Origin of the sequence: Kangsaoukella pontilimi, from assembly GCF_009830125.1 — a bacterium.
In the GTDB taxonomy this organism is placed as follows: Bacteria; Pseudomonadota; Alphaproteobacteria; order Rhodobacterales; family Rhodobacteraceae; genus Kangsaoukella; species Kangsaoukella pontilimi.
Genome location: NZ_WUPT01000002.1, coordinates 951224 through 1059421, shown reverse-complemented (window position 1 = coordinate 1059421; position 108198 = coordinate 951224). Strand labels below are relative to the sequence as shown.

The 108198-nt window shown below is 64.2% G+C and carries 121 protein-coding genes, 1 tRNA gene and 4 riboswitches (1 of these 126 running past the window's edge); of the genes, 64 read left to right on the top strand and 58 right to left on the bottom strand.

Annotation, left to right across the window (positions count from 1 at the left end):
• Positions 1 to 85 precede the first annotated feature (85 nt).
• On the top strand, positions 86 to 682 hold the full coding sequence (locus GQ651_RS14835; RefSeq protein ID WP_160764984.1) for a TetR/AcrR family transcriptional regulator: 597 nt from the start codon (positions 86 to 88) through the stop codon (positions 680 to 682).
• On the opposite strand, the gene GQ651_RS14830 is transcribed toward GQ651_RS14835, so the two are convergent.
• Positions 679 to 1065 (bottom strand): GNAT family N-acetyltransferase, encoded by a 387-nt coding sequence (locus tag GQ651_RS14830; protein WP_160764983.1) that lies wholly within the window; start codon positions 1063 to 1065, stop codon positions 679 to 681. The genes GQ651_RS14835 and GQ651_RS14830 overlap by 4 nt on opposite strands.
• A 71-nt stretch (positions 1066 to 1136) precedes the next feature.
• Positions 1137 to 1448, bottom strand: a complete 312-nt coding sequence (locus GQ651_RS14825) for an ETC complex I subunit (RefSeq protein ID WP_160764982.1) — start codon at positions 1446 to 1448, stop codon at positions 1137 to 1139.
• Between the two features lie 316 nt (positions 1449 to 1764).
• On the opposite strand from GQ651_RS14825, the gene uvrB reads away from it, so the two are divergent.
• The 3 genes from uvrB (at position 1765) to GQ651_RS14810 (ending at position 5705) form a co-directional block, all read left to right on the top strand.
• A complete protein-coding gene (gene uvrB / locus GQ651_RS14820; protein WP_160764981.1) occupies positions 1765 to 3963 on the top strand; it encodes an excinuclease ABC subunit UvrB in 2199 nt (732 codons plus the stop codon).
• Between the two features lie 9 nt (positions 3964 to 3972).
• A complete protein-coding gene (locus GQ651_RS14815; protein ID WP_160764980.1) occupies positions 3973 to 4605 on the top strand; it encodes a hypothetical protein in 633 nt (210 codons plus the stop codon).
• A 527-nt stretch (positions 4606 to 5132) separates the two neighbouring features.
• Positions 5133 to 5705 (top strand): VPLPA-CTERM sorting domain-containing protein, encoded by a 573-nt coding sequence (locus GQ651_RS14810; RefSeq protein ID WP_160764979.1) that lies wholly within the window; start codon positions 5133 to 5135, stop codon positions 5703 to 5705.
• A gap of 177 nt (positions 5706 to 5882) precedes the next feature.
• Here the strand turns inward: GQ651_RS14810 and GQ651_RS14805 are convergent, their stop codons facing one another.
• The 4 genes from GQ651_RS14805 to GQ651_RS14790 all read right to left on the bottom strand — a co-directional run bounded on the left by GQ651_RS14805 (position 5883) and on the right by GQ651_RS14790 (position 7773).
• A complete protein-coding gene (locus GQ651_RS14805) occupies positions 5883 to 6155 on the bottom strand; it encodes a GlsB/YeaQ/YmgE family stress response membrane protein (protein WP_160764978.1) in 273 nt (90 codons plus the stop codon).
• 86 nt (positions 6156 to 6241) lie between these two features.
• Positions 6242 to 6724 carry an NYN domain-containing protein gene (locus GQ651_RS14800; protein WP_160764977.1) on the bottom strand — a complete coding sequence of 161 codons (483 nt, stop codon included), beginning with the start codon at positions 6722 to 6724 and terminating at the stop codon, positions 6242 to 6244.
• 342 nt (positions 6725 to 7066) lie between these two features.
• Positions 7067 to 7354, bottom strand: coding sequence for a hypothetical protein (locus tag GQ651_RS14795; protein ID WP_160764976.1), 288 nt, complete (start codon positions 7352 to 7354; stop codon positions 7067 to 7069).
• Between the two features lie 77 nt (positions 7355 to 7431).
• Positions 7432 to 7773: an antibiotic biosynthesis monooxygenase family protein gene (locus GQ651_RS14790; RefSeq protein ID WP_160764975.1), complete on the bottom strand. Its 342-nt coding sequence runs from the start codon at positions 7771 to 7773 to the stop codon at positions 7432 to 7434.
• Between the two features lie 41 nt (positions 7774 to 7814).
• On the opposite strand from GQ651_RS14790, the gene GQ651_RS14785 reads away from it, so the two are divergent.
• Together GQ651_RS14785 and GQ651_RS14780 are read left to right on the top strand one after the other, a co-directional pair.
• Positions 7815 to 8267: a hypothetical protein gene (locus GQ651_RS14785; protein ID WP_160764974.1), complete on the top strand. Its 453-nt coding sequence runs from the start codon at positions 7815 to 7817 to the stop codon at positions 8265 to 8267.
• Positions 8268 to 8334: 67 nt separating this feature from the next.
• Positions 8335 to 8727 carry a VOC family protein gene (locus GQ651_RS14780; RefSeq protein ID WP_160764973.1) on the top strand — a complete coding sequence of 131 codons (393 nt, stop codon included), beginning with the start codon at positions 8335 to 8337 and terminating at the stop codon, positions 8725 to 8727.
• A gap of 63 nt (positions 8728 to 8790) precedes the next feature.
• Here GQ651_RS14780 and GQ651_RS14775 read toward each other — a convergent pair whose 3' ends face one another.
• Positions 8791 to 9183 (bottom strand): c-type cytochrome, encoded by a 393-nt coding sequence (locus tag GQ651_RS14775; protein WP_160764972.1) that lies wholly within the window; start codon positions 9181 to 9183, stop codon positions 8791 to 8793.
• A 115-nt stretch (positions 9184 to 9298) separates the two neighbouring features.
• On the opposite strand from GQ651_RS14775, the gene GQ651_RS14770 reads away from it, so the two are divergent.
• The 3 genes from GQ651_RS14770 to GQ651_RS14760 all read left to right on the top strand — a co-directional run bounded on the left by GQ651_RS14770 (position 9299) and on the right by GQ651_RS14760 (position 10595).
• Positions 9299 to 9727, top strand: a complete 429-nt coding sequence (locus tag GQ651_RS14770) for an excinuclease ABC subunit B (protein ID WP_160764971.1) — start codon at positions 9299 to 9301, stop codon at positions 9725 to 9727.
• On the top strand, positions 9727 to 10188 hold the full coding sequence (locus tag GQ651_RS14765) for a HugZ family pyridoxamine 5'-phosphate oxidase (RefSeq protein ID WP_160764970.1): 462 nt from the start codon (positions 9727 to 9729) through the stop codon (positions 10186 to 10188). Before GQ651_RS14770 ends, GQ651_RS14765 begins: the two co-directional genes overlap by 1 nt.
• Before the next feature lie 158 nt (positions 10189 to 10346).
• On the top strand, positions 10347 to 10595 hold the full coding sequence (locus GQ651_RS14760) for a hypothetical protein (protein WP_160764969.1): 249 nt from the start codon (positions 10347 to 10349) through the stop codon (positions 10593 to 10595).
• A 56-nt stretch (positions 10596 to 10651) separates the two neighbouring features.
• On the opposite strand, the gene GQ651_RS14755 is transcribed toward GQ651_RS14760, so the two are convergent.
• The 3 genes from GQ651_RS14755 to GQ651_RS14745 all read right to left on the bottom strand — a co-directional run bounded on the left by GQ651_RS14755 (position 10652) and on the right by GQ651_RS14745 (position 15295).
• Positions 10652 to 12940: a glycosyl hydrolase family 28-related protein gene (locus tag GQ651_RS14755; RefSeq protein WP_160764968.1), complete on the bottom strand. Its 2289-nt coding sequence runs from the start codon at positions 12938 to 12940 to the stop codon at positions 10652 to 10654.
• 166 nt (positions 12941 to 13106) lie between these two features.
• A complete protein-coding gene (locus GQ651_RS14750) occupies positions 13107 to 13523 on the bottom strand; it encodes a DUF4864 domain-containing protein (protein ID WP_160764967.1) in 417 nt (138 codons plus the stop codon).
• Positions 13524 to 13717: 194 nt separating this feature from the next.
• Positions 13718 to 15295, bottom strand: a complete 1578-nt coding sequence (locus GQ651_RS14745; RefSeq protein WP_160764966.1) for a lysine--tRNA ligase — start codon at positions 15293 to 15295, stop codon at positions 13718 to 13720.
• 164 nt (positions 15296 to 15459) lie between these two features.
• Between GQ651_RS14745 and GQ651_RS14740 the strand changes: the two genes are divergently transcribed.
• Both GQ651_RS14740 and GQ651_RS14735 read left to right on the top strand, forming a co-directional pair.
• Positions 15460 to 15831 carry a tellurite resistance TerB family protein gene (locus GQ651_RS14740; protein ID WP_227258286.1) on the top strand — a complete coding sequence of 124 codons (372 nt, stop codon included), beginning with the start codon at positions 15460 to 15462 and terminating at the stop codon, positions 15829 to 15831.
• Between the two features lie 158 nt (positions 15832 to 15989).
• A complete protein-coding gene (locus tag GQ651_RS14735) occupies positions 15990 to 16175 on the top strand; it encodes a PLDc N-terminal domain-containing protein (RefSeq protein WP_160764964.1) in 186 nt (61 codons plus the stop codon).
• 82 nt (positions 16176 to 16257) lie between these two features.
• Here GQ651_RS14735 and dacB read toward each other — a convergent pair whose 3' ends face one another.
• From dacB to GQ651_RS14710, 5 genes are all read right to left on the bottom strand, one after another.
• Complete coding sequence (gene dacB, locus GQ651_RS14730; protein WP_160764963.1) at positions 16258 to 17757, bottom strand: D-alanyl-D-alanine carboxypeptidase/D-alanyl-D-alanine endopeptidase; 1500 nt, start codon at positions 17755 to 17757, stop codon at positions 16258 to 16260.
• Between the two features lie 68 nt (positions 17758 to 17825).
• Entirely contained in the window at positions 17826 to 18431 is a 606-nt protein-coding gene (locus GQ651_RS14725) for a nicotinate-nucleotide adenylyltransferase (RefSeq protein ID WP_160764962.1), read from the bottom strand.
• A gap of 71 nt (positions 18432 to 18502) precedes the next feature.
• Positions 18503 to 19132: a ParA family partition ATPase gene (gene parA, locus GQ651_RS14720; protein WP_160764961.1), complete on the bottom strand. Its 630-nt coding sequence runs from the start codon at positions 19130 to 19132 to the stop codon at positions 18503 to 18505.
• Positions 19133 to 19221: 89 nt separating this feature from the next.
• Entirely contained in the window at positions 19222 to 19842 is a 621-nt protein-coding gene (locus tag GQ651_RS14715; protein WP_160764960.1) for an SOS response-associated peptidase, read from the bottom strand.
• Between the two features lies 1 nt (position 19843).
• Positions 19844 to 20242: a RidA family protein gene (locus GQ651_RS14710; RefSeq protein WP_160764959.1), complete on the bottom strand. Its 399-nt coding sequence runs from the start codon at positions 20240 to 20242 to the stop codon at positions 19844 to 19846.
• A 222-nt stretch (positions 20243 to 20464) separates the two neighbouring features.
• Here GQ651_RS14710 and GQ651_RS14705 point away from each other — a divergent pair, with 222 nt between their 5' ends.
• From GQ651_RS14705 to GQ651_RS14660, 10 genes are all read left to right on the top strand, one after another.
• The gene (locus GQ651_RS14705; protein WP_160764958.1) at positions 20465 to 21466 is read left to right on the top strand and encodes an ABC transporter substrate-binding protein; all 1002 of its coding nucleotides are present in this window, start codon (positions 20465 to 20467) and stop codon (positions 21464 to 21466) included.
• Positions 21467 to 21538: 72 nt separating this feature from the next.
• Positions 21539 to 22315, top strand: a complete 777-nt coding sequence (locus tag GQ651_RS14700) for an ABC transporter ATP-binding protein (RefSeq protein ID WP_227258200.1) — start codon at positions 21539 to 21541, stop codon at positions 22313 to 22315.
• A 34-nt stretch (positions 22316 to 22349) separates the two neighbouring features.
• On the top strand, positions 22350 to 23204 hold the full coding sequence (locus tag GQ651_RS14695; protein ID WP_160764957.1) for an ABC transporter permease: 855 nt from the start codon (positions 22350 to 22352) through the stop codon (positions 23202 to 23204).
• On the top strand, positions 23204 to 24472 hold the full coding sequence (locus GQ651_RS14690; protein ID WP_160764956.1) for a cytosine deaminase: 1269 nt from the start codon (positions 23204 to 23206) through the stop codon (positions 24470 to 24472). Before GQ651_RS14695 ends, GQ651_RS14690 begins: the two co-directional genes overlap by 1 nt.
• A gap of 1 nt (position 24473) precedes the next feature.
• Positions 24474 to 25874, top strand: coding sequence for an FAD-binding oxidoreductase (locus tag GQ651_RS14685; RefSeq protein WP_160764955.1), 1401 nt, complete (start codon positions 24474 to 24476; stop codon positions 25872 to 25874).
• Between the two features lie 114 nt (positions 25875 to 25988).
• A complete protein-coding gene (locus GQ651_RS14680; protein WP_160764954.1) occupies positions 25989 to 26570 on the top strand; it encodes an NAD(P)H-dependent oxidoreductase in 582 nt (193 codons plus the stop codon).
• On the top strand, positions 26570 to 27193 hold the full coding sequence (locus GQ651_RS14675) for an NAD(P)H-dependent oxidoreductase (RefSeq protein WP_160764953.1): 624 nt from the start codon (positions 26570 to 26572) through the stop codon (positions 27191 to 27193). Before GQ651_RS14680 ends, GQ651_RS14675 begins: the two co-directional genes overlap by 1 nt.
• On the top strand, positions 27190 to 28113 hold the full coding sequence (locus GQ651_RS14670) for an isopenicillin N synthase family dioxygenase (RefSeq protein ID WP_160764952.1): 924 nt from the start codon (positions 27190 to 27192) through the stop codon (positions 28111 to 28113). The genes GQ651_RS14675 and GQ651_RS14670 overlap by 4 nt, the downstream gene beginning before the upstream one ends.
• Entirely contained in the window at positions 28110 to 28904 is a 795-nt protein-coding gene (locus GQ651_RS14665) for a creatininase family protein (RefSeq protein ID WP_160764951.1), read from the top strand. The genes GQ651_RS14670 and GQ651_RS14665 overlap by 4 nt, the downstream gene beginning before the upstream one ends.
• Positions 28905 to 29003: 99 nt before the next feature.
• Positions 29004 to 29183 carry a hypothetical protein gene (locus GQ651_RS14660; protein ID WP_160764950.1) on the top strand — a complete coding sequence of 60 codons (180 nt, stop codon included), beginning with the start codon at positions 29004 to 29006 and terminating at the stop codon, positions 29181 to 29183.
• A gap of 7 nt (positions 29184 to 29190) precedes the next feature.
• On the opposite strand, the gene GQ651_RS14655 is transcribed toward GQ651_RS14660, so the two are convergent.
• From GQ651_RS14655 to gcvT, 5 genes are all read right to left on the bottom strand, one after another.
• The gene (locus GQ651_RS14655; protein ID WP_160764949.1) at positions 29191 to 29637 is read right to left on the bottom strand and encodes a CoxG family protein; all 447 of its coding nucleotides are present in this window, start codon (positions 29635 to 29637) and stop codon (positions 29191 to 29193) included.
• An 82-nt stretch (positions 29638 to 29719) separates the two neighbouring features.
• A tRNA-Ala gene (locus tag GQ651_RS14650) sits at positions 29720 to 29795 on the bottom strand.
• A gap of 113 nt (positions 29796 to 29908) precedes the next feature.
• Positions 29909 to 32761: an aminomethyl-transferring glycine dehydrogenase gene (gene gcvP, locus GQ651_RS14645; RefSeq protein ID WP_160764948.1), complete on the bottom strand. Its 2853-nt coding sequence runs from the start codon at positions 32759 to 32761 to the stop codon at positions 29909 to 29911.
• Between the two features lie 60 nt (positions 32762 to 32821).
• Complete coding sequence (gene gcvH / locus GQ651_RS14640) at positions 32822 to 33181, bottom strand: glycine cleavage system protein GcvH (protein WP_160764947.1); 360 nt, start codon at positions 33179 to 33181, stop codon at positions 32822 to 32824.
• Positions 33182 to 33192: 11 nt separating this feature from the next.
• A complete protein-coding gene (gene gcvT / locus GQ651_RS14635) occupies positions 33193 to 34314 on the bottom strand; it encodes a glycine cleavage system aminomethyltransferase GcvT (RefSeq protein WP_160764946.1) in 1122 nt (373 codons plus the stop codon).
• Positions 34315 to 34392: 78 nt separating this feature from the next.
• Positions 34393 to 34456: riboswitch (glycine riboswitch) on the bottom strand.
• Between the two features lie 3 nt (positions 34457 to 34459).
• A riboswitch (glycine riboswitch) is annotated at positions 34460 to 34549 on the bottom strand.
• A gap of 81 nt (positions 34550 to 34630) precedes the next feature.
• On the opposite strand from gcvT, the gene GQ651_RS14630 reads away from it, so the two are divergent.
• On the top strand, positions 34631 to 35191 hold the full coding sequence (locus tag GQ651_RS14630) for a gamma-glutamylcyclotransferase family protein (protein ID WP_160764945.1): 561 nt from the start codon (positions 34631 to 34633) through the stop codon (positions 35189 to 35191).
• On the opposite strand, the gene GQ651_RS14625 is transcribed toward GQ651_RS14630, so the two are convergent.
• Entirely contained in the window at positions 35188 to 36582 is a 1395-nt protein-coding gene (locus GQ651_RS14625) for an MATE family efflux transporter (RefSeq protein ID WP_160764944.1), read from the bottom strand. The genes GQ651_RS14630 and GQ651_RS14625 overlap by 4 nt on opposite strands.
• A 215-nt stretch (positions 36583 to 36797) precedes the next feature.
• On the bottom strand, positions 36798 to 38123 hold the full coding sequence (gltX, locus tag GQ651_RS14620; protein WP_160764943.1) for a glutamate--tRNA ligase: 1326 nt from the start codon (positions 38121 to 38123) through the stop codon (positions 36798 to 36800).
• A gap of 60 nt (positions 38124 to 38183) precedes the next feature.
• On the opposite strand from gltX, the gene GQ651_RS14615 reads away from it, so the two are divergent.
• The 3 genes from GQ651_RS14615 (at position 38184) to GQ651_RS14605 (ending at position 40689) form a co-directional block, all read left to right on the top strand.
• Entirely contained in the window at positions 38184 to 38588 is a 405-nt protein-coding gene (locus GQ651_RS14615) for a metallopeptidase family protein (protein ID WP_227258199.1), read from the top strand.
• A gap of 71 nt (positions 38589 to 38659) precedes the next feature.
• Complete coding sequence (locus GQ651_RS14610; protein WP_160764941.1) at positions 38660 to 39598, top strand: MBL fold metallo-hydrolase; 939 nt, start codon at positions 38660 to 38662, stop codon at positions 39596 to 39598.
• Positions 39599 to 39738: 140 nt separating this feature from the next.
• Positions 39739 to 40689, top strand: a complete 951-nt coding sequence (locus GQ651_RS14605) for a 1-phosphofructokinase family hexose kinase (protein ID WP_160764940.1) — start codon at positions 39739 to 39741, stop codon at positions 40687 to 40689.
• Between the two features lie 135 nt (positions 40690 to 40824).
• On the opposite strand, the gene GQ651_RS14600 is transcribed toward GQ651_RS14605, so the two are convergent.
• A complete protein-coding gene (locus GQ651_RS14600) occupies positions 40825 to 42483 on the bottom strand; it encodes an NAD+ synthase (RefSeq protein ID WP_160764939.1) in 1659 nt (552 codons plus the stop codon).
• A gap of 156 nt (positions 42484 to 42639) precedes the next feature.
• On the opposite strand from GQ651_RS14600, the gene GQ651_RS14595 reads away from it, so the two are divergent.
• Positions 42640 to 44064, top strand: coding sequence for an MORN repeat-containing protein (locus tag GQ651_RS14595; protein WP_160764938.1), 1425 nt, complete (start codon positions 42640 to 42642; stop codon positions 44062 to 44064).
• A 144-nt stretch (positions 44065 to 44208) separates the two neighbouring features.
• Here the strand turns inward: GQ651_RS14595 and GQ651_RS14590 are convergent, their stop codons facing one another.
• Both GQ651_RS14590 and GQ651_RS14585 read right to left on the bottom strand, forming a co-directional pair.
• Positions 44209 to 45738 (bottom strand): cryptochrome/photolyase family protein, encoded by a 1530-nt coding sequence (locus GQ651_RS14590; RefSeq protein WP_160764937.1) that lies wholly within the window; start codon positions 45736 to 45738, stop codon positions 44209 to 44211.
• A complete protein-coding gene (locus GQ651_RS14585; protein ID WP_160764936.1) occupies positions 45732 to 46403 on the bottom strand; it encodes an SDR family NAD(P)-dependent oxidoreductase in 672 nt (223 codons plus the stop codon). The genes GQ651_RS14590 and GQ651_RS14585 overlap by 7 nt, the downstream gene beginning before the upstream one ends.
• A gap of 174 nt (positions 46404 to 46577) precedes the next feature.
• On the opposite strand from GQ651_RS14585, the gene GQ651_RS18800 reads away from it, so the two are divergent.
• From GQ651_RS18800 to GQ651_RS14565, 4 genes are all read left to right on the top strand, one after another.
• Positions 46578 to 48005 (top strand): Tad domain-containing protein, encoded by a 1428-nt coding sequence (locus GQ651_RS18800; protein ID WP_227258198.1) that lies wholly within the window; start codon positions 46578 to 46580, stop codon positions 48003 to 48005.
• Positions 48006 to 48287: 282 nt separating this feature from the next.
• Positions 48288 to 49859, top strand: a complete 1572-nt coding sequence (locus tag GQ651_RS14575) for a 2-isopropylmalate synthase (RefSeq protein WP_160764935.1) — start codon at positions 48288 to 48290, stop codon at positions 49857 to 49859.
• Positions 49860 to 50249: 390 nt separating this feature from the next.
• On the top strand, positions 50250 to 50987 hold the full coding sequence (locus GQ651_RS14570; RefSeq protein ID WP_160764934.1) for an OmpA family protein: 738 nt from the start codon (positions 50250 to 50252) through the stop codon (positions 50985 to 50987).
• Positions 50988 to 51163: 176 nt separating this feature from the next.
• Entirely contained in the window at positions 51164 to 51889 is a 726-nt protein-coding gene (locus GQ651_RS14565) for a peptidase (RefSeq protein WP_160764933.1), read from the top strand.
• Here the strand turns inward: GQ651_RS14565 and GQ651_RS14560 are convergent.
• Positions 51886 to 52818 (bottom strand): alpha/beta fold hydrolase, encoded by a 933-nt coding sequence (locus GQ651_RS14560; RefSeq protein WP_160764932.1) that lies wholly within the window; start codon positions 52816 to 52818, stop codon positions 51886 to 51888. The genes GQ651_RS14565 and GQ651_RS14560 overlap by 4 nt on opposite strands.
• Positions 52819 to 52822: 4 nt before the next feature.
• Positions 52823 to 53113 carry an SCP2 sterol-binding domain-containing protein gene (locus tag GQ651_RS14555; RefSeq protein WP_160764931.1) on the bottom strand — a complete coding sequence of 97 codons (291 nt, stop codon included), beginning with the start codon at positions 53111 to 53113 and terminating at the stop codon, positions 52823 to 52825.
• Positions 53114 to 53244: 131 nt separating this feature from the next.
• On the opposite strand from GQ651_RS14555, the gene GQ651_RS14550 reads away from it, so the two are divergent.
• Positions 53245 to 53745: a tetratricopeptide repeat protein gene (locus tag GQ651_RS14550; protein WP_227258197.1), complete on the top strand. Its 501-nt coding sequence runs from the start codon at positions 53245 to 53247 to the stop codon at positions 53743 to 53745.
• Here GQ651_RS14550 and argE read toward each other — a convergent pair.
• The gene (gene argE / locus GQ651_RS14545; protein WP_160764929.1) at positions 53742 to 54902 is read right to left on the bottom strand and encodes an acetylornithine deacetylase; all 1161 of its coding nucleotides are present in this window, start codon (positions 54900 to 54902) and stop codon (positions 53742 to 53744) included. The two genes, GQ651_RS14550 and argE, sit on opposite strands and share 4 nt — an antisense overlap.
• A gap of 69 nt (positions 54903 to 54971) precedes the next feature.
• Positions 54972 to 55820: an HTH-type transcriptional regulator BhcR gene (gene bhcR / locus GQ651_RS14540; RefSeq protein WP_160764928.1), complete on the bottom strand. Its 849-nt coding sequence runs from the start codon at positions 55818 to 55820 to the stop codon at positions 54972 to 54974.
• Between the two features lie 126 nt (positions 55821 to 55946).
• A riboswitch (cobalamin riboswitch) is annotated at positions 55947 to 56151 on the top strand.
• A 33-nt stretch (positions 56152 to 56184) separates the two neighbouring features.
• Between bhcR and GQ651_RS14535 the strand changes: the two genes are divergently transcribed.
• Positions 56185 to 56349, top strand: a complete 165-nt coding sequence (locus GQ651_RS14535) for a CbtB domain-containing protein (protein ID WP_160764927.1) — start codon at positions 56185 to 56187, stop codon at positions 56347 to 56349.
• A gap of 3 nt (positions 56350 to 56352) precedes the next feature.
• The gene (locus GQ651_RS14530) at positions 56353 to 57087 is read left to right on the top strand and encodes a CbtA family protein (RefSeq protein WP_160764926.1); all 735 of its coding nucleotides are present in this window, start codon (positions 56353 to 56355) and stop codon (positions 57085 to 57087) included.
• A gap of 7 nt (positions 57088 to 57094) precedes the next feature.
• On the opposite strand, the gene GQ651_RS14525 is transcribed toward GQ651_RS14530, so the two are convergent.
• The 7 genes from GQ651_RS14525 to cbiE are packed head-to-tail and all read right to left on the bottom strand — an operon-like array spanning position 57095 to position 62582.
• The gene (locus GQ651_RS14525) at positions 57095 to 57430 is read right to left on the bottom strand and encodes a DUF1636 family protein (RefSeq protein WP_160764925.1); all 336 of its coding nucleotides are present in this window, start codon (positions 57428 to 57430) and stop codon (positions 57095 to 57097) included.
• Positions 57427 to 58164 carry a precorrin-6A synthase (deacetylating) gene (cobF, locus tag GQ651_RS14520; protein ID WP_160764924.1) on the bottom strand — a complete coding sequence of 246 codons (738 nt, stop codon included), beginning with the start codon at positions 58162 to 58164 and terminating at the stop codon, positions 57427 to 57429. Before cobF ends, GQ651_RS14525 begins: the two co-directional genes overlap by 4 nt.
• Positions 58157 to 58888 carry a uroporphyrinogen-III C-methyltransferase gene (gene cobA, locus GQ651_RS14515; protein ID WP_160764923.1) on the bottom strand — a complete coding sequence of 244 codons (732 nt, stop codon included), beginning with the start codon at positions 58886 to 58888 and terminating at the stop codon, positions 58157 to 58159. Before cobA ends, cobF begins: the two co-directional genes overlap by 8 nt.
• Positions 58885 to 60219 carry a cobyrinate a,c-diamide synthase gene (locus tag GQ651_RS14510; protein WP_160764922.1) on the bottom strand — a complete coding sequence of 445 codons (1335 nt, stop codon included), beginning with the start codon at positions 60217 to 60219 and terminating at the stop codon, positions 58885 to 58887. The genes cobA and GQ651_RS14510 overlap by 4 nt, the downstream gene beginning before the upstream one ends.
• Entirely contained in the window at positions 60212 to 61006 is a 795-nt protein-coding gene (gene cobM, locus GQ651_RS14505; protein WP_160764921.1) for a precorrin-4 C(11)-methyltransferase, read from the bottom strand. The genes GQ651_RS14510 and cobM overlap by 8 nt, the downstream gene beginning before the upstream one ends.
• On the bottom strand, positions 61003 to 61383 hold the full coding sequence (locus GQ651_RS14500) for a cobalamin biosynthesis protein (protein WP_160765186.1): 381 nt from the start codon (positions 61381 to 61383) through the stop codon (positions 61003 to 61005). Before GQ651_RS14500 ends, cobM begins: the two co-directional genes overlap by 4 nt.
• Positions 61380 to 62582: a precorrin-6y C5,15-methyltransferase (decarboxylating) subunit CbiE gene (cbiE, locus tag GQ651_RS14495; protein WP_160764920.1), complete on the bottom strand. Its 1203-nt coding sequence runs from the start codon at positions 62580 to 62582 to the stop codon at positions 61380 to 61382. The genes GQ651_RS14500 and cbiE overlap by 4 nt, the downstream gene beginning before the upstream one ends.
• Here cbiE and GQ651_RS14490 point away from each other — a divergent pair.
• Positions 62581 to 63336, top strand: a complete 756-nt coding sequence (locus GQ651_RS14490) for a cobalt-precorrin-6A reductase (protein ID WP_160764919.1) — start codon at positions 62581 to 62583, stop codon at positions 63334 to 63336. The genes cbiE and GQ651_RS14490 overlap by 2 nt on opposite strands.
• Here GQ651_RS14490 and cobJ read toward each other — a convergent pair.
• The 7 genes from cobJ to GQ651_RS14455 are packed head-to-tail and all read right to left on the bottom strand — an operon-like array spanning position 63309 to position 71359.
• Positions 63309 to 64061: a precorrin-3B C(17)-methyltransferase gene (cobJ, locus tag GQ651_RS14485; protein WP_160764918.1), complete on the bottom strand. Its 753-nt coding sequence runs from the start codon at positions 64059 to 64061 to the stop codon at positions 63309 to 63311. The genes GQ651_RS14490 and cobJ overlap by 28 nt on opposite strands.
• The gene (locus GQ651_RS14480) at positions 64058 to 64786 is read right to left on the bottom strand and encodes a precorrin-2 C(20)-methyltransferase (RefSeq protein WP_160764917.1); all 729 of its coding nucleotides are present in this window, start codon (positions 64784 to 64786) and stop codon (positions 64058 to 64060) included. The genes cobJ and GQ651_RS14480 overlap by 4 nt, the downstream gene beginning before the upstream one ends.
• The gene (locus GQ651_RS14475; protein WP_160764916.1) at positions 64783 to 65412 is read right to left on the bottom strand and encodes a precorrin-8X methylmutase; all 630 of its coding nucleotides are present in this window, start codon (positions 65410 to 65412) and stop codon (positions 64783 to 64785) included. Before GQ651_RS14475 ends, GQ651_RS14480 begins: the two co-directional genes overlap by 4 nt.
• Positions 65413 to 65415: 3 nt before the next feature.
• On the bottom strand, positions 65416 to 66597 hold the full coding sequence (cobG, locus tag GQ651_RS14470; protein ID WP_160764915.1) for a precorrin-3B synthase: 1182 nt from the start codon (positions 66595 to 66597) through the stop codon (positions 65416 to 65418).
• On the bottom strand, positions 66594 to 69878 hold the full coding sequence (gene cobN, locus GQ651_RS14465; protein ID WP_160764914.1) for a cobaltochelatase subunit CobN: 3285 nt from the start codon (positions 69876 to 69878) through the stop codon (positions 66594 to 66596). The genes cobG and cobN overlap by 4 nt, the downstream gene beginning before the upstream one ends.
• Positions 69879 to 69895: 17 nt before the next feature.
• Complete coding sequence (cobW, locus tag GQ651_RS14460; RefSeq protein WP_160764913.1) at positions 69896 to 70951, bottom strand: cobalamin biosynthesis protein CobW; 1056 nt, start codon at positions 70949 to 70951, stop codon at positions 69896 to 69898.
• Between the two features lie 9 nt (positions 70952 to 70960).
• Complete coding sequence (locus GQ651_RS14455; RefSeq protein ID WP_227258195.1) at positions 70961 to 71359, bottom strand: DUF1636 family protein; 399 nt, start codon at positions 71357 to 71359, stop codon at positions 70961 to 70963.
• 54 nt (positions 71360 to 71413) lie between these two features.
• Positions 71414 to 71633: riboswitch (cobalamin riboswitch) on the bottom strand.
• 39 nt (positions 71634 to 71672) lie between these two features.
• On the opposite strand from GQ651_RS14455, the gene cobO reads away from it, so the two are divergent.
• On the top strand, positions 71673 to 72281 hold the full coding sequence (gene cobO / locus GQ651_RS14450) for a cob(I)yrinic acid a,c-diamide adenosyltransferase (RefSeq protein ID WP_160764912.1): 609 nt from the start codon (positions 71673 to 71675) through the stop codon (positions 72279 to 72281).
• Positions 72282 to 72291: 10 nt separating this feature from the next.
• Entirely contained in the window at positions 72292 to 73737 is a 1446-nt protein-coding gene (locus tag GQ651_RS14445) for a cobyric acid synthase (protein ID WP_160764911.1), read from the top strand.
• Here the strand turns inward: GQ651_RS14445 and cobD are convergent.
• From cobD to GQ651_RS14425, 4 genes are read right to left on the bottom strand one after another with little or no spacing between them, the layout of a single operon-like run.
• Positions 73717 to 74688, bottom strand: a complete 972-nt coding sequence (gene cobD, locus GQ651_RS14440; RefSeq protein ID WP_160764910.1) for a threonine-phosphate decarboxylase CobD — start codon at positions 74686 to 74688, stop codon at positions 73717 to 73719. The genes GQ651_RS14445 and cobD overlap by 21 nt on opposite strands.
• 3 nt (positions 74689 to 74691) lie before the next feature.
• Positions 74692 to 75627 carry an adenosylcobinamide-phosphate synthase CbiB gene (cbiB, locus tag GQ651_RS14435; protein WP_160764909.1) on the bottom strand — a complete coding sequence of 312 codons (936 nt, stop codon included), beginning with the start codon at positions 75625 to 75627 and terminating at the stop codon, positions 74692 to 74694.
• Entirely contained in the window at positions 75624 to 76418 is a 795-nt protein-coding gene (locus tag GQ651_RS14430) for a propanediol utilization protein (protein WP_227258194.1), read from the bottom strand. Before GQ651_RS14430 ends, cbiB begins: the two co-directional genes overlap by 4 nt.
• Entirely contained in the window at positions 76415 to 77011 is a 597-nt protein-coding gene (locus GQ651_RS14425; RefSeq protein ID WP_160764908.1) for a histidine phosphatase family protein, read from the bottom strand. The genes GQ651_RS14430 and GQ651_RS14425 overlap by 4 nt, the downstream gene beginning before the upstream one ends.
• A 48-nt stretch (positions 77012 to 77059) precedes the next feature.
• Between GQ651_RS14425 and cobU the strand changes: the two genes are divergently transcribed.
• From cobU to cobS, 3 genes are read left to right on the top strand one after another with little or no spacing between them, the layout of a single operon-like run.
• Entirely contained in the window at positions 77060 to 77575 is a 516-nt protein-coding gene (gene cobU / locus GQ651_RS14420) for a bifunctional adenosylcobinamide kinase/adenosylcobinamide-phosphate guanylyltransferase (RefSeq protein ID WP_160764907.1), read from the top strand.
• On the top strand, positions 77568 to 78584 hold the full coding sequence (gene cobT, locus GQ651_RS14415) for a nicotinate-nucleotide--dimethylbenzimidazole phosphoribosyltransferase (RefSeq protein ID WP_160764906.1): 1017 nt from the start codon (positions 77568 to 77570) through the stop codon (positions 78582 to 78584). The genes cobU and cobT overlap by 8 nt, the downstream gene beginning before the upstream one ends.
• Positions 78581 to 79324: an adenosylcobinamide-GDP ribazoletransferase gene (gene cobS / locus GQ651_RS14410; protein WP_160764905.1), complete on the top strand. Its 744-nt coding sequence runs from the start codon at positions 78581 to 78583 to the stop codon at positions 79322 to 79324. Before cobT ends, cobS begins: the two co-directional genes overlap by 4 nt.
• Before the next feature lie 971 nt (positions 79325 to 80295).
• On the opposite strand, the gene GQ651_RS19050 is transcribed toward cobS, so the two are convergent.
• The 3 genes from GQ651_RS19050 to GQ651_RS14395 all read right to left on the bottom strand — a co-directional run bounded on the left by GQ651_RS19050 (position 80296) and on the right by GQ651_RS14395 (position 82297).
• Positions 80296 to 81054 (bottom strand): metalloregulator ArsR/SmtB family transcription factor, encoded by a 759-nt coding sequence (locus GQ651_RS19050; RefSeq protein ID WP_160764904.1) that lies wholly within the window; start codon positions 81052 to 81054, stop codon positions 80296 to 80298.
• Entirely contained in the window at positions 81051 to 81473 is a 423-nt protein-coding gene (locus tag GQ651_RS14400; RefSeq protein WP_160764903.1) for a cupin domain-containing protein, read from the bottom strand. The genes GQ651_RS19050 and GQ651_RS14400 overlap by 4 nt, the downstream gene beginning before the upstream one ends.
• Positions 81474 to 81733: 260 nt before the next feature.
• On the bottom strand, positions 81734 to 82297 hold the full coding sequence (locus GQ651_RS14395; protein WP_160764902.1) for a TetR/AcrR family transcriptional regulator: 564 nt from the start codon (positions 82295 to 82297) through the stop codon (positions 81734 to 81736).
• An 83-nt stretch (positions 82298 to 82380) separates the two neighbouring features.
• Between GQ651_RS14395 and GQ651_RS14390 the strand changes: the two genes are divergently transcribed.
• From GQ651_RS14390 to GQ651_RS14375, 4 genes are read left to right on the top strand one after another with little or no spacing between them, the layout of a single operon-like run.
• Complete coding sequence (locus GQ651_RS14390) at positions 82381 to 83496, top strand: NmrA family NAD(P)-binding protein (RefSeq protein WP_319637442.1); 1116 nt, start codon at positions 82381 to 82383, stop codon at positions 83494 to 83496.
• A gap of 48 nt (positions 83497 to 83544) precedes the next feature.
• Positions 83545 to 84117, top strand: coding sequence for a carbonic anhydrase (locus GQ651_RS14385; protein ID WP_160764900.1), 573 nt, complete (start codon positions 83545 to 83547; stop codon positions 84115 to 84117).
• A gap of 3 nt (positions 84118 to 84120) precedes the next feature.
• Positions 84121 to 85041 (top strand): alpha/beta fold hydrolase, encoded by a 921-nt coding sequence (locus GQ651_RS14380; RefSeq protein WP_160764899.1) that lies wholly within the window; start codon positions 84121 to 84123, stop codon positions 85039 to 85041.
• Entirely contained in the window at positions 85034 to 85789 is a 756-nt protein-coding gene (locus GQ651_RS14375; protein ID WP_160764898.1) for a hypothetical protein, read from the top strand. Before GQ651_RS14380 ends, GQ651_RS14375 begins: the two co-directional genes overlap by 8 nt.
• Positions 85790 to 85898: 109 nt before the next feature.
• Here the strand turns inward: GQ651_RS14375 and GQ651_RS14370 are convergent, their stop codons facing one another.
• Positions 85899 to 86771: a LysR family transcriptional regulator gene (locus GQ651_RS14370; protein ID WP_227258193.1), complete on the bottom strand. Its 873-nt coding sequence runs from the start codon at positions 86769 to 86771 to the stop codon at positions 85899 to 85901.
• Positions 86772 to 86864: 93 nt separating this feature from the next.
• Here GQ651_RS14370 and GQ651_RS14365 point away from each other — a divergent pair, with 93 nt between their 5' ends.
• From GQ651_RS14365 to GQ651_RS14350, 4 genes are all read left to right on the top strand, one after another.
• Entirely contained in the window at positions 86865 to 87248 is a 384-nt protein-coding gene (locus GQ651_RS14365; RefSeq protein ID WP_160764896.1) for a DUF1330 domain-containing protein, read from the top strand.
• Between the two features lie 86 nt (positions 87249 to 87334).
• Entirely contained in the window at positions 87335 to 87802 is a 468-nt protein-coding gene (locus GQ651_RS14360) for an SRPBCC family protein (protein WP_160764895.1), read from the top strand.
• Positions 87803 to 87914: 112 nt separating this feature from the next.
• Positions 87915 to 88526, top strand: coding sequence for a LysE family translocator (locus GQ651_RS14355; protein ID WP_160764894.1), 612 nt, complete (start codon positions 87915 to 87917; stop codon positions 88524 to 88526).
• Between the two features lie 148 nt (positions 88527 to 88674).
• A complete protein-coding gene (locus tag GQ651_RS14350) occupies positions 88675 to 89610 on the top strand; it encodes a haloalkane dehalogenase (RefSeq protein ID WP_160764893.1) in 936 nt (311 codons plus the stop codon).
• Positions 89611 to 89849: 239 nt separating this feature from the next.
• Here GQ651_RS14350 and GQ651_RS14345 read toward each other — a convergent pair whose 3' ends face one another.
• From GQ651_RS14345 to GQ651_RS14335, 3 genes are all read right to left on the bottom strand, one after another.
• Complete coding sequence (locus GQ651_RS14345; RefSeq protein WP_160764892.1) at positions 89850 to 90143, bottom strand: hypothetical protein; 294 nt, start codon at positions 90141 to 90143, stop codon at positions 89850 to 89852.
• A gap of 444 nt (positions 90144 to 90587) precedes the next feature.
• Positions 90588 to 90917 carry a chaperone modulator CbpM gene (locus tag GQ651_RS14340; protein WP_160764891.1) on the bottom strand — a complete coding sequence of 110 codons (330 nt, stop codon included), beginning with the start codon at positions 90915 to 90917 and terminating at the stop codon, positions 90588 to 90590.
• Entirely contained in the window at positions 90914 to 91858 is a 945-nt protein-coding gene (locus GQ651_RS14335; RefSeq protein WP_160764890.1) for a DnaJ C-terminal domain-containing protein, read from the bottom strand. Before GQ651_RS14335 ends, GQ651_RS14340 begins: the two co-directional genes overlap by 4 nt.
• 400 nt (positions 91859 to 92258) lie before the next feature.
• Between GQ651_RS14335 and GQ651_RS14330 the strand changes: the two genes are divergently transcribed.
• The 3 genes from GQ651_RS14330 to GQ651_RS14320 are packed head-to-tail and all read left to right on the top strand — an operon-like array spanning position 92259 to position 95103.
• Positions 92259 to 93224 (top strand): efflux RND transporter periplasmic adaptor subunit, encoded by a 966-nt coding sequence (locus GQ651_RS14330; RefSeq protein ID WP_227258191.1) that lies wholly within the window; start codon positions 92259 to 92261, stop codon positions 93222 to 93224.
• Entirely contained in the window at positions 93224 to 94429 is a 1206-nt protein-coding gene (locus GQ651_RS14325) for an ABC transporter permease (RefSeq protein WP_160764888.1), read from the top strand. The genes GQ651_RS14330 and GQ651_RS14325 overlap by 1 nt, the downstream gene beginning before the upstream one ends.
• Complete coding sequence (locus tag GQ651_RS14320) at positions 94426 to 95103, top strand: ABC transporter ATP-binding protein (RefSeq protein WP_160764887.1); 678 nt, start codon at positions 94426 to 94428, stop codon at positions 95101 to 95103. Before GQ651_RS14325 ends, GQ651_RS14320 begins: the two co-directional genes overlap by 4 nt.
• Positions 95104 to 95120: 17 nt before the next feature.
• Here the strand turns inward: GQ651_RS14320 and GQ651_RS14315 are convergent, their stop codons facing one another.
• The 4 genes from GQ651_RS14315 to GQ651_RS14300 form a co-directional block, all read right to left on the bottom strand.
• On the bottom strand, positions 95121 to 95876 hold the full coding sequence (locus tag GQ651_RS14315) for an SDR family NAD(P)-dependent oxidoreductase (RefSeq protein WP_160764886.1): 756 nt from the start codon (positions 95874 to 95876) through the stop codon (positions 95121 to 95123).
• A gap of 85 nt (positions 95877 to 95961) precedes the next feature.
• Positions 95962 to 96348, bottom strand: coding sequence for a hypothetical protein (locus tag GQ651_RS14310; protein WP_160764885.1), 387 nt, complete (start codon positions 96346 to 96348; stop codon positions 95962 to 95964).
• Positions 96348 to 96659: a DUF883 family protein gene (locus GQ651_RS14305; RefSeq protein ID WP_160764884.1), complete on the bottom strand. Its 312-nt coding sequence runs from the start codon at positions 96657 to 96659 to the stop codon at positions 96348 to 96350. Before GQ651_RS14305 ends, GQ651_RS14310 begins: the two co-directional genes overlap by 1 nt.
• An 81-nt stretch (positions 96660 to 96740) precedes the next feature.
• Complete coding sequence (locus GQ651_RS14300) at positions 96741 to 97172, bottom strand: cupin domain-containing protein (RefSeq protein WP_160764883.1); 432 nt, start codon at positions 97170 to 97172, stop codon at positions 96741 to 96743.
• Between the two features lie 584 nt (positions 97173 to 97756).
• Here GQ651_RS14300 and atpD point away from each other — a divergent pair.
• The 14 genes from atpD to argF all read left to right on the top strand — a co-directional run.
• Positions 97757 to 99235, top strand: coding sequence for a F0F1 ATP synthase subunit beta (gene atpD, locus GQ651_RS14295; RefSeq protein WP_160764882.1), 1479 nt, complete (start codon positions 97757 to 97759; stop codon positions 99233 to 99235).
• A complete protein-coding gene (locus GQ651_RS14290) occupies positions 99232 to 99642 on the top strand; it encodes a F0F1 ATP synthase subunit epsilon (protein ID WP_160764881.1) in 411 nt (136 codons plus the stop codon). The genes atpD and GQ651_RS14290 overlap by 4 nt, the downstream gene beginning before the upstream one ends.
• The gene (locus GQ651_RS14285) at positions 99639 to 99932 is read left to right on the top strand and encodes an AtpZ/AtpI family protein (RefSeq protein WP_160764880.1); all 294 of its coding nucleotides are present in this window, start codon (positions 99639 to 99641) and stop codon (positions 99930 to 99932) included. The genes GQ651_RS14290 and GQ651_RS14285 overlap by 4 nt, the downstream gene beginning before the upstream one ends.
• Entirely contained in the window at positions 99929 to 100219 is a 291-nt protein-coding gene (locus tag GQ651_RS14280) for an N-ATPase subunit AtpR (RefSeq protein WP_160764879.1), read from the top strand. The genes GQ651_RS14285 and GQ651_RS14280 overlap by 4 nt, the downstream gene beginning before the upstream one ends.
• On the top strand, positions 100216 to 100929 hold the full coding sequence (locus GQ651_RS14275) for a F0F1 ATP synthase subunit A (RefSeq protein WP_160764878.1): 714 nt from the start codon (positions 100216 to 100218) through the stop codon (positions 100927 to 100929). The genes GQ651_RS14280 and GQ651_RS14275 overlap by 4 nt, the downstream gene beginning before the upstream one ends.
• A complete protein-coding gene (locus tag GQ651_RS14270; RefSeq protein WP_406565470.1) occupies positions 100926 to 101174 on the top strand; it encodes a F0F1 ATP synthase subunit C in 249 nt (82 codons plus the stop codon). Before GQ651_RS14275 ends, GQ651_RS14270 begins: the two co-directional genes overlap by 4 nt.
• Positions 101175 to 101178: 4 nt before the next feature.
• Entirely contained in the window at positions 101179 to 101916 is a 738-nt protein-coding gene (locus GQ651_RS14265; RefSeq protein WP_160764876.1) for a F0F1 ATP synthase subunit delta, read from the top strand.
• Positions 101906 to 103429, top strand: a complete 1524-nt coding sequence (locus tag GQ651_RS14260) for a F0F1 ATP synthase subunit alpha (protein WP_160764875.1) — start codon at positions 101906 to 101908, stop codon at positions 103427 to 103429. Before GQ651_RS14265 ends, GQ651_RS14260 begins: the two co-directional genes overlap by 11 nt.
• Complete coding sequence (locus tag GQ651_RS14255) at positions 103426 to 104280, top strand: F0F1 ATP synthase subunit gamma (protein WP_160764874.1); 855 nt, start codon at positions 103426 to 103428, stop codon at positions 104278 to 104280. Before GQ651_RS14260 ends, GQ651_RS14255 begins: the two co-directional genes overlap by 4 nt.
• Before the next feature lie 64 nt (positions 104281 to 104344).
• Positions 104345 to 104866, top strand: a complete 522-nt coding sequence (locus tag GQ651_RS14250) for a hypothetical protein (RefSeq protein WP_160764873.1) — start codon at positions 104345 to 104347, stop codon at positions 104864 to 104866.
• Positions 104867 to 104929: 63 nt separating this feature from the next.
• The gene (locus GQ651_RS14245; RefSeq protein WP_160764872.1) at positions 104930 to 105277 is read left to right on the top strand and encodes a hypothetical protein; all 348 of its coding nucleotides are present in this window, start codon (positions 104930 to 104932) and stop codon (positions 105275 to 105277) included.
• A 194-nt stretch (positions 105278 to 105471) separates the two neighbouring features.
• Positions 105472 to 106923: a YfcC family protein gene (locus tag GQ651_RS14240; protein WP_160764871.1), complete on the top strand. Its 1452-nt coding sequence runs from the start codon at positions 105472 to 105474 to the stop codon at positions 106921 to 106923.
• Positions 106920 to 108143, top strand: coding sequence for an arginine deiminase (locus GQ651_RS14235; protein WP_160764870.1), 1224 nt, complete (start codon positions 106920 to 106922; stop codon positions 108141 to 108143). The genes GQ651_RS14240 and GQ651_RS14235 overlap by 4 nt, the downstream gene beginning before the upstream one ends.
• Positions 108144 to 108153: 10 nt before the next feature.
• A protein-coding gene (gene argF / locus GQ651_RS14230; protein WP_160764869.1) for an ornithine carbamoyltransferase crosses the window boundary here: on the top strand, positions 108154 to 108198 show its beginning. The gene runs 957 nt beyond the window's last position; 45 of the gene's 1002 nt are visible here — the first part of the coding sequence; its start codon is at positions 108154 to 108156; the stop codon falls past the right edge of the window.

The following is a 108198-nucleotide window of genomic DNA, read 5'->3' as shown; positions in this document are numbered from 1 at the left end:
GCAAAGCGCGCCGCCCTTGGCAAGCGCCTTGCGCTGGCCTGCCGGGTCGCGCTATGCGTGAACGACGTTCAGGTTTGGGGATCGGATGGCACGGAAGACGAAGGAACGGCGCGAGGAACTGCGCGAGCGGCTGATCGACATCGCCGAGGCTCGGGTGGCGGAGAATGGCATCGGCGCGCTCAGGGCGCGCGATCTGGCCACGGAGGCGGGCTGCGCGCTTGGCGCGATCTACAATGTCTTCGACGACATGACGGGGCTGGTCCTTGCGGTGAACGGGCGCACCTTTCGGCGCCTCGGTGCCGATGTCTCGGCCGAGGTGGCCAAGGTCGTCGAAGACGCGCCCATCGAGCGGCTGGTGACAATGGCGCGGGCCTATCTGGCCTTCGCCGCGGAAAACCCCCGCCTCTGGCGCGGGTTGTTCGAGGTTGAGATGTCGGTCGAGCAGGACGTCCCGGCCTGGTACATGGACGAGCTTGGCCGGCTCTTTTCGATCATCGCGGCCCCTTTGGCCGAGATGTATCCCGAAAAACCCGCGACCGAGATCGACCTGATGACGCGGGCGCTGTTCTCTTCAGTGCACGGGATCGTGCTGCTTGGACTCGAAAAACGCATCTCGGGCGTTCCTCTGGAGCGGATCGAAGAGCAGATCGACTTTCTTCTGAGAAGCGCGACCCGGCCCTAAAGCGCGCGGGTCATGAAGACGCTGTTCGGATCCTCGGCATACCCTTCGAACGGCGGGCACGGCGCGAAGCCATGACGGGCGTAAAATGCGCGCGCCGGGCGGAAAGCATCCTGACTGCCGGTCTCGAGGAAAAGCCGGGGCATTCCGCTCGTCCTTGCCACGTCGAGAAGATGGCCGAGGACAAGATCGGCAAGGCCACGGCCCCGTCGATCCTCCCGGACATGCATGGATTTCACCTCGCCCCCGCCGCTTGCGAGGCGCTTGAGCGCACCCATCGCGACGGCCTCGTCACCGTCCATCACCGCGAAGAAGCGCGCGCCCGAGGCGACAAGGTCGCCGGCCTCCATCGCGTGAACCGAGCAGGCGGGGCTGGACGCCCGCATCAATGTCAGATGGGCAAGGATGAGCGGCCCGACGCGCGGGTCGGTCGGGCTGATCTCGATAATGGCGTGGGTCAGTGGGTCCAGGCTCCGCGCCGGTCGGTGGCGAAATTCTCGCCGTAGCCACGCGTACGGACATTGGGCTTGCGCGTTTTCGGCTCGACCACCGAGGCGTCGATCCCATGTTCCTTGGCGTAATCGAGCGCCGCTTCCTTCGACGCGAAGCGCAGCCGCACCTGGGCCTGGGTGTCGCTGGACGAGGTCCAGCCCATCAGCGGGTCGACTTCACGCGCGCTGTCGGGGACGAATTCCAGCACCCAGTCGCGGGTCTTCGCCTGTCCCGAGGACATGGCGGATTTGGCAGGGCGAAAAATGCGAGCGGTCATCGGTCCGGTCCCGTTTTGCTTTTCTTTTCTATCGGGGATCAGCGCGAAGGGCGCAAGCCCCGTGACGAAAAGACACCGGCCGGACCATGGGGAGCGAGGGGTGGTGGGTTACATGGTCCGACCGGCGCTTCGGTCTGCTGCTGAGACTCATACATTTTCACCCAATGGATGCATTTGCAATAAAAATTATCGCTTAGGTTGTATTTTGGGGATATCGGACCCTCGGAACAGCTTTCCGCGGCATTTGCCTTGAATAAGCACAAAAAGCGAACAAATCTGTCTGAACCCTGCCCCGACACAAAGCCTGCTGCACCCCATGCACAACAACTCGCCCGAGCAGATGCCCGCGCTTCTGCACTCGCCCGCCCCCGACGTCCGCACCCGCGAAAAGCTGGAAGGCGGGCGGCGGCTTGTCATGCAGACCGAGTTTCAGCCCGCGGGCGATCAGCCGACAGCGATCCGCGAGCTGGCCCAAGGGGTGATGGATGGCGAGCAGAACCAGGTCCTGCTGGGCGCGACCGGCACGGGCAAGACCTACACCATGGCCAAGGTGATCGAGGAAACCCAGCGTCCGGCCATCATACTTGCGCCGAACAAGACGCTCGCGGCCCAGCTTTACGGGGAGTTCAAGGGCTTCTTCCCCGACAACGCCGTCGAGTACTTTGTCAGTTATTACGACTACTACCAGCCCGAGGCCTATGTCCCGCGCTCGGACACCTACATAGAGAAAGAGGCGCAGATCAACGAACAGATCGACCGGATGCGCCACTCGGCCACCCGCGCGCTTCTGGAGCGGGACGACGTGATCATCGTGGCGTCCGTCTCGTGCATCTACGGCATCGGCTCGGTCGAGACCTATGGCGCCATGACGCAGGACCTGCACACGGGCCGCGACTATGACCCGCGCAAGGTCATCGCTGACCTCATCGCCCAGCAATACCGCCGCAACGACCAGGCGTTTCAGCGCGGCACCTTCCGCGTGCGCGGCGACACGATCGAGCTCTGGCCCGCCCACCTCGACACACGCGCGTGGCGGCTCAACTTCTTCGGCGAGGAACTCGAGACCATCACCGAGTTCGACCCGCTCACCGGCGAGAAGACCGACACGTTCGAGCGGGTGCGCATCTATGCCAACTCGCATTACGTGACGCCCCGCCCGACGCTTCAGCAGGCAGTCAGGAAGATCAAGGAAGAGCTGAAGATGCGCCTTGGCCAGCTGGTGGACGAGGGCAAGCTGTTGGAGGCGCAGCGGCTGGAGCAGCGCACCAATTTCGATATCGAGATGATGGAGGCGACCGGCTCCTGCAACGGGATCGAGAACTATTCCCGATACCTCACCGGCCGCGCACCGGGCGAGCCACCGCCGACCCTCTTTGAATTCATCCCCGACAACGCCATCGTCTTCGCGGACGAGAGCCATGTCTCGGTCCCCCAGATCGGCGGCATGTACCGGGGTGACTATCGCCGCAAGTTCACGCTGGCCGAGCACGGGTTCCGCCTGCCCTCCTGCATGGACAACCGGCCGCTCAAGTTCGAGGAATGGGACGCCATGCGCCCGCAATCGGTCTTCGTCTCGGCCACGCCCCAGTCATGGGAGCTGGAACAGACCGGCGGCGTCTTCACCGAACAGGTCATCCGCCCCACCGGCCTTCTGGACCCGCAGGTCGAAATCCGGCCCGTTGAGATGCAGGTGGACGATCTTCTGGACGAAATCCGCAAGGTCAGCGCAAAGGGCTTCCGCACCCTCGTCACGACCCTGACCAAGCGCATGGCCGAGGACCTGACCGAATACCTCCACGAGCAGGGCATCAAGGTCCGCTATATGCATTCCGACATCGACACGATCGAGCGGATCGAGATCCTGCGCGACCTCCGCCTCGGAGCCTTTGACGTCCTGGTGGGCATCAACCTGTTGCGCGAGGGGCTGGATATCCCCGAATGCGGCCTCGTCGCGATCCTGGACGCGGACAAGGAGGGCTTTCTCCGCTCGGAAACCTCGCTGATCCAGACCATCGGCCGCGCCGCGCGGAACGCCGAGGGCCGCGTCATCATGTATGCCGACCGCATCACCGGCTCGATGGAGCGCGCGCTGGCCGAGACCGACCGCCGCCGCCAGAAGCAGATCGCCTATAACGAGGAACACGGCATCACGCCGGCGACCGTCAAGAAGAACGTCGAGGACGTGCTGGCGGGCCTCTACAAGGGCGACACAGACATGAGCCGCGTGACCGCGAAGGTCGACAAGAACGAGGTCGGCGCCAACCTTCAGGCCCATTTGGACGGGCTCAGGGACGCCATGCGGAAGGCCGCCGAGAACCTTGAGTTCGAAGAAGCGGCGAGGCTCCGCGACGAGGTCAAGCGGCTGGAGACCGTGGACCTCGTGGTCTCGGACGACCCCCTGGCGCGGCAGTCAGCGGTGGAAGCGGCGGTGGACAGCGCCCAGAAGGCGAGCGGGCGGTCGACGGCGGGACGGGCCGGGCAGAGGGGCGGGAATGTGAGGAGACGGGGGAGGTAGTGATAAAGCATGAATACGGCATCAGATAGTTTCGTTTATTTCGATCCGCGCCGTGACTTCGAAGCCTCATTGACAATTCTATGCGACAGCTTGGAAAACCTAAAAAGCAATCCATTCTTCCTAAAGAGCGCAGTGATTCACGCGGTCCTAGCCTTGCAAGGAGCCTGTGTTTGCTCGCTAGTCCGGTCTGATGGCACGGGTGCCTTCGAGAAAAGAACCGAACGGCAGATCCGCGAGTATTTTGATCTCCAGTCGCAAAAGGCAATGTGCGATGCGAAGGGGGTACAGTGGATACTAGAAGATAAAGATTTTCCGGAAGAGCGACTTGCCTCGTTATCAGAACTATTAATGCGCCTTCCAGCCGATCTTAGGGTTTCGATCAAAGGACCAACCGATAATCTGAACGAAACAGCCCGGGCGGTGGCTTTTCTAAAAGAACTCCGTGATGACTTTGTGCACTTCAAGACCAGCACTCATCTTATCCATCCCAAAAGTACTCTTAACGCCATTCGTTGTACTGTTTTGCTTGCGCAGCGCATCGTTGCCGCCCAATCAAATACATCAGCCCGCACAATAAGCTTCGCTGAAGTGGAAGGACTATTTAAACGCGCGCTCGCTCTTTTGGACGAGCACCCGATCTAGTCGGTTGCCGAGCATTTCAGTGGCAAGGCGCGCTTCGCTGGATGCAAAAAAGTCGCCCAGCAAAACCGCACAGCGCCCGACCGTTCAATGAGCTTTCGACGCGCCACTGACGCGACGGTCCCATCTCACCCCCAGAGCGGGCGCTTCTCGCCCCCTCGGGCTGGGAGCGGGTATAGGTACACTGCGTGTCGATCTTGGCTAACTCCGGGACCCCGCCTATTCGGACCTCGAACGGGCCACCGCGCCTGTCCGGCCACCCCGCCCCTTCACATCCGCACTATCGCCCACTCGCCCTAATGCGCTCCAAACGCCTCACCGGTCCCGCCCCACGGCACCCCCCACCCCCCTCCAAAAATTGCGCCAATCCGTGGAAAAAATAGAAATAGTTTCCAGAATCGGCACATTCTGTTAACCTTTTCTCACTGAAAGACCGGCACTTTTTTCGCCGGCGTTAAAATTTTGTGGAAGGGGGATCTCGTATTATGCGCAAGTTTTCTTTTGTTTCTGCGGCGTTAGCAGGGCTATGCATGGCCACGCCGGCCGTGTCCCATACCGTCACCATCGGCTGGACCGACAACGGGAACGGCACCGTTACCCTTTGGAACGAGCACTGGCACGGAGACCAGACGTTTCCCTGCGATGAGGGTATTCTGTGCTCGGACAATGGGGGTCTGACCATCTCGGGCGACGGCACCTCGGGCAGCTACGGGTACGATCCGCTGCTGATCCAGTGGAACGGCACGCTGAACGACGCCGACCGCGACGACATGCTCGCCGACGGCACGCTGACCGGATATATGGACGATCCGTCCAACGCCGGCGGCGGCACCTACGACAACTGGCTCTACACCCAGCCGCTCGTGATCGGCAACGGCACCTGGTACATGTTCACCGGCACCACCTGCTGTATCGACACGATGAGCGAGCCGATCGAGTTTACCCTGACGGGGATCACGAGCGTCGGTGAGGGTACGGGTCCGAGCCTCGATCCGCCGTCGAACGGTGGAGCGAACGTCGTTCCGGTTCCCGCCGGCATGCCGCTCCTGATCGGCGGTCTGGCCGCACTCGGGCTTCTGCGGCGGCGCAAGGCGAAAGCCTGACCTGCACGGCCGCCATCCCTGGCGGCCCGCAGTCATCACTTTTGGCTGAACTCTCAGGCTGATCCGGCTTTACCTTGCCGGGCCAGCCAGCGAACGCTTGTAAGCATCACATTACGCGCGAGATGAGGAAACCATGTGGCGGCCCCAAGACCGCGTGCACATGGTCGCCCCGTCTTGTCATTTCCGCATGATCGCCCGTCCGATCGCCAGCACGATAACGGCGCCTATCAGCGCCACAAAGGCGATAAGCAGCAAACCACCCGCCGCGAGCGCGGTCACACCCAGCGCCGCAAGGATGAACGGCAGAGCCACGGCGCCCGCGATGCCAAGCAGGATGTAAAGCGGCATGCGCTGCCCGGCGATCAGCCCGGCGATGACCCCCGAGGCCGCGCCGATGACAGCAAGGACGATCAGCGTCACCGCGCCCAATGCATCCAGAAAACCTTCCATGATCCGATCTCTCCTGTATCGCGATGTAAACCCTTTGACGCTGCCCCGGTTCCGTCGCCGCGCCTGAAATACCCAGAACTGTCTTCCTATGCCTCCGGCCCCAGCTCAAGCCCGATGTCATGCGCCGAAATATAGCCCCGAACGAGGAACCCCTGCATCCTGATCTGCGGAAACGTCTCTTCCCAATCGCGGTAACGGTCATTCGTCACGACCCGCGCCTTTAACTTGACTGCATGCTCAAGCAATAGCGGGTCCGCTGGCGTGCCCTTTGGCGCAACGAAGACAGAGGCGGTCGGCATCTCCAGCTTTTTCGCCAGAATGGCCGGTCCCATGTATCGATCACCTATAAGGTAACCCGCATTCGCGTCGAACCAAAGAAGGGGTTCAAAACCCTCGCCGCGAAGGATGTCGACAACCTGCTTCACGCTGTGAAGGTCCGGCGTTTCATTGTGCCAGTAGAGGACATTCGAGCCGTCGACGACGATCCAGTTTTTCTTCGACCGCCGGAAGGCGCGAAAGAGCGCCCAGACGGTCAGTGCGGATAAACCAAAGGCGATAAACCAAATCATGCGCCATTCTAACGCCCTGCCCTAACCGCTCAAGCGGCATCCACAGCACGTCCGGCACACTTGGAAAGATCGCCTTGCCCCAAAGAAACCGCGCCGGGAACCACGTCAGAACACTGCCCCGACCTCGGACATCAACGGCTCGAAACGCGCGCAAAGCCCGCCGATCTCGCGATCCCAGGTGCCTTTTCTACCGGCATTTCCTGGAACCGGAGCCGCACCGCCCGGATGCGGCTCACTCAGGGCCTGAGGCGAATTTTCACTTGCGGATACACCCGCGCACCTTCGTCCACAGGCCAAGGCTGTGCGCGACAGGCTGACGACCGGCCGCCATTCCAAGCGACGTCAGTTATCCCAGTGCCGCACCCGGTCGTAGCCTTCCGGCGTGGGCATCTCGGCCAGAAACTCGGCCATCTCGCCCCAGATCGCGCGGGCCTGTTCCATGTTCCCGTCCGACGTCTCGCGGCTCTCGCCCACGGCGATGGTATAGCCCTTGCCGTTCTCGTCGGCGGCAACCGTGAAGGCCTGCATTCCGGGCAGCCCCATGATCTTTGGCTTCAGCTCATCGGCTTTGGCCATCGCGGCGTCAGTCGTTCCGGGCTTCAGCTGAAACGGTGTGATACGTGCAAACATGAACGTCCCCTCCCTTGCGCGGCACAGGCTGCCGCAACGTCACCCTAGCACAAAACTGGGCCTCGCGGGGGACCAGCTCAGAAAACCGCTCCGACCTCGTACATCACCGGCTCGAAGCGCGAGCACAATTCCGCGATCTCGCGGTTCCGCGCGCGCATCTCGTCCGAGCGCAGCATCGCCTGAAAATCCTCGCGCCGTTCCCATTGCGAGTAATTGGCGATCCGGGTCTGGGCGTCGTTCACATGCAGCGCCGCCGAGATAAAGCCGGGCTGGTGCGAGATGAAACGGGAATAGGCCTCTTTCAGCGCGTCCAGCAGATCTTCGGACGTGCCGGGTGAGCATTCGAAGGTGGTGATGACCGTCTGGCAGGCACGGTCTGGGTCGATCTGAAGTATGGCGCGGGTCCTCCTCACGGACATTCTATCACGTCGGGCGGAAAATCCCGCTACCGTCACATCCCATGAGAATTATCGAGGAAACTCCGGACCGGCTGGTTCTCGAGGATAGGCCATGGGTGCTCTGGCTGACACTTGTGCCCGTTGGCGCGACGACGCTTCTGGCGGTGCTGACTGGCGAAGTGCAGGGACGTTTTCTACCGATCCTCGTCGGCCTTATCGGATTGGGAGCTTTCTGGGTGCTGCACCGCTACGCACCGCTGCAGCGCTTCGACTTCGATCGCACGCTAGGCCGCTTCACCCATTCCGTCAGGCGCCTTACCGGCGCACAGGACTGGGTCATCGACCTCGACCGTCTGGAACAGGCCGCCGAGCAAGCCCTTTGGCACGGAGATCAGAGGCTCACCCGGATCGCGCTCGTGACAGAGGACGGGCCGCATCCGCTTGAGGCCGCCTATTCGGGCAGGAACAACGGTGAACTGATTGCCACGATCACCGCTTGGCTGAACGGGCGCTGACAATGCTGTCTTTTTCGCCAGCGGGCTGCCATCATGAGTGCGTAAGCCGCTCAAAGGGATCGCACACATGCCCCTCACCGCTTTCGACCACGTGAATATCCGCACGAACAACGTCGCCAGGCTGACAGCCTTCTACCGTGACGTGATGGGCCTCGCCGAGGGGTACCGCCCCGCGTTTTCGGTGCCCGGGGCCTGGATTTATCTGGGCGACACCTGCGTGATCCACCTGATCGAGGCTGACCCCGCCCCCACACCCTATGCCGAGGGCGAAAGCCTGAGGATGGAACACATTTCCTTCCGCGCGACCGGCATGGCCGACTTCATCGCCACGCTCGAAGACCACGGCGTCGACCACAAGCTCGTTCCATTCGAAGAAATCGGCAGCGCGCTGGTCTTCTTCCGTGATCCGGACGGCAACCGCTTTCACGTGGATTTCCCGATGTCCGAAATGCCCGCCTGAAACGCGGAAACCGGCCCGACGCATCGGCAACGTCGGACCGGTCCACCTTACCCTTTGGTCTGCCTACTGCTGCAGACTTTCGAGGTAATACGCGATGGACAATACGCGTCCACGCGCTTCGAGCGCCGCCGCTATGGTGCCGTGTTCGGCGGCTTCCGCCGTGAACACCCGCCCATAGACCGGCATCGGGCCACCATGAGCCCGCACGCCCGTCCGGCCGTCGATCACATGGATGACGTCCAGCATCGGGAAGATGCCGTCATTGTTCGCAGCGATCTGCGTCAGATCAGGCACCTTGACCGTCATGAGCTGGGTCAGGTCGCCACCGCCGGTGGCATCGACCCCGTGACAGGTTGCACAGTACTGTTGATAGTCGGCCATTCCGATTTCATCGGCATAGGCCGCACCCCCTACTATCAGCGCCGACGCCGCGAGTAGTGCTTTGGTCATGGACATCAAACAGCCTCCCTCCTCTTGATGTCCCAAAATCATATAAAAATAAGAATGTGTCTTCTTTGACGCGGATCATTGCCGGCTTCTCGGCGGGCCGAAAAAGCGATAGCCAGAGAATATGCGTTATCTTGCCGCCTTTCTGATCGCCGCCACACCTGCGCAGGCGTGGGAGTTCTCACCGACCCCGGTCTGCACCATCAGCGAGACCGACGGCGACATGACGGTCGAGGTCACCTACGATCCGCGTCAGGATCAGGCCTACGCGATCGCGATGAGCGGCACGCAGTGGCCCGCCGGGCCCGTCTTCGCAATTCAGTTCGGACCGCCGGGGGGCGGGTTGCTGATCACCACGGACCGGCACCGCCTGTCACCGGACGGCACGACACTCAGCGTTTCGGATCGCGGCTTCGGCAATGTGCTGAACGGTCTGGCATCGTTCGACACCGCTTACTTCGCGCTCGGCGAGACGGTGCGCGCCGTGCCGCTCGATAGCGCCGAAAAAGCGGTCGAGGCCTTCCGCGCCTGTATCGCGGCGCCCCTGTCCTGATGACGAAAAAAGACCCGATCCGTCCGACCGATGACGAGGCCCGCGCGCTGGCGCGGCGCCTGCTGACCGAAGCGCGCCACGGCGCGCTTGCAACCCTGCGGGATGGCCAGCCCCATGTCACGAGGGTGGCGCTTGCGATCGATGGAGCGGACCTTCTTACGCTTGTCTCCGACCTCGCGCCCCACACCGCGGCGATACGAAACCACCCTCAGGTCTCCATCCTGCTCGGTGAGCCGGGCCGCGGCGACCCGCTCGCCCACCCCCGCATGACTGTGATGGCGACAGCGGAATTCGCCGACAAACAGTCCCTGAAGGACACGTATCTGAAGGGTCATCCGAAGGCCGCTCTTTACGTCGATTTTGCGGATTTTCACATCGTCCGCCTGAAGGTTACCGCGGCGGAACTCAACGGCGGCTTCGGCAAAGCCTACCGATTGACGAAAGAAGAATTAAATATCTGATAATATTATATTGTACCGACAAAGGCGCCCCAAAGATTTCTCTTGCGCGACTCGACGAAAAGCCCGATATCAGCGCATCCGGGCGCGAGGCTCCGCCCGGCGGCTATAACGGGCCATTCCGACCCGAAAAGCGCTTTCCTCCCATTGGAAAACAGGCCATGCGCCTTCTCATCGCCGCCCTTGTTCTCGCCGCGTCGCCCGCCGTCGCGTCCGATAGCCAGATCAGCACAATCAAGACGTTCGACGCCCAAACCGGCATCTTCACCCTGACCGACAACACGGTCTGGCACATGGATTCCCGTACCAAATTCCCTGCCGATCTCGCTTCCGGCGACAGGGTCGCGATCTCATTCTTGCAGAACGGCGACGACGGTATCGTCGCCATCTGGTCCCTCGCGCGACTCTGACGCCGGCTGTCGGACGCCGTTAGGGAGGCGGCGTCCGACACAATCCCGGAGCCGGGTCAGACCGGCTTGTCCACCCGCACCGTCACCTGCACCCGTCCCTTGACCGCCTCGGGCCAGGTCAGCGTCACCTGATCCTTCGCCGCACCGATTTCGGGCGTCGCATAGGGTGCCGCAAAGCTGGCCGTCCCCGTCCCATTCGTTACCGCACCCTCGGCGACAATGCCGACGACCTCGCGCGCACGCCCACCGAAGGGCAGCCATGGGCCGGCGTCCAGTGTCCAGACCGTGGCCTCGGACACCTGATCGAGCTGCAGCGTCGCCGGGTTCTGCGTGACCTGACCGATCCCGTTGAACGTATTCCCGTCGAAAACCACTTTCCGGACAGACCCATAGGCCAGACCCGCAATCGAGGCGTCCACCTTCTCGACGCGGTCAGTGGTGCCGTTCAGCGACTTGAAAGCGTTACCCGTCACCGACACCCCCTGAAGGTAATGCCCGGCGCCGTAAGGCTTTACCACGATCCACGCGAAATGACTCGCAGCATCGTTCACGGTGAAGATGTTGCCCGTGACGGTCAGCCCGCCAAAGGTGAACTCGGAGCCGAAATCGGGCTGAGCATCATGTTCGTTCGTCCACTCGATGAAGCAGTTGTCGATGTAATTGCCCGTGATCACCGACTTAACGTTCGGATAGGTGAACACCAGACCCGCCGTCCTTGGCCCGTCCACGACGTTGTCCCCCTGAAACCAGTGATTGCCCACGATCAGGTGCCCGTTCCCGAAGAGAACCATGGTCGTGCCAAAGCGCTGGAACCGGTTGTCGCGAAGTTTCACGTCATTCGCATTCACGTTCAGCGCGAGGCTGACCCGCTCCGTCGCCGCCACGGCCTGCTCGTCCGACGTAAAATGACACCGGTCGATCTGCAAATCCTGACAGCCGAGTCCATGGCTGGTCACGCCCCGATCCTTCGGCTTGGTGATGAAACAGTCCTTGAGATGGAACGTCTCGCCAGCAGGCGCCAGCAGAATACCCGAAGCCACGCCCTCGCAATGAAGCTCAATATCCGTCAGCGTGAATTTCGAGAGCTTCGCAAAGCCCGAAAAATCCAGAACATAGCGAAAGCGCCGGAACGTATAGGTCTGGCTCGCCGGCGCACCGTGCAACGGTTGCGAAAGCGTGATGGTCCCGGCACCCGCATTGACCGCGGTGACATAAACCTCTCGGCCCACACCCGTCCCTTCGACAAGCGCACCCACCGGCACATTGGCCGCATTGGCCACGTTCGACAAGACAAGCGGCTGCGCCGTGTCGTAGCTGGCAGTGCTCGTCACAACCTCGCTGTCCCACGCCGGCCCCGGCACCACGTTCAGCTGACCGTTACGCACGACACGACGGATTTCCCACGTATCCACGCCCATGGCGTCCGCCACATCGATAGGTGCTGCCACTTCGATACGCCGGCCACCGAGGTCAAAGCTCTCGTGATCTGCAAAGGCCACCAGCGCCTGAAGCCCGCGCCGGAAGGCCTCAACCTCGTCTCCGAAGGCCGCAGCATAGCTCGGCAGATCGAAGTTCCGGCGCAGGATCAGCCGCTTGTCGACGGGCAGCGTCACTTGGCCGACAAAGCGCGCGGGATATTCGAACGTGACCGTGTCGCTCAGCGCATAGACGCCCTCGGGCACCAATATGCCTCGCCCGGCCGCCGCAAGATTTGCCGCCACGAAGGCGCCCGTGTCATCGGTCAGCCCGTCTCCCACGGCGCCATAGTCGCGCACATCGACCCAATCCATCATCACCCGATGAAAGACCGAAGTCACATCCTCGATCCGGATATCGTCGATCCGCACCACACCGCCCGTCGGCCCAGACAGGTCCAGCCCGAAATGCCCATAGACCACCGGCGGCGCCCATTGCATGTCGACGCCGGTCCGCGCACCGGCCCCCACGATGGCCGAGACTTCGACCACTTCGCCATAGGTGTCGAGCGTCACCGACGCCCCTTGCATCACAAGGCCCGTGACAGCCACATTCCCGGCATCGCCCGCCCAGCCCGCGATCCGGACAGACGGAAAAGCGCCAGAGACCGCCTTCACCCGCGCGGTCACGCGCAGGTAGCAGCCCGGCAGGATCGGCGTCTCTCCGGTGTAGCGCACCCGCTGTACGCTCTCGGTCTTCAAAAGCTCCAGACAGCCCGCGAAGTCCACATCGCCGGAAACCGCCGCCGCCGTCGCGACAGCGTCATAGGTCACGCTCCCCGGCGTGCCGTCTTCGCTCGACCAAGCGGACAGCCCGTCCGAAAATGCCGGCGGCATCAGTACCAGCCCGTCGGTAATCGCCTTGTTCATCGGTTTCCCCTTTCCCGGCACGAGCCAACCGAGGCGCTAACCGGGCGCTTCCGCATCCGGCCCTCGGGCCAATCGGTTCTCGTGGATGGATGCCGGACCCACGGCCGGCGATAGGGGACTGGATCTAACCTCGGCGGCTTAATCCCGCCTTAACCATGCGCGCGGCTCAAACGCCCGCGTCGGGAGCGGGCACGATCTGAACACCATTTATCCGCCAGCGGCCATCCGCATCGATCATCTGGTAGTCGAGCATATGGACCCTCCCCTCGCGATCACGGATCATGACACGCTGCCAAAGCCGCCCATTGATCTCGCGGAGCGCCAGAAAGGTCACGTCACCGGGCCGCCAGACCATCGGATATCCCTGACGCACCATGGCCCCGAACCGGTCTGGCGAACCGAAAAGCGACTGGATGTTGGGTGAGGCGAACGTGAACGCCCGGTCGAAATCGTCGGCCAGAAAAGCGTCGATCTGGTCGCTGATCGTGCCTTCGATCGCCGGCTCGGACGGCAGAGCCTCCTGCGCATACGCCTGAAGGCTCAGCCCGATCGACAGAAAAAATCCCAGAAACATCGCCTTCATCGCCCGCCTCCCGAAAGGTCGCTTTCAGGAAGTATACGGCAGAACGGCCGTCTCCGGTTCACTCTTCACGATGCAGCCCGGTCCGAAAACCGAACCACATGCTTCCTTCGCCTGTTGAAAAATATCCCCGCCGGAGGCAGCGCGCGGGCCGGATGGCCCGCGCAAATGTCGCGTCACGCCGCAGGCGTGGCCGTTCAGGAAAGCTCGCCGGCCAGGGCGCGGTCGATCAATGCGATGGTCTCATCAATACCGTAGAGCGCGATGAAGCCCCCGAAACGCGGCCCCTGGCTCGCCCCCAGGCAGACCTCGTAAAGCGCCTTGAACCAGTCGCGAAGCGGCTCGAAGCCGTGCTCCTTGCCGACCGCAAAAACAAGGCTCTGCAACTCTTCTGCGTCCGCGTCGCCATCCCATGCGGCAAGCCGCGTGCGCAGGTCCTCCATCGCCGCGCGCTCCTTGGCATTCGGTGCGCGATACTCCCGCTCCGGCCGGACGAAATCCTGGAAATAGCGCACCGCATAGCCCGCCGCCTGATCCAGATCGGGATGGCTTTCCGCCGTGGCTTCGGGCGCATAGCGGCGAATAAAGCCCCAGAGCGTCTCCTTGTCCTCCGCCCCCGACACGCTTGCGAGGTTCAGAAGCATCGCGAACGGCACGATCAGCGTGCTTTCCGGCACGTCGCCATTGTGGATGTGCCAGACCGGGTTCGCCGCCTGCTGAGCAGCATCCTGATCGGGATAGGCGCGCAACTGCTGGTGATATTCGTCCACCGCTTTCGGGATCACGTCGAAGAACAGCCGCTTTGCCGTCCGGGGCTTCTGATACATGAAATAGCTCAGCGACTCGGTCGAGGCATAGGTCAGCCACTCGTCGATCGAGATCCCGTTGCCCGATGACTTCGAAATCTTCTGCCCCTGATCGTCGAGGAACAGCTCGTAGACATAATGCTCCGGCGCCTTTTGGCCGAGAATCTCGCAGATCCGGTCATAGATCGGCGTATTGGTCGAGTGATCCTTGCCGTACATTTCGAAATCGACACCGAGCGCCGCCCACCGCGCGCCGAAATCGGGCTTCCACTGCAGCTTGACCTGCCCGCCCGTCACCGGCAGCGTCCATTCCCGCCCGCTTTCGTCATCGAACGTGACGGTGCCTTCGGCGGCGTCCACATGCTTGATCGGCACGTACAGCACCCGGCCCGTCTCGGGATGAATCGGCAGGAAGATGGAATAGGTCTCGCGCCGCTCGTCGCGCAGCGAGCGCAGCATCACCGCCATGATATCGTCATAACGCTCGGCAGCCCGCAAGAGCACTTCGTCGAACTGACCCGAGGCATAGAACTCGGTAGCGGAATAGAACTCGTAGTCGAACCCGAACGTGTCGAGGAACCGGCGCAGCATGGCATTGTTGTGATGCCCGAAGCTCTCATGCGTCCCGAACGGGTCCGGCACGCTGGTCAGCGGCTTTTGCAGATGCTCGCGCAAGGCCTCCTGATTGGGTACGTTGCCCGGCACTTTACGCATCCCGTCCATGTCGTCCGAGAAACAGATCAGCCGCGTCGGTATGTCCGACATCACCTCGAAGGCGCGCCGGATCATGGTTGTCCTCAGCACCTCGCCAAAGGTGCCGATATGCGGCAGCCCCGACGGCCCGTACCCCGTCTCGAACAGGACATACCCCTTCTCGGGCGGCGCCTTGTCATAGCGTTTCAGCAGACGCCGGGCCTCTTCGAAAGGCCAGGCTTTCGATGTCATCGCGGCATCTCGGAAATCGGTCATCGGGGCAGTCCTTGAAACATGGCCGGGGCCATCCCGCGCCAAGGCCCGCTACCTATTGCGGGCAGGCGGAGACGTCAATAAATTCGGGCGAAGCAGCCCGAAAGGACCCAGACGTGCCCCTCGCCCCCACCGATTTCACGCCACAGGATACCCTTGTGGCAATCATGGTCGCGGTCTCCGCCTCGGACGAGGCCATCCGCACGTCCGAATTGCTGACGATCGAGCGTATCGTAAACCACTTGCCGGTCTTTTCCGACTATGACCCGGACCGGATGAAGGACGTCTCAAATACCGTCTTCGATCTCTTTGCCGAAGAAGACGGGCTCGATCAGCTCTGGGAGGCGACGCGCCAGACCCTGCCCGAACGTCTGTATGAAACCGCCTATGCCATGGCCTGCGACGTGGTCGCAGCCGACGGCACCGCGCGCGAAAATGAACTCCGCCTGCTCGAAGAGATGCGTTATGAGCTCGATCTCGATCGGCTCGCCGCCGCTGCGATCGAACGCGCGGCCAATGCCCGCCATCGCGTGATCTGACCCGGCCATCGGGACCGGCGCAGCGTTCTTTTGCGCCCGACCAGTTTCTCCTTTTTTCTCGGCCATTTGGCTGCGAGATCGCGGAAAAAGCAGAAAATCCTGCGGAACCCTGTACCCCCTGACGGTGTTAAGCCGGCAGATGTATAGGAGTACAAGTTATGGAATATGGTATCGTCGGACTTATCGTCCTGATCGCGAATATCTACGCTCTCTTCCAGACGTGGACCAGCGGCGCTTCGGCCACGGCAAAGATCGTGTGGACGCTTCTGATCCTGATCCTGCCGGTCGTTGGCTTCATCGCCTGGTTGATCGCTGGCCCGCGTGGCGGCAGCGTACGCGCCTGACACTGGCGACCCGAAAAGTGTGAACGAGTATAGCGATACGAGTTATCGGAACGGCCCCTCCCTGTGAGGGGCCGTTTCCGTTTCAGACCGCCGACGCCCACCGCGCCAGAAGCGCCTTCTGCAGTCGCCGCGACCGGCCTGACCACGTTCGCGCGCCAGGCGGACGCTCGCGCGCCTCTGGCGGGATCGCATCCCGCCGCGCCACATCAGCCGTGAGAATAGCGAAGGCAAGCTCGCGTCCCGACAACGTCGTCACGAACCCGGCCAGCGCGCTCACGAAATTCAGCGTTCCGGTCTTGGCCACGACAGACGCGCCTTTCATCGCCGCACCGTCCGAGCGTCCCGGCTCGGGGATCGAGACGTCGCTCATGAAGGCCCGCACGCGGCGGTCACCCGCCAGAATGCGCGCCAGATCGCCCGCCCCAATTTCGGACCCGTATCCCAGACCTGAATGATCGCGAAACCGTAGCCGCCGCGTCCCGAAGCGCGTCTCGGCCCATCCCGCCATCCGTGCGCCAGAGGCCACAAGCGACGCCGCCGGGACACCATTCGCAAGGCTCGCAGTCAGCCCGACTGCTTCAGCGGTCAGGTTGGTGGAATACTTCATCATATCCTTCAGGACGCCGCCCAGCACATCGCTTTCATCGCGTGCCAGAAGGACCGCACCCTCGGGCGCTTCGGCCATCAGCTCCGGTCGCCCGAGAACGATGCCGTTTGAGCGCATCAGCGTCCGGAAAACGTCAGCACAATAGAGCGCCGGATACCGCACCGGCAGCCACCGCGCACCGTCCTGACCGAGTGCGCCTTGGGCCACGGTCCATCGATCACCATCCCCCCCGGCAGAGGCACGGTACTCGAAGACCGGCGCAGCACGATCCACAAGCGCCATCCGCGCGACCTCGGTCGCAGGGCGGTACCGCAACGCCCGCGCCTGCATGGTGATGTCATAGCCATCGCCGTCGCGCTTCCACTCGAAATGGACCCGGTTGAAATTCAGATTCAGCCCGCCGAAGGACGGGTTATAGGCCACGTGATCCGGCTGGTCGCTGTCGATCATTGGCCCACGGGGAAGCGCTCCGGCCCAGACAAGGAAGCGGCCCCGAACCTCTGTCACACCCGCATCCCGAACCCGGATGGCAAGATCGGCCAGACGGTCCGTGTCGAGCGTCGGGTCGCCGCCGCCAGCCAGGATCAGGTCGCCTGTGATCCGGCCGCCATCCCGTTGACCGGTATGGAGAACTTGCGTCAAGAACCGGTGGTCCGTTCCCAATCGGTCAAGCCCATAGAGCGTGGTGACAGACTTCAAGGTGCTGGCTGGCGGCATCATCCGGCCCGGTTGACGGCCTTCGACCAACTGGCCCGTTGCCGTGTCGACAAGGGCAAAGGTCACGACGCCGTCAAGCCCCGCCTTGGCGATCAGATCTTCCGCGGTGTCGACCGCAGCACGTCTGACAAGGTCGGCACTCGCGCGGCCGCGTGGCGGAGGTGGGAGGATCGAAGCCGGCACACCGGCAATCGCCGCCTGTCCCGCCAGTGTGGAGGCGCCGACAAGCAGGGCGCGCCGTGTCATTCCCTTGATCATGCGCCCCTTATCCGACCCGCGCGCGTCGCTGGCAAGTCCTCCTGACACTGCCGACAGTCAAGGCTTTGTTACGTGTCGTTCCAGCGCCCGGCGGCCCGGATCGAGGTCGACGAGGCGCCGCTCATCGGCACGTTCACGAAGCACCATGCAGGCGGCTCCATACCGGGCAGCCGACGCGCCTCTCGCGCACGGAGACGCGCAAAGCGGAACCGTCGTGCAGCCGGCGACAGCCGCGCCGATAACCGTTCGCCGGGCCGCGCCAGAACGCCCACGGGCACGCGATCCATGATTTCGCGCCAACGGTCCCACCGATGAAAGCTCGCCAGATTGTCCGCTCCCATGAGCCAGACGAAGACCACGCCCGGATAGGCGCGCTGAAGCCCGGCCAGCGTCTCGGCGGTGTACCGCGTCCCGAGATCGGCCTCGAGCGACGTGACCTTCACGCGTGGATGGCGCATCACGTCCCGCGCAACGGCAAGCCTCTTGGGAAGAGGCGCCGGGCCCCGCACCTTCAGAGGGTTGCCGGGGCTGACCAGCCACCAGACCTCGTCCAGACCGAACCGCTTCAAGGCCTCACGCGTGATATGGGCATGACCCTCGTGGGCGGGGTCGAACGACCCGCCGAGAAGCCCGATCCTGCGCCCTGCCCGGGCGACGGGCCAGCCCTGACGCATTGACGGTCTCCCTTGTTTTCAGGGGGTTGTGTGACGGATCGTCGCCCGCCTTGTCAATGCCGTGGGAATCTTCAGCGGCGGAGCAACTTCGTGACCTCGTCAGTCAGCGCGGCCATCTCGTCGGTCCAGGCTCCCTTGCCGCGCTCCAGCACACCGCGCCCGCCGCCGAGCGTGTCGGCATAAGCCACGCGGTGGCCCAGAACCGTCTCGGCCCGCGTGACGCCCATGCCGGTCAGCGCCTCGTCCACGGACGCCGCAACCTTGGTTCCCGCCTTGGCCCGGTTCATCACGACCATGACGCGGGCCTTTTCACGGCCAGCCAGGTCCAGCACACCTTCAGTGGCCCAGACATCCACAAGGCTAGCCGACACCGGCACGATCACGAGGTCGCTTTCCCGGATCGCAGGTTTGAGATCGCTGTCGATCTTCGGCGGCGTGTCGATGATCACTAAGTCATGGCTTTTGGACAGCTTGTCCACCTCATAGGACACGCCCCAGGCGCTTGCCGTCGAGAACTCCATGCCGGGCTCTCCGGCCTCGCGCCGCGCCATGAACCAACGCCCCATCGAGCCCTGGGGGTCGGTGTCCAGAAGCGCGACGCTCTTGCCCCGCTTCGCCAATGCAACGGCCAGATTGACCGCGATCGTCGTCTTGCCCGCGCCGCCCTTCTGCTGGGCCACGGTGATTACCTTGCCAGTCATGGCAACAGCCTCCACAATTTTCTGCACCGCAGCATACTCACCCGCCGGATGCAAGGGGCCCCTTTGCCGCAAGGGGCGAACGGGTACCGTCAAGGCGCCTGCCAGTCCACATCTTTCGCCTCCTCGATATGCAAGCGCCCCTCGGGCCAGGGACGGCAGAGCGCCCGTGCGGCATCCTCGCTCCCGGTCAGCCATGTCCCGACATCGGCAGGCTCTAGTATGACCGCCATCCTGTGATGGATCGGCGCAACATCGGCATTGGGCTCCGTCGTGACCGTGGCGACCTGATCCAGAACCCGTCCGCCCGGCGCCTGCCACCGGTCGGTGATGGCAGCAAAGGCGAGAAACGGCGCACTATCGCTGGGGCGAATGCGCCACGCCGTTTTGCGCCGCGCGGCACCCGTCCATTCGTACCAGCCGTTCACCGGCACCACGGCGCGCCCGACACCTTCGAAGGCCGATTTGTCGAAAACCGTCTCCGAGCGCGCGTTGACGATCGTATCCAGAACAGGCCGCCCCCGCGCGTTGACCCGGCCGACGGGAATGATCCCCCACCGCATCCGGACCAGCCGTCGCTCAGCGGTACAAACCACGACTTCCTGTCCGGGTGCGATGTTTCGGCGTGGCGGTTCGCTGAGATCCCCGGCGTCAGCGCCCATCCAAGCTGCGACCTCGGTCAATGGCGCGGTCAGAAAGACCCGTCCGGGCATCTCACCGGTCCGCGGGCACGGCGGCCACCACTTCGACCTCGACACAGAATTCCGGGCGGGTGAACCCGGACACGATTACCAGCGTCGATGCCGGAAGCCGCGTCACGTCGGCCAGCCACGCATCCCGCGCCGCCATATATCCCGCCATATGCGACCGGTCCGTGACGAAGGCATTGATCCGCACCACATCGGCGCGCCCCGCGCCCGCAGCGCCAAGGATCGAGTCGATATTGCCGAAACAGATGGCCGCCTGCGCCTCGGACCCGGCCGGGATCGAGCCATCCTCCGCCAGACCCAGCTGGCCGGACGTGAAGATCAGGCGATACCCCTCCGGCAGCTCCACTCCATGCGCATATCGCGCAAATGGGGGGGCGATATCTTCGGGCGTAATCTCGCGCATTTCCGGCCTCCATCTGGGTCGGTTTTCAGAGAACCGCCCCGCGACTTCTTCGGCAAGCAATTTCCGCAAAGTAAGTTTTCGATGAAAAATTGTGCGAATCGCGCAGAAGCGGATATTCCTTGTGCGAAGCTGAGGGGGCAGAGGGCAAAGTCGGTGGCGGCGATAGACCGCCCCGGAACCGACTTCCATATCAGCACAAGAGACAAGAACCTGGAGGTGAGGATGTCTATTCAAAAAACTTTTGCTGCCGGAACGGCTCTGGCCCTGATGGGCTCGCAGGCCATCGCGGGCGGCCACCTGACCGAAGTCACCTTCGGTACGAACTGGGTGGCTCAGGCTGAACATGGCGGTTTCTACCAGTCGGTTGCAGACGGCACCTACGAGGAATGCGGCCTCTCGGTCACGATCCTTCCCGGCGGTCCGCAGGTGAACAATCGCGCCCTAATGCTGGCGGGCCGTATGGAGTTCCACATGGGCGGCGACCTGCTGCAGGCCTTCTCCGCAGCCGAAGAAGGCATCCCGGTTGTCAACATCGCGGCCATCTTCCAGAAGCACCCGCAGGTGATCGTGGCGCATCCGGAAACCGCATCGAGCTGGGAAGATCTGAAGAACCTGACCCTTCTCATCGGCGACAACGGCTATCAGTCCTACTACCAGTGGATGATGGCGGCGCATGGCTTCACGGCCGAACAGCGTCAGCCCTATACGTTCAACCCCGCTCCGTTCCTTGCCGACAAGAACGTTGGCATGCAGGGCTATCTCTCGTCCGAACCCTATCTGGTCGAAAAGGAAGGCGGCTTCTCGCCGAACGTCTTCCTGATCGCGGATGCCGGCTATTCGTCCTATGCCACCACGATCGAAACCATGCAGCAGACGATCGACGAAAGCCCCGAGGTTGTGGAATGCTTCGTCGATGGCTCGATCAAGGGCTGGTACAACTATCTCTATGGTGACAACGCCGCAGCGAATGAGCTGATCCGTGAAGCCAACCCCGAGATGACGCAGGACAAGATCGACTACGCCATCTCCAAGATGAAGGAATGGGGCATCGTCGATTCCGGTGACACCGAAACCATGGGCATCGGCGTCATCACAGACGAGAAGGTTCAGGACTTCTACAACCAGATGGTCGAAGCCGGCGTCGTCTCGGACGGCATCGACTTCTCCGGCACCTACACGACTCAATTCGTGGGCAAGGGTGTCGGCCTCGACCTCAAGGGCTGATCGCCACTTGAACTCTTGGGCCGGTTCCTGCATCGCGGGGGCCGGCCCTGCACAAATCCCGGAAAGACCGCGATGACGCTGCCCATCGGTCAACGACCGCCGCTTCTGCGCATGAGCCACGTTGAAAAGACCTTCAACGGCGACGTGGTTGCGCTCAAGGACATGAATCTCGATGTGAACGAGGGCGATTTCATCTCGCTTCTCGGACCGTCCGGCTGCGGCAAGTCCACGGCCTTGAGGCTCATCTCGGGCCTGATCCACCCGACCCGTGGCCGGATCGCATGGGAGGGCGGACAGGGCACCGATGACCTGGGCGTTGTCTTCCAGGAACCGACGCTGATGCCCTGGGCGACGGTGGCACAGAATGTGTGGCTGCCCTTCCGGCTGAAGGGCATCGCCTATGCGCAGGTCCGCGACGAAGTGCTCGAAGCGCTGAAACTCGTCGGCCTCGAGAAATTCCAGAATGCCTATCCGCGCGAGCTTTCGGGCGGCATGAAGATGCGCGTCTCCATCGCGCGCGCCATGGTCACGAAACCGCGCCTCATCCTGATGGACGAGCCGTTCGCCGCGCTGGACGAAATCACCCGCTTCAAGCTGAACAACGATCTTCTTGAACTGAAGGCGCGCGTGGGCTGCACCGTAATCTTCGTGACCCATTCGGTCTTCGAGAGTGTCTTCCTCTCTGACCGCATCATCGTCATGGCCGCCCGTCCGGGCCGGGTGATCGAGGAACTGCAGGTCGACACACCCTACCCCCGGCACGAGGATTTCCGCACCTCGGCTGAATACGCCGCCCACACCCGCGCCGCGTCGGACGCGCTGCACCGCGCATTGGCGGTGCCGGCATGATCGTGTCGACCGGCAGAGCAGGAAGGAGCCGCAGATGAGCCTGACAGACACCGGCCCTGCCGTGACCGTGATCGACGAAGAAGAGGCCGCCCGCGCCCGACGCGACCGGATCAACCGGATCGCGAAGTGGACGCTGCCGAGCCTCGTGATGGTCCTGACCATTCTGGCTTGGCACCTCTACGTCACACTGAACGACATTCCGCATTACGTCCTGCCCGGCCCGGTGCTGGTGGCGCAATCGATCATCGAGGACTGGGGCCTCCTCTGGCCCGCACTCCTCATCACCTCGCGCCTTACACTTCTGGCGCTCTTCTTCGCCATCCTCGGCGGCGTCCTTCTGGCTGTGGCCTTCACCCAGTCCAAATGGGCCGAAATGAGCTTTTTCCCCTACGCCGTCATCCTTCAGGTCACGCCTGTCATCGCAGTCGCACCGCTGTTGCAGATCTATGTGGAAAGCGCCTTCGTTGCCGCGCTTCTCTGCGCTTGGATAGTGGCTTTCTTCCCGATCCTGTCGAACACGACCATCGGCCTGAAATCCGCCGATCACAATCTTCAGGACCTCTTCACGATCTACGGCGCCACCCGCTGGCAGCGCCTGCGCTACCTCGCGGCACCGTCGGCCCTGCCCTTCTTCCTGGGCGGGCTGAAGATTGCGGGCGGGCTGGCACTGATCGGCGCCGTCGTGGCCGAGTTCGTGATCGGACGCGCGGGCACCGGCCTCGGCCTCGCCTCGACTCTTCTCGAAGCGTCCTACCGCTTCAACTTCGGCCGCCTCTACGGCGCGCTGATCCTGATCTCGCTCATGGGCGTGGTGATCTTCGCCGCCACATCGACGATCTCGCATCTCGCTCTCAGGAAGTGGCACGAAAGCGCCCTGAAACGCGACTGATGGCAGGATTTCGCAACATACCCGAAGGGCCGATCCGCCTGATGAACGTCACCGTGCCCGGCTGTCTGATCGGCGCATCTGATGCACTGGTCCTGAGCGACATCTCGATCGCGAATGGCGAGATCGTCGAGACGGGCGGCACGGAAATCGACATGGCCCGCGCCATGGTCTTCCCCTGCTTCACTGACATGCACACGCATCTCGACAAGGGGCATATCTGGCCCCGCGCATCGAACCCCGATGGCACCTTCATGGGAGCGATCACCACCGTGGGCGAAGACCGATCCGCCAACTGGACCGCCTCCGATGTCGCGGCCCGTATGGAGTTCGCCCTGCGCTCGGCCTATGCCCACGGCACCAGCAACATCCGCACCCATATCGACAGCCTGCCCCCACAGGATCGCATCTCCTGGCCGGTCCTCGCCGAAATGCGCGAGAAATGGGCGGGCCGGATCGAGCTTCAGGGGTCCAGCCTCGTCGGCTGCGACAGCTTCGACAGCATCGCGCAGGATTACGCGGCCACCGCCGATATCGTCGCCGAACATGGCGGCGTCCTCGGTATGGTCACCTATCCCGTGCCGGACGTGGAAACCCGCATCCGCGAGTTCTTCGACCTCGCCGGCGCGCGCGGACTGGAGGCGGATTTCCATGTGGACGAAACCATGGACCCGGACGCCGAGACCCTGCGCACAATCGCAGAAGTCGTTCTCGATACCGGCTGGAATCGCCCCGTCACGGTCGGCCATTGCTGCTCTCTTTCGGCACAGGACGAGGCACGCGCCCTCTCGACGCTGGACCTCGTCGCCAAGGCCGGCCTGAACGTCGTCAGCCTGCCCCTCTGCAACCTCTACCTGCAGGACCGTCACGCCGGACGCACCCCCCGGATGCGCGGCGTGACACTGGTGCACGAGATGAAGGCGCGCGGCATCAACGTCTCCTTCGCCTCCGACAACACCCGTGACCCGTTCTACGCCTATGGCGATCTCGACATGATCGAGGTCATGCGTCAGTCCACCCGCATCGCCCATCTCGACCACTCCGACAGCGACTGGACCCACGCTTTCACGACGAACCCGGCAAGAGCCTGCGACTTCAACGCGCCCACTCTCGCGCCCGGGGCGCCTGCGGACCTCGTCATCTGCAGCGCCCGCGACTGGACCGAGCTTTTCGCCCGCCCCCAGTCCGACCGGATCGTGATCCGTCAGGGACGCGCCATCGACACGACCCTGCCCGCCTATTCCGAACTCGACGCCCTCATGGAGGTCTGACATGCCCGCCGATATCGCTGGTGCCAAAGCCGCGCTGTCCCATCTCGACATTGAAGAGAAAGAAGTCGCCATCAAGGCTGCCAGCCGCGATTTCTTCTGGTACTCGCCCGTGCTCAAGGACCGCCTCGACCATGTGGTGGCCGATTTCGTGGTACGGCCCCGAAACGAGGCCGAAGTCATCGAAATCCTCAAGGTGTGCTACGCCCATGACGTCCCCGTGACGACACGCGGCGCGGGCACCGGCAACTACGGTCAGGCCATGCCCCTCGAAGGCGGCTGCGTCATGCATCTCCGCCATATGGACAAGGTCAAGGAAATCCATCCCGGCCGTGTGATCTGCGAGCCGGGCGTCCTGCTGAAAGACCTCGACGCCGCCACCAAGGAACACTCGGGCCAGGAACTCCGCATGTTCTCATCCACATGGGCCACAGCCACGATCGGCGGCTTCATCGCGGGCGGCTCCGGCGGTGTTGGCTCCTGCACCTGGGGCTCGCTCCGCGATCTGGGCAATATCATCCGCCTGCGCGTGGTGACGATGGAAGAAGAGCCGCGCATCGTCGAATTCACCGGCGAGGAACTGGCCCGCGTCAGCCATGCCTACGGCACCAACGGCATCATCACCGAGGTCGAGATGCCGCTCGCCCCCGCCTATGACTGGGTCGAGATGTTCGTGGCGACCGACGATTTCATGGACGCCGCCCGCTTCGCCGAAGCTCTGGCCAATCAGGACGGCATCCTCATCAAGCTCGCCACCGTCTTCGAGGCGCCGATCGCCAAGGATTACTTCCAGCGCGTCGCCCCCTATGTCGAAGCGGACACCAACCTGATCGGCCTCATGGTCGCGCCTCAGTCGATGGACGGCTTTCTCACCTTCCTCGGCCGCCGCCCCGAGGCGCGCCTCATCTACCGAAACGACGATTTCGACTGGGCGCGCACGCCCGGCCCGGTCTTCGAATACGGCTGGAACCACACCACGCTCCGCGCCCTGAAGGTCGATCCTTCGATCACATATCTTCAGGTGCGCTACGGCTATCCGAACCACCTCGACCTGATCGAGAAGATGAGAAACGAGCTCTCTCCCGAAGTGCTCCAGCACCTCGAAGTCCTCCGCGAAGGCGGCAAGGTCATCTTCGCAGGCCTCTCCCTCGTCAAGTTCACCACAGAAGAGCGCCTCGACGAGATCATCCGCCTCCACGAAGAGGCAGGCGCGATGATCTTCAACCCGCACCGCTACACGCTGGAAGAAGGCGGCAGGCAGACCGTCGACGACCGCCAGCTTCGCTTCAAGAAGGAGGCCGACCCCAAAGGCCTTCTCAACCCCGGCAAGATGATCGCCTGGGACGATCCCGACTGGGATTACAGCCGCATGTACGCCTATCCGAAACTTCAGGCTGCCGAGTGATTACGATTTGACTCAAATTGTCCTTCTTCTGTTGAAAAATACTCCAGGGGGAGACGCGCGGCACGCGCGGCGGGGGACAGCGTCCCCCGCCAACCCGACCGCCAGAGCCGACCGATGACCCACGCGCTCGTCCTCTACGCCCACCCTTGCGAGGAAAGCTATGCCTCCGCGCTCCACCGGGCCACGGTAGACACGCTCAAAGGCCGCGGCTGGACGGTTGACGATTGCGACCTCTATGCCGAAGGCTTCGATCCGATCCTGACCGCCGAGGAACGGCGCGGTTATCACGAGGTCGGCCCCAATCGCGGCCCCGTCGAGGACTACGTCAAACGGATCGAGGCGGCGGATGCACTCGTCCTCTGTTTCCCCGTCTGGAATTTCGGCTACCCGGCGATCCTCAAGGGCTTTTTCGACCGCGTCTTCCTGCCCGGCGTCTCCTTCCGGCTGGAAGACGGCCAGGTGCGGCCCAATCTTACCCACATAAAAAAACTTGCTGCCGTCACGACCTATGGCGGCACCCGCGTTCGCGCCTTCATGGCAGGCGACCCGCCGCGCAAGATGGTCGAGCGCCACCTCTGGCATGTCACCCGCCCGACAACGGTCAAGTACCTCGCGCTTTACGACATGAACCGGGTCACGCAGGCGGGTCTGACCGCGAACCTCGACCGCGTAAGGAAAGAACTGGAGACGCTCTGATGCGTGCCCTCGTCGTCTATTGCCATCCGCGCGAAAACAGCTTCACCGCCGCCGTCCGCGACACGGTAGTGGCAAAACTCACCCAAGCCGGCGCCGAGACCCGACTGATCGACCTTTATGCACGCGGCTTCGACCCGGTTCTTTCGGCCAGCGAGCACGAGGGCTACGAGACCTGCCCCGACAACTGCACGCCCGTTCAAGCGGATGTCGACGACCTCAGGTGGTGCGATACGCTGATTTTCGTCTATCCCACGTGGTGGTATGGGCTACCCGCGATACTCAAGGGCTGGCTCGACCGTGTGCTCTTGCCCGACGTGGCCTTCCTGATGCCCGACGCCCAGAACGCCACCATCCGCCCTGGCCTCGGCCATATCGAACGGCTGGGCGTCTTCACCACCTGCGGCGCAAGCTGGTGGCTGACCACCCTGGTCGGAGCGCCCGGCAAGCGGACCCTCATGCGGGGCGTCGGCTTTCTCTGCAGGAAGCCGCTCAAGACCGCCTTCGCCGCCCATTACCTTATGGACAGTTCCACCCCCGAAAGCCGACAGCGGCACCTTGAAAATGTTGCCCGGAAAATGGAACGCTTCACCGGAACGCCCCGCAGACAGGAGGCCACAACATGATCCCCGTTCTCGACTGGGCACGCTTCGCCACCGGCACCGATCGCGCCGGTTTCGTCCGCGATCTGGGCCATGCCTGTCGCGATACGGGCTTCTTTCTCGTCACCGGCCACGGCATCCCCCAAAGCCTGATCGACGACACTTTCGCTGCCGCCGACGCCTTCTTCGCGCAACCTGACGCCGTGAAGGCCCAGGCGGATATCCGGAATTCGAAGAACAACCGGGGCTGGTCCGCCGAGGGGACCGAGAATCTCGACGACAGCAAACCCGACCAGACCGACCGGAAAGAGGCGTTCAACATCGGCCTCGAACTCAGCGCAGATGACCCGCGCGTGTCCGAGCCCTTTCGCGGTCCGAACCTCTGGCCCGACCTGCCCGGCTTCCGCGGGACCGCGCTCGCCTATTTCGATGCAGTGCACCGGCTTGGGATCGACCTGCACCGCCCCATCGCGCTCGATCTCGGTCTGGACGAGCACTATTTCGCTCCCTTCCTCGACAGCCCCCTCGCCACGCTCCGGATGCTCCGCTACCCGGGCGGCACCGCCGAGCCGGGCAAGATCGGCGCCGGCGCGCATACCGATTACGGCTCGATCACGCTACTGATGGGCGATGGCGAGCCGGGTCTTCAGGTGCAGCCCCGCGGCAAGGACTGGATCGACGTACCCCATGTCCCCGGCGCATTCATCGTGAATATCGCGGACTGCCTGATGCGCTGGACGAATGACGTCTATGTCTCGACGCCCCACCGTGTGCAGATCCCCAAGAACCCGCGCCGCTCCATGGCCTTTTTCCTCGACCCCAACCCCGATGCCGTGATCGAGGCCCTGCCCGGCACGGGTGCGGCCAAGTACCCGCCCGTGACAGGTGCCGAGTACCTCAAGATGCGCCTCGATGCGACCTACGCCGAAAAGGTGACGATGTGAGACGACTGAACTGGGCCGACTACCGCACCACCGAATTCGAAGGACTCGACCCTGAACGGGTCATCGCGATCCTGCCGACGGCGGCCATCGAACAGCACGGTCCGCACCTGCCGGTCGGCGTCGACACGATGATCGCGGAAGGGATGCTGGACGAAGTTCGCGCCATTTGCCCCGACGATCTGGATATCCGCATCCTGCCCGTGCAGGCGGTCGGCAAATCGAACGAGCACCTGCACGCACGCGGCACGCTCACTCTGACGGCCGAGACAGCGCTTCGCGCATGGCGAGAAATCGGCCTGTCTGTCGCCCGCGCGGGCGTCCGCAAGATCGTCATCGTGAACAGCCATGGCGGCAACCTCGACCTCGTGTCGATCCTGTCGCGCGAATTGCGGGTCGAGGCCGGAATGCTGGCGGTCAAATGCCAATGGGGCGGCTTCGGCGCGCCCGAAGGCCTCTATTCCAAGCGCGAGGTCGCCTTCGGCATCCATGGCGGCGACCGCGAGACGTCGCTCATGCTGCATTTCCGCCCCGAGACGGTCGACATGGACAAGGCCGTCGACTTTGCCTCGACCGCCGAGACAACCGCGCTGCCGCCCATCGGCCCCCTGTCCTATGGCTGGGTGTCGAGCGACCTGAACCCGGACGGCACCGTTGGCGAGGCGCATCTCGCGACAGCCGAAAAGGGCCGCGCGACGGCGCGCCATCAGGCGGAGGGCTTCATCGAGATGCTGCGCGCCGTCAGAGACACTCCGCTCGACGGGTTCAGCGCTACAAAAGACGGTCCGCGTTAAGACGAGCGCAACAGTTTCTTGACAGGGCATTCACTTCCGGGTGCTATTGCAGGAACGGAGAAAACTCCGGCTCCGGCCCCACAAATCCCGGAAGATAAAATGGCATTCGCAGCAGTCCTCTTCGCCCTACCCTTCGCATTCGCCTCGGCGGTTGTCCTGGCTGTCCTTCATGGGCTCGGCCTCACGGAAACGGCGCTTCTTTATGTCCTCGCCGGCAGTGGCGGGATGGCGTCTTTCCTGATCGCCGCGAGCGTATCGGAAGCGGTCGACCGAACCTGATCGCGGTTCAGACGTCGTCCGACAACCGGGTCTTCAGGTTGTCGAAGAACTGTGCCGCGAGCTTCTTTGCCGTTGATTGCACGACGCGATTGCCAAGCTGTGCCAGTTTACCGCCGATATCGGCATGAGCTGTGTATCGCAGCAGCGTTTCCTCGCCCTGTTCTTCCAGAACGACATCGGCACCGCCCTTGGCAAAGCCCGCTGCCCCGCCGTTCCCCTGACCGGTCAACGAGAAATGCTCCGGCGCCCCGGCGGGATCCAGCGTCACATCACCCGAAAATTTCGCCTTCACTGGCCCGACCTTGAGCAGAACCTTGGCTTCCAGCTCGGTATCCGACGCCTTGGTCAGTTCCTGACAGCCCGGAATACATTCCTTCAGGATGTCGGGATCGTTAAGCGCGGCATAGACCCGGTCACGCGGTGCGGGGATCAGGATTTCGTCGCTCAGGTCCATCATACGCTCCTTCTGAACGGCCAAGCGGTAGCAGCCAGCCGGTGAGCGGGCAAGGCCGGTGATCGCGATACAGGGAGGGATTTGGTGGAGCCGATCGGGATCGAACCGACGACCTCGTCATTGCGAACGACGCGCTCTCCCAACTGAGCTACGGCCCCATCGGCACGCGTTCTGATTTCATTTCGCGCGACTGTCAAGACGGCGCGATTCCAGCGCGTCTTCGCCGACGGCGCGGGCGTCCAGTGCTCCGCGCCGCCGCGAGACAGACGGGTTACTCCGCCGCCTCCTGATACGCCTCGAGCGGCGGGCAGGTGCAGACCAGATGCCGGTCGCCCCAGACGTTGTCGACCCGGTTGACAGGAGGCCAGTACTTGTCGACGCGGAAGGCACCCGCCGGATAGCACCCCTCTTCCCGGCTATAAGGCCGGTCCCAGTCGCCGATCAGGTCTTCGACAGTGTGAGGCGCATTCTTCAGCGGGTTGTTATCGCGGTCGATCCTGCCCTCTTCGATGGCGCGAATCTCCTCGCGGATCGCCAGCATCGCGTCGCAGAACCGGTCCAGCTCGGCCTTGGTTTCGCTCTCCGTTGGCTCGATCATCAGCGTTCCCGCCACCGGCCAGCTCATGGTCGGCGCGTGGAACCCGTTGTCGATCAGGCGTTTGGCGATATCATCGACGGTCACGCCCGCGCTCTCGGCATAGGGGCGCGTATCGATGATGCATTCATGCGCCACCCGTCCATTCCGCCCGCGATAGAGCACCTCGAAAGACCCTTCGAGCCGCCTGGCGATGTAATTCGCATTCAGGATCGCGACCTTCGTCGCCTGGGTCAGGCCCTCGCCACCCATCAGCGCGATATAGGCCCACGGGATCACCAGGATACCGGGCGAGCCATAGGGCGCGGCCGAGACCGGCCCTTCCTCGCCCCCTGTTTCGGGATGGCCGGGCAGATGCGGCGCCAGATGCGCCTTGACCCCGATCGGCCCCATGCCGGGGCCGCCACCGCCATGAGGGATGCAGAAGGTCTTGTGCAGATTCAGGTGGCTGACGTCGCCTCCCACATCGCCGGGGCGGGCGAGGCCTACCATCGCATTCAGGTTCGCGCCGTCGATATAGACTTGGCCTCCATGCGCGTGGGTAATCTCGCAGACCTCGCGCACCGTCTCCTCGAACACGCCGTGGGTCGAAGGATAGGTGATCATCGCCGCCGCCAGATTGTCGCCCGCGGCTTCAGCCTTGGCGCGGAAATCCTCGACGTCGATATCGCCGTTCTCGGCCGATTTCACGACCACCACGTCCATTCCGCACATCTGCGCGGAGGCCGGGTTGGTTCCGTGCGCCGAAACAGGGATCAGGCACACGTGGCGATGCTCATCGCCTTTGGCCCGATGGTAGGCCATGATCGTCAGAAGACCTGCATACTCCCCCTGCGCGCCCGAGTTCGGCTGCATCGACATCGCGTCGTATCCGGTGATGGTGCAGAGCTTGGCAGACAGATCCTCGATCATCTCGGTATAGCCGCGCACCTGATCGGCCGGGGCAAACGGGTGGATGTTCGAGAAGTCGGGCCATGTGACCGGCATCATCTCGGCTGCCGCGTTCAGCTTCATCGTGCAAGAGCCAAGCGGGATCATCGCCCGGTCAAGCGCAAGGTCCCGATCCGCCAGACGGCGCATGTAGCGCATCATCTCGGTCTCAGCCCGGTTGTGGTGGAACGTCGGGTGAGTCATGAACTCGGATGTCCGGTGATACTGCACCGGAAGGCGCGTGTAGCCGGCCGCAAAGTCCTCGGCGCGGTAGTCCAGACCGAACGCCCGCCAGACCCCTTCCAGAACGGCGGGACGGATCGTCTCGTCCACCGCAATCCCGATCTTGGTGGTCCCGACCCGGCGGAAGTTGATCCGCTCGCGCCGCCCGGCCTCCATGATGACACCCTGAAGCGCACCGACCTCGACCGTCACGGTATCGAAGAACAGTTCCGGCTCGACGGTATAACCGCCCGCTTCCAGCCCCATGACCAGCCGTTCGGTCTTGCGATGGATGCGCTGCGCGATGGCCTTGAGGCCCTCGGGGCCGTGGAAGACGCCATAGAACGACGCCATCACCGCCAGAAGCGCCTGCGCCGTGCAGACATTCGACGTGGCCTTTTCCCGGCGGATATGCTGCTCGCGGGTCTGAAGCGACAGGCGATAGGCCTTGTTCCCCCGGCTGTCGATGGACACGCCCACAAGACGGCCCGGCATCGCGCGCTTGTAGGCGTCGCGGCAGGCCATGTAGGCGGCGTGCGGCCCGCCATAGCCCATGGGCACCCCGAACCGCTGGGTCGAGCCAACAGCGATATCGGCGCCCATAGCGCCCGGCTCTTTCAGAAGGGTAAGCGCCAGCGGATCGGCAATCACGATCCCAAGCGCCTTGGCCTCGTGCAGCGCTTCGATCTGGTCGGTGAAATCGCGCACGTGGCCATAGGTGCCCGGATACTGGAATACGGCCGCGAAGACCGCACCGGGGTCCAGCGCCTCGGGCTCGCCCACGATGACCTCGATATCGAGTGGCGCACAGCGGGTCCGGATCACGGCGATGTTCTGCGGGTGGCAGTTGGCATCGACGAAGACCGCCTTGGATTTCGACTTGGCCACACGCTCGGCCATGGTCACGGCCTCGGCTGCCGCCGTCGCCTCATCCAGAAGGGACGCGTTGGCGATTTCCAGCCCCGTCAGGTCCGAGATCATCGTCTGATAGTTCAGAAGCGCCTCAAGACGGCCCTGGCTGATCTCTGGCTGATAAGGGGTGTAGGCCGTATACCATGCCGGGTTTTCGAGGATGTTCCGCTGGATCGCAGGAGGCGTAACGGTACCGTAATAGCCCTGCCCGATCATCGTGGTGAAGATCGTGTTCTTCTGCGCGATCTGCCGCATCGCCCAGAGAAGCTCCCGCTCGGACTTCGGCTTGCCAAAATCGAGTGGTTCCTCCTGCCGGATCGAGGCCGGCACGGTCTGGTCGATCAGCTCGTCGAGCGAGCCCACGCCGAGCGTGGCGAACATCTCGTCCATCTCGGCAGGCGAAGGCCCGATATGGCGCCGGTTGGCAAAGTCGTAAGGCAGGTAATCAGTCGGCGTGAACGTCATCGTCCCGGCTCCATCCAAAATTCTTCGAAGAATTTTGCGAGAACTCTTCGCAGAGTTCTCTTACTCGATCATGTCTTTGTATTCGTCTTCGGTCATGAAGTCGTCGAGCTGGCTCATGTCCTCGACCTTCATCTTGAAGAACCATGCGGCGCCCAGCGGATCCTCGTTCACCAGCCCCGGATTATCGGCAAGGTCGTCGTTCACTTCGACGATCTCCCCGTCGACCGGCGCGACGATGTCGGACGCGGCCTTGACGCTTTCGATCACCACGATCTCGTCGCCCTTGGCCACCTTGGTTTCAGGCTCGGGCAGTTCGACGAAAACGACGTCGCCAAGCTGGGTCGAGGCGTGCTCGGTGATGCCCACCACGACAAGGTCACCGTCCTCGCGCAGCCATTCATGGTCTTCGGTGTATTTCATAAGGGTCTCCCTCAGCGTTTGAAGTTTGCAGGTCTGAATGGCATGGCGGCCACGGTCGCGGGCAGGCGCTTGCCGCGCACTTCTCCGGTAAGCGCAGTGCCGGTTTCGCTGACGCCGGTCGCGACATAGCCCATGGACATCGGCGCCTCGATCGACGGGCCGAATGCGCCGGACGTCACGTGGCCGACCTCGGTGGCTCCATCGAAAAGTGCCGTTCCGGCGCGCATTGGCGCCCGGCCCTCGGGCAGGATGCCGACGCGGCGGCGCGCGGCCCCATTCTCGAGTTCGCTCAGAATGCGGTCCGCGCCGGGGAACCCGCCCTCACGGTCGCCTCCCTTTCGGCGGGCCTTCTGGATCGCCCATTCCAGCGCCGCTTCGACCGGCGACGTCGTCTCGTCAATGTCCGATCCATAAAGGCAAAGCCCTGCCTCGAGCCTGAGGGAATCCCGCGCGCCAAGGCCGATCACCTCGACCTCGTCCATCGCCAGAAGCGCTTCGGCCAAGGCAACGGCTCGGGCCTCGGGGACCGAGACCTCGTAGCCATCCTCGCCCGTGTAGCCCGAGCGCGAGACCCAAAGCTCAGTGCCGTCCCAGTCGAAGACGCCCACATCCATGAACCGCATAGCGGCCACAGCCGGGACGAGCCGTGCCAGAGCCTGCTCCGCTTCCGGCCCCTGCAGCGCAAGAAGCGCCCGATCATCCAGAAGTTCGACCTCGCAAGCGTCCGACAGCTGCGCCGTCATATGGGCGACGTCCTTGTCCTTGCAGGCGGCGTTGACAACGACGAACAGGTGGTCGCCCCGGTTAGCGATCATCAGATCATCCTCGATCCCGCCGGCGTCGTTCGTGAAAAACCCATAGCGCTGGCGCCCCTCGCCCAGCCCCAGAAGCGCCTGCGGAACCATCGCCTCGTAGGCGCGTGCAGCATCCGCCACGTCGCCTGAGCGCGGCCGGACCAGAACCTGGCCCATGTGGCTGACGTCGAAAAGGCCCGCGTGTTCGCGCGTCCAGAGATGCTCTTTCATCACGCCAAGAGCGTACTGAACCGGCATCTCATAGCCCGCAAAAGGCACCATGCGCGCCCCGAGAGAGCTGTGAAGTTCGTAAAGCGGCGTGCGCGCAAGTTCGCTCATCGGCCCCGTTCGTCCCCTTTGGCCAGCGTCATCCACGCCGGGCTTCCTCCGGACATAAGCCATGCCCGTCAGCGCCCCCTCTGTCCCTTGCGCCTGAGATCGCTATCCCTTCGGCGGCCCTGTGAAGGGGCACTCTCCAGAGTCCTTGTGCACAACGGTCCGTGGGCCTGAGAGTTTACCGGGGCGGTTGCTCCTTCGGCACCGGGGCGAACCCGGATTCTCCCGTTGTACCCCATTTGATTACGCCGCTTTTACCCGCGCCCGCAAGCCCCCTTGATGGCTTGCCATTTTCCCGCACCCGCGTCAGACCCGAGGCATGACGCATCCCTGGTTCTTCGGCTATGGCAGCCTCGTCAACCGCCGCACCCATGATTACGCGGTGGCCGCGCCCGCGCGGATTACGGGATGGCGCAGGACATGGCGCCATGTGGCGACGCGAAACGTCGCCTTCCTGACGGCATATCCCAGCCCCGGATCGGTTCTGGACGGGCTGATCGCCGAGGTGCCCCGCGGCGACTGGGAGGCGCTCGACATGCGCGAGCACTCCTACCTGCGCGAGGCGGCGACCGGCGTGGCCCATGCTCTGCCGACACCGCCGGAAATCCACATCTACCACGCGCCACCCGACCTGCACGCACCGGCAAGCGACGCGCATCCGGTCCTGCTCAGCTATCTCGACACGGTGATACAGGGCTATCTGACCGAGTTCGGTGAGACCGGCGTCCGGGACTTCTTCGACACGACCGACGGCTGGGACGCACCGATCAGAGATGATCGCAGCGCCCCGGTCTATCCCCGTGCGCAGGAAACGGGGCCGGAGATCCGCGACATCGTGAACACCGAATTGGCCCGCGTGGGGGCTCGCATCCGCGCCTAGCGGCGGTGCTGGAAAAGCTGGAACAACCGCGCATGGCGCTGGAACGGATCCGGCGCGGGCACCGTGTCCGGCCGTCCAAGCAGCCTTCCAACGAGCACCAGAGCGACCAGAGCGAAGACCACGCCGCCAAGCGCCTGCCCGATAAGGACCCCGGGCGCCCCCAGCCATGCGGCAAAAAGCCAGACGGGAACGACCGTCCCCAATGTGTGCCGGCCCCAGTTGATCATGGTCGATGTGAAAGGTCGGCCAAGGTTGTTGAAGGCCGCATTCGCCACGAAGATGACGCCATTGAAGAACCACAGGAGCGATAGGGGGCCTGCAAACAGAAAGACGAGCACCCGCGCGACACCGCCGTCTTCCAGCGCGAAGAGCCATGAAAGCGGCTCGCGCAGCAGGAACAAGAGCAGCGACACGAGGACCGTCACCCCGGCCGCAAAGACAAGAGCCTCGCGAAACGCCAGACGCACACGGTCGGACTGCCCTGCACCCGCATTCTGGCCGATGATGGGTCCGACGGCGCCGGAAAGCGCGAAGAGCACTCCGAACGCCACGGGCGTCAGCCTGCCGACGATCGCCATGCCCGCCACCGCCTGCTCGCCGTACTCCGACATGGCACGGGTGACATAGGCCTGTCCCACAGGCGTCGCGAGTTGCGTCAGGATCGCGGGAAGCGCGATGGTGGCGACCGGCCTGAGATCGGACAAGAGCGCCGCCGGATCAGGGCGTCCGAACCCGCCGTGGTGGCGATGAACAGCGGTCAGCGCCAGCCATGCGATCGTGACCCGCGCCGCCACGGAGGCCAGCGCCGCCCCTGTCAGCTCAAGGTCCAATCCGAAGATCAGGACGGGGTCGAGCACCGCGTTCACCACGCCCCCCGCGATCATCACGTTCATCGACCGCCTGCCGTCCCCGTGGGCACGCAGGATCGCGCCTCCCACGACCCCGAGCAGCAGGATTGGAAGGCTGGGCAGGATGATCTGTAGATAAGCGATCGCAAGGTCACGCGTTTCCCCCGTCGCTCCGAGCAGCCCCACGAGCTTGTCGATCCCGGCCCAGACGACAGCCGCGAAGACACACCCGAACAGAAACCCGATGACAAGGCTGGACGTGGCCCGTTGCCGCGCGAGGCCCTCATCGCCCTCGCCCAGCGCACGGGCAACCAGCGCCCCGCAGGCGATCGCCATACCGATCCCGAACGAACCGGTAAAAAACAGGATGGCTCCGGCATAGCCGACCGCAGCGGCAAGCTCCGCGTTCCCCAGCATCGAGATGAAGACCATGTCGACGAAATCGACGAGGAAGACCGCCATCAACCCGACCGACGCCGTCAGCGCCATCGTGACCGTGTGCCGAAAGAGACTGCCTTCGAGGAATTTCGCCTGTTCGCTCATGCCGCCATCTTTGCTTCGGATGTCAGACTGGCACCGAATTCATCACTTGGCGAGGGGCGCCGCCCCTCGCGCACCCCGGAGTATTTCAACCAAGAAGAAGAAAATTTGACTTAAATTGTCGCTTCTTCTTGGCGCAAATACTCTGGGGAGCGGCGTCGAAGACGCCGGCGGGGCGAAGCCCCAATCAGGTATGAATTGTGCCGCAGGCGCGCCGTTCAGGAAAGCGACGGTTTGGCCCTGAGAAGCCGCATCACATCCGCCATTTCCGGCCCCCTCGGCTGACCGGTCACAGCAAGCCGGAGCGGCATGAAGAGCGCCTTGCCCTTGCGGCCCGTCGCGTCCTTCACCTTGCCCGTCCACTCTGCCCATGTGCCTGCGTCATAGGGTGGCTCGCCCAGAAGATCGAAGGCCTGGGCCACGAAGTCGCGATCCTCCTCCGCCACTTCTGCGGTCGCGCGTCCTTCGAAGACCGGCCACCAGTCACCCGCCTCGCTCCGCCGCGCAATATTTCCGCGCACGACGTCCCAATATTCCGCACGTGCATCCTCGGGCACACCGGCGGCGGCAAGCTCGGCCTCGACGTCCGTGACCGGCAGTGCCGCGACCACGCGGTGGCTCATCGGGGTCAGGTCTTCGACATCGAACTTCGTCGGCGCCGCGCTGAAACGGGTGACGTCGAAACCCGCGATCAGCTCGTCATGGCTCGACCGGAGCTCCACCGGGTCCGCCGATCCGATCCGCGCCATCAGCGACAGAAGCGCCATCGGTTCAACGCCGCGCTCTCTCAGATCGCGCAGCGCCAGCGTGCCGAGACGCTTCGACAGCGCTTCGCCGCCCGGCCCTGTCAGGAGCGAGTGATGCGCAAAGCGCGGACGCGCGCCGCCAAGCGCCTCGATCATCTGGATCTGGGTTGCCGTGTTGGTCACGTGGTCCGAGCCGCGCACCACGTCCGTCACGCCCATATCCGTGTCGTCGACCACGGATGCGAGCGTATAGAGCACCTGCCCATCCTGACGGATCAGCACCGGGTCGGATACCGAGGCCGCGTCGATCGACACCGGGCCGAGGATGCCGTCATCCCATTCGATCCGCTCGTGGTCCAGCTTGAACCGCCAGACCCCTTCGCCCCGCTCGGCCCGAAGCGCCGCCTTCTCATCTTCTGACAGAGCCAGCGCGGCGCGGTCATAAACCGGCGGCCGGCCCATGTTCAGAAGCTTTTTCCGCTTGAGGTCCAGTTCGGTCGGGGTTTCCCAGGCCTCGTAGAACCGGCCCATGTCGCGCAGCCGGTCAGCGGCGTCAGCATAGCGGTCCAGCCGGTCCGACTGCCGCTCTATGCGGTCCCAGGTCAGACCCAGCCATTCCAGGTCTTCCTTGATGGCGTCGGCGTATTCCTGCTTCGACCGCTCGGGGTCGGTATCGTCCAGTCGCAGGATGAACGTCCCGCCCGCCTGACGCGCGATCAGCCAGTTGAAGAGCGCGGCGCGCAGGTTGCCGATATGAAGATAGCCCGTTGGCGAGGGCGCGAAGCGGGTGACGGTCATGGAACTCTCCTTCGGCCTCGCGCTCTTTCACAGCGCGGCGCTTTTGTCCATATGAAGGGCATGGAGATACGCCATTCCCTTGCCCCCGATGCGGCCGAAATCGAGGCCATCGCGCTCCGCACCCGCGACGCGCTGCCGGACACGTTCCGCGAGCGCGCGGCCGACGTTGCCCTTCGCGTGGTCGAACTGGCCGACGACGCCATGCTCGCCTCGGTCGATATGGACGACCCCTTTGCGCTGACAGGCCTCTATGACGGCATTCCTCTGACCGAGAAATCCTTTGCCGATCAGCCCTCGCAGCCGGATGCCATCTGGCTGTTCCGGCGCGCCATTCTCGACGAATGGGTGGACCGCGGCGATATCCCGCTGGCCGAACTGGTGGCCCATGTCTACATCCACGAGCTGGCCCATCACTTCGGTTGGTCGGACGACGATATCGCGTCAATCGACCAATGGTGGCTCTGATCGCAAAAGAGTGATTGGACGAACGGTGCGTTCCCCATAGCTGCCTCCGTAAATCAAATCGGAGGTTTCCAATGAGTGCACCCAAAATGACCCGTCGCAGCGCGCTGATCACCGGCGCCGCACTGCCGCTCGCCGCAGGTATCGGCACCAGCACCACCGCCACCGCCGGTGGCCACAGTGTCGGTCCGGCGAATGCCGTTCAGAACACGTTCAGCCTTGGTGAGTTTCAGGTTTCGACCCTGCTCGCCGGGACCCGCACGGTCACCGATGATCCTCAGGGCACGTTCGGCATGAATGTGGACAAGGAGACGTTCGAGCAGGTCAGCCGCGAGAACTTCATTCCCGCCGATCAGACGCAGTTCTTCTTTACCCCGACCGTGGTACGTGCGGGTGAAGACGTGGTCCTCTTCGACACGGGCCTCAGCGCCGCCGGTACCACCGCCGCGCTCGAGCAGGCGGGCCTTTCGGCCGAAGACATCACCGTCGTCGTCATCACCCACATGCATGGCGACCACGTCGGCGGCATGACAACCGAAGCCGGCGACCTGACCTATCCCAACGCGCGCTTCGTCGCGGGTGACGTCGAATACAACCACTGGTCAGGCCAGAACAACGAGACCGTCGGCGCCAAGATCACGCCCTTCGCCGACCGTTTCGAATTCGTGGGCGACGGTGCCTCGGTCGTCTCGGGCATCACCGGCATGGCGGCCTTCGGCCATACGCCGGGCCACATGGTCTACCGCCTCGAATCGGGTGGCGAACAGCTGATGATCATGGCCGACACGGCCAACCATTACGTCTGGTCTCTGGCCTATCCGGATTGGGAAGTCCGCTTCGACACCGACAAAGCCGCCGCCGCAGCCACCCGCCGCAGCCTGCTCGACATGCTGGCGACCGATCGTATCCCGATGATCGGCTACCATATGCCCTTCCCCGGCACCGGCTATGTCGATACTCGGCCCGACGGTCGATTCCACTACGTGCCGACGTCGTATCAGTTCATGCTGTGACAAAGCAGGCGGCGCCGGGTCCGCCCGGCGCCGCCTTGACGGGTTTCATGAACCGTACGCCAGAAAATCTGGATTTCCCCTTGAACTGGTGGCGCTAACAAACGATGGTCCGGCCCCGATAGGAACACGGATCAGATGTCATGAAATCCCACATCCTGACGATTACCCTGAACCCCACGGTCGATTTCTGCACGACTGCGCCGGATATCGAGCCCGGCCCGAAACTCCGCTGCACCGACCCGCAGATCGATCCGGGCGGCGGCGGCATCAACGTGGCCCGCGCGGTCAAGCTTCTGGGTGGCCAGGCCACGGCTCTGGTCGCCATCGGCGGCGCGACCGGCGCGCATCTCCTGCAGCTTCTGGCGCTTGAAGGCGTTCCCACCGTGGCCTTCCAGGGCCCCGGGGAAACCCGACAGTCGATGAGCGTCATCAACCAATCGAATGGCGAGCAGTTCCGCTTCGTCATGCCCGGTCCCGTCTGGACCGAGGCCGACGTACCCCGTGCACTCAACTCGGTCGATCAGGCCACGGGCGAGGATACGCTCGTCGTCCTGTCGGGTAGCCAGCCGCCGGGCGTCGCCAAGGACTTTCCCTCGATTCTCGCGGATCACGTGGGCGACCGGCAGGCACGCCTGATCGTCGACACCTCCGGCCCCGCGCTCTTCCATCTTGCCGAAGAGCCGCGCGCCGCACTCCATGTCCTGCGGATGGACGGCCCCGAGGGCGAGGAATTGGCCGGCCGGCCCCTTCCCACCCGCGAAGATACCGCCGACTTTGCCTCCTCGCTTGTCGAGAAGGGCGTCGCGAAGATCATCATTGTCGCGCGCGGACCAGATGGCTCGGTCCTCGCCAGCCCCGAAGGCCGCTGGCACGCGGTCAATCCGCCGGTCGAGGTCGTCTCGACCGTGGGCGCCGGCGACAGTTTTGTCGGCGCATTCACACTGGCCCTTGCAGGTGCCGAGCCGGTCGAAGAATGCCTCCGCTGGGGCGTCGCCGCCGCCAGTGCGGCCGTCATGTCTGACGCGACCCGCCTCTGCGACCCGGACACGACCCGCAGCCTCCTTCAACAGGTCTCGCTCACCCGGCTCTGAGCGTTCTCTCCTTCGCCTGTTCGCAAATATCCCCCGCGCGGAGCGCAGCGCGACGTCCCGGTCGATTGCGAAGAAATCGGCAGGGACGGCGCAAAACATCACGTGCGGGCGACAGCCCGCGCCGTTCGGAAAACTCTAGCTCGGGTCGCGCCAGCGGTTCACGATGGGATAGCGCCGGTCGAGCCAGAAGGACCGCTTGGTCAGACGCGCCCCCGGCGCCGACTGGAAGCGCTTGTATTCCGAGATGTAAAGCAAGTGCTCCACTTTCTTGACCGTCTCCCGCTCAAAGCCTTCGGCGACCAGATCGGCCACCGACGCCTCGCGGTCCACCAGCCCTTCGAGGATCGCGTCCAGCACCTCGTAAGGTGGCAGGCTGTCCTCGTCCTTCTGATCCTCGCGCAACTCGGCCGAAGGCGGCTTGTCGATCACGCGCGGCGGAATCACCTCGCCCGCCGGTCCCATCATCCAGTCGCGATGGTTCGCGTTCCGCCAGCGGCAGGTCTCGAACACGCGCGTCTTGTAAAGGTCCTTTATCGGGTTATAGCCGCCCGCCATGTCGCCATAGATCGTAGCATAGCCGACCGCGCCCTCGGACTTGTTGCCGGTCGTCAGCAGCATGTCACCGAACTTGTTCGAGATCGCCATAAGGATATTGCCCCTGAGACGGCTCTGGATGTTCTCTTCCGTGATGTCAGGCTTTGTCCCCTCGAAGAGCCCTGCCAGCGCCTCTTCCATCGCCACGACCGGCTTTTCGATGGACACGGTATCGAGCCGCGTCCCCAGACGCCGCGCCACTTCGGCCGCATCATCCAGAGACGCCTGACTCGTGTATTTCGACGGCAGCATCACGCAGCGCACGTTCTCGGGGCCCAAAGCGTCAGCGGCGATCGTTGCGACGATCGCGCTGTCGATGCCACCCGACAGGCCAAGACAAACCTGTCTGAATCCCGTCTTCCGGCAGTAATCCCGCAACGCCTCGACCATCACGCGATAGTCCTGCTCCCACGCGTCGGGAAAAGCCGCCTCTTCGCCCGGCAGGGCGCGCCAGCCCTCGTCGGTCTCTTCGAAATCGACATGGGAAATGGCCTCGTCGAACACCGGCAGCCGCACCGCCAGTTCGCCATGCGGGTTCAGAACGAAACTCGCCCCGTCGAAGACCTGATCGTCCTGCCCGCCCACCATGTTGAGATAGACCAGCGGAAGGCCGGTCTCGACCACGCGGGCCACCATGTGGTTCAGCCGGGTCTCGAACTTGTTCCGGTAATAGGGCGAGCCGTTCGGGACGAGGAGAATTTCCGCCCCGCTCTCTTCCAGAGCCTCGGCCACATCTTCGTGCCAGGCATCCTCGCAGATCGGCGTCCCAAGCCGGGCGACCCCGAGGGCATAAGGACCGCTGATCGGACCGGAGTCGTACAACCGGACCTCGTCGAACACCGTCTCATTGGGCAGGTGATGCTTGAGCACCTGACTGACCAGACGCCCTTCGCGGAAGACGTGATAGGCGTTGTAAAGCTTGCCACCCTGCAGAAGCGGCCCGCCGATGGCGAGCGCCGGCCCGTCCGCCGCGGCCTCCCGCAGCCGGTCCAGATGTGCCATCGCGTCGCGGGTAAAGGCCTCTTTCATCACGAGGTCCTGGGTCTGGTAGCCCGTGATGAACATCTCGGGCAGCGCCACCAGATCGGCCCCGGCCTCGCGGCCCGCCTCCCAGGCCTCAAGCGTCTTCCGGGCATTGCCCGCAAGGTCGCCCACGGTCGGGTTCAGTTGCGCCAGCGTGATGCGAAACCGGTTCGGCATTGGCCCTCTCCTTCGACGTCGCGTCTTAGCAGGTATTCGCCCGAGGAAAAGGGCGGCGGGACGTCGCCGGGGAAAAGCGTTGCGGCTCAGGGACCGGTTGATTAGATTTTGGCCGACAGGCGCGAAGTCCTGAGATGAGGCCAAAGGGAACCAGACGTGGCAGATCGGACCAAGCTATTCACGACCGCCGGCGCCTTTGCGCTCGCCCTCGCCCTCGGCACGCCCGCCTTTGCACAGGATGGCGAGGTCGTCACCAAGGAATACGACGACGGCGGCGTGTACGAAGGAACCTTCCGGGACGGCAAGCAGCACGGCACCGGCACCTACCGGCTGCCGAACGGCTATGTCTACGAAGGCGAATGGGTCGATGGCGAAATCCGCGGACAAGGCCGCGCCGAGTTTCCGAATGGTTCGGTCTACGAAGGCGAATTCGCCGCCGGGAAGCCCGAAGGACAGGGCAGCATCACCTTCGCCGATGGCGGCACCTACACGGGCGAATGGAAAGACGGCAAGATCAACGGTCAGGGCGTCGCCAATTATGCCAACGGCGTGCGCTATGAAGGCGGCTTTGCCGAGGCGCTCCATGACGGTCAGGGCCGGATGGAAAGCCCGAACGGCTATGTCTACGAAGGCGACTGGGTCCGCGGCATCAAGGAAGGCGAGGGCCGGATCGAGTACCCGGACGGCACCATCTACCAGGGCCAGCTCGTGCGCGGCGTCCGCGAGGGGACCGGCACGCTGACCATGCCCGACGGTCTGACCTATGAGGGCACCTGGGCCAATGGCCAGATCAACGGGACCGGCATCCTGACGCAGGCCAACGGCGACGTCTACGAAGGCCAGCTCGTCGACGGCAAGCGTCAGGGCGAAGGCACGGTCACTTATGCCAATGGCGACGTCTACGAAGGCACCTTCGTGGATGACCGGCGGCAGGGTCAGGGCACCTTCACCGGCACCGACGGCTACGTCTATGTGGGTCAGTGGGTCTCGGGCCGGATCGAGGGCGAGGGTCAGGTCACCTATCCCGACGGTTCGGTCTATACCGGCACCTTCGCCAACGATCTCGCCGACGGCACCGGCACGATCATCTATCCCGACGGCAACACCTATGAAGGCGAGTGGAAGGAAGGGGTAATCGACGGCACGGGCGTTGCGACCTATGCCAACGGCCTCGTCTACGAGGGCGAGTTCCGGGACGCCAAGATGCACGGCCAGGGCAAGATGACCTTTGCAGACGGGTACACCTATGAGGGTCAGTGGGTCGACGGTCAGCGCGAGGGCGAAGGCGTGGCCACCTATTCAGACGGCACGGTCTACGAGGGCAGCTTTGTCGCCGGTCAGCGCGACGGCCAAGGCACGATCACCATGCCCGACGGCTTCACCTATACCGGCGCGTGGTCGGATGGTGAGATCGACGGGATGGGCGTGGCCACCTATGCCAACGGCGATGTCTACGAGGGCATGTTCGAACGCGGCAAGCGGCAAGGCGAAGGCACGATCCGTTATGCGAGCGGAGAAGAGGCCTCGGGCGAATGGGTGGACGGTCAGCTTTCGGACGAGCCCGCGACCAGCGCGAACTGATCCCGGAGACCGATCAAGGTTTCGCCGCGCCTTCGGCGCGTCGATCCGTCGGAGGGGCGCTGCCCCTCCGAACCTCCCCGGAGTATTTACGAAAAGAAGAATTGCGGATGAGAGCGCGCGGGTACGGGATCGGGCGGGCGGCCGTCAGACACGCTCGCCTTTCGACATCCTTTCGAGAAACGCCCCGGCCTCCTTCAGGATCGTCTCGCGCTTGTCGTCCTTCATCCGGTCCCATGTCGCATACATCTGCGCCATGCGCGGGTTGCCTTTGAACCGGTCCCGCTGCCGGTCGAGGAAGGCCCAGTAGAGCAGATTGAAGGGGCAGGCCCCCTCGCCCGTCTTGGTCTTGGCCGAATAGGCGCAGTCGCCACAATAGTCCGACATCTTGTCGATGTAGTTGGCCGACGAGACATAGGGTTTCGACGCGACGATGCCGCCATCGGCGAACTGGCTCATGCCGATGACATTGCCCGCCATGACCCAGCCGAAGGCGTCGATATAGGCCGACAGGTACCAGTCATAGACCTCGGCCGGGTCGATGCCCGCGAGCAGGAAGAAATTGCCCGTGACCATGAGCCGCTGGATGTGGTGCGCATAGGCGGTCTCGATCGTCTGCTCGACCGTGTCACGGATGCAGGCCATGTCGGTCTCGGCGGTCCAGAAGAACTCGGGCAGTTTCCGCTGATGGTTCAGCCCGTTCTTCCGCTCATAGCCCGGCCCCTGATGGTACCAGAGGTGGCGCATGTAGTCGCGCCAGCCGATGATCTGACGGATGAACCCCTCGGCGGCATTCAGGGGCACGTCGCCGGAGCGGTACGCGTCTTCGGCGGCCTTCGCCACCTCGATCGGGTCGAGAAGCCCCGTGTTCATGTAAAGGCTCAGAACCGAGTGATAGAGGTACCGTTCACCCCGCAGCATCGCGTCCTGATAGTCGCCGAAATCCGGCAAGGCCGTTTTGATGAAATGCGACAGCGCGCGCCGTGCCTGCCCCTGCTCGACGGCGAAATCGAAGGGGCGGAGGTGGCCGAACGTGTCGGGAAAGCGCTCTTCGACGAGGGTCAGCACCTCTTCGGTGATCTCGTCGGGAGTGAATGACATCGGCCCCGAGGCGTCGACGGCTTCGGGCGGCGCCTTCCGGTTGTCGTGATCGTAATTCCACTTGCCGCCCTCCGGGTCATCGCCGTCCATGAGAAGCCCCGTCTTGCGCCGCATCTCGCGGTAGAACCACTCCATCCGGAGTTCCTTGCGGCCCGCCGCCCAGTCCGCGAATTCCGCCTCGGTCGCGATGAACCGGTCATCTTCCAGAACTTTGGCATCGAGCGGCAGGTCTTCGAGCATCTCGATCAGCCGCCATTCGCCGGGGCGCGTGGCGATCACCTTGTCCGCGCCGTACCTCTCTGCCGCCCCCAGAAGGGCCGAGGCGATGGTCTTGTGAGCGTCGTCATCGTCAAGCCGGCTATAAGCGACAGTCCAGCCGTCATCCTCGAGCGCTTGTGCGAAGTGGCGCATGGCAGAAAAGATGAAAGCGATCTTCTTGGCATGGTGGCGGACATAGGTCGCTTCTTCCATGACCTCGGCCATGACGACCACATCGCTGTCCTTGTCGGCCGAGCACAAGGCCGAAAGGCCGGTGCTCAACTGGTCGCCCAGGACCAGAACAAGCCGGGTCACCACGGCACCGCCTTGCCGGCGTAGTCGAAAAAGCGGCCGCTGTCCTCGGGCCCCTTCCCAAGAGCCACGTCGACGAGGTTCCGCGCCGCCTCTTCCGGTTGGACGGTCTTGTGGCGGCCGGCGTACTTCTCGGTGAAGGGCGTCGCCACTGTGCCGGGATGTAGCAACAAGAGCGTAGCCTGCTTGTGCGTGCGCGCCAGTTCGACCGCGGCCCCGTGGAAGAGCTGATTGAGCGCGGCTTTCGAGGCGCGGTAGCTGTGCCAACCGCCGATCCGATTGTCGCCGATCGAGCCCACACGCGCCGAAAGCGCCGCGATCGTCGCGGGCGCTTTGCGCGGGATGAGCGGCAGCACGTGCTTGAGAACCAGCATCGGGCCGAGCGCATTCACCGCAAACTGACCGGCCAGCGCTTCGGGCGTAACTTCCTTCACTGCCTTCTCCGGCTCGTGGCCCGCCGAAGTCAGCGCGCCCGTGGCGATAAAGACCAGACCGAAGGGTCCATCGAGCCGCCCCAGATGCTCTGAGACCGACGCCTCGTCGGTCACGTCGAGCCCGTCGCCGGACCGTGACAGACCGGTGACCTGCCAGCCGCGCGAGGTGAGTTCCGTCGAGACGGCGCTTCCGATACCGCCCGAGGCGCCGATAACGAGTGCTTGTTTTTCAACCATGTGGGTCGAGCTAATTCCACCAAGCAGCAGGTCAATCCCGGCGCCCCGACGACATCCGCGGCGCTAAACGCATTATTTCCGTTTTCCTGGCAAAGTCCGAAGGAGCGGCACGCTTTTGCCGCAATGCTGCCACGTTTCCGGTATGTCAGAAGCGGGTGGGCGCACATTAAATATATGATAAAATATATGCTTGCGCGGCGGATCAGCACCTGGAAGGATGATGAATGTGGCGGGATCACGGTCCTCGCCCTGTTTCTCGCCGTCACAATGATGATCGTCGCAGGACTTGGCCTCGACGTGATGAACGCGATGCGCGCCAAGACGCAGCTTCAGGTCGCCGCCGACGCCGCTGCACATGCAGCGCTCAGCACACGTGAGTTCAAGACCGAGGCCGAAGCAAAAGACATCGCTGTCGCTATCGCACAGGCCAGCATGCCGCCCGGCAATTACGGCAACGCCATCACAGCAGCCGACATTCAATTCGGCTACTGGGACGCGGCGAACGAAGTCTTTCAGATTGCCCCGGGTGCGGATGACGCGGTTCTGGTAACCACCCAACAGGCCAGCTCGCGGTCGAATGCGCTCACAACCTTCTTCCTGCGGTTCATCGGGATGGAGGGCTTCGATGTCCGCACGCAATCGGTGTACGAGACCTACTATCCCACCTGCCTGCGCGAGGGGTTCGTCGCGGATGCGCGGGTCGATGTTCAGTCGAACAACACGTATCTGAACGGCTTCTGCATTCACTCGAACGCGCATGTCGAGGTGAACAACAACAACGTCTTCCAGACCGGCACGATCGTATCGATGCCCGACGAGAGGACACTCGTCATGCCGACAGGCGGTTTCAACAGCAACCCTGGGCTGGAACGCGCCCTCAGAAGCGGCGCCTACCGGATCAAGATCCTGCAAAGGATCGACGATATCGCGGCTTTTTTCCGCGACCGGTCATCTTCCTACTGGCGCGACGACTATCTGGACTGGCCCGTCAAGAACAACGCCCTCTCGGCATCGACGAACCTGGACGCCTCGGTCTGGATGCCGGGCGAGATCCACGAATTCATGTGCAACGGGGCCGGTGGCGGCGGAGGCGGCGGCGGGAACGGCAACGGCGGCGGCGGGAATGGCAACGGGAACGGTAAAGGCGGCGGTGGCGGTGGCGGTGGCGGAAATTACAGCACCCTTCGGATTCCCGCCAATACCGTGCTGACCAACGGGGTGATCTATACGGATTGCCTCATCAGCATCGGTGCCAATGTCGAGCTGCGCGATGTCCTGATCGTTTCGCTGAATGATAGCGTCACCGCCGTTTCAGGCGCGTCGGGCGTTGTGCTGGGCCTCGATGACGGGTGTTCACCGGGCGGCGGCGTCCAGATCATCACCAAGGGCGGCGTGCACTTCCCGGCGCAGCTCAACATCTTCGGCGGCCAGATCATTGCGCAGAAGAAGATCGACTTCGAAGCCAATGCCAACGGGATCGAAGGTGTGTCGATGGTGTCCGGCGACGAAATCGACTCGACCTCGAACATGAATATGGGCTTCTGCGGCGGCGCGGGTTTGGAGAATAATTTCGAGGCGGAATACTTCCGGATGGCGCGCTGAGGCGCTCTTGAAGCAAGCCGGCGAAATGCAGGCCCGACCAACCTCCGGGACAAGCCAGTCAGGCAGAGATCGCTTGCGCGCGCTCTGGGGCTTTACAACCCGCGCGGCTTCCGCCTATCGTCCGGCCCCATGAACAAGGTCTCACATAACGTGTCCGTCCGCGCCCCGCGCGACCTCGGCCTTCTTCTTCTCCTTAGCCGCCTCTGAGCGTGCCTTTCGGCGCGACCGCTCAGAGGGGTTCACGCGCCGACAGAGACAAACCAGACGCTAAGGACAAATCAAATGACGAACGACAAGAACCGCGTGGTGATTTTCGACACCACTCTGCGTGACGGCGAGCAATCTCCCGGCGCAACCATGAGCCATGCCGAGAAACTGGAGATCGCCGAACTGCTCGACGACATGGGCGTCGACATCATCGAGGCCGGTTTTCCGATCGCCTCGGAAGGCGACTTCGACGCGGTGAGCGAGATCGCCAAACGCTCGAAACAGGCGGTTATCTGCGGCCTCGCCCGCGCGAACTACAAGGATATCGACCGCTGCTGGGAAGCCGTGCGCCACGCCGGGCGGCCGCGCATCCATACCTTCATCGGCACGTCGCCGCTCCACCGCGCCATTCCGAACCTGACCCAGGACGAGATGGCCGAGCGCATCCACGACACCGTGACCCACGCGCGGAACCTCTGCGACAACGTGCAGTGGTCGCCCATGGACGCCACCCGGACCGAATGGGATTACCTCGCCCGCGTCGTCGAAATCGCGATCAAGGCCGGGGCGACCACGATCAACATCCCCGATACCGTGGGCTATACGGCCCCGAACGAGAGCGCCGAACTGATCCGCCGCCTCATCGCGGAGGTGCCGGGCGCCGATGAGGTGGTCTTCGCCACCCATTGCCATAACGACCTGGGCATGGCGACCGCCAACGCGCTGGCCGCCGTCGAAGGCGGCGCGCGGCAGATCGAATGCACGATCAACGGTCTGGGCGAGCGCGCCGGCAACACCGCGCTGGAAGAGGTGGTGATGGCGATGAAGGTGCGCCATGACATCATGCCGTTCCACACCGGCGTCGACTCCACAAAGCTGATGCATATCTCGCGTCGGGTCGCGACGGTCTCGGGTTTTCCGGTCCAATACAACAAGGCCATCGTCGGCAAGAACGCCTTCGCCCATGAGAGCGGCATCCATCAGGACGGGATGCTGAAGAATGCGGAGACCTTCGAGATCATGCGCCCCGAGGATGTGGGCCTCTCGGCCACAAACATCGTCATGGGCAAGCATTCTGGGCGCGCGGCGCTCCGTTCGAAGTTGAAGGAACTGGGCTATGACCTGGCCGACAATCAGCTCAACGATGTCTTCGTACGCTTCAAGGCGCTGGCCGACCGCAAGAAGGAGGTCTTCGAGGATGACCTGCTGGCACTGGTCCGCGATCAGGAATCGGGCGAGGAATACGACCGGATCAAGGTCAAGTTCCTGCGCGTGATCTGCGGCACCGAGGCGCCGCAGTCGGCCGACCTGATTCTGGAAATCGACGGCAAGGAAGTGCGGACCACAGCCCAGGGCGACGGCCCTGTCGACGCGACTTTCAACGCGGTCAAGACACTCTTTCCGCACGAGGCGCGGCTGCAGCTCTATCAGGTTCACGCGGTCACCGAAGGCACCGACGCTCAGGCCACGGTCAGCGTGCGGATGGAGGAAGAGGGCCGGATCGCCACCGGTCAGTCCGCCGACACCGACACCGTCGTCGCCAGCGCAAAAGCCTATGTGAATGCACTGAACCGGCTTCTGGTCCGGCGCGAAAAGTCCGATCCGGACGCGGATGTGAAGCAGGTCAGCTACAAGGACGCGGGCTGAGGCAAGACCGGCGCCGGAGGGCAATCGCATCGGGAATTGCGCTGGGCTTCGCCGATCGCGGTGGGGCGGCCTTCGGCCGCCTTTTCCGCCTGCGGCGGGAGTATTTGCAAACAGAAGAAACCGAAGACCGACTCGGATGACCGTCGGGGCAGAAGCTTGCGCCATATTCCTGCCCGATTTAGCGAGCGGTTTTTCGCGCCATACGGGCAAAAGCGGTTAACGGTTTCCAGATGCTCGGCAATGCGGCATCGCGACGCCGGATCGTTTGCAATCTGCTGTTAATAAAATGAAAACACGTCAAATTTCGGCCACATTTCTGCCCTAACAATGACATCAACGCCGCACGTGTCCCGCAGCGTTGTGTTTGTAACGAGTAGAGTGGTGATCCCGATGAGACGTCGGACTTCCCGCATCATTTCCGTCACGCTTGGCGCAGTCGCCCTCTCCGGCTGCGCCAGCATGCCGGAGACCACGCGTTCCGCCGTGAGCCTGCAAATCCCGCAACCCTCCTCGATCACGGCGCTTCAGCGCCGGTTCCAGAGGGAAGCGGAATCAGTTGTTTATTTTGCTTTCGACAAGGACGTGCTTGACGACGAAGCCAAGGACGACCTGGAGGACCAGGCCACCTGGATCCTTGCCCATCCGAACGTGAAGTTCCGCGTCTATGGTCACACCGACCGCGTGGGCAACATCGAATACAATGCCGATCTGGGCCTGCGCCGTGCCAATCGCGTCGTCGACTACCTCGTGTCCCTCGGGGTTGAGCCGGAGCGTCTGGAAGCGGTCGTCTCGTTCGGCGAGGACGCGCCCGTGGTCGATACCGAGAACCGCGAGCGCCTGAACCGCCGCGCCATCACCGAGGTGCATGAATTCATTCGCGTCCCGCCTGTGGGCGTGATCGAGCAGGGCGGCTCTACCGTTGCGGTCTTCACCGACCGGACGCCCGAGCCGACGGCGGTCAGCGACCCTGGCCCGTCGTCTGAACCCGACACGTCGAGCGAACCGGACACGTCGTCCGAACCCGACACCGGAAGCTCGAAAAACCCAAACTCGGGCCGCGGAAACGGCGACGAGACCGGAGACCCCGGAAAATCCGGCGGAAAGAATAACGGCGGCGACGAAATTTAAGGTCGCCCGCCCGGAATACTCAGGCGTTGCATGGTGGGGGTTACCGGCGGCGCTGTCTGGGTGGGGCTGGGGCATGGTTCTGTGGGGGAGCCATGCCCCATTTTATTTTTGCGTGTCTTGTATCGCCCCCCCGCAGGCCGTAGTTTGCCGCGCGAGCAGCAACGAGCCTTATCTCCATGACCTATTGCGTCGGCCTTCTCCTGAATGAGGGAATTGTCTGTCTGAGCGACACGCGGACCAATGCGGGGCTCGACAACATCTCGATCTACAAGAAGATGTTCATTTTCGAGAAACCGGGCGAGCGCGTCATCTCCATCATGACCGCCGGCAGCCTGTCTGTGACACAGACTACGATCGCCCGGCTTGACGAGGCCATGACCGACTCGGAGGCAACCGGCGAGACCTCAATCATGCTGGCGCCCACCATGCTGCAGGTGGCGCAGATCATCGGCCGGACCCTGTCTGAAACCAGCCAGGAAGTGGCCAGCAGGATGGCAGGCACCAAGACGAATGCATCTGCGTCGATGATCGTGGCGGGGCAGCGCAAGGGCGGCGATATGCGGATGTTCCTGATCTATCCGCAGGGCAATTTCATCGAAGCGACGTCCGACACCCCCTATCTGCAGATCGGCGAGCACAAATACGGCAAACCCATTCTTGACCGTGTGGTCACGCCCGAGACATCGCTTCAGGACGCGACCAAGGCGGTTCTTCTGAGCATGGATTCGACAATCCGCTCGAACCTGTCCGTGGGGATGCCTCTTGATCTGGTCGTGATCGACAAGGACGCCTGCCGTGTGACGAAAGAGCGGCGGATCGAGCCCGATGACGAAGTTTTTGCCGAGATGAGCAAGTCCTGGTCCACCGCGCTTCGCGACGCGTTCCAGGGGATCGAGATCTAGCTCTCGGCGAAGAAGGCCAACGCTTCGGACAAAAAGCGGTCGCGCAGCGCCGGCACTTCGAACATCAGTTCGTGCTTTCCACCTTCAAACACCGACAGCTCTGCTTCGGGCCATCCCGCGACCAGCGCCGCAACCTCATTCCCCGACACGGTCTTGTCTTCGGTCCCGATCATGACACGGGTCGGCACGGGCGGCTTCTGTGCGGTATGAAGCTGTGCAATCTCGTCCAGCGCCTCGCCCAGCCACTGATAGGTCGGACTACCGAGGGACAGCGCCGGATCGCTGGCCGATTGCCGCCTCATGTAAGCGTACTGCTCGGCATCGGTCGTGAGCGGGTTTTCCTCGAACGCGTAGGCCAGCACATGCCCCTGAAGGGGCGTGCCGGGCAGGTTGCGATGCGTCTGTCGGAAGCGCCGGGCACAAAAGAGCATGGTCAGAACCAGTGCCTTGAAATGCGGCTTGGCATATATGCCCCACATCGGCGCCGAGAAAACCGCGCGCTCGACCTGAAGACCGTCCAGCAGCGCGCGCAGGCCGATCGCTCCGCCCATAGAATGCGCCACGAGAAAACGCGGTCCGCCCAGCCCGGCAGTGTCCACTTCGGCCAACAGCGCCGCAACATCCTTTTGATAATGCTGGAAATTCTTGATGTAACCAAGACGGGTATCCGGCAACAGCCGGTCTGACCGCCCCTGCCCGCGCCAATCAATCGAGGCCACGTTGTAGCCCGCGCCGGTCAGGTGGCCGATGACGCGCCCGTATTTTTCGAGATATTCCGTCCGACCGTTGAAGAGCAGGATCGTGCCCTTCGCGTCTTCCGCCTGCCAGAGGCCATAGCGCAGCCGCACCCCGTCTGCAGCCGTGGTCCATCCGACGGTCAGATCGGCCGGCCCTTCGGACAGGGCGTGGTCGAAAGGCGCGGCCTCCATCGTGTCAGGACAGGGTCGAGCCCAGACGCATGGCAGCGCCCATGTCACCGTCGATCTTCAGCTTGCCGGTCATGAAGGCTGCGGTGGGGTTCTGCGAGCCGTCCATGATCGCGCGGAACGTCTCGGTATCCGACGTCATGGTCACGTCGGCCTCTTCGTCGCCGGCGCGAGCGCCGTTTTCGTCCAGCATGATCGCACCTTCGTCCTCGATGACGAATTTCGCGGTGCCGTCGAAGCCGGATCCGTCCAGCTTTTCGTTCAGTGCGGCAACGGCGTGGGTGATGACGTCAGACATGAAGTGCTCCTTGATTCGTGACTTTCCGGGGACTCGCAATCGGCCCGGATTACGCTAGTGTTCGCATCGTTATGGGACGATGCCTTCGATATCTCAAATGTGCCGTTGCGTCTTTTGGCGCAAGTCTGGTTTTGCTGACCTCCGTAGCGGCGGAACCGACCGAGTTGGAAGCGCTCTTCGAGGGGCTGAAAAACGCCGATGCCCAGGTGGCCGAGCAAATCGAAGGCCGCATCTACGAGATCTGGTCGCAATCGGGGTCCGACGCGATGGACCTTCTTCTCGACCGGGGGCGCGAGGCGCTGGCCGAGGGAGACACCAAGGGCGCGATTCATCACTTCAGCGCGCTGATCGATCACGCGCCAGACTTCGCCGAAGGATACAACGGGCGCGCGACGGCCTATTTCCAGCTCGGTCGCTACGGCCTCTCGCTTGAGGATATCCGCCGCACGCTCACTCTGAACCCACAGCATTTCGGGGCCATGAGCGGCCTTGCCCTGATCCTTGAGGAGCTGGGCGAGACGGAAGGCGCGCTTCTGGCATGGCGCGAGGTCGAGCGTCTGCATCCCAACCGCGAAGGCCTGTCCGACGCGATTCGGCGGCTGGAAGTTCTGTCAGGCGGCGAAACGCTCTAGGACGAGGCGCGCTCGATCAGCCGTTCGAGCATGGCAAGGCATGCTTCCAACTCGGACACCTCGATATATTCGTCTGCCTTGTGCGCCTGCACGATGGACCCCGGCCCGCAGACGACCACCGACATGCCGAGCGACTGGAACAGGCCCGCCTCGGTCCCGAAGGACACGACGTCGGTGGTGTTCCCGCCGGTCAGCCCCATGACCAGATCGCGCGCCTCGTTGTCGTCCATCGGTTCAAGCCCCTGCACCTCGCCAATGGTATGAGTCTCGATCGCGGCCTCGGGGTGAACGGACTGCATTTCAGGAAGAAGCGTGTTCTGGGCAAAGTCTTCCATCGTCGTCTTGACCCAGGCCTGATCCGCGTCTCGGACGGGCCTTAAGTCCCATGACACTTCGGCCAGAGGCGCGATGACGTTGTGTGCCACCCCGCCCGACAGGCTGCCAACATTGATCGTGGTCCATGGCGGGCTGAAGCGGCTGCCCGGAACGGGGTTGGCCGCCAATTCGGCCTTCACCTCTAACAGGCGAGAGACATAGCGGACCGCGTATTCCACAGCGCTCACACCGGCGTCAGGATCGGACCCATGGCCCTCCAACCCGTGAAAGACCGTCGTATATTCGTGGCAGCCCTTGTGGCCTTCGATGATCCGCATCTCGGTGGGTTCGCCCACGATGGCCAGCGCCGGACGCTTGTCGCGCGCGGACAGAGCGGCAACCAGCTCGCGCCCGCCAAGGCAGCCGGTTTCCTCGTCATAGGTGAAGGCGAAATGGATGGGGCGGCGCAGGTCCGCCGCCGCAATCGCGGGCGCGACCGCAAGACAACAGGCGATGAAGCCCTTCATGTCGCAGGTGCCCCGGCCCAGAAGCCTGTCGTCCTGCCGCGTCAGCGCGAAAGGCTCCGTGGACCAAGGCTGATCCTCGACTGGAACTACGTCCGTATGCCCCGACAGAACTATGCCCCCCGCTTCGTCCGGGCCGAAACTGGCGAACAGGTTCGCCTTGTCCCCCTCCGGCGAGACCATGATCTCGACCTGAGCGTCGAGGTTCGACAATTGCTCGGCGATCCAGTGGATCAGCTCGAGATTGCTGTCCGACGACACGGTCGGAAAGGACACGAGCCGGTCCAGATGCGCGATGGTCAGGTCCAGCGTGGACATGGGGCAGCTCCCTCGTTGCAACCGCCCGACCGTCGCCAAACACCGCCCCTTTGTCGAGGGGGCAACGCTCTACCCTGCCTCGGGCGGCGTCCCGCCGATTGCGCCCGTCAACTCTGCAGCGGCCCTCAGGACGGGTCCGGAAAAGACGTCCAGCCTCTCGGGCGTGATCCGCGTCGTGGGACCAGAGACCGAGATCCCCGCCACCGCCTCGCCATGCACGTCGAAAACAGCGGCAGCGATGCAGCGCATGCCGATGTTCTTTTCCTCGTCATCGAGCGAATATCCCCGCGCCCGGATCGCCTCCAGATCGGCGCTCAGCGCGCCTGCATCGGCCAGCGTGCGGGGCGTGAAGCGTTCCAGCCGTCCCTGCATCAGCCGGTCGCGCCGGTCTTTCGGCATCTCGGCCAGAAGCGCCTTGCCGATCCCCGAAGCATGAAGCGGTGACATCGTGCCGGGCGGGAAAAAGGCGCGGATGCTCTCGTGGGTTTCGACCTGACTGACGAACAAGACCGAGGTTTGCCGCACGATCCCGAGATTCGCGGTCTCGCCCGTCTCTTCCATCAGCCGCCGCATGATGGGCCGTGCCCGCTCGATCAGGCTGGTCCGACGCAGGAACCTCGCGCCCAGCACATAGGCATGGGCACCCACATACCAGCTCTGGTCCGTCGGATCGAACTCGACAAGACCGCGCCCCTCGAGCGTGATCAGAACACGATAGACCGTCGCTGGGGACTGCCCCGTCTCCTTGGCCAGTTCAGAGAGCGAAAGCCCCTGATGGGCGCTCAGGAACTCGAAGACCTCCATTGCCCGGTCGAGGGATTTGATCGTGTTCTGCTCGGTCTTGTCATGCCAGTCGCGGGGCCGCCCGCGCGCGCGGCGCGGGGCGGGGTCTTCGACTGTGGCATCCTGCTGATCCATAGAAATCGTCCATTTGCGAAAAACGTCTTCACTATACGAAAAAATACCGTCCGCACCAATTCCTTTGCTTTTGTCGCTGCCCGCCCGCGCCTGTCGGTTTTCGGAATTGACCGGGCACGGGGGCTGTGCGATCACGAAAAGACCGGTCCCCGTGCGCCAGTACGGGGTGCAAGAGGGAATGCAGTGCGGCAACAAGGACGCCAACTCTGCAGCTGCCCCCGCAACTGTAAGCGGTGAGCCGGGCCAAAGACGCCACTGGAGCGATCCGGGAAGGCAGGCCCAATGGTAACGACCCGCAAGCCAGGAGACCTGCCGGGCTGGGAACAACTCGAAGGCCATCGGGTAGGATGGCAAGGAGGCCGGAATGGCAACGTCTGAAATTATCGAACCGGGTCGGAAACTGGGCCTTGGCGGTCTGGCCGTGATGATCCTCCTGGGTCTGGGCATCGTCTTCGCATCGGGTCACGCGAATGCGCTTCACGACGCGGCGCATGACATGCGCCACGCTCTTGGCTTTCCCTGCCACTAAGCCATGATCTTTTCCCTGCTGGGCCGCGCCATCCTGTCGGGATGCGTTGCGGGTATCGTCGCGAGCGTACTGCAATTGTGGTTCGTTCAACCTGTTCTCTTGCATGCCGAGCTTTTCGAAGCGGGTGAGCTTGTTCATTTCGGTCAGGACGGACACGCTGCCGGTGTCGGTCACGCGACCGGATCCGGGGCCGGGGGACACGGCCACGACGGCGCGGAAAGCGCTTTCGGTCGGAACGTTCTGACCGCCGCCTTCCTTGTGCTCGTCTATTCCGGCTTTGCATTCGTCCTTCTGGCGCTGATGTCGGTGGCGGAGAACCGTGGTGCCGAGATCAATCCCCGAACCGGCATGATCTGGGGCGTGGCGGGTTTCGTAGTTGCGATCCTAGCGCCCGCCTTCTCTGCGCCGCCGGCGCTTCCGGGCTATGCGACCATCGATATCGACATCCGTCAGATCTGGTGGATTTCGACAGTGATTGCCACGGCGCTCGGGCTCTGGCTGATCGCCTTCGGACAGCAGGCGTTTTCATGGGTGGCAGGCATCATGCTTCTGGCGGCCCCGCACGCCATCGGCCTTCCGCCGCACGAGGTCTTCCTCGGACCGGCTCCGCCCGAGTTGGGCGCGCTGATGTCGGCGCGCGTCATCGGGACCGGCATGGCCGCATGGGTCGTGATGGGCGCGGTGGCCGGGTATCTCTGGGCGCGGGGCGAGGCAAACGCCCGCACCCAGCCCGCCTGAGCCGGCTTCAAAGCGCCGGAACACGCCCCCTGAGACAGAAGCGAAGCCGCCCGCACGGCCGGGCGTCTTCGATCCAGCCCTTGGGCGCTGCGGCATAGGCCCGAAGCGTGCCGATGATGTCGCCCAGATCGGCAACCGGATCGACCCCATCGAAGAAATAGGTCGCCCGGCCCACCCCCTGAAGCGCCAGCGTGCGGGGTCGCGCGCATCCGTTCATACAGGCCTGCATCTCGATCCGGACGGGGACCTCCAGACCGGCGTCTGCCACAGCCTCGGGCACGCCATCCCATGACGGCCCGTCGCAGGTATCGCACAGCCTCAAAACGATCTCGTCGCCGCTCATGCCCCGCCCTCCCGCCTGAGCAGATAGACGTCCATGATCCAGCCATGCCGCGCGCGCGCCTTGTCGCGAAGCGCGACGATGCGCGGTCCGGCCTCAGCGAGCGGGCCGGTCTCCAGAAGCTCGTTCTCCATGCCGAGATAGGCGCCCCACCAGATGGTCAGGCCCGCAGAGTCGAGGCTCTGAAAGCTGCATTCTCCGTCCAGCATCACCGCGACCGTATCGGCCCCGGCGGGCCAGCCGTGGTCCCTCAGACGCCGACCAGTCGTCACGGTCACAGGCGCGCCCACACGATTCAAAGGGATCGCATGGGCAGCCGTCAGCACCTGAAGCGAAGTAATCCCCGGCACCACCCGAAGGCGCGGCGCAGGATCGAGCCGCTCGGCAATGCGGAGGGTGCTGTCGTAAAGCGACGGGTCGCCCCAGACCAGCAGCGCCACCGGCCCCTCGGCCCCGTCCATCGCCTCGCGCCAGCGTGCCGCGATCTCGTCGTGCCAGCGGCGCACCCGCTCGGTATAGGGCAGTGTGTCGTCCCGGACCGGCATTTCGAATTCGACGACACGCGCACTTCTGCCGCTTTCCGACAGGATGCGATAGCGCAAATCGGCGAGATCGTCCTTGCCCGCACCTTTGAGCGGCATCAGCACCGTCCGCGCCTCGTTCAGCGCCTTTCGGGCCTCTCCGGTCACGTGGTCCGGGTTGCCGGTTCCGATCCCTATCAGCCAGAGATCAGTCATCGGCCTCGCCCGCCGCCAAGGGGCCGTAAAGGATCAGCGCAGGTTTCGTACCGACACTCTTCGCGAGTTTCCCGGCCAGTGCGCCCATCGTCATCCGTTGGATCGTCTGCTCGGGCGTGCCCACGGCCTCGGCCAGAATGGCTGGCGTCTCAGTGGGCAGTCCGCGCGCGAAAAGCTGCGCGGAGAGCGCCGGGAACGTGCGCTTGCCCATAAAAATCACCGTGCAGGCGGAGGGGTCGGCCAGCGCGCCAAGATCGAGATCGGCGGGCAGCTTGCCCTCGGCATCGTGCCCGGTCACGAACTGCACCCGCCGCGCCGTCATCCTCCGTGTCAGCGGGATGCCTGCCGCAGCCGCCGCAGCGAGTGGCGAGGCGACACCCGGCACGATCTCATACGGAATCCCGGCCTCGCGAAGTGCGATCAGCTCTTCCTCCAGCCGCCCGAACAACCCCGCATCGCCGGATTTCAGCCGGACGATCCGACCGCCCCCCTTCGCATAGTCGACCAGAAGGCGGCTGATGTGGTGCTGCCTTGGTGACGGTCGCCCGGCACGCTTGCCCACGCCAACAAGGTCGGCATCCGCACGAGCGTGCGACAGGATCGGTCCCGCGCTCAGGTCGTCGAACAGGATCGCGTCGGCGCGCTTCAGCCGGTCTACCGCCTTCAGCGTCAAAAGCTCCGGGTCACCGGGGCCGGAGCCCACGAAACTCACGAAACCAGTCATGCGCCCGCGTCCTCTCCGGCGATAAGGTGGAAAAAGGTGCCCGTGACGCGACCACGCCGCGACCCGGTCTCCGGCACAGGCCCGCCATCCGCATCGAAAACCTCCGCCAAAGGCGCGTCGGGCTGGTCGAGGATGGTCGAGTAATGAAATTCATGCCCCCTCAGCACCGCACCCGCCTCCTGCCCCGGCATCGGCGCCCCAAGCACGGCGCGGCGATAGCCGAGGTGGAACTTGCGCTTCTCGTAGGACGTCACAAGCCCCAGCAGCCCCGCCATCCGGTGGCGTGTCCCGTCCTTGTCGATCAGCGCCTCACCGAGGGCCATGTAACCGCCGCACTCGCCATGAACGGGCTTCGTCTCGGCGTGGCGGCGAAGGGCCTCCATGAAGCGGGTTGCCGCGGCCAGAGGACCGGCGTGAAGTTCAGGGTAGCCCCCCGGCAGCCAGACAAGGTCCGCCGACGGGTCCGGCGCCTCATCGGCCAGCGGCGAAAAGGGCAGGACCTCGGCCCCGCCCTCGTGCCAGCTCTTCAGAAGGTGCGGGTAGGTGAAGGAAAACGCCGCGTCCTGCGCCAGCGCGATCCTCTGCGCGGGCGGCGGCGGGAGACGCCCGCCTTCCATCCGCTTGTCCAGGCCACGGGCTGCGGCCCGGATCGCGGGCAGGTCGACATTCTCCCTGAGAAACGCGGCATAGCCCGCGATGGCGGCGTCGAGGTCGGGATGCTCCACCGCCTGGACTAGGCCCAGATGCCGCTCGGGCAGGGTCAGGTCGCCCCGCCGGGGCAGAACGCCGAGGACGTCGATCCCGGCCCTGTCCATGCCAGCACGCGCCAGACGCTCGTGACGCGGACTAGCCACCCGATTCAGGATGACACCGGCAAAGGGCAGATCGGGCGCATAACTCTTGAACCCGAGCGCCGTCGCCGCCGCCGATTGCGCCTGCCCGCCCACGTCGATGACCAGAACCACCGGCCAGCCCATGAGCCCCGCCGTCTCGGCACTCGACCCGAAGCCAAGCCGCCCCTTCGTCGCCACCCCGTCGTAGAGCCCCATCGAGCCTTCGGCGACGCAGATATCCGCATCCTCCGACGCGCCCGCAATGGCACCGAAGAGGCCTTCGTCCATGGCCCAGCTATCAAGATTGAACGACGCCCGCCCGCTCGCCGCCCGGTGAAAGGCAGGGTCGATATAGTCGGGGCCGGACTTGAAGGGCTGCACCGTCAGCCCGTCCTCGACCAAAGCCCTCAAAAGCCCCAGCATCACGGTCGTCTTGCCGGTCCCCGAAGCCGGGGCCGAGATCATCAGACCGGGCGGTGGCGGTGTCCGGTCACTCATTCTCGGGGCTCCACTCCGCCCAGGGGCTGTCGGCGGTCTGCGGACGATACCGGCGGTCGTAGTCGGGGGCATAGAGACGGCTTTCGCCAAATGTCTCGGCTCCAAGCGCGTGCCCCACAAGGATCAGCGCCGTCCGCTCGATCCCCTCTCCCATGGCGGCCTCCATCGTCTCAAGCGTCGCCCGGATGATCCGCTGATCGGGCCAGCTTGCCCGGTACACGATGGCGACCGGACAATCGGCGCCGTAATGGGGTGTCAGGTCCTCGACGACGCGAGGCAGGTTCTGGATCGACAGGTGAATGGCCAGCGTCGCACCCGTCGCGCCGAACGCCGCCAGCGTCTCGCCCTCGGGCATCGTCGTGGCCCGCCCCGGTGTCCGGGTCAGGACGACCGATTGCGCCACGCCCGGCAGGGTCAGTTCGGCCCCAAGTGCGGCGGCGGCGGCAGAAAAGGACGGCACGCCCGGCGTGACGGTGTAGGGGACGTCCATGGCGTCGAGGCGGCGAAGCTGCTCACCCATGGCCGACCAGACCGACAGATCGCCCGAATGAAGCCGCGCCACGTCTTGTCCCGCCTCGTGGGCACGGGCGATCTCGGCCATGATCCCGTCCAGATCGAGCGGTGCTGTGTTCACGATGCGCGCGCCCTCAGGGCAATGGGACAGGACCGCTTCGGGCACCAGAGAGCCAGCATAGAGACACACGGGACAGGCCGCGATCAGGTCGCGCCCCCTGAGCGTCAGAAGGTCCGCGGCCCCCGGCCCAGCCCCGATGAAATGGACGGTCATTCCGTGTCTCCCTCGGCAAGCGCGCAGGTCGCCATTCCGTCACCCGACACCACGCGTGGCCCCAAGAGCCGCGCCCCCGGCCCCGCCGCGGCCAGCGCCGCCGCCTCGGCCACACTGCTCGCGCCACGCGCAGCGATGGACGCCTCGGACCGGGTGGACGTTTTCTGATCAGCGAGGCGGGCGGCGTCAACACCGATCGGATCAAGCGCCAGTTCCGCTGCCAGCGCACGAAAAACCGGCATCTCGGCCTTGTCGCTGACGGTGGCGATACTTTCCGGCGCCACCCCCTCGGGCAGCGCAGCGCGCGCCCTGCCATAGGCGTCCTTCAGGCTTGCTATATCGGCAGCCGCGCGAAATCCGAACCCTGCCACGATCACAGCACCACCTGCCATTGCACCACGGGATAGGACGCTTTCCATCCCCGTTTCGGGCCGAGCGGTGCGGCTTCGGATATCTCGACCCGCATCAGCGTCCCGCCAAGCCGCGACGCCGCCCCGGTCAGAAGCGCCTCGGTCTCGAGCGTCACGGAATGGGCGACAAGGCGGGTGCCGGGCGAGAGCCGGTTTTCCAGATCGGCCAGAAGCGCCTCTGTCAAACCGCCCCCCACAAAGACCGCGCCGGGTGCGTCCAGTCCGTCGAGCGCCTCGGGCGCGGCCCCCTCGACCACCGACAGACGGTCCAGCCCATAGGTCGCCGCGTTCCGCCCGATGCGCGCCGCGCGATCGGCCCGTGGCTCGATACAGATCGCGCGCAAGGACGGGTGCGAGAGGCACCATTCAACCGAGATCGACCCCGACCCGCCGCCGATATCCCAGAGAAGTTCGCCCGGACGCGGCGCCAGCGCCGAAAGGGCCAGCGCCCGGACGGGACGCTTGGTGATCTGGCCGTCGCTTTCGAAAAATTCGTCCGCCAGACCGTTCGTCACCGGCACCACGCGGCCCTCGCCCACAACCGCAAGCGCAACGGCGACGGGATGAGCGAAAGTCTCCTCGGGCAGCGCATCTGCGCGCGCAGGCGTGATCCGCTCGCGCGGGCCGCCAAGAGCCTCCAGAATGTGGAGCGTGCTGGCCCCGAAGCCCACGCCCGTCAGGTAGCGCGCCAGATCGCGCACCGCATCACCGTCGCGCAAAAGGACAATCGCCCGCCGATCCGGTGCCAGATGCGGTCTCACACGCTCAAGCGGCGCAGCGTGAAGGCCAAGACAGAGCGTGTCCTCCAAAGACCAACCCAAGCGGCTCGCCGCCAGCGAAAAGGTCGACGGCACCGGCAAGGCACACCATTCTCCCGGCTCGTACCGCGCCGCGATCGCGCGCCCGGCGCCGAACCAGAAGGGATCGCCCGATACCAGCGCCACGACCCGCCGCCCGCGCAAGCCGTCCAGAACGGTCAGCCCGTCCGCGAAGGGCACCGGCCACTCGATCCGCTCCGCCCCTGCGTCTGGGACAAGCGACAGGTGCCGTGGCGGCCCGATCACCACCTCGGCCTCCGCCAGCGCGGCACGGCTTGCAGCCGACAGCCCGTCCGGTCCATCCTCGCCCAGCCCGACGAGGGTCAGCCAGGGAGAGACCTCAGCCATGCGCCCGCGCCTTCTGATCCTTGCCGGTACCACCGAGGCAACGGCGCTTGCCCGCGCCGTGGCCGAGGCCGGGCTGGACGGCATCGTGTCCTTCGCAGGCCGGGTCGAGCGCCCGCTTCGCCAGCCCCTGCCGCAGCGCGTGGGCGGCTTTGGCGGCATCGACGGGCTGGTCCGTTATCTCAGCGATGAGCGGATCACCCACCTGATCGACGCTACGCACCCTTTCGCCGCCCAGATGAGCCGCCACGCGGTGGCCGCCGCGCGCGAGGCCGGGATCGAACACGCGGTCCTGACCCGTCCGCCGTGGTCGCCCGAGCCCGGCGACCGCTGGACGCGGGTGCCGGATATCGCGGGCGCCGTCGCGGCGCTGAACCGGCCCCGGCTGAATGTCATGCTGGCCGTGGGCCGGATGCATCTGGCCGACTTCGCGCCGAACCCGCAGCACATGTATCTCCTCCGTCTCGTAGACCCGCCAGCCGAACCGCTTCCCTTTCCGGATGCAAAGGTCATCGTGGATCGCGGCCCCTTCGATGAGGCCGCCGACCGCGCGCTCATGGAAGAGCACGAGATCGGCATCGTCGTGTCCAAGAACGCAGGCGGCACCGGAGCCTATGCCAAGATCGCGGCGGCTCGGGCACTTGGGCTGCCCGTGCTCATGATCGACCGGCCCGGGCAGCCCGAGGGCCGGGTCTTTCACGACAGGGAGGCGCTTATGGACTGGCTGGCTCATGGCGCGGCCCATCTCGGCGTATAGACGAAGGGACGGCCATCCCGCGCGATGACGCGCGTTGCCGACGAGCCGACGATCACCATGGTCCGCATGTCGGCCATCTCGGGCGTGGCCTCTCCCAGTGTGGTGACGACAAGCGCCTCGTCAGGCGTGGTGACCGCGCGGGCGAACAGGATCACCCGGTCCGATCCCGCCTCGGCCCGCAGAAGATCGAGCACCCGGCCGAAACCTTCAGGCCGCGCCTTGGAGCGCGGGTTGTAAAAGGCCATCGCGAAGTCGCCCGCGACCGCCGCCATTAGGCGCCGCTCGATCAGGGACCAGGGCTTCAGGTTGTCGCTCAGGTTGATCGCGCAGAAGTCATGACCCAGAGGCGCCCCCGCCCGCGCGGCAGCCGCCAGCATGGCCGTCACGCCCGGAAGCACGCGGATATCCAGATCGCGCCAGTGGGCCGGGCCGTCCTCGACCGCCTCGAACACCGCCGCCGCCATGGCGAAGACGCCGGGATCGCCCGAGCTTGCTACCAGCACCCGCCGCCCCTCGCTCGCCATCTCCAGAGCGTGCCGCGCGCGATCCAGCTCCTCGCGATTGTCGGTTTCGTGGCGCGTCAGGCCGGGCCGCTCCGGCACCCTGCGCACGTAAGGGATATAGCCCACGGCATCGGTCGCCTCGGCCATGGCCGCACGGACCTCCGGTGTGACAAGCGCCTCGTCCCCGGGCCCCAGCCCCGCAATGGCGACCCAACCCGTCACGGCCGCCGCCCCTGACCGTGGACCATCACGATTGAGAAATAGGGAACCGTGCGGTCCCCTGCCTCGGTCAGAGGCACCGCGCGCTCTTCCGCCATCGAGGCGCATTCGACCAGCCACGCGCGGTCGAGCTTGCCCGCCCGCTCCAGCGCACGTCGCACCTTGGGCAGGTTTCGCCCTACCTTCATCACGACCAGCGCGTCGGCGGCCTCCATCAGCGGGACCAGCGCGTCCTCCGCCATGGTGCCGGTCAGCACGCTCAGGACATCGTCGCCCCATGTGATGGGTTGTCCCGACGCCGTCCAGGCCGCCGACATGCCCGTGATTGCGGGCACGACCTGAACCGGGACGCGAGGTTTGAGCCGCGTGTAGAGATGCATGAAGGAGCCGTAGAAAAAGGGATCGCCTTCGCAGAGAACCACCACGTCCTCGCCTCGCCCGGCCAGCGTGGCGAGGTGTGACGACACCTCTTCGTAGAAGCTCGACAGCGCCTCGTTATAGGCCGGATCGTCCAGCGGGATCTCGGTCGTGACGGGGTATTCCATCGGGAACTCCACGGCGTCCGCCGGCAGCATCCCGTCAACTATCTTGCGCGACCTGCCCGAGCGGCCAGCCTTGCGGAAAAAGGCAACATGCCGCGCGGACCGCACCAGACGGTCGGCGCGGACGCTCATAAGCTCGGGGTCGCCCGGCCCCAGCCCCACGCCATAGACCGTGCCCACGCTCATTCGGCGCGGCTCGCGATGGCGTTGATGGCCGCGACGGTGATGGCGCTGCCGCCCAGCCGCCCCGTAACGATCAGCGACGGGACGGGCGCGGCCTCCCAGAGCGCGTTCTTCGACTCGGCGGCACCCACGAAACCCACGGGGCAGCCGATGATCGCGGCGGGCCGGGGACAGGACGGGTCTTCAAGCATTTCAAGCAGATGGAAAAGCGCCGTAGGCGCGTTGCCAATCGCCACCAGCGCGCCCCCGAGCACGGGCCGCCACAACTCCAGCGCCGCCGCCGACCGGGTCGTGCCCAACTTTGCCGCCAGCGTCGGCACCTCTGCATCATGCAATGTGCAGATCACCTCGTTCTCCGCCGGAAGCCGCTTGCGGGTCACGCCCTCGCTGACCATCCGCGCATCGCAGAGGATCGGCGCGCCTGCCTCCAGCGCCGCCCGCGCGGCATTCACCATGCCCGGCGCGATCCGCACGTCCCGTTCCAGACCCACCAGCCCCGCGGCATGGATCATCCGGACAACGACCGGCTCGTCCTCGGGCGGGAAAGCGTCCAGATCGGCCTCGGCCCGGATGGTGGCGAAGCTCTCCGCGTAGATCGCGGCGCCGTCGGTCTCGTAGGTATAGGGCATCGCTCAGGTCTCGAATTGGGTCAGCAGATCGTCCGGGGTCAGCCCGGTGGCTTTGGGCGCATCCCACGGCGCGCCAACGGGGACAAGGTCGAAACGCCCGTCTCGGCCCACCAGCGTCACGTCCGCCCGGCGCGGATGCGCACAGCCCTTGGCGCAGCCCGAGACGTGAAGCGTCCGCCCTTCCAGCACGCCGGGGGCGAGGCGCCGGGCCAGCGCGCGGGTCTCGACGCTGGCCTGCGGGCAGCCGGGAGCGCCGGTGCAGGCTGCGACGCGGAGCCGGGAATCGGCGGCATCGAGGATAAGATCGTCCGTCGCCATGTGTTCTGGGGGGGCGGCTCCCGGCAGGAACACCATGCGCCAGGGTGTCAGTCGCATTTCGGCGCTTGCAGCACTCGCCACCGCACGGAGCGCGTCCGACGTAAACGACCCGAACGCCGCCGCCACCAGAAGGCCACCCGGAACCGGGCCGGGCGCTGGTGCAGCTTGCGGGTCAGAGGGCGCGGCATCGCCCATCAAAGCCTCGGGCAAAGTCACGCCACTTGCAACATGGCGAGCCATTCGCCCACGTCCATCCGCTCCAACACCGCCGGAAGCGAGGAACCAGCGCGCCAGATCGAGAGCGACCGCCACGGCATGGTCTGCGTCGCTCACACCGCACCCCACCGCCTTTCCATCGGCACGCACGATCAGCGCGCCCTCGGCACCCTCGATCCGGATATCCCCGCTCACACCGTCCAGCCGACGTGCCGGCCCGGCATCCACGACGAAACCGAATTTCGACGGCAGGCCCGCAAAGACCGGATCGAGCAGTCCCTCGGCCAGTCCCATCGCTATTCGCACGGTCGCACTGTCGTCGCCGTCGTGGAAAGGGTCTGGCACGATGTTGAGACGGCCTTCGGTTTCGGCGTCAGCACTCACCATTCCAAGCGCGGATAACGCGTCGAGAAGTGCCGGATATGCGTCCTCGCTCACGCCCCTCAGTTGCAGATTCGCGCGATTGGTCACCTCGGCCATGCCCGAGCCATAACGGTCAGCCAAATCGGCAATCGCCGCCATCTCGTGGGGCATGAGCCGCGCCAGCGGCGGGCGTAGCCGCACCACCAGCCCGTCGCCAGAGACCATCGGCTTCCGCGCACCTGGACACCAGCCCTTGATCTCGGGGTCCTTGATCTCGGGCGCACTCATTCCGCCGCCTCGATCTCGGCCAGAATGGCGTTCCGGCGGGTTGCCCAAAGCCCCGCTGCGTGCAGTTCCGCGAACCGCGCGCGCATAGCGGCAAGCGCGTCGGGATTGGCCTCGTGCAGGAACCCCGTCACCTCGTCATCGCCAAGGGTCGCATCCCAGAAGGCGTCGAACAGATGCGGCGGCACGGCGCCCGCCAGATGCGCGAAGGCCGCCATGTTCTCCAGCGTCATGGCGATCTCGGCCGCGCCCCGGAACCCGTGGCGGCGCATGCCCGCGATCCAGCCCGGATGCGCGGCCCGTGCCCGCACCACCCGCGCGATCTCTTCGGTCAGCGCGCGGGCACGCGGCGCGCTCGGGTCGGTGTTGTCCATGTGATAGAGCCGCGCCGCGCCACCGGTGATGCCCTGAGCGGCGGCGAACCCCGCCTCGTGGCTGGCATAGTCCTCGGCCAGCAGGATATCAGTCTCGGGCAGGTCCTGAAGGTGCACAAAACTGTCGGCGGCAGCCACGCGCGCATGAAGCCCGGCCTCGTCCCGCTCGGCCCGGTCGCCGTCGAGCGCCCAGGACGACGCCTTGAGCCAGGCTTCGCCCGCCGCCTGCCGCGCCTCGGGCGAGTAATCCGACAGCATCGCCCCCATGCCCAGCCCGAAGGAGCCGGGACGCGGTCCGAAGACGCGCGCCTCGTCGCGCCCTACATAGGGGTTCCAGTCGCGCGCTTCGTCCCGCGCCGCGAGCGCCCGCACAGCGCTCTGGAAGAGGGCCGAAAGCGTCGGGAACACGTCCCGGAACAGCCCCGACACCCGAAGCGTCACGTCGATCCGGGGACGCTCCAGTTCCGCGATGGGGATAATCTCGATGCCAGAGACCCTCTCCGACCCCTTGTCCCAGACCGGACGGACGCCCAACAGCGCCAGAGCCATCGCGAATTCCTCGCCCGCCGTCCGCATCGTGGCCGAGCCCCAGAGGTCCACGACTACCCCTTCGGGCCAGCCGCCTGAATCCTGCAGATGACGCCGGACCAGTTCCTCAGCCAGCTTCATCCCCTGGGCATAGGCGGCACGCGTCGGCACCGAGCGCGGGTCCGTCGTGTAGAGGTTCCGCCCCGTGGGCAGCACGTCGCCTCGCCCGCGATAGGGTGAGCCCGATGGTCCCGGCGCGATCCGTCGCCCGGCGAGCGCATCAATCAGCGCCTGCCGCTCCGACGCCGCCGAGACCGTGGCGTCGAATGCGCCCGGCGCTGCGGGCGCACGCCCCCAGACATGCAGACCATCCCCGAACTGGCTTTCTTTCACGTCGCAGACGAACCGGTCGATCCGGGTAATGGCCTCTGCTGTCGAGGCGTCGTCGGGCAGGCCGAGATCGCGCTCGACGCCCAGCGCCTGCGCCTCGCCCCGGATATCGCCCATCAGCCGATCGCGGCGTCTGGGGTCCAGACCGTCGGCGTTCGAGAACTCGTCCAGAAGCGCTTCCAACCGGGCAAGACTGTCCGGCGTTTCCGAGGCACGTAGCGGTGGGGGCACATGGCCCAGCGTCACCGCACCGATGCGCCGCTTGGCCTGCGCCGCCTCACCGGGGTCGTTGACGATGAATGGATAGATGACCGGAACCGGCCCGATCAACGCCTCGGGCCAGCAGGCGCCCGACAGGGCCACCGATTTGCCCGGAAGCCATTCCAGCGTGCCATGAGCGCCTATATGGACCAGCGCGTCCGCTTCGCCCTTAAGCCAGAGGTAGAAGGCAACATAGCCGTGCCGGGGCACTCGGCTCAGGTCGTGATATTCGTCATCGCGTACCTCTGGCGTGCCGCGCTCGGGCTGAAGCGCGATAAGCGCCTTTCCGCGACGCACCGCCCGAAAGGCGAAGCCGCCCTCGACGCAGTCGTTGTCGGCCTCGGGCGCGCCCCAGGCGTCGGTCAGGTCGCGGCGCAGGCTTTCCGGCAGACACTCCAGCGCCGCACGGTACGCGGCCAGAGGCCAGACGATCCGCTCACCGGCCAACGCCGCGGCGATGTCGCCACCGGTCCCGATGTAATGCCCGGCGTCGGCCAGATCACCCAGAATTGCCTCTGCCGAGGCCAGCGGATCGAGCCCTACCGCATGGGCCATGTTCCAGTCGCGCCCCGGATATGTGGAGAGCACCAGCGCGACCCGGCGCGCGTGGGCCGGCATGGCGCCAAGCCGGTGCCACGAAGCCACCCGGTCGGCAATGACGTCGATCCGCTCCCGGTCGGGCCGATGGGTGAAACGCGCAAACTCCAGGTGCTCGTCCTGCGCGTCCGGCTCCTTGAAGGACGCGACGCCGGCCAAAAGGCGACCGTCTACCTCGGGCAGGACCACGTGCATGGCCAGATCTGCCGGCGACAGGCCCCGCTCGGACTTGTGCCACGCCGCGCGGCCTGACGTCGCCAGAGCCACCTGAAACACAGGTACCCCGGCGGCGTCGAGCGGCGACGTACCGTCGTCGCCCTTGCCGGAGAAGCCCGTCGCGTTGATGACCGCGACCGGACCCAGTGCCGCGACCTGCCGCCTGAGCCATCCCGCCGCGCCGGGTGCCTTGAGCGATGGCGCGAACAGTCCGAAGGCGCGAAAGCCGCGCGCCTCCATAGCCGCGAAGATCGCTTCGACAGGCGCGAGGTCAGCGGCGGCCACGTAGGATCGGTAAAAGACCACCAGCACCAGCGGCCTGTCGCCCGAGACCGCCATGACGGGACAGGTCAGCCCCTCGCCCGGCGTCCAGCCGCCCACCTCGGGCAGCGCCTTCGACCCGCGGACCGGTGCAGCATAAAGCCCCGCCGCCAGCGCCATCTGCTGAAGCGCCGCCTGCGCAGCCACGGCACCCCCCGCCTCGCAGAACCTCTGCAAGCGGCGGAGGGTCGAGACCGGAACCGTCGACACCTCGTCCAGCGCCGGGTCGGGCCGCCCGTCGGCGGGCAGAACGGCCAGGGCAATGCCCTTTTCCTCGGCCAGCGCCCGCACCTGCTGCACCCCGTAGGACCAGTAGGCTATGCCGCCGATCAGCCGGATCAGGATGCCCTTGGCCCCCGACAAGGTCTGTTCGACATAGGTGTCCACCGACACGGGATGCTTGAGCGCCGCGATATTGGCGAGCCTCAGTGTCGGCAAGCCCCCCCCCGGCCCGTCGCCCCGATGCCAGCCCGCCGCGAAAGCGCCGAGATCGCTGTCCGAGAAGGAGAGCACCACCAGATCGGCAGGGCTCTGCCCCAGATCGGTGGGCGTCTCGGTCTCTTCTAGCCCGTGGCTTTCGCGGAAGACGACATGCATGGCGGTCCCCGGTGCGGTCAGGCCGCTTCGGTGGTCTCCGGCACGAGGATGTCGCGGATCGCGGCGGCGTCGATGTCGTCATGCTCGGCGATGACGACCAGACGGCCCTGCCGCGCCTCGCCCTCGGCCCAGAAGCGGTCGAATTGGTGCCGAACCCGCGCACCCACCGCCTGAACGAGCAGGCGCATCGGCTTGCCGGTCACGGCGGCATAGCCCTTGACGCGCAGGATATTCTTACGCCGCGCAAGCTCTTCGATACGGGCGACCAGCTGGGCGGGGTCGGCAATCTCGGGGATGTCGATCACGACGCTGTCGAAATCCTCGTGCTCGTGATCGTCGGCCCCGTCATGGTGCGAGGGCCGCGCTTCAAGATCGTCCTCGGCGGCCGCCTCCAGCCCGAGGATCACGCGCGGATCGACCACGCCCTCGGCAACCTCGACCACCGGGATCGGGCGCGGCGCCTCGGCGGCGATGACTGCGCGGGCGCGCTCCAGCCCGTCGGGGCCAGCCAGGTCGGGCTTGGTCAGCAGGATGATGTCGGCGCACGAGATCTGATCCTCGAACACCTCTGACAGCGGCGTCTCATGGTCGAGACTGTCATCGGCCAGCCGCTGACGGTCCACCGCCTCGACGTCGGGCGCAAACCGGCCCGCCGCGACCGCCTCGGCATCTGCCAGCGCGATCACGCCGTCCACCGTGATCTTCGAACGGATATCCGGCCAGTCGAACGCCTTGAGCAGCGGCTTTGGGAGCGCAAGCCCCGAGGTTTCGATCAGGATGTGATCGGGGCGCGGGTCGAGCGCCATAAGCGCCTCGATCGTCGGGATGAAATCGTCGGCCACAGTGCAGCAGATGCAGCCATTGGCCAGTTCCATGATGTTTTCGGCCGGGCATTCCGGAATGGCGCAGCCCTTCAGGATATCGCCATCGACGCCCACATCCCCGAACTCGTTGACGATCACGGCCAGACGCCGCCCGCCCGGGTTCTGCATGAGTTGAGTGATCAGCGTGGTCTTCCCCGAGCCGAGAAAGCCGGTGATAACGGTGACGGGAAGCTTTTCGAGCGTCGGCATGGGATGTCCTCAGAGCGGTGGAATGCGGGCGATGCAGTTCTTGCGGAAATGTTCGGGCCTCTCGCGCCAGGGCACAAGCCCGTCAGCGGCATCCCGATAGCGAAGCGCGCCTTCGCGGAGCGGCGACAGGTCGCCCTCGCCTTCGAAAGCGCCGTAAACATAGGTCCAGCGGCCAGGTCCCCTGAGCGCGACAGTGCAGCCGCGCGTACAGTTTGACAGGCATTCGACAGGGGTGATGCGGACGCCCTCGACGCCTTCCTCGGCCAGACGGCGGTGCAGAACGGCCCCCGGCCGCTCGCCCTCGTCATCCGGCAGGGCGTCGCCCCGGCACTTGATGCAGACCAGCAATTCGACCGTTTCCGAGCCGTCGAGCATCTTTCGTTCCCTGTTCTCGTCGGGCTTGGGCATGGGACGGAAATGCGGGATGGACGCCGCGTCTCCGGCACCGGAACACCCCGCCCGGTCTTGACCGTTCCGCTGGCAGGTCTCCCGGCTTCCGGATGCGAAAGCTCCTTGCTTTCACGGTTACCCGGCCTTCCCGAACCGCCGATGCGGTCAGTGGCCTTAATCGGGTACCCTCTCCGGTCACGGTCGCGGGGGCGGCTGCCGTTCGGCCGGACACCCGGCCTCGCGCATTCCCTTTTCACCTGTTTGCACAGGCACCAGCATTCGTGGAATGTCACCGGCGGGACGATTCTGTCAAGCACATAGGGGCCGCGCGATGGACGAGACGACCAAGCGTCACAACGAGAAAATGAAGCGGATAAAGGCCGCGCGCGATGAGCTGATGAAGACCAAGACCGAGGAAAAGGGCCTCATCATGGTCCATACCGGCGCGGGCAAGGGCAAATCCTCGTCCGGCTTCGGCATGATCATGCGCTGCATCGCCCACGGAATGCCCTGTGCCGTGGTGCAGTTCATCAAGGGCACATGGATGACAGGCGAGCGCAAATTCCTGACCCACCGCTTCGGCGACGAATGCCGCTTCTTCGTCTCGGGCGAAGGATTTACCTGGGAAACGCAGGACCGCGAACGGGACGTGGCGGCGGCCCAGCGCGGCTGGGAGATCGCCAAGGAGCAGATCCTGGACCCAGACATCGACTTCGTTCTGCTCGACGAGATCAACATCGCGCTCCGCTACGACTACCTCGATATCGACGAGGTCGTGGACTTCCTTCTGCATCAGAAACCACACATGACTCATGTCTGTCTGACGGGCCGGAACGCCAAGCCCGAGCTGATCGAGGCCGCCGACCTCGTGACCGAGATGACGCTTCTGAAGCATCCCTTCCGCGACGGGGTGAAGGCGCAGAAGGGCGTCGAATTCTGAGCGTCCGCCCATGACCCGCGCGCTGATGATCCAGGGCACCGGCAGCAATGTCGGCAAGTCCATGCTGGTGGCGGGTCTGGCGCGCGCGGCGCGTCGGCGGGGCCTCTCGGTCGCGCCGTTCAAGCCGCAGAATATGTCCAACAACGCGGCCGTCACGGCGGATGGCGGCGAGATCGGCCGCGCGCAGGCGCTTCAGGCGATGGCGGCGGGTCTCGACCCGGTGACGGACATGAACCCGGTGTTGCTGAAACCCGAGACCGATGTGGGCGCGCAGGTGATCGTGCAGGGCAAGCGCCTGACAACCGCCAGGGCGCGGGAGTATCAGGCGCTGAAACCCACGCTGCTCAATGCCGTTCTGGACAGTTTCGCCCGCCTGAAAACCGCTCATGACCTCGTTCTGGTCGAGGGCGCGGGCAGCCCGGCAGAGGTCAATCTCCGGCAGGGCGACATCGCCAACATGGGCTTTGCCCGTGCCGCCGACGTTCCCGTGATCCTGACAGGCGACATCGACCGGGGCGGTGTGATCGCCCAGATCGTCGGCACTCAAGCCGTGCTCGACACGGACGACGCTGCCCAGATCGCGGGGTTCATCATCAACCGCTTCCGGGGAGATCCCAGCCTTTTCGACGACGGCTATGCCCTGATCGAGGCGCGGACCGGCTGGAAGGGCTACGGCGTCTGCCCGTGGTTCCCCGAGGCGTGGCGCCTGCCCGCCGAGGACGCGCTCGACATCGCCGCCCCCGCCCGCGCGGACGGTCTGCATATCGTCTGCCTCCGCCTGTCGCGTATCGCGAATTTCGACGATCTCGACCCGCTGGCGCAGGAACCGGGAGTCCGTCTGACCATGCTGGAAGCAGGCCGCGCCATCCCCGGCGACGCGGACCTCGTGATCCTGCCCGGCAGCAAGTCCACGCGCGGCGATCTTGCCTTTCTCAAGTCACAGGGCTGGGACATCGACCTTGCCGCCCATGTCCGGCGGGGCGGGCACGTGCTCGGCCTTTGCGGCGGGTACCAGATGCTGGGCCGCTCGGTCTCGGACCCGGACGGGATCGAGGGACCGGCAGGGCGCGACCAGGGGCTTGGCCTTTTGGACGTCGAGACCACGATGACACCGGACAAGCGCCTGACGCGGGTGACGGCCCGGCATCTGGCCTCCGGCACCAGCTTCTCCGGATACGAGATTCATATCGGAGCCACGACCGGGCTCGACTGCCAGCGCCCCTTTGCCGAAGTCGACGGCGTACCGGAGGGCGCGATCAGCGCCGACGGCCTCGTCGCGGGCAGCTACCTGCATGGCATGTTCCGCGATGATGCCTTCCGCGCCGCCTATCTCGCCGCGCTCGGAGCCACCTCTTCGATGGCATATGGTTCAGGGGTCGAGGCCACGCTCAACGCACTCGCGGACCATGTCGAGGCGCATCTGGACGTCGAAGGACTACTCGCCGCCGCCCGATAGCGCGGTCTCCAGCCGCGCCCAGCCTGCAGCATCGCCGGGCAGACCCAGTCGCATCCATCCCTCTGAGTACGGGAATATCCGCGACCAGATACGTGCGCGGGCCAGCCTCTCCTGCGCAGAGGCGGCATCGCCGGTCTCATACGTCCGAAAGAGCGGCGTGCCGCCCACCAGCCGCCATCCCGCCCACTCGGCCAGTCCGTCGAGCCGCGCCGCATCCACCCTGAGACGCGCGCGTGTCTCGTCCCGCCACGCGGTATCGCCCAGCGCGCGCGTGCCAATAGCAATGGCCGGGCCACTGACCGCCCAAGGCCCCGCCAGCGCCGCGATCCGTGCGGCCATGTCGGGCGCGGCCAACGCGAATCCCAGACGCAGTCCCGCAAGCCCGTAGAACTTGCCGAAGGACCTGAGGATCACGACATTCTCCGGAACTTCTGCGCGGGACAAAGCACTCTCCGGCTCGGGGTCGGCAAAGCTTTCGTCCACCACCAGAAGCCCCACGCGCCCGGCCAGCGCGACAAGATCGGACACGGACGCCCGGCGCCCATCCGGGTTGTTGGGCGACACCACCACGGCGAGGTCCGCACCCTCCAGTGCGTCCGGCTCACGCACCTCCGCCACCTGCCAGCCCGACGCCGCCAGTGCGCCTGCGTGCTCGTTGTAGGTCGGCACCAGAACACGCGCCCGCCCCACAGCCGACAGTCGCGGCACGATCTGGATCGCCGCCTGCGCCCCGGCCAGCGGCACGGGAACGAGGGACGTCGCGTAAGCTCGGCGCGCCGCGTCGGCCAGCCCCGCGATATCCTCCGCCGTGGGCAGCGCAGCCAATGCGCGCGCTGGCAGAACGTCCGGCACCGGATAGGCGACCGGATTGATGCCCGTGGACAGGTCGATCCAGTCGTCGCCGCCGAACCGCGCGCGGGCGCGGTCAAGGTCTCCGCCGTGGTCGCGCATGGCCTATCCCCCGAATGCCGCCGCCACTGCCAGCAGCGCGCCCAGTGGAACCACAGCGCGAAGGAACAGCGCAAGCCCCCGGTTCAGGTCTTCCGCTGTCGGATCGGGCGCGTCCCCGTTCAGCCATGGGTCGTCCGTCGCCCGGCCTGCGTAGACCCTCGGGCCTGACATACGGACGGACAGCCCGCCGGCCATCGCCGCTTCGGGCCAGCCTGCGTTGGGCGAACGGTGTCGGCGCGCGTCCGCCATCATGGCCCTGAACGCCCGCCGTCGGTCCCGCGAGACCAGAACGAACATGAGCCCTGTCAGCCGCGCCGGGATAAGGTTCGCCACATCGTCCAGCCGCGCTGCCACCCTGCCGAAGGCCTCGTGCCGGGGCGTGCGGTGTCCGATCATCGAATCGAGCGTGTTGATCGCCTTGTAGACGGCAATGCCCGGCAGCCCCGCCACCGTCCCCCAGAAGACGGGTGCGACGACGCCGTCAGAAGCGTTTTCCGCCAAGCTCTCCAGCGCGGCGCGGGCAATGGCGGGCTGGTCCAGTGTCGCCGGATCGCGTCCCACGATCATCGAGACTGCCTCACGCGCGCCGGTCTCGTCGCCCGCAGCCAGCGGGGCCGCAACCCGAGCGACGTGTTGATAGAGCGACCGCCCCGCGACGAGGGGCCAGGCGAGAAGCCCGAGAAGGAGCGTCCCAACCCACCCCTCAGGCAACAGGCTTTCGACCGCAAGCGTCGGCACGGCCACCGCTACAAGCACGATCAGCACCGCAAACGCGCCCTTAAGCCGACGAGCCCCGCCCCGGTTCAGCCCACGGTCCAAAGCGCCGATCAGCCGCCCGATCCATGTGACCGGGTGCCCGATCCGACGGTAGAGCGCATCGGGCCAGCCGATCAGCGCATCGACCAAAAGGGCGACGATCATCGCGGCTGCGAAACTCATACGCACCCGCCCCCGGTTGCGAAGGTCAGAACACCTGTGACACCGGCCTCGGCCAAAGCGGCCTCGACGCCTTCCGGCACGTGGCCGGGCGCAAAGATCAGCCCACGCGCCGAACCTGTATGCGCCCGAAGATGACCAAAAGCCCCCAAGGCACGGGCGAGATCGGGGGTCGGATCGCCCTCCGGCCCCCGATGCGCCGTCGTTCGGACCGCCGAGGCCGAGGCGATGGCGGCAACGTCAGCCAGCGATCGCGCCCGCGCCCAATCCGCGACCAGGTCGGCAATGTCTGGAAAGTCGATGTCCTGCGCCTGAGTGCGAGACGGCGCGCCCCAGAAACCGCCCACGATAACCGCCGGGGGCGGCGGTGCGACGGGCGCAATGACCTCTGCACGGCGCGGCGCCCAGAGCACCCGGTCGGGTGCCTTCAGCATCAGCGGATCGCTCGCCCCTTCGACACCGAGACACGCCCTGGCCAAACCGTCGCCCGTATCGCCAGCGGCACGCGCCAGCGCCACGAGGGCAGCCGTCGACGCGCCTGCCCCGCCGCCGGGCGGCATCTCCGCGCTCAGCCGAAACCGACCTTCTGGCAGCCCGAGTTTCTCCAAAATCGCCCGCGCCCGCGCTTCGGTCAGAACACCGCCCGGATCGTCCAGCGACAGGGCGCCGCCGCCCAGCCTCTCGACCGTGACGCCAAGCGCAGGGCAGCGCACCGTAACCAGCGCGATGTCCCCTGCCGGGCCATAGCATCCCTGCAGCCATTCCCCGAAATGCCCTTGGACGCGAACTTTCATGCGACGAGTGGACGATTTACGCCAAGGATCGCCGCCTCATCCCCGAAAAACCGGATCGTGGTCAGCGACAGGGGTGAGATGTCGAAGGCAAGGCCAAGCGACAGCTCGCCCAATGCCATGCCGAGTGCCGCACGAACGGTGCCTGCGTGGGCCACAACCGCAACGGCAGGCACCGACCCGACGCTGGCCGGCACCCTGCGGCGCAACCCGCGCAAGGCCGGCATGACCCGTGCCGCCATCTCGGCAAAACTCTCCCCGCCCGGCGGAACATGATCGGCCAAAGCCGCCCGCGTGAGCGGGCCGAGGTCGGGCAGATCGCTATAGGCACGCCCCTCATCCGCGCCGAAATCCTGCTCCCAGAGATAGGGGTCGGTATCGATCTCGCGGCCGGGAAACAGCGCTCGCGCCGTGGCAATCGTCCGCTGCGCAGGGCTTGCCACCACGCGGCCAGCGCCCTGAAGTTGAGTGCGCGCCAAGGCCAGCGCCGCCGCGCCGGGCAAAACCGCCTCGACATCGGTGCGCCCCGCCAGCCGCCCTGAAAAATCGGTCGGCGCATGGCGGATCAGCCAGAGTTCGAGCGCGGGCAAAGCCATGGCGTCTGATGCTTCCTTTCGGTTTGGAACTCTGGTTTACACGCCCGCATGGGAAAGTCGATATTGGTTACGGGCGGAGCGAATTCGGGCAAAAGCGCCCTGGCCGAGAGGCTGACCCTCGGCCGTGGTGCATCCCCCGTCTACATCGCCACGTCGCAAGCCCACGACGACGAGATGCGGGCCAAGATCGCACGTCACCGCGCCTCTCGCGGCCCCGGCTGGACGACAATCGAAGCCCCGACCGACATCGTGACCGCGCTGCGCGACAGCGACGGCGCGGCACCGCGGCTGGTCGATTGCCTGACCATGTGGCTGACCAATCTCATGCTTTCCAAGGCCGATTGGCAGGCCGAGGCCGACGCCCTGACGGACCTGATCCCCACCCTTGAATCTCCGGTCGTCTTCGTCACGAATGAGGTCGGCGCGGGAATCGTCCCGGAAAACCGTCTGGCGCGCCAATTTCGGAGCGCCGCCGGACAACTCAATCAACAGGTCGCAGCCTGCTGCGACGAGGTCTGGCTCTCGGTTTCGGGATGCCCGCTAAGGATCAAACCACATGAATGACCAAACGCCGTTCGCCCTGTCCGGAACCTCCTTTCCGTCGGCAGACGACCTGCCGCAGTTCGACAATGACGCGGCAGAGCGGGCACGGGCGCGTCAGGCGCAGTTGACGAAACCGCCCGGTTCGCTTGGCCGTCTCGAAGACCTAGCCGTCTTCATGGCCGGCTGGAAGGGCACCAACCGTCCGGCGATAGATCGCGCGCAAGCTCTTGTATTTGCAGGAAATCATGGCGTGTGCGCCCAGGGCGTGAACCCTTTCCCCCAAGCTGTGACCGGCCTGATGGTGGACAACTTCGCCGCCGGCGGAGCGGCGATCAACCAGCTTGCCACGGTCGCCGGCGCCACCCTTGGCGTCGTCGCGCTCGATCTCGACCGTCCAACCGGTGACATCACCGAGGGCCCGGCGATGACCGCCGACGAATGCCAGGACGCCATGAGCCGTGGCGCCGCCGCCGTCGATTCCGAGGCCGATATCCTGATCCTTGGCGAAATGGGCATCGGCAATTCGACCATCTCCGCCGCCCTCGCCCATGCCGTCTTCGGTGGCGAGGCGTCGGACTGGGTCGGACGCGGCACCGGCTCGGACGCCGAAGGCATGTCGCTCAAGTCACGCGTCGTTGCCGCCGCCGTCACCCGCCATGCGGGGCTTGACCCGGCGGAGACACTGGCCGCGCTCGGCGGACGCGAACAGGCGGCGATCTGTGGCGCGGTACTGGAAGCACGCCGGCACCGTATTCCGGTTATTCTCGACGGTTATATCTGCACCGCCGCAATATCTCCTCTTGCGGCCGCCGACCCGGCGCTTCTCGATCACTGCCTCGTCGCTCACAAAAGCGCCGAGCCGGGACATATCCGCCTGTGTGAGCGGCTCGACAAGGCCCCGATCCTCGACCTTGGCATGGCCCTTGGCGAGGGCACCGGTGCCGCGCTGGCCCTGATGGTACTCCGAGGCGCGCTGGCCTGTCACAACGGTATGGCCACCTTCGAGGAGGCGGGGATCGCCGACGGATGACCCCGCCCCGCCGTCTGGACGAGGCGCGGCTTGCGCTGATGCTGCTCACGGTCATCCCGGCAGGGCGTCTCAAGGAGCCTGCCCCGTCACTGGCCGATGCGGCATGGGCCTATCCGCTTGTCGGAATCGTCACGGGAACTGTGGGCTGGGCCGTATTCGCAGGTCTGACGGCGGCTGGCGCAGCATCGGTTCTGGCAGCGTTGCTTGCCGTCGGCGCAGTTGTGGCAGTGACCGGCGGACTTCACCACGACGGGCTGGCCGATTTCGCGGACGCGCTTGGCGGTCGCGACGCGGCGCGACGGCTCGAGATCATGCGCGACAGCCGCATCGGCACCTATGGCGTGCTGGCCCTAATCTTTGCAGTGACGCTTTCGGTCGTGTCTGTTTCGGGTCTCGGAGGCCGCGCCGGCTGGAGCGAATTCGCCCTTATCGGAACGGGCAGCCGGCTGGCGATGCTCGCCGCCCTCGTTCACTTGCCGCGCGCACGGACGGATGGCCTTGGTCACCACGCATCAGGCGTAAAAAACGCGTCGCTCTTGCCGGGCGGCGTTGCGTTGGTCGGCTTGGCCCTGCTCACCGGCACCGCCACGCTTCCCGCGCTGGCCGCAATCGCCTTATCCGCGCTGGCGGTATCTCTGGCCGCCCGACGCCTGCTCGGCGGCCAGACGGGCGATGTCCTTGGCACGGTTCAACTGACGTCAGAGGTCACGGCATGGGTGGCTTTTGCCGTCGTCCTGTAAGGATAATACGGCACGCACGATCGACGACACGGATGATGCGATCGCCTAAGCCATTCATTTTGTGAGAGATTGGTTGCGGGGGCTCGCAACTCACGATTCCTGCGGTTGCTGGAGAGCGTGGTCCCGCGGGTTGCCACTTAGAATAGGCGGGCCTGGCGTGAAAAAGGTGCGGATGACGCAATTTCAGCTTTGGCGCTGACAAAGGAGCGCGCCGATACGCCCCTATGCACTCAGTTAGCGCATGCAAGCTGTACAATCCCCTCCGACCACTTGTGTTGCGACCCGATTCCTCAGGGGGGAGAGCAACAAATCGGTTTGTTCAGGCGTGGCCGGAGGGGTCTGACGTCGACTGTCTCCGCTCTCACCTCCCACGGGCTGTGATATGCACTTGAGCACACCAGCAACGCGGGCGCGCAGGTCTTTTTTGCATCACGCGGCCCTATTGCACGCCGTTCCACTGTTGCCCGCGCGCAGAACGCGGCGAAGTCGCGCTGCTTGCGCGCGAGGGCACGTTGCACGAAATTGCCCTGCGTTGAATTCTTCGAATATTTGCCGGCGGATTTCGGTGAAGACATCCGCCAAAAGCGGTCTGTCAAGTTCGGTGAGTGCAGAGTGGATTTGATCGAAACTGATCTTTGCGATCCACGAGAATATGCAGGGCTGTTGGGAACGCTCAACCTGCTAGCATCGCGAAGGCCTCGTCCACGACATAAAGTAGTCGCTGCCGGTTAGGAGACCAAACCATTCTTCTGCGCTCGCACGAAGCGAGGCTGGATTATGATCATCGAACCGAACGGCGTCCGCAATGTCGGGAAGAAAATGCCGACCAACGTCAGGCGCGGCTCTTCATCGAGGACGCCATCTGGGGCGGGTTGCGGGATATGCCGGTCACTTCGCGCATTCGTTTCGCCAATCGTAGGCCAGCGCCCATCCAATGCCGCGACTGGCGCCGATGATCAGAAATCCGGCGGTCATTGTCCGCCACCCTTGGCCTGGTTGCGCAACGAACGGATGTGCTCGTCCCAACCGGAATCCAGCGCCATCACCAGAGGCAGGGACGTCTCGCCAGCCGCATCGGCGATACCGCTATGCGTCAGTGTCAGCCGCGTTCCACCTCGCACCGCTTCCAACTCCCATTCCACACGGGTCTCTTTGCCGTTGAATGGGGCGATCTCGAAGGTGTGAACCAACCGGGTCGGGGCCTCGGCCACCAGGACCTTCCCCCAGATCTGGCGTACTTTCGCGCCGTCATCAGCCGTCCGATAGCATTCGAAGGCTTCGCCTCCGACCAGGTTCGCCTTGGCCGGATGAAACCAAATGCCCAGCTTGTCCTTGTCGGTCAGGAACGTCCAAACAGTTTCCGGCGGCACATCGAAATAGGCGGTCTTTACGATCATATCATTCATCTGTTTTTTCCTGTTCGGTTCGTTGCGGATCGCGTCCTGCAAGGCATCCAATCGTCCATCCCAGAACTGGCTGAAGAATCCGACCCAATCGGAAACCGCCTGCAGCGGCTCGGGACTGAGGCGGTTTATGCGGTCCCGCCCCTGCGGCCATGCGGTCACCAAACCGCCCTCTTCAAGGATAGTGAGATGCTTCTTCACTGCCGTGCGGGTGATTTCGAAGCGGCTGCAAACCTCGCTCACCGTCATGTCCCGGTTGGTCAGCAGGACCAAAATCTCGCGTCGGGTCGGGTCGGCAAGGGCGCGGAACGCGCCTTGTAGGCTCATCTCTGCACCACGTTGAAGTCGAATGCTCCATCCTGATACAGGAATGCAACGCATGGCGTGTCCGAGACGCAGGCGCTGACATGCGGCATCCCGCCGGGGATCATGTAATAAGAGCCGGGACCGATGGGCTGGCGCTCCGACGGCTTCATTTCGGCTGTAGTGTGCAAAAACGTGCCCGCCATGACGATGCCGTAGATGTTTGCCGTCTTGACATGCTCGGGGCTGGCCAGCCCAGCGGGGAGCCGGACCATCGCCATGTATTCGCCATTTAACCTGTCGCCGTCGAGCGCGGCAAAGGCGGCGCCCTCAGAGGTGACCTGCCAATCCAGTACGTCAGCGGGCAGATTGACAATATCTCCTGCGACAACTGCAGAGGCGGAAACCGCAAGCGTGGCGATTGTTGTGATTATGTTTTTCATCAGGGATTCCTTCATGACACCCTATGGTGTTAAATAACAAACAACACCAAAAGGTGTCGCGTCAACAGGATTCACGAAGCCGAGGTCGCACAATTTCGGGTACGGCACATCGTCGAAGCGGTACCTCTGGACACCGTAGGGCGTGGCGCGATGCTACTGAGCCGTCCGATAAGGCAAGCACGCGAGCACAAACTGGCGCTGGCCGATCTCGTCGCACTCCTCGCGCGGACGAAGTATAGTCGCGTACGCTTCGACCGACCTCACCAGCGCTGATCCAAAAGCGCGGTCCCTCGCTTTCCTGCATCGAGAATCGTGTCTGAAAGCTCCCGGCTTTTGGCCAAGCGGGCGAGTGTGATCGTGCCCAAAAGCAATGCCATGGTTGCTACACCCTTGTCCGACGTCCCGCGGTCGTCGGCGGTGAGCAGCCGGGCCATGCGTTCGACGGCATCAGATGCTTCGGCCTCGGCTGCACCGCCCAGTCGGACAATTTCGGCCCCCATGGCGGCAAGGGGGCAGCCTTCACCGCGGCCGTCCAAATGTTCCGTCGAGAGGTAGCGCGCGACGTAAAGGTCCCGGGCTGCATCACGTTCCGGACCGGCAGGTGTCGCCTCGACCTCTGAGACCACCTCGTCCACCGCATGGCTGAACGCAGCAGCGACCAGAGCCTCTTTAGAGTCGAAATGCCGGTAGAAGCCGCCATGAGTCAGCCCTGCGGCCTTCATGACGTCAGCGACGCTGGTCGTTTCGATCCCGCGCTCTCGGAAAAGCCGCGAGGCCGCCTTGAGGATGCGCTGGTGGCTCTTCTGTTTTTCGTCCGCTGACATTCTCGGCATCAGGTCGGCCTCCGGGGCTTGACACTTTGGATTTTGATTATCATCTATAATTAAAGATTACAATCGACATCTAAATGGAGCGCCTGCCAATGTCCCGAAAGCCAAAGATCCTTGTCACCAGCGCAAGCGGTAAAACCGGTCTCCAAACCGCGTTGATGCTGCGGCATCGGGATTTTCCCGTTCGGGCGCTCGTTCGACGACGCGACCATAGGTCAGAGCAGTTGGAGCGTGCCGGCGCCGAGGTGATGGTCGCCAATCAATACGCATTGCCAGATATGCGCGCGGCGATGCGCGGCGTGCAGAGGGCCTATCAATGCGCACCGACCGCGCCCAATGGCTTGCACTTCAATGCTGTCTTCACCGCCGCAGCCTTTGAGGCAAAGCTGGAGCACGTCGTGACGCTCAGCCAATGGCTGTCCAGTGCGAACCACCCGTCGCTGTTTACCCGCGAGGTCTACATCAGCGATATTCTGATCGGAATGCGGGGCGAGATGTCGGTGACTACGGTCAATCCGGGCTGGTTTGCTGACAACTACCTGATGGTGCTGGATATGGCGGCGCATCTGGGCGTCTTCAGCATGCCGCTTGGCGACGGTCAGGTGAAGAAGAACGCGGCGCCTTCCAACGAGGATATTGCGCGCGTGGTCGTGGCAGCTTTGACCGATGCCGATGCGCATGCAGGCCAGACGTATCGCCCGACAGGACCGGAGCTCCTGTCTCCGAACGATATCGCGGCGGCAATGGGCCGAGCCCTGGGCCGCAAGGTCCGGTACATGAACATCTCCGAGCGCATGATGGTGAAGGCGCTGAAGGCAAATCCGCCCTCGAACTATTCCATCGCCGCCGTGACGCAATTGGCGCTCTATGCCGAGGAATACCGCCGGGGCACCTTTGCCGTCGGAGCGCCAACCGATCACGTGGCGAGGGTTGGCGGGCGCGAGCCCGAGCCATTCGAGACAATCGTGCGCAGGCATGTTCAGGAACGCCCCGACCTGAGCCGCAGCTTCACTCGAACGCTGGGTGCAATGGGTGGGTTCGCCAAGATGCTCCTGACACGGCCATTTGACCTGAATGCGGCCGAGGAGGCGCGCGATTTTGTCCGGATCGCCGAGCCGACCTACGCACAGGACGACGCCGATTGGCGGGGCGGCCATACCCCCCTCGAAGCCGCACGTCTGCGCGTCGCTTGATCCACGGCCCACGCGCCACCTCCCAACCAGGACAGAGGAACCCTTCCCATGAGCACTCACAATGAGCTGATCGCCCGTAACGCCCGCTTCGCGGCCACATTCGATCGTGGAGACATGCCCATCTTGCCCCAACTGCGCACTCTGATCGTGACCTGCGTCGACGCACGGGTCGATCCGGCCCATATCCTCGGCCTCGATCTCGGCGAGGCCATCGTAACCCGCAACAACGGTGGACGGGTGACCAAGGCCGTCATCGAAGAGATCGTGACCCTGACCGTCCTTGTCGGCGCAGCCACGGGTGGGCAGGAATCCGCATTCAATATCGTTCTGCTCCAGCACACCAGTTGCGGGGCGCAGCGCCTGGCGGATCCGCAGTTGCAGGGAATGCTGCAGCAGAAATTCGGCATCGACGTCTCCGAATATGCCATCACCGATCAGGCTGCCGACCTCATGACGGATATCAGCCGGCTTGCGAACGCGCCGGGCATGCCCGACGCGATGACAGTGTCCGCGATGCTCTATGACGTGGCCACCGGAGCGGTGCAGGAGGTCGCGCCGGTCAAAAGCCTTGCCGAATACCGCGCGGCGAACGTCGACGCCGCTGTGCCAATGGCGGAATGACCCATGCGCTTCAGGCCCGATCCGGAACTCTATCCGTTCACATCGCGGTGGCTGACGCTCACCGATGGCACGCGGCTCCACTATGTCGACGAAGGGTCCGGGCCGGTCCTTTTGCTGTTACACGGAAACCCGGCCTGGTCGTTCTTGTATCGCAAGATCATCCCGCGGCTGAGCCGCCGCTTTCGCTGCATCGCGCCGGACCTTCCGGGCTTCGGTCTGTCCACGGCCCGGAGCGGATACGGCTATACAGCACGTGAGCAGAGCGAGGCGATCGTCGCCTTCATCGACACGCTCGATCTGCGCGGCGCGGGCGTGATGATGCAGGACTGGGGCGGGCCGATCGGGCTTGCCGCGACACTGGCGCGACCGGATCGGATCGACCGGCTTATCATTGGCAACACGTTCGCCGGGCCGTTCCGGCGGCGCGGACCGCGCGTCTTCTCGACCGTCATGGGGGGAGCCGCGGGGCGGTTCGCGGCATGGTCCTTCAACGGCGTGGTCCGGTGGTTCTTTACCGCTGGGGTCGTGAACAAACTGACGCGGCCGGAGTGGGACATGTATCTCGCCCCGTTCCGCCAACGCGACGCGCGCCGCCCGACGGCGATCTTCCCGCGACAACTGGTTGCAGCGGGCCCGTTCCTATCCCGGATCGAGGCCGCGCTGCCGGAGATAGCGGACAAACCCGCCCTGATCCTGTGGGGCGACAGCGATTTTGCCTTCAAGACAGCAGAGCGGGACCAGTTCCGTGCGGCATTCCCGAACCACAGGGACATCACCCTGCGCAATGCCGGCCACTTCATCCAGGAGGATGCACCCGGCCCAATCTGCGAGGCGATCGAAGCATGGTACGCCGACGATCCCACCACGGTGCCCCCTGACACTTCCGCCACGCACAGCACCAAAGAGGAAGCAACCTATGTTTGACGTTCTTGAGATTTTCGTGCGCGTTTTCGCCGTGACCCTGCCCGTTTGGGTCATGGCCATACTTGCCCTCGGTGCGGTGCGCGCAGGCCTGTCGGGCTTCCAGATCACGCAGGCGGCGTTTTGGACGGCGCTGATCAGTGGCGTGTGGTTCGCGGCGAGTGTGCCGCTGGCACAGATCGGGGCGTTCCGTGTACCCGACAGCTTCGCCGAACCGCCCGTGGTCATCGGTTTTCTCATTGGCGGCGCGGTCCTGATATGGGGGCTGGCGCGGAAGACAGCGACGGGGCGGCAGATCACCGATGCAGCGCCGCTCAGCGCGATTGCGTCCTTCCAGATCGCGCGGGTGATGGGCGGGCTGTTCCTGGTCGGCTGGCTGATAGGCCGTGTACCGCCGGAATTCGCCATTCCCGCGGGTCTGGGCGACATCTGGGCCGGTATCGCCGGGTATCAGGCGACCCGAGCCCTGGCCGCGGGGGCGCCCGATGCGCGCCGGAAACTGGCGCGCGCCAACACCATAGGACTTGCGGACTTCGCGATTGCTGTAGTGCTTGGCGTCATGACGTCGGAGGGGATGTTCCACACTCTGTCGAAGGATGCACCGAACATCATCAACGACTACCCATTGGCCTTGTTCCCCGCCTATTTCGTTCCGATCTTCATGGGCTTCCATTTCATCGCGATCAGCCGACTGCGGGCGGAGCAAAAGGAACACGCGCAACTGCTGGAAATACAAGGCCAGAGTAGTTGAAGACCACATCGATGGCCGGTCCGTCCCGCCTTGATACCCGACCGGCATCGGGCGACGCACCAGCCCGATGTCCCCCTAAACCGGCCATGACCGGTCACACCCGGGCGCTTTACCGCCCGCCCGGATCGAGCGCCTTCAATCGCTGCGCGATCTCTCCCGACAAGCCCTTCATCGCCGTTCTGATCCGCGAATTGGCCTTCTGCTCGGCAAGGCAGCTTATCCAAAGGCGATGTCGCCCTTCCGCAAGACCGTCGGACACGAGCGCCAGACGTGGATCATCCTCTGCGATGAATTGCGGCAGAAGCCCTGCCCCAGCCCCGGCCAGAACCAGCTCGCGGGTTGGCAGAACGCCGTCGACACTCGCGACGACAATGGGCGTCTCGGATTGCGGCACGAATTCCCGGGGCAGTTCCGTCTGGCCCGGCGGCGTCAGGACAGCGCGCAGAGGGCCCCTCTGATCGCTCCTGCTGTATAGACCGAAGCGGACCGGACCGAGATCGATGCTGTGCAGATCGTGCGGCCGCGTCACGGCCACCCGCAGAGCGATATCGGCCTCGTAGCGATGCAGATCGACGAAGCGATCCGATGTCGCCAGCACCGGGAATATCTGAGGATGGGACTCAGCAAAGCGGATAACCTCTTTGGAGAACCCGGCCAGCACATGCGGGGAAAGCGACACGCGCACCTTGCCAAAAGCGATCCTGGCATCGTCCTTGTCGGGGTAGAGATGACTGAGTTCCTGTTCGGCCCGTTCCATGACGGCCAGCGTCCGGCGGCCGTGAAGCGTCAGTTCGAGTTCCCCGGAAATCCGTTCGAACAGCTTCGTGCCGAGGCGCTCTTCGAGACGGTCAAGCCTTCGCGCGACGGTCGTTCTGTCAACCCCAAGCTCGCGCGCAGCGGCCATGAAGTTGCCGGATCTCGCTAGGGCCAGCAGGAACGGTGCGTCGGACCAAGGAAGTGACGTGCGTGCATTTTTGCCCATTTATGTGCGCAACCTCGCGTTGATTGGCATTAATGCCGCAAATAAACAGCTTTCCACAGAGAATGAAATCACAAAACCCGCAAGGAGACTTCAATGCACCCGATCTTCAAGGCCCTGACGACGATGGCCATCGCAACCACAGCGCTCACCGCACCGGCCATGGCCGACCCCGTCTACATGATCGCACAAATCCAGATCGAGGATCACACTGCCTTCTTCGAGGAATACGGCGCCGCGGCCGGCCCGCAGGTGCTCGGAAATGGCGGACGCGTTCTTGTGGCTTCGCCCACGGTCGACACGCTCGAAGGCGCATGGAGCGGCAACTGGACCGTGGTGATCGAATTTCCCTCCGAAGAAGCCGCCAAGCAGGGCTGGTACAACTCGGATGCCTATCAGCAGGCCATCGATCTGCGCATTGCCAGCACGTCGCTCAACAACATGGTTCTCGCGCCGGCCTTCGTCCCCCCCGCCGAATGATGACCTGTTGACGCCCGGAGCGGACAAAGGACCGCTCCGGGTGTGTCAACACACCAGCGAGAAAAACATCAGAGAGGACTCAAACCATGCCGACAGCCGTCGTCAAAACCGTAATCGAAGCCCCGGTCTCCAAGGTCTGGGCCACATGGGACAATTTCGGACACATCGACCAGTTCAATCCGAACCTGAAGCGATCGTTCCTGATCGACAACAGCGCCAGTACAGGACTGGGTGCGCAGCGTCAGTGCGACCTTGCGGATGGAAAGAACCACATCAAGGAGCGCATCGTCGAATACGTGCCGGAACAACTGATGGTCGTCGACATCTATGACGGAACCATCCCTATGCAATCGGCGACTGCGCGCATCGCCCTCGCCCCCCTTACGACAGGCCGCACGGAGCTGACCTTCAGCTTGTCGTTCGTCCCGAAGCTGGGTGTGCTCGGGCGCCTGCTGGGACCGCTGATGAAGCGGCAGATCCGAAAGCAGATCGGCCAACTCGTCGCCGCCAACCGGCGTTTCGTCGAAGCCCGCGCAACGCGGGAGGCCGCCTAGCAGAGCCTGCCGCGTTCGGCGCTCGGCGCCCCCCCCGGGTGCGCGCTCTCTGGCTGGCCCGTTTCCCACCCACAAGAATAGGCGCTTCGCAATGACGTTTTTCGATCCTTCCGTGCTTCTTGCGTTTGTGAATGTCGCCTTTGTCGCGTCGATAACGCCGGGTCCCAACAACCTTATGGTCGCAGCCTCGGGCGCGGCGTTCGGGATACGCGCGACGGCTCCGCATATCGCCGGAATTGCACTGGGGTTCTCAGTCATGCTGTCGTCTGTCGCGTTCGGCCTCGGCGCTGTGCTCGACCGGTGGCCGCTCCTCCTCGTAGTCCTGAAATGGGCGGGGATTGCCTGGCTTTGCGTCCTCGCGTGGCAACTCGCCAGACCAGCGTTGTTTCCCGAGAAAGCCGCAGAAGACACCCTCGGCCGGTCTTCGGGCGCGCGTCCCATGACCTTGATAGAGGCCGCGCTGTTCCAATGGGTCAATCCGAAGGCCTGGGCCATGGTTGCGGCGGTCACGGCAGCCTACTCGAATCTGGCCGACCAAGCGTGGCATCGCGCGGCGCTGATGTCATTGACCTTCGTGATCATCGCCCCCTTGTGCAACGGAGCCTGGTTGCTGGGCGGCCGCGTACTGTTGGCGCGATTTTCGGCTGGCATCTGGAGCCGCGGCCTCCTGCTTTTCTTGTCCGGCCTCATCCTTCTGAGCGCTGGCCTCATCCTGTCAGGTTGAGACGAATTTCCCGCCTGAAGCGCACTGTTACTGAACCTGCGCTGCACTTGGGTCAGACCACAATTGAACCGCGCCGACGACCCACGCCCGAGGCGGTTCAACCTCTTCAATGCTTGTTCCTGGAACCTTCAAAACCACGGAGACCGACATGAAACGTCTAATCATTCATGCCCTGTTCGGCGCGGCACTTACCGCCCCGTTGTCGCCCGCCGCGGCCGAACCACGCTCGAATTTCATCGAGGTCGAGGGGGCGCGGTTGCACTACCTCGAGATTGGCGAAGGAAAACCTATTCTGCTTCTGCATGGCAATCCCACATCCTCTTATCTTTGGCGTAACGTGATCCCGCTCCTCGAAGACTCGGGCAGGGTCATCGCGCCCGATCTTGTGGGCTTTGGTCGATCTGACAAACCCCAGATCGACTATGCGTTTCAAAATCACTATCGCTACGTCGAAGGGTTCATCGAGGCACTCGCTCTCGAAGATGTCACGCTTGTTCTGCACGACTGGGGGTCGGTTCTTGGCCTGAACTACGCGCGACAGAACGAGGAGAACGTGCATGCCGTCGCCTTTCTCGAGGCAATCATCCCGCCGGCCTTCCCGGTTGAGACGATCGAGGCTCTAGGGCCTGCTGCCGACATCTTCCGCGCGTTCCGCGACCCCGAAACCGGGCCGCAGCTTCTGATCGAACAGAACGTCTTCATCGAACAGATCCTGCCTGCGCAAGTTATCCGCCAGCTGACCGACACCGAAATGGAGGCGTATCGCGCGCCCTTCGCCGATCCCGCCGCGCGGGAGCCGATCCGCATGTGGCCCAACGAACTCCCCATCGCCGGTGAGCCGGCCCGCAATGTCGCAGTCGTGCAGGAGGTCGGCGATTGGCTTCGCCTTTCGGAGACCCCGAAACTTCTGATCTATTTCGATCCGGGCGCCATTGTCCCGCCAGAGGCCGCGCGTTGGATGCAGGACAATTACAACAATATCGAAATCCGCTACGGCGGCGAGGCGCGACACTTCGCTCAGGAGGACCAACCCAAAGCCATTGGTCGGCATATCGCCGATTGGCTTCGCGTGTTGGATCGATGAAGGGCGTAGTTCCTGACCGTCGTGTTGGGGTCGGTCGGGCAATCACGCTTGCCCCCGCATCACGGCGTAGTCTCTTAAAATCTCGGTGGTCGCGGAGCTGTCCGATAACAAGGCTTCGCCTCGGCCGCCTGAACTTGGCTTTGTCGGCGCACTCAGGCGCCGAGCAAGCACGAGGCCGGAGGGCACGTGCCCCACACAGACATGCCCGTGAAACAGACATGCCCGTGAACTTGTCACCATCAACCAGCCGTCGCCGGCCAGTATTCATAAACATTGAAGGCACGATTCTCCGACCACTGACCGAAAAGGCAGCGACGCAGCGCAAAATCACATGATCGAAACACGAACATCATCTGCACACATAAAAGTCCGCAATCTATTGAAATAATTTCACAATTTTCATCATCCATCACGAAAATGAGGCCGATTGGACTCTGCAATATGCCGTCGCAGTTGGTTGCGGGGTGATTTGCACCTACGGCGCCATTTTTTTGCTCGTTCTGGAAGAAGGGCGATATCTCGCCGCTCGCCACTCCACTGAAATTTATTCGGTTTCTCAAGGGGCTAGTTGCGGGGGCTCGCAACTCACGATTCCTGCGGTTGGTCGAGGGCGTGGTGCCGCGGCTTGTGGCGTAGAATTGGCGAGCGGGGCGTAACAAGGTGCGGATGTCGCGATTTCCGCTTTCGCGCCCTCAGAGCAGAGCGCCGGTACGCCCTGTACACACGATCCGCACACGCAAACTGCCCAACCGTCTCTGGCGACTTGGGTTTCAGCCCAATCCCCCATCGGCGCCAAAGGCGACTTAGTCTCAGAAAGACCTTAGCAAAGACGTTGCGACGACTATGCGACAAGAAAAATCATTGTTCTTTGATGGGGCAGGCGCTGCGTGACCCGCATGCCAACATCGGCGCCGGGAACAGGCGTAGCGTTTTGTTGGACGTAGGGACACCGCTTCTCGGTCCCGCTGGAATTCCGCTCAAGGCCTTTTCATTTCCGCCATGATCTGGGCCTGCAGGTCGGCCGGCAGGGCGGCTATCGCGCGCGACATGGTCGCGATATCCTGCCGCGCGGCGTGCAATTGGTCGATGAGCGAGATCACGATGCCCAGGCCGATCTCATCCAGATCGAGGTCTTGGGACAGATCGCACAAAAGCTCCAGCCGCGCGAGATCGATGCGGCGAAAGACATACGCGCCCGCTTGGCGGTCTGGCCTGACGAAATCACATTCGATGAAGGTGACAAGCTGGCTGCGGGTCAGCCGCGTCACGCTGGCAACGACGTCGTCTTCGGAATAGCGGTCTGTCATGTCCCGGCCCCTTTCATCAGATCGGCGCGCGGGTCGTAGGCATGGGTCTTGCGCCATTCCGCAAGGAACTCGCGCAGTCCAACGTCCACGTCAGGCGGCGCGACGATCTTCAGCTCGACCCGCTGGTCGCCCTTTGTCTGGCGCCCTGCCCGTGCGACCCCGCGCGCCCGCAGACGCAGAACCTGGCCAGAGCTCGTCCCCGGGGGAATGGTGAGACCTACGGGGCCGTCGATGGTCGGTGCCGTGACCTTGCCGCCGAGAACAGCCTCGTCGATGGTGATCGGGAGCGTCACGAGAATGTCGTCGCCGTCACGACGGAACACCGGGTGGGGCCGCACCAGAACGGTGACGAGCGCATCCCCTGCCGGGCCACCACCGAAGCCGGGCGCGCCTTTTCCGCGCAACCGGAGCGTCTGGCCGTCCTCAGTGCCCCTTGGGATCTTGACGGCGAGGCTCTGGCCATCCGGCAGTGTGATACGGGTCTCGGCACCTCGTGCTGCATCCAGAAACGGCACCTCAAGCGTATAGCGCACATCCGGGCCATGGGCTGAAAACACACCGTCAGAAAAGTCGCCACCGGACGACCGCGAACGACTACGCAGGATCTCCGCGAAGATGTCCGCCGGATCGGCATTCTGCCCAAACCCGCGCGTTTGCTGGTAGGCGTTGTCCGACGCGTCTGCGAAATCACGATAGTACTGCCGCTGTGGGCGCTCTGCGCCGAGCCCGTCGATCTCTCCCGCATCATATCGGGCGCGGGTCTCGGGATCTTTCAGGATCTCATAGGCAGCAGAGATTGCCTTGAACCGCGCCTCGGCCCCGGCATCGTCGGGATGCAAGTCAGGATGGCTTGTCCGCACCAGTTTCCGATACGCCTTCTTGATGTCGTCGGCCAATGCGGCCTTGGTCAGGCCAAGCACCTCATATGGATCGTCGGGCATCGGGGCCTCCCATTGGACAACCAGCTCAAGGCCGGGCGACACACGCGCAGGTGGCCTCTTCCCTTTCGAAATGCCATGGCGATGCCGGTGGCGTCCCTGATCCATGTCAGGGCGCGGTCTCGCTGGTCGGATATCTTATCCCAGCCGCTGTCTGACCGGAGCTATCACTCCGCCCATGCGGAATGACGTTCGGGAAGGATCCAGCTTGGCCTCGGCAAACACCATAGAGACACAGGATAACCCGCGCGCCGGAACGGAAAACGAGGCTGCATCCGCGCCGCGCGTGCCAGCCCTGCGCCCGGTCGCGCCCGCGCCTGTCAAAAGGCGTCGCCGATGGCTTTGGGGGGGTGCGGGCCTGCTGGTCCTTGCGGTTGGCGGCCTGGTCTGGTCGCAGGTCTGGATGGCACGGCCGACCCTTGTATCGGTCGAGATCGCGACCCTCGCCCCGGTAACGCGTGTGCTTGCCGTCAACGGCCGGATTGCGGCGGTTCGGTCCGTCGATGTCAGATCGGTGGTTTCCGGCACCCTCGCGCAGCTTCCGGTGGCAGAGGGTGACATGGTCGAGGCAGACCAGATCCTCGCGCAGCTCGATGCGGGCGCGCAGACCGCCGCCGTCCGGCAGGCCATGGCCACGCTCGACGCCGCGCACGTGACGCAGCAACAAGCGTCGGAGGCCTATGATCGCGCTGTCGTGCTGGGCGACAACGTCCCAAGGACAGTGCTGGAGGCGGATGCCTTCGCCCTGCGATCCGCGGCACAGGAGGTGGCGCGCCTGACCGCGCTGCTCGACCAGGCGCAGATCGTGCTTGGCACCTACACGATCCGGGCGCCCGTTGCGGGCACCGTCCTTGAGCTTGACGCCGAGGCGGGGCAGATCGTCGGCCCGTCGGCACGTTTGCTGACCTTGGCCGATCTCACGGAATTGGTCGTCGAAGCGGATGTGGACGAGGCCTATGCGAGGCAGATCGCGGTCGATCTGTCCGCCATCGTGCAACTGGCCGGGGAATCCACCACGCGCGAGGGTCACGTCAGCTTCGTGTCGAACCGCGTGGACGAGGCCACCGGAGGCCTTGCCATCAAGATCGCCTTCGACAGCCCGGTTTCGGCCCCCATCGGCCTTACCGTGGCGACGAATATCATCGTCGAGCAGCGCGAGGCCGCGCTGACCGTGCCGCGCACCGCCTTGCTGAACGGCGACGGGGTTTTCGTGGTGTCGGACGACGTGGCGGAGTTGCGGCCCGTGACGGTGGTGGACTGGCCGGCCGCACGCCTCATCGTGACCGGGGGCCTTGAGGCGGGCGAGGCGGTGATCGTGGACGCCACAGGCATCGCGGATGGGCAGACGGTCGCGGTGGATCAACCCTGATGCTCTATGCCCTGAAGATCGCGACCCGGTATCTGACGGCGAGCAAGGCCCAGACGGCCCTGTTGGTCACAGGCGTGGCGGTGGGCGTGTTCATCTTCATCTTCATGTCGGCCCTGATCGGGGGGCTGGCCGAATTCATCTTGTCGCGCACCGTGGGCGACATCAGCCATATCACCATCGAGGCCGAAACCGACGACCCGTCCGTGCTGATCTCGCCCGAGGGCCATGTGCTGGTCGTGGCCGAACGGGTGCGCACCCGCACCGCAACGCTGTCCGAGGCCGCGACCTGGCTGCCTCAGATCGAAGGGGTTCCGGGGGTCAGGGCCGTCTCGCCGCAGATCAGCGGCGCGGGGTTCGTCACGCGCGGGGCGCAGGTCGCACAGGTCAGCGTGACCGGGGTGGAGCCGGGTCGCGAATCCGCCATCCTCGATCTGGCGGGCTACATGGTCGAGGGGGATGTGCGGCTTGGGTCGGGCCTGATCGTGCTGGGTCGCGATCTGGCCGATGATCTGGCGCTGTCGATCGGCCGGACGCTGCGGCTGGAAAGCTCAAACGGTGTCACGGCGGCGCTGACGCTCAGCGGTATCTTCAAGACCGGTAATGGCAGCATGGACAGCGCGCGGGCCTTTGTCAGCCTGTCGACCGCCCGGACGCTCTATGCCATGCCGCAAGGCGTCACGCGGATCGAGATCAAGCTGGGCGATCTGAACGCGGCCGATGCCACGGCCCTGCGGATCCGCGCCCTGACGGGCCTTGACGCGGTGCCCTGGACGGACGGGGCGGAGCAATTGATGGAGGCGCTGAACGCACAGGCGCAGACCGGGTATTTCCTCAAAACCTTCGCGCTCATCACCATCGTGATCGGCGTCGCCTCGGCGCTCTTGCTGTCGACCTACCGCCGCCGCCCCGAGATCGGGATCATGCGCGCGATGGGGGCCGGGCGCGGGTTCGTCATCTTCGTCTTCGTCACGCAGGGCGCGCTGATCGGGCTGATGGGGGGCATCATGGGCGCGGCGCTGGGATACCTTGCACTCTTGCCCTTCCCCTCGCGCGATGCCTTCGAGCCAGGCACCCTGCCAATGGACATAACGCAAGGATCCTATGGCCTGGCCATCACGCTGACCGTCATCGGCGCGATCCTCGCCTCGATCCTGCCCGCACGTTCGGCCGCCCGCGTGGATCCCGTCACGGCGATAGGCCAATGAGCGCGCTTCTGGAAGTAACCGACCTGTTCAAGACCTACGGGACGGGAGAGGCCGCGACACGGGTCCTGCGCGGCTTGTCCTTGCGCCTCGACACCGGAGAGATGGCGGCGCTGCTGGGGCCGTCGGGGTCGGGCAAGAGCACGCTCTTGACGATACTGGGCACCTTGATGAAGCCTACATCGGGCAGCTACGTCATGCTGGGCGAGGACATGATTTCCGCCGATGACCGGGCCCTGACCGAGTTTCGCAATGCCCACATCGGCTTCGTTTTCCAGTTTCACAACCTTCTGCCGGATTTCACTGCGCTGGAAAACGTGATCTTCCCCACGGCCGTACGTGAAGGGCGCGAGACGCCCGCCGCCCGTGCGCGTGGCCGCGATCTCTTGTCCCGCATGGGGCTCGCCGACCGCATCGAATTCCCCTCGGCCAACCTTTCGGGCGGGCAAAAGCAACGAGTCGCTGTTGCCCGTGCCTTGATGAACAGTCCGGAACTGGTGCTGGCGGACGAGCCGACCGGGAACCTCGACCGAGACTCGGCAAACCAGGTGATGGACCTGATCGGACAGATCAACCGCGAGGAAGGCACGGCCTTCCTGATCTCGACCCATGACGAAAAGATTGCCGGTTTCTGTCGGCGACAGATCGTCGTGGGCGATGGGGTTGTGACCGGTTAGGCCCACGCAGCGGGTGCTTACTGCGCGGTATAGCCCCCGTCGACGAGGTGGTAGCTTCCGGTGATGAAACTGGCCTGATCCGAGAGCAGGAAACAGGTCATCGCCGACACCTCCGCAGCCTCACCCAGCCGCCCGATTGGGTGCAGGGCGGCGATGCCGTCCAGCGCCGCTGCGTCAAGGTGCTTTTCCAGAAGCGGCGTCGCGATGAAGCCCGGACCAACCGCGTTTACCCGAACCCCGGCCTTGGCGTATTCGATGGCCGCAACCTTAGTCAGGCCAACAACCCCATGTTTCGCGGCGACATAGGCACCGGCCATCGCAAAACCGACCGACCCGAGGATAGACGCCATATTGACGATCGCGCCGCCGCCCACCTTGACCATTTCGGGAAGGCCAAAGCGCATGCCATGAAACACACCGGTCAGGTTGACGTCGATGACCTGCTGCCAACCATCCAGAGGATATTCCCCAACCGGATGCGCGGGGCCACCGATACCGGCGTTGTTGACAAGAAGATGCAATCCACCCGTCTTCGCCACAGCGAACGCCACAAGGGCCTCCACCTCAGCGGCAACGCTTGTGTCGGTCTTGTGGATGAAGGCCTCCCCACCGGATACCCTGATCTGTTCGGCCACGGCAGACATCCCTGCTTCGTCCATATCCGCCAGAACTACCCGTGCCCCGTAGCGTGCCAGATCCTGCGCGATTGCGGCGCCGATGCCGGAGGCGGCACCGGTCACGATGGCTGTCTCGTCGCTGAACTCAAAGGTCATTTTCAGTCTCCTGCAAATAGGTAATTTTGGGAGAAGCTGCGCAGATTGAATCGTAGCGCGCCAACTTGGGTCAACCGGGCCAATTTCAGTCCCGCCTGCCCTCGCCCAGGGATCGCGCCAGAACAAATGCTGCCGTGAACGCAATCTGAGAGGCCAAACCGGTTTCGCCGGCTGCAGGTGCCGCCGGTTGGAAGACCGGTGGGTCGGTCAGAGCCCTTTTCGTAAATCGATTTCTGGCGAAGACCAGAAGGACCGCAGCCAAAATTGTTAATCCGAGGCCCATCAAGAGGGACGCCGGACCTTGCCCTACCGCAATACTGAGCGTGAGATACGCCCAGGCCGTCAGGAACGCCACTCCTGCGGCTGCGGTCAGTCCACCGGCCAGAGTAAGCAAGATCGGCAACAGCAATCGTCTAGCGTCCCTTCGGATGTATCGGCCAATGCTGTGCACGATGTCATCGACAAAACCCATCACCGCCGCGACAGGGCGCCAACCAAAAAACCCGCACCCGCGGCGAGGCCAATTGTCATGAAAGGGTGGGCCGCAACAGACTCCTCCACTTGCGCTTCTGCAGAGCGTCCCTTGCTTTCGGCATAATGTCTTGCCTGGTCAAAGCCTTCGGCGATATCAGCGGCCATGTGGCTTCCACGCCGTCCCGCAATCGCGCTGACAGTTTCAGTGAGACGCGACATATCCTCCCGCAGGGAGGCCAATTGACGACTGACCGCCTCGATATCGGTTGCGGCGGTGGGTTGTGCTTTAGTCTTGCTATCAAGTGACATTTTGATTTCCTTTTTTTGTTCGAGATTAGGGTGTTGTGTTGTTTGAACTGCTGTCCGAGAGCGGACTATATGCATCGCGCATCATGTTTGGGATGAAACCCGGACCACCTCTGCCGCGTGCTCGGTGGCTTTTCCTGAGAAGACTTCGTCGGACACATCGGCCTCGGCCTTGGTCTTTTGAACCAGTTGGTCCTTGTGATGCGGCGGCCCGTAAAGGGTATAAAGCTTGAGCGCCTCATGGCCCGTGCAGATCACGTTGTGATGCGCACCTGCGGGCACAACCACACCATCGCCGGGGCCAACCTTGTGCGGCGTGCCATCGATCACGACACGTCCCTTGCCGTCTTCGATGCGAAAGAACTGGTCCGTGTCAGCGTGTATCTCGCCACCGATTTCAGTCCCCGGCTCGAGTGACATCAGAACCAGTTGCAGCTTTGTTCCTGAATAAAGAACACGCCGAAAGTCGGTGTTTTCTTCCGTCAGTTCCTCGATATTCGCAACATATCCGATCATGACGCCTCTCCGTTCATTTCATCGTCTGGCTAGACGACACGAACGTGTGTGCCGCAGATAAATCTTCACCGCACTGATCGGCGTTAGGAGCGTGCTACGTTTATCTTCACTGCGGTGCGGTTGACCGAAATCGGCCTTTGGTCGAGCGTCCTCACCCCGGGCGTCATGAATCGCGCCGCTTCGTTTCATGGCCCAATGACGCGTGCACTTACTGCGGCCTACCACCGCCAAAAGCGGGCGTGGGATCAGGTTTGGTGAACGTAGGTGCCCGGCGCCGCCACGATCGGACCCAAGCCCTTGTCCGGCGCACCGATGAAGGGTGCCGGCACGAAGCCGCTGCTATTTTCTTCCAGCCAGGTCGTCCACGCGGGCCACTAGGAACTGGATGCGGCGCATTTTGCTTACGCCCTGTGCGGCAAACGTCCGTTGGGGCCGCATTGATGCAAGTTAGCGCCGACCGTCGTGCAGCGTTCTATGCCTCTTTCAAGTGTTCCCCGCAGGCTGCTGTTTTCTGGCTGGCTGTCGGCGACAGGCAAGCTAAGAGGCTCCGTTTGACACCCAAAAGCTCAGACCCGACACCGAACATGGACGCTACCCGCGTCGGGAACGGCGCAAAGGTGGATGATTGCGGCTTGCCTCTCGACGGCGTGGTGCATGCCGTCCGGGGGGCGGTCGTGGATGTCGTCTTTGCTGGTTCCGACCTGCCGCCGATCAATTCTGCCCTGGTCGTGAAATGGGACCGCCCGACCGTCCTCACTCTCGAAGTCCACAGCCACCTCGATCAGAAGACAATACGCGCCGTGGCCTTCCAATCCACTGCGGGCCTTGCGCGAGGCGTGCCGGTGCAGGCCAGCGGCGCGCCGGTGACCGTGCCTGTGGGCGAAGCCGTTCTCGGCAGGCTTCTGGATGTGGTGGGCAGTCCGCAGGACGACGGGCCTGCCTTGCCTGAGGATACACCACGTCGCTCGATCCATGCCCTGCCGCCGCTTCTGAAATCCCAGACTGGCGCCACCGACGTATTTGAGACGGGGATCAAGGTGATCGACCTGCTGACGCCGATGGCTCGGGGCGGCAAGGCCGCGATGTTCGGCGGCGCCGGCGTGGGCAAGACCGTTCTGGTGATGGAATTGATCCGCGCCATGGTCGAGAAATATGAAGGTATCTCCGTCTTCGCGGGCGTCGGTGAGAGATCACGCGAGGGGCATGAGCTGCTGACTGAAATGCAGGACTCGGGCGTTCTGGAGCGCACCGTGCTGGTCTACGGTCAGATGAACGAGCCACCCGGCGCGCGCTGGCGGGCTCCGCTCACAGCCTTGACGATTTCGGAATACTTCCGCGACCAGAAGCACAAGAATGTCCTTCTTCTGATGGATAACGTGTTCCGTTTTGTTCAGGCCGGGGCCGAGGTATCCAGCTTGCTAGGCCGCCTTCCCTCGCGCGTGGGTTACCAGCCGACGCTCGCGACTGAAGTGGCGGGCTTGCAGGAACGTATTGCCTCTGTGGCAGGCTCTGCCGTGACCGCCATTCAGGCGGTCTATGTGCCAGCCGACGATTTCACCGACCCCGCGGTGACCACGATTTCCGGACACATGGATTGCGTCATCATGTTGTCCCGCGCCCAGGCCTCCGAGGGGTTTTATCCGGCGATTGACCCGCTGGGCTCGTCATCGATGCTACTCGATCCGCTGGTTGTCGGTGACGGGCATTACCAGACCGCCGAGGCGGTCCGGCAGGCGCTGGCAAGGTTCCGCGAGCTGACCGACATCATTTCGCTGCTTGGAGTCGAGGAACTGGGCACCGCCGACCGCTTGATCGTCAAACGCGCACGCCGGTTGCAACGGTTCCTGACCCAACCCTTCATGGTGACCGAGGCCTTTACCGGCACACCGGGCGCCAGCGTGCCCCTCACCGAGACCCTCTCGGGGTGCCGCGCCATTCTGGACGGCGAAGCCGACGAGTGGTCCGAAAGCTCGCTCTACATGGTCGGAACGCTGGAGGACGCAAGAAACAAAGAGGCCGCTGCAAATGCCTCGGACGCCGCCGACGTCGAGGAAGCGGCATGAGATTGCGGATCGTGACCCCTCTGTCCGTCGTTGTGGACGAGGATGCTGAAAGCTTGCGGGCTCAGGACGCCAGCGGCAGCTTCAGCATTCGGCCCGGCCACGCCCCATTCCTGACCGCGCTCTCGGTTTCCATCCTCAGTTGGAAGACCACCGGTCTCGAGCGGTTCTGCGCATTGCGCGGCGGGGTGCTGACCGTGACTGGCGGTAGCAGTGTCGCAATCGCCACCCGCGAGGCCGTGGCGGGCGACGATCTGGCCACGCTGGACGCGGAGGTTCTGACCCGGTTTCAGGCCGACGCCGACGAAGAACGGGTCGAACATGTCGAGACGATGCGCCTGCAGATGGACGCCGTCCGCCAGATGATCAGCAGGTTGCGCCAGGGCGCAGACAAGGGACAGTTCCGGTGACCGAAAACCAATCTGAGCCCCCAGAGACCGATCCTCTGGTCGAGGAAATCCGCAAGCATCGCAGCCGTCACGAGAAGTGGCTGCGCGAAGGCGACATGTCCGTCGGTCGACGTTTGGCGCAGATCGGCGTGCTGGGCTGGATCTTCGTGGTGCCGACTCTGGCGGGCCTGTTCTTCGGACGCTGGCTCGATGCGCAATTTGAGACGGGCATCTTCTGGAGCGCCCCAATGATGCTGCTCGGGCTTTGCATAGGCGGCTGGACCGCTTGGAAATGGATGAACGCACGATGACCGATCTCTCCACTCTCCCGCTAATCGTCCTTCTTCCGATCTGCTTTCTGGGTGGGCTATTCATCGGATATGGCTATTTCCGCGCACTGCGTGAGACCGCCAACCTGATCGTGGGCGGAGGCAAACCGCTCAGGGCGATCGTCCTGACCCTCGCGCGCATCTCGCTTCTGGCCACCGGGTTCTTCATCGCCGTTCTGGCAGGCGGCCTTGCCCTGTTGGCGGCCCTTGCGGGAGTCCTCTGCGCCAAGTGGATCATTCTCCGCAGGATGCAGGAGATCCAAACATGAACTCTCCGCTCGACTCCACCGTTCTGTTCCAGATTGGACCGGTTCCGATCACGCAAGCCATCGTCACGACATGGGCGATCATGGCGATACTGGTGATTGGGGCTTTTGTCCTGACCCGCCGCTTAGACCTCAGACCAACCCGGCGGCAGGCCGCGCTGGAACTGATGGTCGCCACGCTCGACACCCAGATTACCGAGACCACGGGCGCGGCGCCCGCACCCTATCGCGGGTTCATCGGCACGCTCTTTGTGTTCATCCTCGTGGCGAATTGGTCCTCGCTTGTGCCGGGGGTCGACCCTCCGACCGCACAGCTTGAAACCGACGCCGCCCTCGCCGTTCTGGTGTTCCTGTCCGTGATCTGGTTCGGCATACGCGCGGGCGGCGTTGGCGGCTGGCTGAAAACTTTCGCGGCGCCCAATCCGGTGATGATCCCGCTGAACATCCTGCAAAGCCTGACGCGGGTCTTTTCCATGTTCGTCCGCCTGTTCGGCAACGTGATGAGTGGGGTATTTGTCATCGGCATTGTCGCCTCATTGGCTGGCCTGCTGGTACCGATCCCATTGATGGCGCTCGATCTGCTGACCGGGCTGGTGCAGGCCTACATCTTCGCGGTGTTGGCGATGGTGTTCATTACCTCTGCGGTCGAGGACGGCGCGCGAACCCAACCGAATATCGACCTTGCCCCTTCCCCAACGAAAAAGGATTCATGATGGACTACGCTGCCATTGCCAGCATTTTCTGTGCCGCCTTTGCCGTGGCCTTTGGTGCCATCGGCCCAGCCCTTGCTGAAGGGCGCGCGGTCGCCGCCGCAATGGAGGCTATCGCCCGACAACCCGATGCCGCAAACACGATTTCGCGCACGCTGTTCGTTGGGCTTGCGATGATCGAGACGACGGCAATCTATTGTCTGGTGATTGCGCTCCTGCTGCTCTTCTCCAACCCGCTACTGGCATGAGCGCATGACCCTCGATTGGTGGGGACTGGGTCTTCAGGCCATTAACGTCCTGATCCTCGTCTGGCTGCTCAGCCGCGTGTTCTGGCGGCCGATAGCCGGGGCCATCACCCGGCGACAAGACGCGGCGCAGGCCATGCTGGAGGAAGGCAAGACAGCACAAGCGAAGGCCGATGCTGCGCTTGCAGAGGTCGCTGAGACTCGCGCAGGCATCGCGGCCGAACGCGAGGCCATACTTGCTGATGCCAAAGCGACAGCAGACAAAGTCGCGAAAGCCGCGCTGAAGGATGCTCAAACCAAGGCGGACGCCATGATCGCTGCCGCGCGCACCGCCATTGACCGCGACCGAAACACCGCGCGGAAAGAGAACGCAACGAGGGCCGCCGAATTGTCGGTCGAGATTGCAGCCCGGCTTCTGGGCCGGTTCAACACGCCTGCGGTTCAGGCGACGTTCCTTTCGCAACTTGTCGAGGCGATCGCGGGCATGTCCGCTTCCGACCGAACGGCGCTGATAGCCTCGGCAGACGACATCGAGATCATCACCGCGACAAACCCGGAGGACGAGGAAAGGGCCAAGATCGAACAAGCGGTAAAGGATGCGTTGGACGGCACGCCCAGCGTTCGTCTTGTCACCGATCCCGACCTGATCGCCGGACTGGAACTCCGCAGCGGGCATTTCGTGCTTCACAACAGCTGGCGGGCCGATCTGGAGAATATCCTGAAGGAGGTCGAGAGTGCCGCCTGACGCGCCAGACTGGTTCGCCTCGGCGCAAGGCGCAGTGCGTCGCGCGGCACTGGGTCCGCGACCCGAACACAGGGGCCGTGTCGAGGAGATCGGGGACGGTGTGGCGATGATCTCGGGCTTGCGCGACGTGCGGTTGGACGAGGTTCTGCGGTTTGAGGGCGGTCAATTCGGGTTCGCACGGGTTCTGGACCCCGATCTGATTGGCTGCGTGTTCATCGACGCGGCGACCAAGGTCGAGGCGGGCGATGCCGTTTTCGGCACCGGCGAAGTGGTAAGCGTGCCTGTCGGAGAGGCGCTGCTCGGGCGCATCGTCGACCCGCTCGGCCGCCCGCTGGACGGAAAGGGGGCCATTGAGGCCGAAGAGCGGTGGCCTATCGAGCGCCCGGCGCCGTCGATCATCGAACGAGATCTCGTGACCCAGCCGGTGCAAACCGGGATACTCGTGATGGACACGCTGTTCGCGCTTGGCCGGGGTCAGCGCGAGTTGATCGTCGGGGACCATTCCACCGGAAAGACGACGCTGGCCACCGACACGATGATCGCCCAAGCGCACAGCGACATGATCTGCGTCTATGTCGCGGTGGGGCAAAAGACATCCAGCGTACGCCGCGCCATCGACGCTCTGCAGGCGCATGGGAATTTCGCGCGCTGCATCGTGATTGTCGCGGGCTCCGCCTCGGCGCCGGGGCTGCAATGGATAGCACCGTATGCGGGCATCACGATGGCGGAGTATTTCCGCGACCAGGGCGGTCATGCCCTCGTGGTGATCGACGATCTGTCCAAACACGCCGCCACCCACCGCGAGATCGCCCTTCTGACCCGGCAATCTCCGGGGCGCGAGGCCTATCCGGGGGACGTGTTCTACATACATGCCCGCCTACTAGAACGGGCTGCCAAGCTGTCCAAGGCGCGTGGTGGCGGATCCTTGACCGCATTGCCGATCGCAGAAACCGATGCGGGGAACCTGTCGGCCTATATCCCGACCAACCTGATCTCGATCACGGACGGACAGATCGTGCTGGATGCGGCTCTGTTCCATCAGGGGCAGAAACCGGCTGTGGACGTGGGACTGAGCGTCAGCCGTGTGGGCGGCAAGACCCAAGCGCCTGTGCTGCGCGAGGCGGCCGGCACGCTACGGCTCGACTATGCGCAGTTTCTGGAACTCGAGGTCTTCACCCGGTTCGGAGGCATGCCCGAAGGTCGCGTGCGCGACCAACTCAAACGTGGGGAGCGGATCAGGGCGATCCTGCGCCAACCGCAGAATGCACCGCTTCGCCTGGCCGATGAGGTGGCGCTCCTGCTCGCTGTGCAGTCGGGACTGCTTGACCCCCTGTCACTCGATTCTGTTGCCACCTTTCGGGACAAACTACCGGAAAATCTTGATCAGGATGCCGGCGATGCCCTGCGTGCCATTTCAGAGACCGGGGAACTGAATGAGACGGCGCGGGCCGCCCTGATGGCCGCGATGACCCGCCTTGCGATGCAGCTTGAAGATATGGAACCAGCGACATGACCGAACGAATGGCCGATGTCAGCGCCCGGATCGACGGCATTCGCCAGTTGGGAGCCGTGGTAAACGCGATGAAGGGCATCGCCGCCGCGCGCGCCAGCACCGCCCGCGCAGAGATCAAGGCCGTGGACAGCTATGCCGCAACAATTGCCGCCGCCATATCCAACGCGCTTGGACCCGCAGGTCCTACGTCACCGGCCGAGACCTCTCGCGGCCGAACCGACGGTCGCATCGGTCTTTTGGTTTTCTGCGCCGAACAGGGCTTCGCCGGTGCCTTCAGCGAACGCGTTCTTGACAGCATCCAAGACGACCTGCCGGCCACCAGCCTGTTTCTGATCGGCACCCGTGGTCTGTCGATCGCTGCCGCGCGCAGTCTCCATCCGGTCTGGTCCGCTCCGATGTCCTCGCACACGCCTGGCATCCCGAGACTGGCCGATCAGATTGCCAAGGCGATCTACCGCGCCCTGGGCGAGGGTCGTTTTGAGCGTATGGATATGATCCATGCCGGATGGGCGTCCGGGCGACCTCAAGTCCTCCGGCAGGTTCTGTTGCCGGTCGATCTGTCAGCCCTGCCGCCGCCTGGAACGACACGTCCGCTGACCCAGCTACCCACCGACGCCCTGATCAATAGTCTCAGCGCGGACTATCTCCATGCGCTGGTGTGCAAGGCGGCGCTTCATGCCTTTGCCGCAGAGAACGAGGCAAGAATGGAGGCCATGTCCGCCGCGGGCAGCCAGATCACGCGCGAGCTGGGCGAATTCGAGGCGACTCTGCGCCAGGTACGACAGGAAGCGATCACAGCCGAAATCATCGAACTGGGGACCGGCACGGCGTCCGCGCGCGGCGCAAGGTGAGCGCTACGGGGCTAACATAGGCTCCTATTGATCTGGGTCAGCACAAGCTGGCGCGGTTTGCGTCATGTTGGTCGTTAACCAAGGTGTGGCACCCGCCCGCTTTCGTTCGACCGGCGTCATGACATCGGCCAATCCGGCTCATGCAAACGGCGTCAGCAAGGATCCCGCAATGGCAAACGCTCCGACGCAACTTGGACAAGACCCGCAATTCGAGCCATTTCTGCACGCGCACTTGGGTGAAGATCGACGCGGAAGCAGCGTCACCGTTCTATCGATGCTCGCCCGGCTCGGCGTTGATCCCTGGAGCGAAGCCTCGGAGCTTTCCAGGTTGCCCGCAGCGGCGGCACGGCAAAGGTTGGAGGCGCTGATGACACGTTTCCATGACGTACCGACCCCTGTTCCGGATCGGAGCAGGATTGTCTCGGGCCTTCTTGCCCTGCTGCCGAGGCGGGCGACGACCGCAATTTCACCCCGGGACGGCAAATCGGCCAAGCTTGCGCTGCCACCGCAGGGATCCCCAATCTACTGGATCATTGCGGCCGCCCTGTTCGTTGGCTGGGTCGCCATGCTGGCACAAGGCCAGTGAGATGAATCCCTGCGCGAAACAGCCATCACCCAGCACAACCGCCAATCTTGAAAGGAGCCTTGAATGACTGCAGATGACACCCTCTGGGATCTGGAAGAACGCTTCTGGACACAAGGCGCTGACAGTGCGCGTCACGCGACCGCAAAGGGCGCTGTCTTCGTCTTGCCCTATCCTGCCGGCATTCTTCAGGGCGATGCGCTCTGGAGAGAAAAAGACGTCGCCCAACGGTGGCGTTCGGTCGAAATGAGCGAGCATTACCTGTCACGGCAAAACAACATTGCCGTATTGGCCTATCGTGTCTCTGCCGAACGGAGCGACGAACCGATCTATGAGGCGCTCTGCACCTCGACCTACCTGAACGACGACGGCAAGTGGCTGCGGCTGGCGCATCAGCAGACCCCGCTGATTTGATCGCGAGAGTTGTCTGGCGCGGGTTCCTTATGGCGGCAAGGTTCAGGCCATGCATCGGCGCGGTTCGCGTTCCGATCCATGGCCTCTGTGATGCGCGCAGCCTAACCTCGGTCAGTCCGCGATCTGCGATCCTGGATCAAGATGAGGGTGGCCGCCGGTTCTTTTCAAAAACCGGACAGGGAAAGGACCTCATTATGCCACCCACCAAAACGACATCTGCCGAACGCAGCCCCCGTTTCCACTTCCCCTCAGCCTATACCATTCTTTTCGCGCTGATCGTGATCATCGCAGGGCTGACGTGGGTGATCCCAGCCGGTCAGTATGAGCGCGCTGCGTCCGAGGCGCTTGGCAAGGATGTTCCGGTGGCGGGAACCTACGCGCCCACCGACGCCAATCCGCAAGGCTTTTTCGACGTCATACTCGCTCCCATCGCAGGCTTCTACGATCCGGGAAGCTATTCTGCCAATGCCATCGACGTGGCGCTGTTCGTTCTGATGATCGGCGGGTTCATCGGAGTGGTCACGGCAACTGGGGCCATCGATGCGGGCATCAAGCGCGCAATGGTGCGGCTCGAAGGGCGGGAAAAGTGGATGATCCCGATCCTCATGGCACTCTTTGCGGCGGGCGGCTCGACCTATGGAATGGCCGAGGAAACTCTGGCCTTCTACGTCATCCTGACGCCAGTGATGATCGCGGCGGGCTATGACGCGCTGACCGCCGTGGCGGTGATCCTGTTGGGTGCCGGGGTGGGCGTACTCGGCTCGACCGTGAACGCCTTTTCGACCGTGATCGCGTCGGACGCCGCCGGAGTGCCCTTCACCGACGGGCTGACGCTGAGGCTGGTCCTGCTTGCGCTCACCTTCGCTGCGGCCGTCACTTACGTCATGCGCTATGCCGCACGTGTCAAGGCCGACCCGTCCCGGTCGCTGGTCTTTGACAGAAAGGCCGAGAACGAGGCGCATTTCCGAAGCACGGCCGAGGCCGGACTCAGCGACTTTACCGGACTGCACAAGATCGTCCTGCTACTTTTCGGCGCGACCTTCGCGGTGATGATCTGGGGAGTCTCGCTGGGCGGCTGGTGGATGGCCGAAATGAGTGGGCTCTTCCTGTTCGCCGGTATCGCCATAGGGATCATTGGACGGTTAGGAGAGAAAGGGATTGTCGACGCCTTCGTTGGCGGTGCGCGCGACCTTTTGGGCGTGGCGCTGATCATCGGGTTGGCGCGTGGCATCGTCGTGATCATGGACGCGGGCCACATAACGGACACGATCCTTCACTGGGCCGAAGGCACCGTAGCGGGCCTCAATGAGGTCGTGTTCATCAACGTGATGTACTGGATTCAGGTCGTCCTGTCCTTCTTCGTGCCCTCCACCTCCGGCCTTGCCGTCCTGTCCATGCCGATCCTTGCCCCCGTCGGCGACTTTGCAGGGGTATCTCGCAGCCTCGTGGTGACAGCGTTCCAGTCGGCAGAAGGCGTGGTCAATCTGGTCACACCCACCTCCGCGGTGGTCATGGGCGGGCTCGCCATCGGGCGGGTGCCCTATGAGCGCTGGCTGCGCTTCGTCTGGCCGGTGCTTCTGGGTCTCACGATCATCGTCATGGCTGCCCTCAGCATTGGCGTTCTTTTGCAAGGAACACCGACATGAGCATCACCTACGGTGTCCATTCCGAGGCGGGCAAGTTGCGCCGTGTCCTCGTTCACAAGCCCGGCGCCGCGATGGCCCGGCTGACGCCCGCCAACTGCACCGAACTGCTGTTCGATGATGTGATCTGGGTGAAGCAGGCGCGGATCGAGCACATGACCTTCGTCGATGCGATGCGCAATCGCGGGGTCGAGGTCGTGTTCCTGCGCCAATTGCTCATGGAAACGCTGAAAGACATGGACGCCCGCAAATGGCTGCTCGATGCGCGGATCAGCGACAACACCGTCGGCGTTGGTCTGGCCGATGACCTCATGGCCCACCTGATGGAGGTCGACGCCGATCTACTGTCGACCATCCTGATCGGCGGCATGAGCAGGGCCGAACTGCCGATCCCGGAAAAGGGTGTGCTGGCCCCCATGCTGGAGCCCGCGGATTTTATCCTGGCGCCGCTGCCCAACCACATCTTCACCCGCGATACGACATGCTGGATCTATGGCGGCGTTACACTCAACCCGATGCACTGGCCCGCGCGGCGGCTGGAGACGCTGAACCTCGCCGCCATCTATCGCTTTCATCCCAACTTCAAGGACGCGGGCTTTCCAGTCTGGTGGGGCGACCCGATGGCCGATCATGGACCGGCAACGGTCGAAGGCGGGGATGTCATGCCCATCGGAAACGGCACCGTTCTGATCGGCATGGGGGAGCGCACGACACCACAGGCCGTCGGCCAGATTGCCCGTGGATTGTTTGCCGGTGGCGGTGCGACACGTGTCATTGCCTGTCAGTTTCCCCGTGCGCGCGGGTCCATGCACCTCGATACGGTCTTTACCTTCTGCGACCGCGATCTGGTCACGGTCTTTGCCGAGGTGACCGATGCCATCCGTTGCTACAGCCTGCGCCCCGGCAAGGGCGAGGACGTCGTCGTGGAGGCCGAAACGAAACCGTTTCTGGCGGTCGTGGCCGACGCCCTTGGCCTCAAGAAACTGCGCACCGTGCCCACGGGCGGCAATGCTTACGAATCCGCCCGCGAACAATGGGACGACGCCAACAACTTGGTCTGCCTCGAGCCTGGCGTCGTCGTCGGGTACGAACGCAACGTCTATTCAAACACTCTTCTGCGCAAGGCGGGTGTCGAGGTCATAACCATCCCCGGATCAGAGCTTGGGCGCGGGCGCGGTGGGTCACATTGCATGACCTGTCCGCTGATCCGCGACCCCATTTGAGGAGCATCCAATGCCACAGAACCTGCACGGACGCAGTTTTATCAAGCTGCTCGAT

Bases quoted from the DNA above. Each gene is read 5' to 3' on its own strand.
- GQ651_RS14835 (WP_160764984.1), top strand. From the start codon at position 86: ATGGCACGGAAGACGAAGGAACGGCGCGAGGAACTGCGCGAGCGGCTG.
- GQ651_RS14830 (WP_160764983.1), bottom strand. From the start codon at position 1,065: ATGCGGGCGTCCAGCCCCGCCTGCTCGGTTCACGCGATGGAGGCCGGC.
- GQ651_RS14825 (WP_160764982.1), bottom strand. From the start codon at position 1,448: ATGACCGCTCGCATTTTTCGCCCTGCCAAATCCGCCATGTCCTCGGGA.
- uvrB (WP_160764981.1), top strand. From the start codon at position 1,765: ATGCACAACAACTCGCCCGAGCAGATGCCCGCGCTTCTGCACTCGCCC.
- GQ651_RS14815 (WP_160764980.1), top strand. From the start codon at position 3,973: ATGAATACGGCATCAGATAGTTTCGTTTATTTCGATCCGCGCCGTGAC.
- GQ651_RS14810 (WP_160764979.1), top strand. From the start codon at position 5,133: ATGGCCACGCCGGCCGTGTCCCATACCGTCACCATCGGCTGGACCGAC.
- GQ651_RS14805 (WP_160764978.1), bottom strand. From the start codon at position 6,155: ATGGAAGGTTTTCTGGATGCATTGGGCGCGGTGACGCTGATCGTCCTT.
- GQ651_RS14800 (WP_160764977.1), bottom strand. From the start codon at position 6,724: ATGATTTGGTTTATCGCCTTTGGTTTATCCGCACTGACCGTCTGGGCG.
- GQ651_RS14795 (WP_160764976.1), bottom strand. From the start codon at position 7,354: ATGTTTGCACGTATCACACCGTTTCAGCTGAAGCCCGGAACGACTGAC.
- GQ651_RS14790 (WP_160764975.1), bottom strand. From the start codon at position 7,773: ATGTCCGTGAGGAGGACCCGCGCCATACTTCAGATCGACCCAGACCGT.
- GQ651_RS14785 (WP_160764974.1), top strand. From the start codon at position 7,815: ATGAGAATTATCGAGGAAACTCCGGACCGGCTGGTTCTCGAGGATAGG.
- GQ651_RS14780 (WP_160764973.1), top strand. From the start codon at position 8,335: ATGCCCCTCACCGCTTTCGACCACGTGAATATCCGCACGAACAACGTC.
- GQ651_RS14775 (WP_160764972.1), bottom strand. From the start codon at position 9,183: ATGTCCATGACCAAAGCACTACTCGCGGCGTCGGCGCTGATAGTAGGG.
- GQ651_RS14770 (WP_160764971.1), top strand. From the start codon at position 9,299: ATGCGTTATCTTGCCGCCTTTCTGATCGCCGCCACACCTGCGCAGGCG.
- GQ651_RS14765 (WP_160764970.1), top strand. From the start codon at position 9,727: ATGACGAAAAAAGACCCGATCCGTCCGACCGATGACGAGGCCCGCGCG.
- GQ651_RS14760 (WP_160764969.1), top strand. From the start codon at position 10,347: ATGCGCCTTCTCATCGCCGCCCTTGTTCTCGCCGCGTCGCCCGCCGTC.
- GQ651_RS14755 (WP_160764968.1), bottom strand. From the start codon at position 12,940: ATGAACAAGGCGATTACCGACGGGCTGGTACTGATGCCGCCGGCATTT.
- GQ651_RS14750 (WP_160764967.1), bottom strand. From the start codon at position 13,523: ATGAAGGCGATGTTTCTGGGATTTTTTCTGTCGATCGGGCTGAGCCTT.
- GQ651_RS14745 (WP_160764966.1), bottom strand. From the start codon at position 15,295: ATGACCGATTTCCGAGATGCCGCGATGACATCGAAAGCCTGGCCTTTC.
- GQ651_RS14740 (WP_227258286.1), top strand. From the start codon at position 15,460: ATGGTCGCGGTCTCCGCCTCGGACGAGGCCATCCGCACGTCCGAATTG.
- GQ651_RS14735 (WP_160764964.1), top strand. From the start codon at position 15,990: ATGGAATATGGTATCGTCGGACTTATCGTCCTGATCGCGAATATCTAC.
- dacB (WP_160764963.1), bottom strand. From the start codon at position 17,757: ATGATCAAGGGAATGACACGGCGCGCCCTGCTTGTCGGCGCCTCCACA.
- GQ651_RS14725 (WP_160764962.1), bottom strand. From the start codon at position 18,431: ATGCGTCAGGGCTGGCCCGTCGCCCGGGCAGGGCGCAGGATCGGGCTT.
- parA (WP_160764961.1), bottom strand. From the start codon at position 19,132: ATGACTGGCAAGGTAATCACCGTGGCCCAGCAGAAGGGCGGCGCGGGC.
- GQ651_RS14715 (WP_160764960.1), bottom strand. From the start codon at position 19,842: ATGCCCGGACGGGTCTTTCTGACCGCGCCATTGACCGAGGTCGCAGCT.
- GQ651_RS14710 (WP_160764959.1), bottom strand. From the start codon at position 20,242: ATGCGCGAGATTACGCCCGAAGATATCGCCCCCCCATTTGCGCGATAT.
- GQ651_RS14705 (WP_160764958.1), top strand. From the start codon at position 20,465: ATGTCTATTCAAAAAACTTTTGCTGCCGGAACGGCTCTGGCCCTGATG.
- GQ651_RS14700 (WP_227258200.1), top strand. From the start codon at position 21,539: ATGACGCTGCCCATCGGTCAACGACCGCCGCTTCTGCGCATGAGCCAC.
- GQ651_RS14695 (WP_160764957.1), top strand. From the start codon at position 22,350: ATGAGCCTGACAGACACCGGCCCTGCCGTGACCGTGATCGACGAAGAA.
- GQ651_RS14690 (WP_160764956.1), top strand. From the start codon at position 23,204: ATGGCAGGATTTCGCAACATACCCGAAGGGCCGATCCGCCTGATGAAC.
- GQ651_RS14685 (WP_160764955.1), top strand. From the start codon at position 24,474: ATGCCCGCCGATATCGCTGGTGCCAAAGCCGCGCTGTCCCATCTCGAC.
- GQ651_RS14680 (WP_160764954.1), top strand. From the start codon at position 25,989: ATGACCCACGCGCTCGTCCTCTACGCCCACCCTTGCGAGGAAAGCTAT.
- GQ651_RS14675 (WP_160764953.1), top strand. From the start codon at position 26,570: ATGCGTGCCCTCGTCGTCTATTGCCATCCGCGCGAAAACAGCTTCACC.
- GQ651_RS14670 (WP_160764952.1), top strand. From the start codon at position 27,190: ATGATCCCCGTTCTCGACTGGGCACGCTTCGCCACCGGCACCGATCGC.
- GQ651_RS14660 (WP_160764950.1), top strand. From the start codon at position 29,004: ATGGCATTCGCAGCAGTCCTCTTCGCCCTACCCTTCGCATTCGCCTCG.
- GQ651_RS14655 (WP_160764949.1), bottom strand. From the start codon at position 29,637: ATGGACCTGAGCGACGAAATCCTGATCCCCGCACCGCGTGACCGGGTC.
- gcvP (WP_160764948.1), bottom strand. From the start codon at position 32,761: ATGACGTTCACGCCGACTGATTACCTGCCTTACGACTTTGCCAACCGG.
- gcvH (WP_160764947.1), bottom strand. From the start codon at position 33,181: ATGAAATACACCGAAGACCATGAATGGCTGCGCGAGGACGGTGACCTT.
- gcvT (WP_160764946.1), bottom strand. From the start codon at position 34,314: ATGAGCGAACTTGCGCGCACGCCGCTTTACGAACTTCACAGCTCTCTC.
- GQ651_RS14630 (WP_160764945.1), top strand. From the start codon at position 34,631: ATGACGCATCCCTGGTTCTTCGGCTATGGCAGCCTCGTCAACCGCCGC.
- GQ651_RS14625 (WP_160764944.1), bottom strand. From the start codon at position 36,582: ATGAGCGAACAGGCGAAATTCCTCGAAGGCAGTCTCTTTCGGCACACG.
- gltX (WP_160764943.1), bottom strand. From the start codon at position 38,123: ATGACCGTCACCCGCTTCGCGCCCTCGCCAACGGGCTATCTTCATATC.
- GQ651_RS14615 (WP_227258199.1), top strand. From the start codon at position 38,184: ATGGAGATACGCCATTCCCTTGCCCCCGATGCGGCCGAAATCGAGGCC.
- GQ651_RS14610 (WP_160764941.1), top strand. From the start codon at position 38,660: ATGAGTGCACCCAAAATGACCCGTCGCAGCGCGCTGATCACCGGCGCC.
- GQ651_RS14605 (WP_160764940.1), top strand. From the start codon at position 39,739: ATGAAATCCCACATCCTGACGATTACCCTGAACCCCACGGTCGATTTC.
- GQ651_RS14600 (WP_160764939.1), bottom strand. From the start codon at position 42,483: ATGCCGAACCGGTTTCGCATCACGCTGGCGCAACTGAACCCGACCGTG.
- GQ651_RS14585 (WP_160764936.1), bottom strand. From the start codon at position 46,403: ATGGTTGAAAAACAAGCACTCGTTATCGGCGCCTCGGGCGGTATCGGA.
- GQ651_RS18800 (WP_227258198.1), top strand. From the start codon at position 46,578: ATGATAAAATATATGCTTGCGCGGCGGATCAGCACCTGGAAGGATGAT.
- GQ651_RS14575 (WP_160764935.1), top strand. From the start codon at position 48,288: ATGACGAACGACAAGAACCGCGTGGTGATTTTCGACACCACTCTGCGT.
- GQ651_RS14570 (WP_160764934.1), top strand. From the start codon at position 50,250: ATGAGACGTCGGACTTCCCGCATCATTTCCGTCACGCTTGGCGCAGTC.
- GQ651_RS14565 (WP_160764933.1), top strand. From the start codon at position 51,164: ATGACCTATTGCGTCGGCCTTCTCCTGAATGAGGGAATTGTCTGTCTG.
- GQ651_RS14560 (WP_160764932.1), bottom strand. From the start codon at position 52,818: ATGGAGGCCGCGCCTTTCGACCACGCCCTGTCCGAAGGGCCGGCCGAT.
- GQ651_RS14555 (WP_160764931.1), bottom strand. From the start codon at position 53,113: ATGTCTGACGTCATCACCCACGCCGTTGCCGCACTGAACGAAAAGCTG.
- argE (WP_160764929.1), bottom strand. From the start codon at position 54,902: ATGTCCACGCTGGACCTGACCATCGCGCATCTGGACCGGCTCGTGTCC.
- bhcR (WP_160764928.1), bottom strand. From the start codon at position 55,820: ATGGATCAGCAGGATGCCACAGTCGAAGACCCCGCCCCGCGCCGCGCG.
- GQ651_RS14535 (WP_160764927.1), top strand. From the start codon at position 56,185: ATGGCAACGTCTGAAATTATCGAACCGGGTCGGAAACTGGGCCTTGGC.
- GQ651_RS14530 (WP_160764926.1), top strand. From the start codon at position 56,353: ATGATCTTTTCCCTGCTGGGCCGCGCCATCCTGTCGGGATGCGTTGCG.
- GQ651_RS14525 (WP_160764925.1), bottom strand. From the start codon at position 57,430: ATGAGCGGCGACGAGATCGTTTTGAGGCTGTGCGATACCTGCGACGGG.
- cobF (WP_160764924.1), bottom strand. From the start codon at position 58,164: ATGACTGATCTCTGGCTGATAGGGATCGGAACCGGCAACCCGGACCAC.
- cobA (WP_160764923.1), bottom strand. From the start codon at position 58,888: ATGACTGGTTTCGTGAGTTTCGTGGGCTCCGGCCCCGGTGACCCGGAG.
- GQ651_RS14510 (WP_160764922.1), bottom strand. From the start codon at position 60,219: ATGAGTGACCGGACACCGCCACCGCCCGGTCTGATGATCTCGGCCCCG.
- cobM (WP_160764921.1), bottom strand. From the start codon at position 61,006: ATGACCGTCCATTTCATCGGGGCTGGGCCGGGGGCCGCGGACCTTCTG.
- GQ651_RS14490 (WP_160764919.1), top strand. From the start codon at position 62,581: ATGCGCCCGCGCCTTCTGATCCTTGCCGGTACCACCGAGGCAACGGCG.
- cbiE (WP_160764920.1), bottom strand. From the start codon at position 62,582: ATGGCTGAGGTCTCTCCCTGGCTGACCCTCGTCGGGCTGGGCGAGGAT.
- GQ651_RS14480 (WP_160764917.1), bottom strand. From the start codon at position 64,786: ATGAGCGTGGGCACGGTCTATGGCGTGGGGCTGGGGCCGGGCGACCCC.
- GQ651_RS14475 (WP_160764916.1), bottom strand. From the start codon at position 65,412: ATGCCCTATACCTACGAGACCGACGGCGCCGCGATCTACGCGGAGAGC.
- cobG (WP_160764915.1), bottom strand. From the start codon at position 66,597: ATGAGTGCGCCCGAGATCAAGGACCCCGAGATCAAGGGCTGGTGTCCA.
- cobN (WP_160764914.1), bottom strand. From the start codon at position 69,878: ATGCATGTCGTCTTCCGCGAAAGCCACGGGCTAGAAGAGACCGAGACG.
- cobW (WP_160764913.1), bottom strand. From the start codon at position 70,951: ATGCCGACGCTCGAAAAGCTTCCCGTCACCGTTATCACCGGCTTTCTC.
- GQ651_RS14455 (WP_227258195.1), bottom strand. From the start codon at position 71,359: ATGCCCAAGCCCGACGAGAACAGGGAACGAAAGATGCTCGACGGCTCG.
- cobO (WP_160764912.1), top strand. From the start codon at position 71,673: ATGGACGAGACGACCAAGCGTCACAACGAGAAAATGAAGCGGATAAAG.
- GQ651_RS14445 (WP_160764911.1), top strand. From the start codon at position 72,292: ATGACCCGCGCGCTGATGATCCAGGGCACCGGCAGCAATGTCGGCAAG.
- cobD (WP_160764910.1), bottom strand. From the start codon at position 74,688: ATGCGCGACCACGGCGGAGACCTTGACCGCGCCCGCGCGCGGTTCGGC.
- cbiB (WP_160764909.1), bottom strand. From the start codon at position 75,627: ATGAGTTTCGCAGCCGCGATGATCGTCGCCCTTTTGGTCGATGCGCTG.
- GQ651_RS14430 (WP_227258194.1), bottom strand. From the start codon at position 76,418: ATGAAAGTTCGCGTCCAAGGGCATTTCGGGGAATGGCTGCAGGGATGC.
- GQ651_RS14425 (WP_160764908.1), bottom strand. From the start codon at position 77,011: ATGGCTTTGCCCGCGCTCGAACTCTGGCTGATCCGCCATGCGCCGACC.
- cobU (WP_160764907.1), top strand. From the start codon at position 77,060: ATGGGAAAGTCGATATTGGTTACGGGCGGAGCGAATTCGGGCAAAAGC.
- cobT (WP_160764906.1), top strand. From the start codon at position 77,568: ATGAATGACCAAACGCCGTTCGCCCTGTCCGGAACCTCCTTTCCGTCG.
- cobS (WP_160764905.1), top strand. From the start codon at position 78,581: ATGACCCCGCCCCGCCGTCTGGACGAGGCGCGGCTTGCGCTGATGCTG.
- GQ651_RS19050 (WP_160764904.1), bottom strand. From the start codon at position 81,054: ATGAGCCTACAAGGCGCGTTCCGCGCCCTTGCCGACCCGACCCGACGC.
- GQ651_RS14400 (WP_160764903.1), bottom strand. From the start codon at position 81,473: ATGAAAAACATAATCACAACAATCGCCACGCTTGCGGTTTCCGCCTCT.
- GQ651_RS14395 (WP_160764902.1), bottom strand. From the start codon at position 82,297: ATGTCAGCGGACGAAAAACAGAAGAGCCACCAGCGCATCCTCAAGGCG.
- GQ651_RS14390 (WP_319637442.1), top strand. From the start codon at position 82,381: ATGGAGCGCCTGCCAATGTCCCGAAAGCCAAAGATCCTTGTCACCAGC.
- GQ651_RS14385 (WP_160764900.1), top strand. From the start codon at position 83,545: ATGAGCACTCACAATGAGCTGATCGCCCGTAACGCCCGCTTCGCGGCC.
- GQ651_RS14380 (WP_160764899.1), top strand. From the start codon at position 84,121: ATGCGCTTCAGGCCCGATCCGGAACTCTATCCGTTCACATCGCGGTGG.
- GQ651_RS14375 (WP_160764898.1), top strand. From the start codon at position 85,034: ATGTTTGACGTTCTTGAGATTTTCGTGCGCGTTTTCGCCGTGACCCTG.
- GQ651_RS14370 (WP_227258193.1), bottom strand. From the start codon at position 86,771: ATGGGCAAAAATGCACGCACGTCACTTCCTTGGTCCGACGCACCGTTC.
- GQ651_RS14365 (WP_160764896.1), top strand. From the start codon at position 86,865: ATGCACCCGATCTTCAAGGCCCTGACGACGATGGCCATCGCAACCACA.
- GQ651_RS14360 (WP_160764895.1), top strand. From the start codon at position 87,335: ATGCCGACAGCCGTCGTCAAAACCGTAATCGAAGCCCCGGTCTCCAAG.
- GQ651_RS14350 (WP_160764893.1), top strand. From the start codon at position 88,675: ATGAAACGTCTAATCATTCATGCCCTGTTCGGCGCGGCACTTACCGCC.
- GQ651_RS14340 (WP_160764891.1), bottom strand. From the start codon at position 90,917: ATGACAGACCGCTATTCCGAAGACGACGTCGTTGCCAGCGTGACGCGG.
- GQ651_RS14335 (WP_160764890.1), bottom strand. From the start codon at position 91,858: ATGCCCGACGATCCATATGAGGTGCTTGGCCTGACCAAGGCCGCATTG.
- GQ651_RS14330 (WP_227258191.1), top strand. From the start codon at position 92,259: ATGGCACGGCCGACCCTTGTATCGGTCGAGATCGCGACCCTCGCCCCG.
- GQ651_RS14325 (WP_160764888.1), top strand. From the start codon at position 93,224: ATGCTCTATGCCCTGAAGATCGCGACCCGGTATCTGACGGCGAGCAAG.
- GQ651_RS14320 (WP_160764887.1), top strand. From the start codon at position 94,426: ATGAGCGCGCTTCTGGAAGTAACCGACCTGTTCAAGACCTACGGGACG.
- GQ651_RS14315 (WP_160764886.1), bottom strand. From the start codon at position 95,876: ATGACCTTTGAGTTCAGCGACGAGACAGCCATCGTGACCGGTGCCGCC.
- GQ651_RS14310 (WP_160764885.1), bottom strand. From the start codon at position 96,348: ATGGGTTTTGTCGATGACATCGTGCACAGCATTGGCCGATACATCCGA.
- GQ651_RS14305 (WP_160764884.1), bottom strand. From the start codon at position 96,659: ATGTCACTTGATAGCAAGACTAAAGCACAACCCACCGCCGCAACCGAT.
- GQ651_RS14300 (WP_160764883.1), bottom strand. From the start codon at position 97,172: ATGATCGGATATGTTGCGAATATCGAGGAACTGACGGAAGAAAACACC.
- atpD (WP_160764882.1), top strand. From the start codon at position 97,757: ATGGACGCTACCCGCGTCGGGAACGGCGCAAAGGTGGATGATTGCGGC.
- GQ651_RS14290 (WP_160764881.1), top strand. From the start codon at position 99,232: ATGAGATTGCGGATCGTGACCCCTCTGTCCGTCGTTGTGGACGAGGAT.
- GQ651_RS14280 (WP_160764879.1), top strand. From the start codon at position 99,929: ATGACCGATCTCTCCACTCTCCCGCTAATCGTCCTTCTTCCGATCTGC.
- GQ651_RS14275 (WP_160764878.1), top strand. From the start codon at position 100,216: ATGAACTCTCCGCTCGACTCCACCGTTCTGTTCCAGATTGGACCGGTT.
- GQ651_RS14270 (WP_406565470.1), top strand. From the start codon at position 100,926: ATGATGGACTACGCTGCCATTGCCAGCATTTTCTGTGCCGCCTTTGCC.
- GQ651_RS14265 (WP_160764876.1), top strand. From the start codon at position 101,179: ATGACCCTCGATTGGTGGGGACTGGGTCTTCAGGCCATTAACGTCCTG.
- GQ651_RS14255 (WP_160764874.1), top strand. From the start codon at position 103,426: ATGACCGAACGAATGGCCGATGTCAGCGCCCGGATCGACGGCATTCGC.
- GQ651_RS14250 (WP_160764873.1), top strand. From the start codon at position 104,345: ATGTTGGTCGTTAACCAAGGTGTGGCACCCGCCCGCTTTCGTTCGACC.
- GQ651_RS14245 (WP_160764872.1), top strand. From the start codon at position 104,930: ATGACTGCAGATGACACCCTCTGGGATCTGGAAGAACGCTTCTGGACA.
- GQ651_RS14240 (WP_160764871.1), top strand. From the start codon at position 105,472: ATGCCACCCACCAAAACGACATCTGCCGAACGCAGCCCCCGTTTCCAC.
- GQ651_RS14235 (WP_160764870.1), top strand. From the start codon at position 106,920: ATGAGCATCACCTACGGTGTCCATTCCGAGGCGGGCAAGTTGCGCCGT.